Annotated in this window: 97 protein-coding genes (2 of these 97 cut by a window edge); 54 read left to right on the forward strand and 43 right to left on the reverse strand. The window is 63.7% G+C overall.

What is annotated here, in order from left to right; translation table 11 throughout:
• From QX071_RS20015 to QX071_RS20065, 11 genes are all read left to right on the forward strand, one after another.
• Positions 1 to 291, forward strand: the 3' portion of a protein-coding gene (locus tag QX071_RS20015) for a transketolase family protein (protein ID WP_315704400.1). It extends 633 nt beyond the left edge of the window; 291 of the gene's 924 nt are visible here — the last part of the coding sequence; the start codon falls outside the window, past its left edge; the stop codon is at positions 289 to 291.
• A gap of 8 nt (positions 292 to 299) precedes the next feature.
• Positions 300 to 1337 (forward strand): zinc-binding dehydrogenase, encoded by a 1038-nt coding sequence (locus QX071_RS20020; protein ID WP_315704401.1) that lies wholly within the window; start codon positions 300 to 302, stop codon positions 1335 to 1337.
• Positions 1338 to 1346: 9 nt separating this feature from the next.
• A complete protein-coding gene (locus tag QX071_RS20025; protein WP_315704402.1) occupies positions 1347 to 1964 on the forward strand; it encodes a hypothetical protein in 618 nt (205 codons plus the stop codon).
• Positions 1951 to 2997, forward strand: coding sequence for an aminoglycoside phosphotransferase family protein (locus QX071_RS20030; protein WP_315704403.1), 1047 nt, complete (start codon positions 1951 to 1953; stop codon positions 2995 to 2997). The genes QX071_RS20025 and QX071_RS20030 overlap by 14 nt, the downstream gene beginning before the upstream one ends.
• 30 nt (positions 2998 to 3027) lie before the next feature.
• Positions 3028 to 3690 (forward strand): class I SAM-dependent methyltransferase, encoded by a 663-nt coding sequence (locus tag QX071_RS20035; protein WP_315704404.1) that lies wholly within the window; start codon positions 3028 to 3030, stop codon positions 3688 to 3690.
• A 115-nt stretch (positions 3691 to 3805) separates the two neighbouring features.
• Positions 3806 to 4270, forward strand: coding sequence for a hypothetical protein (locus QX071_RS20040; RefSeq protein WP_315704405.1), 465 nt, complete (start codon positions 3806 to 3808; stop codon positions 4268 to 4270).
• A gap of 455 nt (positions 4271 to 4725) precedes the next feature.
• The gene (locus QX071_RS20045) at positions 4726 to 5685 is read left to right on the forward strand and encodes a TylF/MycF/NovP-related O-methyltransferase (protein WP_315704406.1); all 960 of its coding nucleotides are present in this window, start codon (positions 4726 to 4728) and stop codon (positions 5683 to 5685) included.
• A gap of 60 nt (positions 5686 to 5745) precedes the next feature.
• On the forward strand, positions 5746 to 6831 hold the full coding sequence (locus QX071_RS20050) for a GSCFA domain-containing protein (RefSeq protein WP_315704407.1): 1086 nt from the start codon (positions 5746 to 5748) through the stop codon (positions 6829 to 6831).
• A 39-nt stretch (positions 6832 to 6870) separates the two neighbouring features.
• Complete coding sequence (locus QX071_RS20055) at positions 6871 to 7764, forward strand: hypothetical protein (RefSeq protein ID WP_315704408.1); 894 nt, start codon at positions 6871 to 6873, stop codon at positions 7762 to 7764.
• Between the two features lie 12 nt (positions 7765 to 7776).
• On the forward strand, positions 7777 to 8757 hold the full coding sequence (locus QX071_RS20060) for a hypothetical protein (RefSeq protein ID WP_315704409.1): 981 nt from the start codon (positions 7777 to 7779) through the stop codon (positions 8755 to 8757).
• 128 nt (positions 8758 to 8885) lie between these two features.
• Positions 8886 to 9851: a TylF/MycF/NovP-related O-methyltransferase gene (locus QX071_RS20065; protein WP_315704410.1), complete on the forward strand. Its 966-nt coding sequence runs from the start codon at positions 8886 to 8888 to the stop codon at positions 9849 to 9851.
• On the opposite strand, the gene QX071_RS20070 is transcribed toward QX071_RS20065, so the two are convergent.
• The 4 genes from QX071_RS20070 to QX071_RS20085 form a co-directional block, all read right to left on the reverse strand.
• Positions 9821 to 11818 carry an acyltransferase family protein gene (locus tag QX071_RS20070; RefSeq protein WP_315704411.1) on the reverse strand — a complete coding sequence of 666 codons (1998 nt, stop codon included), beginning with the start codon at positions 11816 to 11818 and terminating at the stop codon, positions 9821 to 9823. The genes QX071_RS20065 and QX071_RS20070 overlap by 31 nt on opposite strands.
• Positions 11802 to 12749: a hypothetical protein gene (locus QX071_RS20075; protein ID WP_315727742.1), complete on the reverse strand. Its 948-nt coding sequence runs from the start codon at positions 12747 to 12749 to the stop codon at positions 11802 to 11804. Before QX071_RS20075 ends, QX071_RS20070 begins: the two co-directional genes overlap by 17 nt.
• 341 nt (positions 12750 to 13090) lie before the next feature.
• Entirely contained in the window at positions 13091 to 15049 is a 1959-nt protein-coding gene (locus tag QX071_RS20080; RefSeq protein WP_315704413.1) for an acyltransferase family protein, read from the reverse strand.
• A gap of 14 nt (positions 15050 to 15063) precedes the next feature.
• Positions 15064 to 17166: a TIGR04372 family glycosyltransferase gene (locus QX071_RS20085; protein ID WP_315704414.1), complete on the reverse strand. Its 2103-nt coding sequence runs from the start codon at positions 17164 to 17166 to the stop codon at positions 15064 to 15066.
• A 752-nt stretch (positions 17167 to 17918) separates the two neighbouring features.
• Between QX071_RS20085 and QX071_RS20090 the strand changes: the two genes are divergently transcribed.
• Positions 17919 to 19961 (forward strand): TIGR04372 family glycosyltransferase, encoded by a 2043-nt coding sequence (locus tag QX071_RS20090; RefSeq protein ID WP_315704415.1) that lies wholly within the window; start codon positions 17919 to 17921, stop codon positions 19959 to 19961.
• 140 nt (positions 19962 to 20101) lie between these two features.
• Here the strand turns inward: QX071_RS20090 and QX071_RS20095 are convergent, their stop codons facing one another.
• Positions 20102 to 22156: a TIGR04372 family glycosyltransferase gene (locus tag QX071_RS20095; protein ID WP_315729590.1), complete on the reverse strand. Its 2055-nt coding sequence runs from the start codon at positions 22154 to 22156 to the stop codon at positions 20102 to 20104.
• Between the two features lie 188 nt (positions 22157 to 22344).
• Complete coding sequence (locus QX071_RS20100) at positions 22345 to 22575, reverse strand: hypothetical protein (RefSeq protein ID WP_315704417.1); 231 nt, start codon at positions 22573 to 22575, stop codon at positions 22345 to 22347.
• A gap of 610 nt (positions 22576 to 23185) precedes the next feature.
• Here QX071_RS20100 and QX071_RS20105 point away from each other — a divergent pair.
• The 11 genes from QX071_RS20105 to QX071_RS20155 all read left to right on the forward strand — a co-directional run bounded on the left by QX071_RS20105 (position 23186) and on the right by QX071_RS20155 (position 37172).
• The gene (locus tag QX071_RS20105; protein ID WP_315704418.1) at positions 23186 to 24391 is read left to right on the forward strand and encodes a class I SAM-dependent methyltransferase; all 1206 of its coding nucleotides are present in this window, start codon (positions 23186 to 23188) and stop codon (positions 24389 to 24391) included.
• Positions 24388 to 24924, forward strand: a complete 537-nt coding sequence (locus QX071_RS20110; RefSeq protein ID WP_315704419.1) for a WbuC family cupin fold metalloprotein — start codon at positions 24388 to 24390, stop codon at positions 24922 to 24924. Before QX071_RS20105 ends, QX071_RS20110 begins: the two co-directional genes overlap by 4 nt.
• Positions 24921 to 25661, forward strand: coding sequence for an SDR family oxidoreductase (locus QX071_RS20115; protein ID WP_315704420.1), 741 nt, complete (start codon positions 24921 to 24923; stop codon positions 25659 to 25661). Before QX071_RS20110 ends, QX071_RS20115 begins: the two co-directional genes overlap by 4 nt.
• Positions 25662 to 25730: 69 nt before the next feature.
• Positions 25731 to 26996: a class I SAM-dependent methyltransferase gene (locus tag QX071_RS20120; RefSeq protein WP_315704421.1), complete on the forward strand. Its 1266-nt coding sequence runs from the start codon at positions 25731 to 25733 to the stop codon at positions 26994 to 26996.
• Between the two features lie 179 nt (positions 26997 to 27175).
• Complete coding sequence (locus tag QX071_RS20125; protein WP_315704422.1) at positions 27176 to 28018, forward strand: ABC transporter permease; 843 nt, start codon at positions 27176 to 27178, stop codon at positions 28016 to 28018.
• A 32-nt stretch (positions 28019 to 28050) separates the two neighbouring features.
• Complete coding sequence (locus QX071_RS20130; RefSeq protein ID WP_315704423.1) at positions 28051 to 28800, forward strand: ABC transporter ATP-binding protein; 750 nt, start codon at positions 28051 to 28053, stop codon at positions 28798 to 28800.
• 39 nt (positions 28801 to 28839) lie between these two features.
• A complete protein-coding gene (locus QX071_RS20135) occupies positions 28840 to 29907 on the forward strand; it encodes a glycosyltransferase family A protein (protein ID WP_315704424.1) in 1068 nt (355 codons plus the stop codon).
• An 83-nt stretch (positions 29908 to 29990) separates the two neighbouring features.
• Positions 29991 to 32033 carry a TIGR04372 family glycosyltransferase gene (locus QX071_RS20140; RefSeq protein WP_315704425.1) on the forward strand — a complete coding sequence of 681 codons (2043 nt, stop codon included), beginning with the start codon at positions 29991 to 29993 and terminating at the stop codon, positions 32031 to 32033.
• A 179-nt stretch (positions 32034 to 32212) separates the two neighbouring features.
• Positions 32213 to 34921, forward strand: coding sequence for an NF038122 family metalloprotease (locus tag QX071_RS20145; RefSeq protein WP_315704426.1), 2709 nt, complete (start codon positions 32213 to 32215; stop codon positions 34919 to 34921).
• A 74-nt stretch (positions 34922 to 34995) separates the two neighbouring features.
• Positions 34996 to 36153, forward strand: a complete 1158-nt coding sequence (locus QX071_RS20150) for a glycosyltransferase family 4 protein (RefSeq protein WP_315704427.1) — start codon at positions 34996 to 34998, stop codon at positions 36151 to 36153.
• Positions 36150 to 37172, forward strand: coding sequence for a glycosyltransferase family 4 protein (locus tag QX071_RS20155; RefSeq protein WP_315704428.1), 1023 nt, complete (start codon positions 36150 to 36152; stop codon positions 37170 to 37172). Before QX071_RS20150 ends, QX071_RS20155 begins: the two co-directional genes overlap by 4 nt.
• On the opposite strand, the gene QX071_RS20160 is transcribed toward QX071_RS20155, so the two are convergent.
• From QX071_RS20160 to rfaD, 4 genes are read right to left on the reverse strand one after another with little or no spacing between them, the layout of a single operon-like run.
• Entirely contained in the window at positions 37158 to 39071 is a 1914-nt protein-coding gene (locus QX071_RS20160; protein ID WP_315704429.1) for an SDR family NAD(P)-dependent oxidoreductase, read from the reverse strand. The two genes, QX071_RS20155 and QX071_RS20160, sit on opposite strands and share 15 nt — an antisense overlap.
• A gap of 31 nt (positions 39072 to 39102) precedes the next feature.
• On the reverse strand, positions 39103 to 40383 hold the full coding sequence (locus QX071_RS20165; protein WP_315704430.1) for an O-antigen ligase family protein: 1281 nt from the start codon (positions 40381 to 40383) through the stop codon (positions 39103 to 39105).
• The gene (gene rfaE1 / locus QX071_RS20170) at positions 40380 to 41852 is read right to left on the reverse strand and encodes a D-glycero-beta-D-manno-heptose-7-phosphate kinase (protein ID WP_315704431.1); all 1473 of its coding nucleotides are present in this window, start codon (positions 41850 to 41852) and stop codon (positions 40380 to 40382) included. The genes QX071_RS20165 and rfaE1 overlap by 4 nt, the downstream gene beginning before the upstream one ends.
• A 24-nt stretch (positions 41853 to 41876) precedes the next feature.
• Positions 41877 to 42857 (reverse strand): ADP-glyceromanno-heptose 6-epimerase, encoded by a 981-nt coding sequence (gene rfaD, locus QX071_RS20175; RefSeq protein WP_315704432.1) that lies wholly within the window; start codon positions 42855 to 42857, stop codon positions 41877 to 41879.
• Positions 42858 to 43001: 144 nt separating this feature from the next.
• Here rfaD and waaF point away from each other — a divergent pair, with 144 nt between their 5' ends.
• Positions 43002 to 44072 (forward strand): lipopolysaccharide heptosyltransferase II, encoded by a 1071-nt coding sequence (gene waaF, locus QX071_RS20180; RefSeq protein WP_315704433.1) that lies wholly within the window; start codon positions 43002 to 43004, stop codon positions 44070 to 44072.
• Positions 44073 to 44108: 36 nt separating this feature from the next.
• Entirely contained in the window at positions 44109 to 44642 is a 534-nt protein-coding gene (locus QX071_RS20185; protein WP_315704434.1) for an HAD family hydrolase, read from the forward strand.
• Here QX071_RS20185 and QX071_RS20190 read toward each other — a convergent pair.
• Positions 44624 to 45670 carry a glycosyltransferase family 4 protein gene (locus QX071_RS20190; protein ID WP_315704435.1) on the reverse strand — a complete coding sequence of 349 codons (1047 nt, stop codon included), beginning with the start codon at positions 45668 to 45670 and terminating at the stop codon, positions 44624 to 44626. The two genes, QX071_RS20185 and QX071_RS20190, sit on opposite strands and share 19 nt — an antisense overlap.
• Positions 45671 to 45798: 128 nt before the next feature.
• Between QX071_RS20190 and galE the strand changes: the two genes are divergently transcribed.
• From galE to QX071_RS20205, 3 genes are all read left to right on the forward strand, one after another.
• Positions 45799 to 46812: a UDP-glucose 4-epimerase GalE gene (gene galE / locus QX071_RS20195; protein WP_315704436.1), complete on the forward strand. Its 1014-nt coding sequence runs from the start codon at positions 45799 to 45801 to the stop codon at positions 46810 to 46812.
• A gap of 105 nt (positions 46813 to 46917) precedes the next feature.
• Positions 46918 to 48723, forward strand: a complete 1806-nt coding sequence (locus tag QX071_RS20200; protein WP_315704437.1) for an ABC transporter ATP-binding protein — start codon at positions 46918 to 46920, stop codon at positions 48721 to 48723.
• 30 nt (positions 48724 to 48753) lie between these two features.
• On the forward strand, positions 48754 to 49452 hold the full coding sequence (locus tag QX071_RS20205) for a fumarylacetoacetate hydrolase family protein (RefSeq protein WP_315704438.1): 699 nt from the start codon (positions 48754 to 48756) through the stop codon (positions 49450 to 49452).
• Positions 49453 to 49527: 75 nt separating this feature from the next.
• Here the strand turns inward: QX071_RS20205 and QX071_RS20210 are convergent, their stop codons facing one another.
• From QX071_RS20210 to QX071_RS20220, 3 genes are all read right to left on the reverse strand, one after another.
• Positions 49528 to 50457, reverse strand: a complete 930-nt coding sequence (locus tag QX071_RS20210; protein ID WP_315704439.1) for an aspartyl/asparaginyl beta-hydroxylase domain-containing protein — start codon at positions 50455 to 50457, stop codon at positions 49528 to 49530.
• A 220-nt stretch (positions 50458 to 50677) separates the two neighbouring features.
• Positions 50678 to 50833, reverse strand: coding sequence for a hypothetical protein (locus tag QX071_RS20215; protein WP_315704440.1), 156 nt, complete (start codon positions 50831 to 50833; stop codon positions 50678 to 50680).
• A gap of 94 nt (positions 50834 to 50927) precedes the next feature.
• Positions 50928 to 51617, reverse strand: coding sequence for a PilZ domain-containing protein (locus QX071_RS20220; RefSeq protein ID WP_315704946.1), 690 nt, complete (start codon positions 51615 to 51617; stop codon positions 50928 to 50930).
• A 680-nt stretch (positions 51618 to 52297) separates the two neighbouring features.
• Here QX071_RS20220 and cpaB point away from each other — a divergent pair.
• Genes cpaB through QX071_RS20240 form a run of 4 tightly spaced genes read left to right on the forward strand, consistent with a single transcriptional unit; the run spans position 52298 to position 56614 of the window.
• Positions 52298 to 53092, forward strand: a complete 795-nt coding sequence (cpaB, locus tag QX071_RS20225) for a Flp pilus assembly protein CpaB (RefSeq protein WP_315704441.1) — start codon at positions 52298 to 52300, stop codon at positions 53090 to 53092.
• Positions 53093 to 53109: 17 nt separating this feature from the next.
• Positions 53110 to 54579 carry a type II and III secretion system protein family protein gene (locus QX071_RS20230; RefSeq protein ID WP_315704442.1) on the forward strand — a complete coding sequence of 490 codons (1470 nt, stop codon included), beginning with the start codon at positions 53110 to 53112 and terminating at the stop codon, positions 54577 to 54579.
• Positions 54580 to 54611: 32 nt separating this feature from the next.
• Positions 54612 to 55349 carry a CpaD family pilus assembly protein gene (locus QX071_RS20235; protein WP_315704443.1) on the forward strand — a complete coding sequence of 246 codons (738 nt, stop codon included), beginning with the start codon at positions 54612 to 54614 and terminating at the stop codon, positions 55347 to 55349.
• Entirely contained in the window at positions 55346 to 56614 is a 1269-nt protein-coding gene (locus tag QX071_RS20240) for a CpaE family protein (protein ID WP_315704444.1), read from the forward strand. Before QX071_RS20235 ends, QX071_RS20240 begins: the two co-directional genes overlap by 4 nt.
• 1 nt (position 56615) lies before the next feature.
• Here the strand turns inward: QX071_RS20240 and QX071_RS20245 are convergent, their stop codons facing one another.
• The 3 genes from QX071_RS20245 to QX071_RS20255 form a co-directional block, all read right to left on the reverse strand.
• Positions 56616 to 57467 (reverse strand): tetratricopeptide repeat protein, encoded by an 852-nt coding sequence (locus QX071_RS20245; protein ID WP_315704445.1) that lies wholly within the window; start codon positions 57465 to 57467, stop codon positions 56616 to 56618.
• Between the two features lie 95 nt (positions 57468 to 57562).
• The gene (locus tag QX071_RS20250; RefSeq protein ID WP_315704446.1) at positions 57563 to 57808 is read right to left on the reverse strand and encodes a PilZ domain-containing protein; all 246 of its coding nucleotides are present in this window, start codon (positions 57806 to 57808) and stop codon (positions 57563 to 57565) included.
• A 138-nt stretch (positions 57809 to 57946) separates the two neighbouring features.
• Entirely contained in the window at positions 57947 to 59860 is a 1914-nt protein-coding gene (locus tag QX071_RS20255; RefSeq protein ID WP_315704447.1) for an FAD-binding monooxygenase, read from the reverse strand.
• Positions 59861 to 59959: 99 nt separating this feature from the next.
• Between QX071_RS20255 and QX071_RS20260 the strand changes: the two genes are divergently transcribed.
• On the forward strand, positions 59960 to 60415 hold the full coding sequence (locus QX071_RS20260; RefSeq protein ID WP_409977584.1) for a MarR family winged helix-turn-helix transcriptional regulator: 456 nt from the start codon (positions 59960 to 59962) through the stop codon (positions 60413 to 60415).
• Positions 60416 to 60487: 72 nt separating this feature from the next.
• On the opposite strand, the gene QX071_RS20265 is transcribed toward QX071_RS20260, so the two are convergent.
• Positions 60488 to 61948: an NAD(P)/FAD-dependent oxidoreductase gene (locus QX071_RS20265; protein ID WP_315704449.1), complete on the reverse strand. Its 1461-nt coding sequence runs from the start codon at positions 61946 to 61948 to the stop codon at positions 60488 to 60490.
• Between the two features lie 176 nt (positions 61949 to 62124).
• Between QX071_RS20265 and QX071_RS20270 the strand changes: the two genes are divergently transcribed.
• Complete coding sequence (locus tag QX071_RS20270) at positions 62125 to 62847, forward strand: hypothetical protein (RefSeq protein WP_315704450.1); 723 nt, start codon at positions 62125 to 62127, stop codon at positions 62845 to 62847.
• 140 nt (positions 62848 to 62987) lie between these two features.
• Here QX071_RS20270 and QX071_RS20275 read toward each other — a convergent pair whose 3' ends face one another.
• Positions 62988 to 63869: an AraC family transcriptional regulator gene (locus QX071_RS20275; protein ID WP_315704451.1), complete on the reverse strand. Its 882-nt coding sequence runs from the start codon at positions 63867 to 63869 to the stop codon at positions 62988 to 62990.
• A gap of 710 nt (positions 63870 to 64579) precedes the next feature.
• On the opposite strand from QX071_RS20275, the gene QX071_RS20280 reads away from it, so the two are divergent.
• Positions 64580 to 65593 carry a hypothetical protein gene (locus QX071_RS20280; RefSeq protein WP_315704947.1) on the forward strand — a complete coding sequence of 338 codons (1014 nt, stop codon included), beginning with the start codon at positions 64580 to 64582 and terminating at the stop codon, positions 65591 to 65593.
• Positions 65594 to 65614: 21 nt separating this feature from the next.
• Here QX071_RS20280 and QX071_RS20285 read toward each other — a convergent pair whose 3' ends face one another.
• Both QX071_RS20285 and QX071_RS20290 read right to left on the reverse strand, forming a co-directional pair.
• Positions 65615 to 66880: a glycosyltransferase family 87 protein gene (locus QX071_RS20285; protein ID WP_315704452.1), complete on the reverse strand. Its 1266-nt coding sequence runs from the start codon at positions 66878 to 66880 to the stop codon at positions 65615 to 65617.
• A gap of 111 nt (positions 66881 to 66991) precedes the next feature.
• Complete coding sequence (locus tag QX071_RS20290; protein WP_315704453.1) at positions 66992 to 68308, reverse strand: trypsin-like serine protease; 1317 nt, start codon at positions 68306 to 68308, stop codon at positions 66992 to 66994.
• A 598-nt stretch (positions 68309 to 68906) separates the two neighbouring features.
• Here QX071_RS20290 and QX071_RS20295 point away from each other — a divergent pair.
• Both QX071_RS20295 and QX071_RS20300 read left to right on the forward strand, forming a co-directional pair.
• Positions 68907 to 69239: a DUF2946 family protein gene (locus QX071_RS20295; RefSeq protein WP_315704454.1), complete on the forward strand. Its 333-nt coding sequence runs from the start codon at positions 68907 to 68909 to the stop codon at positions 69237 to 69239.
• 182 nt (positions 69240 to 69421) lie between these two features.
• A complete protein-coding gene (locus tag QX071_RS20300) occupies positions 69422 to 71932 on the forward strand; it encodes a TonB-dependent receptor (RefSeq protein ID WP_315704455.1) in 2511 nt (836 codons plus the stop codon).
• 150 nt (positions 71933 to 72082) lie between these two features.
• Here the strand turns inward: QX071_RS20300 and ahcY are convergent, their stop codons facing one another.
• From ahcY to QX071_RS20345, 9 genes are all read right to left on the reverse strand, one after another.
• Complete coding sequence (gene ahcY, locus QX071_RS20305; RefSeq protein WP_315704456.1) at positions 72083 to 73489, reverse strand: adenosylhomocysteinase; 1407 nt, start codon at positions 73487 to 73489, stop codon at positions 72083 to 72085.
• A gap of 241 nt (positions 73490 to 73730) precedes the next feature.
• Positions 73731 to 74927, reverse strand: coding sequence for a methionine adenosyltransferase (gene metK, locus QX071_RS20310; RefSeq protein WP_315704457.1), 1197 nt, complete (start codon positions 74925 to 74927; stop codon positions 73731 to 73733).
• 54 nt (positions 74928 to 74981) lie between these two features.
• Positions 74982 to 76331, reverse strand: coding sequence for a hypothetical protein (locus tag QX071_RS20315; RefSeq protein ID WP_315704458.1), 1350 nt, complete (start codon positions 76329 to 76331; stop codon positions 74982 to 74984).
• A 251-nt stretch (positions 76332 to 76582) separates the two neighbouring features.
• Positions 76583 to 77701, reverse strand: a complete 1119-nt coding sequence (locus tag QX071_RS20320) for a cobalamin-independent methionine synthase II family protein (protein ID WP_315704459.1) — start codon at positions 77699 to 77701, stop codon at positions 76583 to 76585.
• 358 nt (positions 77702 to 78059) lie between these two features.
• On the reverse strand, positions 78060 to 78776 hold the full coding sequence (locus QX071_RS20325) for an ABC transporter ATP-binding protein (RefSeq protein ID WP_315704460.1): 717 nt from the start codon (positions 78774 to 78776) through the stop codon (positions 78060 to 78062).
• The gene (locus QX071_RS20330; RefSeq protein WP_315704461.1) at positions 78777 to 79523 is read right to left on the reverse strand and encodes an ABC transporter ATP-binding protein; all 747 of its coding nucleotides are present in this window, start codon (positions 79521 to 79523) and stop codon (positions 78777 to 78779) included.
• Positions 79520 to 80551 (reverse strand): branched-chain amino acid ABC transporter permease, encoded by a 1032-nt coding sequence (locus tag QX071_RS20335; protein ID WP_315704462.1) that lies wholly within the window; start codon positions 80549 to 80551, stop codon positions 79520 to 79522. Before QX071_RS20335 ends, QX071_RS20330 begins: the two co-directional genes overlap by 4 nt.
• 6 nt (positions 80552 to 80557) lie before the next feature.
• Positions 80558 to 81427: a branched-chain amino acid ABC transporter permease gene (locus QX071_RS20340; protein WP_315704463.1), complete on the reverse strand. Its 870-nt coding sequence runs from the start codon at positions 81425 to 81427 to the stop codon at positions 80558 to 80560.
• Positions 81428 to 81666: 239 nt separating this feature from the next.
• Positions 81667 to 82845, reverse strand: coding sequence for an ABC transporter substrate-binding protein (locus QX071_RS20345; RefSeq protein WP_315704464.1), 1179 nt, complete (start codon positions 82843 to 82845; stop codon positions 81667 to 81669).
• 280 nt (positions 82846 to 83125) lie between these two features.
• Here QX071_RS20345 and QX071_RS20350 point away from each other — a divergent pair, with 280 nt between their 5' ends.
• Together QX071_RS20350 and QX071_RS20355 are read left to right on the forward strand one after the other, a co-directional pair.
• Entirely contained in the window at positions 83126 to 83410 is a 285-nt protein-coding gene (locus QX071_RS20350) for a hypothetical protein (protein ID WP_315704465.1), read from the forward strand.
• A 112-nt stretch (positions 83411 to 83522) separates the two neighbouring features.
• On the forward strand, positions 83523 to 84386 hold the full coding sequence (locus QX071_RS20355) for an NAD-dependent epimerase/dehydratase family protein (RefSeq protein WP_315704466.1): 864 nt from the start codon (positions 83523 to 83525) through the stop codon (positions 84384 to 84386).
• Here QX071_RS20355 and purU read toward each other — a convergent pair.
• On the reverse strand, positions 84383 to 85246 hold the full coding sequence (gene purU / locus QX071_RS20360) for a formyltetrahydrofolate deformylase (protein WP_315704467.1): 864 nt from the start codon (positions 85244 to 85246) through the stop codon (positions 84383 to 84385). The genes QX071_RS20355 and purU overlap by 4 nt on opposite strands.
• Positions 85247 to 85397: 151 nt before the next feature.
• Between purU and QX071_RS20365 the strand changes: the two genes are divergently transcribed.
• The gene (locus QX071_RS20365; RefSeq protein ID WP_315704468.1) at positions 85398 to 86243 is read left to right on the forward strand and encodes a uroporphyrinogen-III synthase; all 846 of its coding nucleotides are present in this window, start codon (positions 85398 to 85400) and stop codon (positions 86241 to 86243) included.
• Positions 86244 to 86329: 86 nt separating this feature from the next.
• Here QX071_RS20365 and QX071_RS20370 read toward each other — a convergent pair whose 3' ends face one another.
• The 3 genes from QX071_RS20370 to QX071_RS20380 form a co-directional block, all read right to left on the reverse strand.
• The gene (locus QX071_RS20370) at positions 86330 to 87286 is read right to left on the reverse strand and encodes a GDP-L-fucose synthase (RefSeq protein WP_315704469.1); all 957 of its coding nucleotides are present in this window, start codon (positions 87284 to 87286) and stop codon (positions 86330 to 86332) included.
• Positions 87267 to 88364: a GDP-mannose 4,6-dehydratase gene (gene gmd / locus QX071_RS20375; protein ID WP_315704470.1), complete on the reverse strand. Its 1098-nt coding sequence runs from the start codon at positions 88362 to 88364 to the stop codon at positions 87267 to 87269. Before gmd ends, QX071_RS20370 begins: the two co-directional genes overlap by 20 nt.
• 134 nt (positions 88365 to 88498) lie before the next feature.
• A complete protein-coding gene (locus QX071_RS20380) occupies positions 88499 to 89173 on the reverse strand; it encodes a Crp/Fnr family transcriptional regulator (RefSeq protein ID WP_315704471.1) in 675 nt (224 codons plus the stop codon).
• 274 nt (positions 89174 to 89447) lie between these two features.
• Between QX071_RS20380 and QX071_RS20385 the strand changes: the two genes are divergently transcribed.
• The 9 genes from QX071_RS20385 to QX071_RS20425 all read left to right on the forward strand — a co-directional run bounded on the left by QX071_RS20385 (position 89448) and on the right by QX071_RS20425 (position 99765).
• Positions 89448 to 90269 (forward strand): ABC transporter ATP-binding protein, encoded by an 822-nt coding sequence (locus QX071_RS20385; RefSeq protein ID WP_315704472.1) that lies wholly within the window; start codon positions 89448 to 89450, stop codon positions 90267 to 90269.
• Positions 90266 to 92197, forward strand: a complete 1932-nt coding sequence (locus QX071_RS20390; protein ID WP_315704473.1) for a long-chain fatty acid--CoA ligase — start codon at positions 90266 to 90268, stop codon at positions 92195 to 92197. Before QX071_RS20385 ends, QX071_RS20390 begins: the two co-directional genes overlap by 4 nt.
• A 202-nt stretch (positions 92198 to 92399) precedes the next feature.
• A complete protein-coding gene (locus tag QX071_RS20395; protein ID WP_315704474.1) occupies positions 92400 to 93293 on the forward strand; it encodes a branched-chain amino acid ABC transporter permease in 894 nt (297 codons plus the stop codon).
• A 3-nt stretch (positions 93294 to 93296) separates the two neighbouring features.
• Positions 93297 to 94370, forward strand: a complete 1074-nt coding sequence (locus tag QX071_RS20400) for a branched-chain amino acid ABC transporter permease (protein ID WP_315704475.1) — start codon at positions 93297 to 93299, stop codon at positions 94368 to 94370.
• A gap of 45 nt (positions 94371 to 94415) precedes the next feature.
• Positions 94416 to 95708, forward strand: a complete 1293-nt coding sequence (locus tag QX071_RS20405; RefSeq protein ID WP_315704476.1) for an ABC transporter substrate-binding protein — start codon at positions 94416 to 94418, stop codon at positions 95706 to 95708.
• A 158-nt stretch (positions 95709 to 95866) separates the two neighbouring features.
• Complete coding sequence (locus QX071_RS20410; protein ID WP_315704477.1) at positions 95867 to 96703, forward strand: ABC transporter ATP-binding protein; 837 nt, start codon at positions 95867 to 95869, stop codon at positions 96701 to 96703.
• A 124-nt stretch (positions 96704 to 96827) separates the two neighbouring features.
• Positions 96828 to 98051 (forward strand): phenylacetate--CoA ligase family protein, encoded by a 1224-nt coding sequence (locus tag QX071_RS20415; protein WP_315704478.1) that lies wholly within the window; start codon positions 96828 to 96830, stop codon positions 98049 to 98051.
• A 199-nt stretch (positions 98052 to 98250) separates the two neighbouring features.
• Positions 98251 to 99441 carry a CoA transferase gene (locus QX071_RS20420; protein ID WP_315704479.1) on the forward strand — a complete coding sequence of 397 codons (1191 nt, stop codon included), beginning with the start codon at positions 98251 to 98253 and terminating at the stop codon, positions 99439 to 99441.
• A 168-nt stretch (positions 99442 to 99609) separates the two neighbouring features.
• Positions 99610 to 99765 (forward strand): hypothetical protein, encoded by a 156-nt coding sequence (locus QX071_RS20425; RefSeq protein ID WP_315704480.1) that lies wholly within the window; start codon positions 99610 to 99612, stop codon positions 99763 to 99765.
• A gap of 57 nt (positions 99766 to 99822) precedes the next feature.
• Here the strand turns inward: QX071_RS20425 and QX071_RS20430 are convergent, their stop codons facing one another.
• The 7 genes from QX071_RS20430 to QX071_RS20460 all read right to left on the reverse strand — a co-directional run bounded on the left by QX071_RS20430 (position 99823) and on the right by QX071_RS20460 (position 107956).
• Complete coding sequence (locus QX071_RS20430) at positions 99823 to 101340, reverse strand: tripartite tricarboxylate transporter permease (RefSeq protein ID WP_315704481.1); 1518 nt, start codon at positions 101338 to 101340, stop codon at positions 99823 to 99825.
• 120 nt (positions 101341 to 101460) lie between these two features.
• Positions 101461 to 102009 carry a tripartite tricarboxylate transporter TctB family protein gene (locus tag QX071_RS20435; RefSeq protein WP_315704482.1) on the reverse strand — a complete coding sequence of 183 codons (549 nt, stop codon included), beginning with the start codon at positions 102007 to 102009 and terminating at the stop codon, positions 101461 to 101463.
• Positions 102010 to 102058: 49 nt separating this feature from the next.
• Positions 102059 to 103054 (reverse strand): Bug family tripartite tricarboxylate transporter substrate binding protein, encoded by a 996-nt coding sequence (locus QX071_RS20440; protein ID WP_409977578.1) that lies wholly within the window; start codon positions 103052 to 103054, stop codon positions 102059 to 102061.
• A 119-nt stretch (positions 103055 to 103173) separates the two neighbouring features.
• Entirely contained in the window at positions 103174 to 103971 is a 798-nt protein-coding gene (locus QX071_RS20445; RefSeq protein WP_315704483.1) for an enoyl-CoA hydratase/isomerase family protein, read from the reverse strand.
• 94 nt (positions 103972 to 104065) lie between these two features.
• A complete protein-coding gene (locus tag QX071_RS20450) occupies positions 104066 to 105259 on the reverse strand; it encodes a pyridoxal-phosphate-dependent aminotransferase family protein (RefSeq protein ID WP_315704484.1) in 1194 nt (397 codons plus the stop codon).
• A 124-nt stretch (positions 105260 to 105383) separates the two neighbouring features.
• On the reverse strand, positions 105384 to 106667 hold the full coding sequence (locus tag QX071_RS20455) for an MFS transporter (RefSeq protein ID WP_315704485.1): 1284 nt from the start codon (positions 106665 to 106667) through the stop codon (positions 105384 to 105386).
• A gap of 80 nt (positions 106668 to 106747) precedes the next feature.
• Complete coding sequence (locus QX071_RS20460) at positions 106748 to 107956, reverse strand: alanine--glyoxylate aminotransferase family protein (protein WP_315704486.1); 1209 nt, start codon at positions 107954 to 107956, stop codon at positions 106748 to 106750.
• Between the two features lie 128 nt (positions 107957 to 108084).
• Between QX071_RS20460 and QX071_RS20465 the strand changes: the two genes are divergently transcribed.
• The 5 genes from QX071_RS20465 (at position 108085) to QX071_RS20485 (ending at position 114047) form a co-directional block, all read left to right on the forward strand.
• Complete coding sequence (locus QX071_RS20465; RefSeq protein ID WP_315704487.1) at positions 108085 to 108858, forward strand: GntR family transcriptional regulator; 774 nt, start codon at positions 108085 to 108087, stop codon at positions 108856 to 108858.
• A gap of 132 nt (positions 108859 to 108990) precedes the next feature.
• On the forward strand, positions 108991 to 111945 hold the full coding sequence (locus QX071_RS20470; RefSeq protein WP_315704488.1) for an FAD-binding and (Fe-S)-binding domain-containing protein: 2955 nt from the start codon (positions 108991 to 108993) through the stop codon (positions 111943 to 111945).
• 161 nt (positions 111946 to 112106) lie between these two features.
• Entirely contained in the window at positions 112107 to 112535 is a 429-nt protein-coding gene (locus QX071_RS20475; protein WP_315704489.1) for a GlcG/HbpS family heme-binding protein, read from the forward strand.
• Positions 112536 to 112617: 82 nt separating this feature from the next.
• On the forward strand, positions 112618 to 112788 hold the full coding sequence (locus QX071_RS20480) for a hypothetical protein (protein WP_315704490.1): 171 nt from the start codon (positions 112618 to 112620) through the stop codon (positions 112786 to 112788).
• 194 nt (positions 112789 to 112982) lie between these two features.
• Entirely contained in the window at positions 112983 to 114047 is a 1065-nt protein-coding gene (locus tag QX071_RS20485; protein WP_315704491.1) for an SDR family oxidoreductase, read from the forward strand.
• On the opposite strand, the gene QX071_RS20490 is transcribed toward QX071_RS20485, so the two are convergent.
• Both QX071_RS20490 and QX071_RS20495 read right to left on the reverse strand, forming a co-directional pair.
• Positions 114025 to 114843: a GNAT family N-acetyltransferase gene (locus tag QX071_RS20490; RefSeq protein WP_315704949.1), complete on the reverse strand. Its 819-nt coding sequence runs from the start codon at positions 114841 to 114843 to the stop codon at positions 114025 to 114027. The genes QX071_RS20485 and QX071_RS20490 overlap by 23 nt on opposite strands.
• A gap of 108 nt (positions 114844 to 114951) precedes the next feature.
• On the reverse strand, positions 114952 to 115343 hold the 3' end of the coding sequence (locus QX071_RS20495; RefSeq protein ID WP_315704492.1) for an autotransporter domain-containing protein. 2932 nt of this gene lie beyond the right edge of the window; only the last 392 of its 3324 coding nucleotides appear in the window; the start codon falls outside the window, past its right edge; the stop codon is at positions 114952 to 114954.

Below are 115343 nucleotides of genomic sequence, written 5' to 3' on the forward strand. Positions count from 1 at the left end.
GCCGAGGTCGTCAGCTTCCACACCGTCAAGCCGCTGGACGACGAGAAGCTCAAGCAAGCCTTCGCCCGCTTCAAGCTGGTCGCGACCATCGAGGAGCATTCGCTGATCGGCGGCTTCGGCGCCGCCGTGTCCGAGTGGCTCGCCGACAGCGAAACGCAGCACAAGAAGTTCCTGCGCTTCGGCACGCCCGACGCCTTCTTCAAGAAGTCCGGCGAGCAGGAATATGCCCGCGAGGTGCTCGGGCTCACCGGCCACCAGATCGCCGACAAGATCGCCCACGCGTTGAACTGAGAAATGTCATGAAGACCCAAGCTGCGCTCCTGGTCCAGACCGGCCAACCCTTGGTCCTGGCCGACATCGAGACCCCGGCCTTGAAGCCCGGGCAGGTGTTGGTCGAGATCGCCTATTCCGGTGCCTGCGGCACCCAGGTGATGGAATGGCGCGGCGACAAGGGCGAGGACAAATGGGTCCCGCACTGCCTGGGCCACGAAGGCACCGGCACGGTGCTCGAGATCGGCAGCGCCGTCACCAAGGTCAAGGTCGGCGACAAGGTCGTGCTGTCCTGGATCAAGGGCAGCGGCATCGAGGCCGGCGGCGCCGTCTATGACTGGGACGGCAAGAAGGTCAACGCTGGCGGCGTCACCACCTTCCAGCGCCATTCGGTCGTCAGCGAGAACCGCCTGACCCTGCTGCCGCCGGACCTGCCGATGGATGTCGCCGTGCTGCTCGGCTGCGCGGCGCCGACCGGCATGGGCGCGGTCTACAACGTGCTCAAGGTCCAGCCCGGCGATGCGGTGGCCGTGTTCGGCACCGGCGGCATCGGCCTGAACGCGCTGATGGCGGCGGCGCTCGCCGGCGCCATGCCGGTGATCGGCATCGACCCCAACCCGACACGCCGGGCCTTGGCCCAGCTCTATGGCGCGACCCATGTGATCGACGCCTCCGGCGACGTGCTCTCCGAGATCAAAAAGATCGTGCCGCAGGGTGTTGATCTCGCGGTCGAATCCTCCGGCATCCCCGCCGTCATGGAGCAGGCGATCAATTCGACCCGCCAGCAGGGCGGCCGCGCGGTGGTGATCGGCAATGCCAAGCATGGCGCGGTGCTGCCGCTCAATCCCGGCGTTTTCAACCAGGGCAAGAGCCTGCTGGGCACCTGGGGCGGCGACAGCGTCCCGGATCGCGATTACGGCCGCTACGGACGGCTTCTGAGCTCCGGCCGCTTCCCGGTGCGGGATCTCCTGTCCAAGCCCTACAGCCTCGCCCAGGCCGACCAGGCGCTGCAGGACCTTGCCGCCGGCAAGGTCGGCCGGCCGCTGATCGACATGTCGCTGGCTTAAGTCCAGGCCATGCGGATCGGGATCGACTTCGACAACACGATCGCCTGCTACGACGGCGTGTTCCACGCCGCCGCGCTGGAGCGCGGCCTGATCCCGGCCGACCTCGGCCGAGACAAGAACAGCGTGCGCGACCACCTCAACGGCTCCGGCCGCAAGGACGACTTCACGGAGCTGCAGGGCTATGTCTACGGCGCCCGCATGGACCTGGTGTCGCCCTACCCCGGCTTCGCCGAGTTCGTCGCCGCGGCCCGGGCCGCGGGCCACGACCTGTTCATCGTCAGTCACAAGACCAGGCACCCCATTCTCGGGCCGAAGCACGACATGCACGCCGCCGCGCGCGGCTTCCTGACCGATCGCGGCCTGATGGGCTCGGGGGCGGCGCAGATCGATCCGGCGCGAGTATTCTTCGAGCTGACCAAGGACGACAAGGTCGCCCGCGCGCATGCGCTCTCCTGCGAGGTGTTCGTCGACGACCTGCCGGAAATCCTGGGCATGAGCGGCTTTCCGGACGGTACGCGCAAGATCCTGTTCGATCCGGAAGGCCAGTTCGCAAGCCAGGCCACGCCGTATGAGCGCCGCGGCTCCTGGGCGGAAATCGCGGCGGATTTCGCCCGTGAACGCGCCTGAGGCGGTCAACGAAACCGATGCCGCGCTGCTGGCGCTCGCGCAGCGCCTGACGGCGCAGGCCGGCCGGCCTGCCCCCAAGGCGCTGACCCGGCTTGCCGGCGGCCGCAACAACCAGGTCTACCGTCTCGAGGCCGACGACGGCCCGCTGGTGCTGAAGCGCTATTTCACCGACGCCCGCGACAGCCGCGACCGGCTCGGCGCCGAATGGAGCTTCATCAGCCACGCCTGGTCGCGCGGCATCCGCGCCGTGCCCGAGCCGCTGGCCTGCGACCGTGCCGAGCAGGCCGGGCTGTACAGTTTTATCGAAGGGCGCAAGCTCACCGCAGCCGAGCTGACGCCTGGTCATGTCGAGGCCGCGATCGAATTCGTGCTCGCGGTGAATGCCCGGCCCCGCCCCGCTTTGGCGCCGGGATCGGAGGCGTGCTTCTCGCTCGCCGAGCACATTGCGACCGTTGAGCGGCGCGTGGCGCGACTCGCGACGCTCGATTCCGAGGTGCCGCATGTCGCGGAGGCCCGGCAGTTGGTGTCGGCGCAGCTGCAGCCGACCTGGGCGGCCGTGAAGGCGGGCATTCTGAGCGGCGCCTCCGCCGAAGGGCTTGCCTTGGACGCAGCCATTTCCGCCGATCAAAACTGCCTCTCGCCGTCCGATTTCGGCTTCCACAACGCGCTGATCGACGATGCCGGCAAGCTCACCTTCCTCGATTTCGAATATGCCGGCCGCGACGATCCGGCCAAGCTGGTCTCGGACTTCTTTTGCCAGCCGGAGGTGCCGGTGCCGCTTGCAGTGCACGAGCATTTCATAGAGCGCCTGACCCAGGGACTCGGGCTCGATGCCGCGAGTGTGGCGCGCTGCCGCCTGCTGCTCGATGCCTACCAGATCAAGTGGACCTGCATCATCCTCAACGACTTCCTGCCGCTCGGCGCGGCTCGCCGCGCCTTCGCTGACACCGGCGCCTGGGCCGAGCGCTGTGCCGCGCAGCTCGCCAAGGCGGAGGCGAAGCTCGAGCTGGTCGGCGCCGACGACACCCCGTAATCGAACATCCCCACCTCTCCGGAGAAATTCATGGCCTATCGCGAGTTCGTCAGTCTCGTCCACAAATCGACCAAGCGCGATTACCTCGCCCGCGTCACCCAGCGCGACAAGGCGGACGTCGCGGAAATGGCGATCAAGTACGACTACGACTATTGGGACGGCAGCCGCGAGACCGGCTATGGCGGCTACAAATATGACGGCCGCTGGCGCAAGGTGGCCGATGCGATGATCGCGACCTACGGCATCAAGCCAGGCATGCGCGTGCTCGACGTCGGCTCCGGCAAGGGCTTCATCCTGCACGATTTCCGCGAGGCCATTCCGGATCTCGAGGTCGCCGGCATCGACGTCTCCTCCTATGGCGTCGAGCACACGATGGAAAGCGTGAAGCCGTTCTGCCAGGTCGGCACCGCGGCCAAGCTGCCGTTTCCCGACAAGCATTTCGACCTCGTCATCTCGATCAACACGCTGCACAATCTCTACAACTACGATCTCGACGCAGCGCTGCGCGAGATGGAGCGCGTCAGCCGCGGCGCCAAATATCTCTGCGTCGAGGGCTACCGCAACGAGCGCGAGAAGGTGAACCTGATGTACTGGCAGCTCACCTGCCGCATCTTCCACACCCCCGAGGAATGGGCCTTCGAGTTCAAGCGCTCCGGCTACACCGGCGACCACGAGTTCATCTTCTTCGAATGAGCTGAGGTACAGACGTCAGCCGGCCTTCTCGCGGCGCATTCGGCGCCCGAGTTCTGCGACCGTACTCCCCTCTCGATCGAGAGGGCGCAGGAAAGGCCGGGAGCTGGCCGCCCCCATGGCCCCCGTGCAGACAAGAATGCACGGGGCAGGAACCACAGGTTCAGCCGAAACATCCCGGCCTTCCCTGCGCGGTGGGTTGACGGCTTACTTCGCGCTCTCCCTGGTGCACCGGGCTTTTTGGCCACCATATCGCGACAACGCGCTGACGCGCGTTGCGCTGGACACCAGCGTCGGGGTGTCAGGACCACGCGACTTGACCGTGCGTCTCGCCGTTGTCGTCTACATGATGATCATGCTCAACGCCGATCCGCCCACCGCCGCCCACCTCCACGTTCGTGACGATCGCGATCCGCCCCTCTTCATGAGGTGGGTTGCGCAAGAGAATGCTGGTGATTTGCCCGACACGCCAAGCGAAATCTTTTTGCGCGACATCTGGACAGAGGTGATCGTTTTGAACGTGCTGGCGAAATCGCTTTTTGGGCGCAGTATGCACTCAAGAGATTGCTTGAGCCGTTGGTGATGAGCCTCCAAGGCTGCCATGCAACTCCGGGTAAGCAACACGAATTCGGCCTGTGGCCGTGATCCACCTGTAGCGTCCCTCTACGAAGGGGTCCGGTTCGGATCCGGACCACGTCAACCTGGAGCCCGGGCTGCAGCGTTCCACCATTGCAGCGAGTGGTTGATCAACGGTCAATTGCAGGATATGGCTGGCCTATCTGCGAAGCGGCATCGTCGGAATCGACATCTTCTTCGTTGTCTCGGGTGACCTGATCACATCGATCATCGTCATGAAATACATGCGCGACGAGCGTCTCGATCTGCCCCACTCGCACTCACAATAGGACGCCCTGAGGCAACGTAGGAGAGAGGGAGCGGCCAAAAAGAAAGCTACAAAACATCCGGCCGATTTTGCGAATTTCGCAAAAAAACTCTATAGAGAGCGGGCGCTTGCGACAAGGGTGGAGGGGACAACCGATGACCAAATCGTTGAAGGTGGCGATCGCCGAGGGCCTGCCGCCCCAGACCCTCTTCCGCCTGCGTTCCATCAAGCGCGCACTGATGGGCCAAGCGCCGCTGGAGCCGCCTCAAGCCGGTCCCAGTCGCCAGCCTGAACCGACACCACCGAAGCCTGAGCCGGGACCGCCGGCCGTCGAACTTCCGCCCCAGCCCGAGCCACGCACCAAGCAGACCGAGGCGCTCGAGCGGCTCGACGCGCACAAGATCAGCGCCCCCTATCTATTTTTCGACGTTGACGACGTGCTGATCCTGCCGGCCAAGGAGATCGCGCGCACGCTGACCCTGAGCGTGATGTACATCAATAGTGCCGACGTGAGGGGCGACATCGCTGAGTTTGGCACCATGGGCGGCTTCACAGCGCGTACGCTCGCCAATGCGATGGTCTTTGACCCGCGCTACCAGCCAAATCAACCGCTACGGAAACTTCGTCTCTTCGACAGTTTCGAAGGCCTGCCGGAAATCACCGCGACGGTCGACCTCGAGTCGCAGCACGTGAAGTCCGGAACCTGGTCCAGGGGCGGCTGCCGGATCCTTAGTGCCGCCGAGTTGCAAACGATGGTCGAGGCGATCATTCCGCCGAGCCGGGTCCAGATCTACGAGGGTTGGTTTGCCGATACCGTCAAGACGCTGCCCGACGACACTCGACTTGCCTTGATCCACTTCGACGGCGATCTCTACTCGTCGACCATGGATGCGCTGGTTCCTTGTTTCGAGCGCGGCTTTGTCTCCAAGGGAGCAGTGATCTGCTTCGATGACTGGAATTGCAACGAGGCCGATCCGGAAGCCGGTGAACGGAAGGCTTGGGCAGACCTCGTCAACCGGTTCAAGATCGTCGCCAGCCACTCCGGCGACTATTCGATCCAGGGCACGAAGTTCATTATTCATTCCTACCGCGGGATGAAGCCACGGTCGGCTTGATCGTTCGGCTTGAGTTCGCGACCTACTTGCAGACACCAGCGCTCCCGGGGCCAGAACGAGATGAGCTGTCCGTATTACGCGCTTCCGCCGACCAGCTTTTGGCGTCAGGCCGTCGCCGATCGCTCGAGCTCGGATCTAAATCCTCATTTGGAGTCCACCTTTCGGTTCGAGCACGACGCGCGCATTGCGTCGGCAGGCAGTTGCTTTGCACAACACATTTCTCGTGCGCTGCAGGACCGCGACTACAATTACTATGTGACCGAAAAAGCGCCCGGATACCTGACGCCCGAGCAGGAGGAGCGCTTCGGTTTTGGCGTGTTCTCTGCTCGTTACGGCAACATCTACACGACATTGCAGCTTCTGCAGCTGCTCCAGCGAGCGTTCGGCGCATTCAAGCCGGCAGATCAATTCTGGACCAACAGCGAGGGTCGCGTCTTCGATCTGCTACGGCCCCGCATTGCCCCCAAGGGGTTCGCCTCGATGATCGAGGCGGAGGCGGATCTCAAGCAGCACCTCAAAGCGGTGCGTCAGCTGATCGAGACTGCCGACGTCTTTATCTTCACGCTCGGATTGACGGAATGCTGGGTATCCAGAGTGGACGGCACCGCGTATCCGACCTGCCCGGGTTGTGGCAGCGCGGGCGACTACGACGATTCAAAATACGCGTTTACAAACCTCTCTGTCGCTGAGACCACGGCCTATCTTACCGAAGCCGTCAACCTGATGACGGCGGCCAATCCCAAGCTGCAGATCATCCTCACCGTGTCACCGGTGCCGCTCGTGGCGACGATGGAGCCGCGCCACGTTCTGCAAGCGACGACCTATTCCAAGAGCGTGCTTCGTGTGACCGCGGAGGAGATGGTGCGGCGCCACGAAAATGTGCACTATTTCGCGTCTTATGAGATCATCACGACGGCAAAGAACGCCAGCGTATATTTTGCCGAAGATGCACGCTCGATAACCGCGGACGGCGTGGCACGCGCGATGCAGGTGTTTTTCGCACAATTTGCCGCTGAGCGCGACAAAACGGTGCCTTCCGGGCGTACCGTAGACTTCCGCGAGGCAGCATCACATGGGCCACCCTCTCATATCGTTTGCGACGAAGACGATTTTTACCGTGCTCTTGCGGCCAGCCAGTCGCGTTGAGACAGGGGCCCTTCAGGACCGATAGAAGGAAGCTGCAGCGTGGAAACCGAAATCGAGACCGTTCTACCGGTCTACATCGTGGGGGACAGCCACTCGCTTCCATACCGCAACATGGTCTTCCGCGAGAGATGGACCGGTTCATGGGTGATGGCCCGAACGCGATATGTTCCGGGCCTGACCGCCCACGACTTCTTCAATCCGGCGACCGGAGAGTTTCATCCGGAATTCATCGCATTCCTGGAATATGAAGGGCTCGTACGCGCGGGCCGCGCCACTCACCTGTCCACGGACGAGGTCGATTTCGCCATCGCAAAGGCTGCAGGACAGCCCATGCGCCCGCCCTTGATCATGATCACGCTCGGCGAGATCGACGTGAGGGGGCCGATCCTGCAGCTGTTGAAGGATACGCACGACTTTGTGCCTCCTTTCCCGACGACGATGCCCTTGCTGGATAAGCCGCTTGTTCCCTGGGACCTTATCGAGGAAGCGATTGAAGCGCGCCTCGGGCCCTTTATTGCCGGGCTGCAGCAACTTGTCGCGGCCGGCTTCAGGCGCGTCTATGTCCAAAGCGTCGTTCCTCCGACGCGCCAGGAAGCGCGGGTCAGGCAGTTGCAGAGCTACGATTGCCCGGTCACCGTCCGCACCAAGCTGGTCCAGGCATTCAACTGGAAGCTCGGTTCGAAAGTGAGATCACTCAACCTCGTCATGCTGGATCGCTGGTCCGACCTGACGGAAAATGATCTGCTGCGTCCCGAATACGATTTCGACGGGGTGCATCTGCCTCCCAAAGGCGCACGCCTCCTACTCGAGGCGCTGATCGATGATGCTATCGACAGCCGAGGCCTGCTCGCCAATCATCCGCGTTATGAGCTTTACTACCGAATGGCGTGCGGACTCGACCCTTTTGCCTCGAACACCCCGGACGCCGCGTAAGGATATCTGGCTATGACTTCGATGATCAGCGTCGCCAAGCAGAGGCTCAAAGGCGGTCTCAACCAGGCTCTTAGCAGCCTCGGCTACAGACTGGTACGCGCCGAAACACTTGACCGTCTGACGGCCGCCCACTCCCCTTCCGAGGAAGCACGAGAGGTGCAGCCGGTCATCAAAGCCGCGGCAGATGCGCGCAGGCTGACGCTGCTCCCGGCAGCCAACAAGCCGCCGGCCATGTGTACTGCGCTCGCTCCCAAATTCGATCCGCAGAGGACACCCAGTCAACTCGCGGACAAGGTGCTTGCCTTCCAGCAGGATGGGGTGACGGTGATCAGCACCAACCCGGAAAAGGCAGCCAATTTTCGTGAAACCGAACGCTTCGACAGGGGAGTGGGCAACCTCCATTCGTCGTGGGACTGGGCCGGCAACAGCGTTGCTCCGTATACCACCGACCTGCAAACAGGCCTGCCCTCCCCGGCGCTTCTCGACTATCTCCACTCTCTGTTCAGTGGCGGCGATTTCGAGTCGTTTTTCCGGGGCGTCCTCGGGTGCCCGGCAAAGGTCGCCAACGTCCGTCTGGTGCGCTCTCTGCCGCACCTGACCGATGGGGTGGGTCCGCAGGAATGGCATAGCGACGGCTGTCCGGCCGGCGTCATTCGCGGCGTTCTCTATCTCTGTGACGTCGACGAGCAGACCGGGCCGTTCCAGTATAAGGATGCGGCCGGCCGAGAGCACACGGTGCTGGGGAAAACCGGCGACCTTCTCGTGTTCGATGCGACCCGCTTGATGCACCGCGGCAGTCCGCCGAAGCACAAGACCCGTTCGGCAATCGATCTGGTGTTCATGCCACGGATGCCCGACGAGGAGATGAAGGTCATGGTCGTCGGCATGAACCACTGGCCCGCGGATCCGTTCTTCTACAAGATGCCGAAAGAGCGGACGCAGGACCCCGGTAATACCGGTCCCGATCAGCGCAAGATCGCCAGCCTATATTGACCGCGCCCGCTTGCCGAGCTTCCCTCGGACCGTTAAGCGGATGGTCATGACGCGGATTGGGCGGCTCGACCACCACGACGGGCGTCTACTTGAGTTTGACTGAGTTGCACCGCGTCGGAGAATTACGCATGCTCACTTCCTTCAAATCAGCGCTTGCAAATACGCTTCCACCGGAAGCGCTCTACTGGCTGCGATCGGTCAAACGCGCCGTCATGTCCGAGCCGCCGCTGCCCTGGCCGTATGTGACGACCACGGAGATCACCAAGGTCGAGACGGTGGCACCTCCGCCTCCGCCTCCGCCTGTCGACGATGGACGGCCGATCCAGGACATCGCGCTCGAGAAGTACAGAGCCAGACAACTACCTTCGCCGGCGTCCTACTATACTTATGAGGACGTTCTTATCCTTCCCGCGAAGGAGATCGCGAAGACTCTGACCCTTTGCGTGCAATACATCAATAGCTCCCATGTCAACGGCGACGTTGCCGAATTCGGCACCATGGGAGGCTTCAGCGCGAGGGCGCTTGCCACATCGATGGTCTTCGATCTTCAACGGCAGCCGCTTGCCAAGAGCGCGTCCGGCGAAAACCCCTTCCGCGTGCTGCGGCTGTTCGACAGCTTCGAAGGCCTGCCGGAAATCACCTCTCCTATCGACCAGGTCTCGCCGCATGTCGTCTCCGGCGCTTGGGCCAAAGGCGGCTGCAAGGTGCTCGCCGCGCCCGAGCTCCGTGCCGTCATCGGCAAGATTCTCCCGCCGCATCGCTTCGAACTCTACGAGGGCTGGTTTGCCGACACCGTCAAGACGCTGCCGCCGGAGACTCGCTTCGCGATGATCCATTTCGATGGCGATCTTTATCAGTCCACCATGGATGCGCTGGTGCCGCTGTTCGAGCGAGGAATGATCTCGACCGGTGCGGTTCTCTGTTTCGACGATTGGAACGCCAATCGCGCGCTTCCCAACGTCGGCGAACGACAGGCGTGGAAGGAACTGGTCGAGATGTTCAATATCGAGGCCACCAGCGGCGGCGATTACTCAGTCGGAGGAACGAGGTTCATCATCCATTCCTATCGCGGCGTGCCGGTCGACCCGGTCTGAGGACGCCCTCCATCAGGGCCGAGGATGCGGTCCAGCGACCGAGACGCCAGGAAGATCGCGCCGGGCACCGTCAGGTGCCCGGGATCGAACGCAGTCAATTCCGAGTCGTTCGGGCCGATCCGGGTCAGACAACCGTCGTTGTTGCAGAAGACGTCCCGGACGGAAATGTACTCGATGCCGAGTTCTCGTGACATCTCCTGCAGCAGCCGATCGCGCCCCCGCGTCCATTCGTCGGTCGAGCGATAGAAGCTTCGGGCCGGCAGTACCTCGCCAGTCTGCCGGTAATAGTCGAGGACGTTGCGCGACAAGCCTGCGCCCTGCCAGCTTGGCGGAGGTCCCATCAGCACGATCCTGCCGACGCTCAGGGCTTTGAGCATCGCCACGGTACGCGGCAAGTCCTCGCGCAGCACGGGCTCCGCGTGCCCCCAGGTCGCATCAAGAACGACCACATCGGGCCGCAGACGGCCAATGCGTGACAAAACGTCATCATTGATGCTCTTGCAGAACGGCCGCTCCGGCAGACTGTAACCGATCAGAGGCGGACAGGCCGAGGCCGTATACTGGGCGACCTCATAGCCGCGCTCGGCGGCGAAATGGAGCAAGCCGGGATAAAGGGCCGCGCCATAGGAATCGCCCCAGACCAGTACCAGCGGGTGACCACCATGCCCTGCGCATTCCGAGGCGAACTCCGAGGCAGGCTGAAGCAGCAAGAGGCATTTGGCACGGCGCCAATGCACGGAGGTTTCGGTGCCCGATAGCATCAAGCCTTGGATCTGCCGAGGGAAGCGCATCGGAAGGCCTCGGGTATCCACAGCGGTCATTCCGACCAGCCAGATTGCCGCCATGGCCGCAACCAGTGGAGCAACTCGCCACCCCGCCGGCGCCGATCCAAACCTGATCGGCCGCTCGATAAAACGGTAGGTCAACCACGCCAGCGAGACGCTCACGGCCAGAAGGCTGAACGTCAACGATATCGGCAGCGGCCCGTCCCACTGCAACTTCGCGAATGCAATCAGTGGAAAATGCCAGAGGTACAACGGATAGCTGATCAGTCCCACAAAGACGAACCAACGCGCCGACAACAGCCGATGTACAGGCGTATCGTCCGTCCCAAGCAAAGCCGCCGTTGCAAGGACGGGAAGCATCATCCGGATGCCCGGCCAGGGTGAGCGGGCGCCAAACATCCAGAACGTGAGTATGATCGCGGCCACCCCGGCGATCGCAAGCGGCGATCGAATCCTTCTCGTCGCGCCGACGGATCTCGCCGGGACCCACAAGGCCAATCCAGATCCGACGAGAAGCTCCCATCCTCTGGTCGTCGGCGAATAGAATGCCCAGGCGGCGTCGCTCGCGGGCGTCCAGAGACAAGCCGCAAACGAGCAGACACCCAATAGGATCACGATCTTTAGCCGTTGTGTCGGCCAAGCCGAGATCAGCAGCAGGGTGAGCGGCCATACGATGTAGTATTGCTCCTCGATCCCGAGCGACCAAAGATGGAGCAGCGGCAGGCGCTCCGCGCCAGGGTCGAAATATCCGACGATCTGGCCATACAGGACGAAGTTTTCAATGAAGACCGCAGCGCCCTTAACGTTTGCGCCGAGCGCTTCCATCTCGTTGACCGGAAGCAGGAACCAGCCCGCCGCGAAGGTGGCGATCACCACGATCATCAGCGCCGGAAAGATCCGCAGAACACGGCGAGCATAGAACTCCAGGATACTGAAGCGTTTCGCGCGCAGTTGCCGGTCGATGATCCCGGTGATCAGATAACCGGAGATGACAAAGAAGATGTCGACACCGGCAAAGCCGCCCGGCGCCAGCTTCGGAAAGGCGTGATAAATGACCACCGCGATCACCGCGAGCGCGCGCAGCCCATCGATGTCCGGCCGATAGGCCACACCGTGCATCGGGTTGGCGCCGAGCGAATGATCGGCCCGCAAGGCCAGCTTCGGATCAGCGTGGTTGAGCATCGTGCGTACTCAGCCCCTGAAACGCGCTGGTCCTTTCCAAAGCGCCAACGAGGTCGCGCGTGAAGTCGGTCGCACCGTTGCGATCGAGATGACCGCCGCCGTCCCAGCTCGAATAATTCGTTCTTGGCGGCAACGCGGTCTCGACCCCGATGGCCTGCGCGATCTCTTTCACCTGGGTCAGGCAACCGTGGAAGTTCGGCACCAAGGTCAGAACGACCGGCGCTCCCAACGACGCAACGAAGGCCCGCGCGTTGGCAATGACATCGGGCGTGGTGTGACAATCGGGATCCCGGGTCATCTTCACGCCGGGATTGCCATCAGCAAGAAAGCGCGGAAACGAGCTCATGTCGGCGGCGCCCGTCTCGTCGCTACGATCGAATTTCGGGATCACGCTCGCTTTGGGCGGGACGAGCTCGCGGCGCAATTCTGCCGTGGCACGCTCAAACCTCCAGCGCAGGTCCCGGCGTATGACCTGATGGTACGCCTCGAAATAGCTGAGCCGGGTCGCCGGGATCGGCCGAACATCCGCGCCGAAGGCGCGCGTCAGGTTGCGGCTGAAGAAATTACCCCCGCCCCCACCATCATCGGCATTGAGAATCCATAACCTTGGATGAAGACCGTACTTTTGAATGATCTGCCGCGAGAACTCGCCGCTCGCGACTCCGACAAACGCCATGTTGTAGAACTTCAAACCATGGGGCTTTTCAAGGCGCTCGCGAACGACGTCCCCGTCCAGCGCGAAAGATACCAGCGACGACCCTAGGATCACGACATCCGCCTGGCGGACATGCTCGATCGAGCCGCCGATGTCATGAAAGAAAAGATCCTGGTCCTGGATCTCCGTGACGTACTCGCCCGCAAGGTTCTGGTACCAGCCCGGCTTGCCGGTCGGGCTGATCGCCGCGAAATGATCGCCGGGTTGAGCAGCCAAATATAGGCAGCTTCCACCCGCGATGAGGCCGATCAAGGCCAGGACGCAGATGACGTAGAGCGCAAAGCTTCTAGCCGAGACGTGAGTACTCGCTTTCCGAAGTTCGTGAATCACCCCAGCCCCCACCTTTCACGAACCTCGGAAAGCCACGGGTACTAACAGCAATATGATCTCAATACCGTCTTTCGATCTGAAGTCCCTCAGACGAATTTGCCGCCCATGATGCAGAGGCTTCAGATCGGCGGTAAGGGGAGCCAGAACCGGACCGCGCAAACCATCCAAAACTATCGCGCCTTTCCTTGCTCGATGCACGCACAGCTCCATCGCGAGCCGCAAGACACCTAGCGTCCGAGATCCGGCAAGGCATCCAGCACCTGCCGGGCGACGAAGATCGAAGCGGGATAGGTCAGATGCCCCGAATCGAACGTTGTGATCTCGGACGCGTTCGGCCCGATCCGAGTCAGGCAGCCGTTCTCGTTGCACATCAGCCCGCGAACCGAAACATAGTCAGCCCCCAATCGTCTTGCCTGCGCAGCGAGGAATGCATCGAACGGCTTCGTCCATTCATCGACGGTGCGAAACCAGGTCCGCTCCGGAAGAATGGTCCGGGTCAGGAAATAATAGTCCAGCAGGTTCGCGGGCAGCCCGTCGCCCTGCCAAGTCGGCGGTGGCCCCACGATCACGATGGTCGACACCCCCGCCTCCCTCACGAGCGGAATGGTGCGCTCCAGACCGAGACGGACATCGTCGTCGCTGGCCCTCCATGTGCCATAGAAAATCACCACGTCGGGCTTCAACTCGGTCAGATGCCGCAACACCGCATCGTTCGCGGGCTTGCAGAGCGGCCGTTGGGCATTGACGTAGCCGATCAGCGGGGCGCAGGCCGAGATGGCGAACTCGGCGACGTCGAAGCCGCGCTCGGCGCCGAAATGAGCCAGTCCGGGATATAGCGAGGCGGCATAAGAATCGCCCCACACCGCGACCAGCGGGCGGCGGCCTGCGCCCATGCATTCCGGAGCGAACTCGCTCTGATCGGCCATCAGCAGGCACTTGCCGTTCCGCCAGCGGAACGCAGTCTCGCTGCCGTCGAGCATGAATCCGCGAACTTCGGCCGGGATACGCGCTGGCAAGCCATTGGTCCTGTCGGCCACCACGCCGACGACCCCCAGCGCGATCATGCCGCCAACCAGGCCGCCGACCTTGAGCGGCACCAGCCGTCGCCCGAAACGAATCGGTCGCTCAATGAGCTGGTAGGTGAGCCATGCCAGCATCACGCTGCCGATCAGTATGCTCCACATCACCAAGGGAGCGACACCATCGACGAAGTGGATGCGGGCATAAGCCATCAAGGGGTAATGCCAGAGGTAAAGCGGGTAGCTGATCAGACCGATGAAGACGACCGGCGCGGCCGAGAGGATGTAGCGGTGCGTGTGCGTGCCACTGGTTGCGATCAACGCCGCGGCAGCCAGGACCGGCGCCAACGTGTACCAGCCCGGATGCGGGATCTGGCGGTTATAAAGCCAGAATGCGGCCAGAAGCGTCAGCAAAGCCGCAGCGGCGATCAGCTCCCGCCCGAGCCTGGCCGGGAACGCCGTGGAGAACCCGGCGGTCGCCTGCCGTCCATTGATCCACAACGCGAGCCCCGATCCGACGAGCAGTTCCCAGGCCCGGGTCACCGGCAGATAGAAGGCGTAGTCGGGCGAATATCGTCGCACGATCACGCACGCCAGGAACGATGCCGCAGCAAGTGTGACGGTGATCAGCAAGCTTCTGCTCCGCCGCGAGCCGATCAACATCAGCAGCAACGGCCAGACGATGTAGTACTGCTCCTCGATGCCGAGCGACCACAGATGCAGCAGCGGCTTCTTCTCGGCGGCGAGATCGAAATAGCCGACCTGCCCGAGCAGGACGAAATTCTGCGCGAATATGGCGCCGCCTGCGATGTTGGTGCCCAGTGACTTCAATTCGCGCGGCGGCAGGATGTACCAGGCGATCAGGAAGGTGACCAAGACCACTGTGATCAGTGCCGGAAAGATGCGTCGGATACGACGGGCATAGAAATCGGCAATGCTGAACGTCTTCGACAGCATCTGCTTATGGATGATGCCGGTGATCAGGTAGCCGGAGATCACGAAGAAGATGTCGACGCCGTAGAATCCGCCCGGAACCGAGCCGGGGAAGGCGTGATACAGCAGGACCGGCAGCACCGCTATCGCGCGAAGGCCATCGATGTCCCGGCGATAGCGAAGCGGCGTGGCGTGGGCCTCGTCGGAGGCAAGGATCGAAGGCACGATATTCATCGGCGCGCGAACTCTTAGGAATCAGCCAGCAGCGAAGCGGAATATTTTTCCAGGAAGTAGCGCGAGGGACGCGAACTGCCGAAGAATCCCGGAACATGTACCCGCGTTTCCCAGGCATCATCGACAGGCTGAATGGCCGGACGCCCGGACGAGAGATCGAGAACCTCCTTGGTCGTCTCGAGAATCTCATCGGAGCTGCTTTCGCTTACCGTGAGGCCTGCGCTCCTGACCGTCTCGTAGGTCGGGAATGTCCATCGCCACTGCTCTGACGTGACGTCGCTCAACGACAACATCCGCCCCTCCGCGGTATGGACCGGCTTCAAGGCAAAGCGTGTGTCCTTCGACCATAGCAGCCCGACCGAACTCAGCGCATTGACCATCGCGGTCGGAATCCCGAAGCTGGATGCCACATAGGCAAAGCCGGACGTCGTTCCGATGAACATGCGCGCACGCCGCATCAGGTGGATATCAATTTCCGGCACCTGATCTTCGGAGCGGGCATAGTCGATCACCCGCGGCATTTCGGGCATCGGCGGCGCTTTACGACCGCCCATGCGGATGACCCAACCGCCGATCGACGTGATGTAGCGGACGGTATCGAAATAATTGCCGATGTTCGAACTGCGGATCGATTCACCGACGCCGAGCGTTTCTCCGCGCGCTTCGGCATCACGCATATGCAGACAAACGAACCAATCGTCGGGAGCAAGCCCCCATTTCTCGCGGAGCGATTGATATAGAATCTCGATCCGATCATCAGCCTGCATACGCGCGTCGTAGATGTCACGAAGCGGGAATCCCCTGCCTTCGCGCTCCCATTTCTGAAGGGCCATCGCGCCTGCATCGTTCCAATACACGCAGCGGCCGTCCTGGAATTCGAAGGCCTGATGGGAGTCGCCCAGGAACGGTGTCAAACTCGCAAGCTCGAACCAGACACCGGCAGATACGTTTTCGCCGAGCGTAAGCGTTGGACAGATCTCCGAAAACAAGGAGAGGAACGGCTTGTTGGCAATCCTGTCCTTGTAGGCGAGCAGGACCGGCTGTCCTTTCCACCATCCCATGCTCCGCATCATCAGGTGCACGTTGAGGTGACCGTTATGACCGATCAGTGCGCTCCAGTCCGGGGATAGCAATCTCACATCGCCGAGCTCCGCTCCGATCCCGTCCAGCACGCGCTTCAATTCGGGGGATGGCTTGGGAAGATGACGGCGAAGGCGACGTTGGGTGTCCAGACCACGCCGGTACACAAGGGGCACCTTATCCCCTTCCCCATTGTGGTAGGTTCTGAGCAGGAGTTCGCGATAGGCATAGAACAGATAGACATCGAGACAGAGGGCGCGATCCGGAAAATACGCAGGAAAATGCTCCCAATACTGTCCAGCCTCGTCCAACTTTCCGAGCACGCCGGCCGTATCGGAAAGACCAAGGTCCTTCATCAGACGCTCGATCACCTCCCGGTCGCGAAAGAAATAAGGAATGAATTGCTCGACCGGAACGTCCCTCGGAACTTGATCGAATTCGACGTGCCCCCGAAAAGCGCGCTCCTCGTATTGGAAGTTGCGATGCTCCAACATCAGCCGAACGAATGTACGCAACGAATGCGACCTCTCGGCGGCCCGAGGCCAATCCAAAAAATGCATCTGCGTCAGCAGATCCATCGAGTAACCATCCCCGACCGCACCCGTGGCTTGCAGTGCGATTTCGGCGATCGAATCATCGCTGTCCCACTTCAGCCGGCGGAAAAGGGGCAGCGCTTCTCTCCGGTAGCCGGAGAGCAGGAGATAGAAGGCAACCTCGTTCGGGTATCGTTTCCAAACACGACTGCGAAAGATCCAACTCAGACGGCTGCCGAGAAAGGGACCGCAGAAAAAGACGAAATGCCGGTCCAATGCCGGATGCTGGAAGAAGTGACGAAACAGCATCGTCAGACGAAATCGGGCCCCGAAAGGCAAGAGCGTAAAAGCCAGATTACGCAAAAAATGCCGGGCCGGAACCCGCCTGAGAAGGCCGAGCAGAATGGGATAAAGTCTGCCGAATGTTCGTTCCGCGGGCGTCCGACGGAGGACCAGGGAGCTGTCGACGGACAGGCTCTCGGTCGAGATTGTATCGAGCGGCAATCGCACCTCCAGCGCGTTCACAGAACAGCGAGCAACGATTACTGTGAAGCCCCCACCCGATCAACCCGAATCCGCCCAATATGCCATCGCTCCCGTGTCTGAGAGCCGCCGCCTTTGATAAATGCCTCACGTAACATGAGTTGCGCTTGTATCGAGAACAACGTAACATAGTGACCTGAGATTTCCCTCAGTTTTGCAGAAGCAGCCAGTTTGGGGCGTGCCGCAAGTCCATCCGACTTCAATGAATTCGCTCGCCGGTGTCGTGGGCCTTTCCACGACATTCCGATGTCGCCGCCTTTGCTTGTGTAGCGGTTTCGGCAACAGCGGACAGGCTGACGGCTTGTTCAAGCGCGATGTCATCGAGTGCAATGCCTGCCAATTGGTTCAATTGAGCGAAGCACCGCCGCCGGACTTGCTTGCGCCCCAGGTGCCCCGGATCCGCCACAGCGAGCCGTGGCACAGGACCGTTCGCATCCCCTTTCCTGTTACGGCTGCAAGCGCCCGGACTGGCAGCAGACGCAGTCGCGCTCTATGCTCCTGCCAGGCTCGGGCGCTATCCCCATCCGGAAGCCCGACGGGCCTGTCTCAATGCGAGGCGGTTGGCTACAGAAGCAGCGCTGCACGGAACCTTCGATATCGTCAGGGGCCCTAGAATGTTCTCCGAGTCCATTCATCCCAATCCGCCCGGGCGTTCCGCGCCACGCCTGCGTGATCTCCGACGATCGTTGAAATCGAACCTGGCCGCGCATGCTGTGAAGGCAATCGGCAGGTTTCTCAATGCAGCCGGTCGGGAACGGGCGGAATCTTTGAAGGACCTGATCTTTGCCCTGATGACGTTCAAACAGGCATTCATGGTCACACTCATTTTTCACCGCTATGCGCACCGGAATGAATTTGACCGGCAGTTTCGGTATTTCTGCGGTCCCGACCTGGATAAGGAGATGCAATGGGTGCTCGCCAGCGGCCGCTCGGATCTGTACAGCAATGAGCTGATCCTCTTCCTCCTCATGTGCGAGAAGGAGAAACGCGTTCTGGAGCTGTTTCCCAACATCGATTGGGATCGGGTCGACGACGAGTTCATGGACGCGATCGGCAAGCTGACGAAGAAGCTGACGTCCGGCTATTTCATGGAATTGCTGGCGCAGGCCCACACGATCAATTGGACTGTGCTCCGACCGCAGCACCTCCGCCTGTTTGCCGAGCTGATCAAGATCATGCTGGAGCATCGAACCTTCCGTTTCGAGCAGATGTCCTTCGAAGGAAGGCAACGCGATGCACGCAGAGACGGTGATCCCGAGCTGTTCGAAGCTCCCCTCGACCGCTATGTCCCGGAATTCTTCTGCGACAAAGAACTGATCGAGACCCTCGTCATTCAGCTCGGCCTTCCCAGGCACGACGATATTCTCACCGCACGCGAGGACCGCGGCCAATATTGGGAGCGTTTTCCCGCCGACCATCCGCAGCGGAAGGTGTTGTCGGAAATCAACCTCTTCTACGCCTATCGCAATCTTCTGCTGACAACATATCACAGCGGGGAGGGTTTCCACGTACCGCAGGTCTATATCAAGCTGAGGGAGACGCAGCAGCGGCTGCGCCGTCATCTTCCGGCTCCCAGCCCTCAGCTCAAGGCCATTCTGAAGAAGCTCGACACCGATTTGTCGGACGTCAAGCTTCTCTCTCCGGACTGGAGCGCGTTGATCGGCCACAACGGCCACCTCAACGTTCATCTGATGATGCGGGAGATGGGGTGGTGGCAAGGCCAGCCGATGCTCCTGGCCTACAAGGACCGGATCGCCAACAAGCCGTTCCTATCGTTGTTCTCGGATATCTGTCCAACGCTGACCTTGGGCGAGAACGTCAGCGCCGGAGTGTGGCACGAACTCGCCAGCCTCACGCCGTTCATCGGCGATTCCCATCAGGCATTCCAGTTCGAGGACGGACGGGCCGTGTACTGGAACGATGCCGGATCACTTGCCCTCCAGCAATGGGAAAGCCGGCAACGGACCTTTCCGCTGCGCGACATCTACGATCGCCGCCTGCTCGCCGACGATCGCGTCGAGCAGACTTACCAGGAATATCGGCGCAGATGGGGTATGGCCGACGGCGACTGGTTCGTCTGCCTGCACGTGCGGGATGCCCAGGCGCGGAACGATACCGAGGGTGTCGGCGAATCCATCCGCAACGCCTCGCTCGCGACTTATCTCGATGCGGTACGCCACATCACCGAGTGCGGTGGCTGGGTCGTGCGGATGGGCGGTCGCAGGGTGCCACCATTTCCCATGATGGACCGGGTGATCGACTACGCCCGCAGCGACGATCAGTTTCCGGAAATGGACATCCATCTGATGCGTCGCGCCCGCATGTTCATCGGCACGACCTCCGGCTTTGCCTATGTGGCAAGTAGCTTTGGCATCCCGACGGCTATGGTGAATGCGTTGAGCTCGATCGGTCTGTTGTGGTCGAGGGACACCCGCTTTGCGCTGAAGCCGGTGCACAGGGCGGACGGAACCATGCTTTCGCTAAGCGAGTGGACGTCGGAGCAATATCGCTGGGCTTACCCGACACATGAATCCATGGCGCGTGCTAGACTCGCCGTGGGCGAGAGCAGTTCGGACGAGATTCTGGAAACCGTGCGCGAGGTCCTCGACATCTCCGATCCCCGGCGGAAAGGACCTCCCCCCGGCGTCGACGGCAGCTGGGAGCGTCACGTTCAAGTGCCGGGCTTCTTCGGCAGCTCGCGGCCGAGCAAGTATTTCTTGGAAAAGCATGCACAAAACCTGCTGAGAGAGTCCTGAGGAACAGCGCGATGTATGAAGAACGTCGCGAGGCCGCTCACCATGGCCAACGCCGCTGTGGATAGGCTTGATACGCGCCCCTGCCGGCCCATTCTCCACTATCGACCTTGACGATCAAGGAACGCAGATGGCCGCTGTCGCTATCGAGCTAATGGTCGTGGTATGGCCGCCCGAGGAACATTTGTCGGCGGCGAGGTCAGTCCAGGCGCCAAGAAGGCGTCTTCGTACTTGCAGAGATAGTAATAGCTGATCGTACTCGCGCCATAATAATGTGGCATCGTGAGTTGCTCGTCCCAACGCGACAGGAGACGTTGCGAGTCAGCCTTCGTCGCATGTCTGGATGCCGGATTGACGACCTCCTCGGTGACCGCGCGGATTTCATCGGACGTGTTGTTGAGCGGCTGCGCTCCGTTGCGACGGAGAACGCAGGCGTCGAACAAGCGCCAGCGCCAGGGAGTCGACGTGAGCTGCGCTTGTGTCAGCATCGTTCCGTCCGCCAGGCGCACCGGTTTCAGCGCAAACCGAACGCGGCTGTTCCACAACTGCGCATCCGTCGTGATACAATTGACGAGGGCGCTTGGGATCCCGAAGCTGATCGCGACATTCGTCAATCCCGAGGTCGTGCCAATGAACGCCCTGGCGTTCCGGATAAGACAAATGTCCATCAAATCGGATCGGAAGTCGCTCAACGCATAGTCGATTGCACGGTCGAGCGAGGGAAGTCTGGGTGAATTCGGACCGCCGAGCTTGATCACCCAGCCGCCCCTCCCGGTGATCGCGCGGATCGCATCCAAATAGGTATTGATCGTCGAATTGCGATGCGTCTGGCCGGTCCCATCGACCTCGGAATAATGGGAAGCATCGCGGGCGTGCAGGCACACGTACCAGTCGTCCGGATTCATGCCCCAGGATTCGCGCATCCGCCGAAAATCGTCCTGCACTTTCGGCATCGCTCCGAAGATGCGGTCATACTCGTCGCGCAAGGGATGGCCCCGGACCTCCTTCTCCCATTGCACGATGGCAAGCGCCCCAGCTTCCTGCCACGGCACGATCTCGCCGTTCGGCAGTTGGAACACATTGAAATTCATGCCGTACCAGCGCTGCAGAGACAGGAGTTCTTCGCCGACCGCCTGGGACACGGTTTCCCCGATCACGACGACATCGGCAAAGCGTTCGAACAGCCGAAAAAACGTCCTGTTGGCCACCAGGTTCGGTCGCGCGACGATCAGCGGCTTTCCCGCCCACCACCCCAGGTCACGCATCCGGAACAGGATGTCGAGCATGCCGAGATGACCGATCTGGGCCGTCCATTCCTCCGGAAGGATCCGCAATTGGTCCAGCGGGATCCCCAACCTGCCTAACAAGTGACTGACTTCTGCGGACACGGCCGGCGTTGCCTTGCGCAGTTCCGACTGCGCCGCAAGCGCTCTCGCGAACAGGCGGATGCCGAGATCGCCCCGGCCGACATGGGTCACGCGCTGGCCCGTGAAGTTGCAGAGATCGAATAGCCTGCCCGCGGAGCCGCAAGCGAAGTCGAGAGGATTAGGACGGTAGTTCTGCGCCGGACGCGACGCCATGTTTTGGTGAGGACGCATGTAATCGGGGACACCACGACACGCGACTGACATGCTTTCGATCGCGCCGGCTTCGCTGCCCGCTATGATCTCGATCATGCCTTTGAGAAAGACGAGATGACACTCCAGTTCCGAACCTGATCTCAGAGACAATTGCGAGGTCAGCCGATACGCCTTGTCGAACTCTCCAAGCTCGAAGAGCGAGCGAACCATCATGTTCGCCAAGTCCGGCGAACGGGCTGCCAGCCGATCCTGCACGACCAGATCATAGGCTTCCCGATTGGCCCCAATCCGGACCAAGAGCTCCGCCGACTGCACCGGAAAGCACCATCTCAGTGATCCCGCGAAATGCTGGTCTGGCTTCTTCGCCAGCAGAGAGGCCACATGGACCTGATAGGCTCTTTCGAGCAGGCGACGGCCGCGAAGTTGTCCGATCTCGAAGGAGAATAGGATCAGGAAGGCCAGGCGAGGCGGCAGAAGGTTCAGAAGGCTGGCAGCCCAAGCGTTCAGGATGCGCGCCCATCGCTGCGCCTGCAGCAGGGCCAGCTCTCTCGAACGCACAAGTCCGGCCGGCAAATCCTCTGGTGCGGGGAACAGCTCGACGATTCCGCGTCTACGCATTAGGCCCAGCAGATCAAACGACGCTTTGAAGCGCTGCATCGATACCCCAACTCCGCCTCACACGGCGCCATGTCCGCGTTCTGAAACCCACGCGGCCTGCGACAGACCAGGAGAAAGGCTATGCTGTTCGTATCCAGAACCTCTCGAATTGACGGCCAGCAACACAGGCGGCCTATCTGTTAGAACCGTCAAGTCAACCCACGACCAATGATCGTGATGACCCCATGAACCCATTCGGCGATCGGCAAGAGCCCTGCCTTGTCGACAATCAGCAGAATTGTGGACCACAAAGCCAGCCACTCGAGCACGATCCGGCCAAGCCCCACCGAACTGAAGACGAAAGCCGTAAATCCCGCCAGCACGGAGTTGAGGAACCCTGCGCCGGCCGCAAGAAGAACAAAGAAGAAGACCGTACTCACGCAGATGATGCGCAAGATCGACCTTAGGACTTGAACCATATCTTTCACACCGGTGCCCCCCTCTTACCAACGTCAAATTATGTAACGAAACAGTTGTCGGTAAACGCTCCCAAGTATCGTGTGCAGCATCTCACCTAAACGGATGTACGATCTGAATCGGGAAAGCTCCGAGTCGCCGGTCCGATTCGGGACAAGCTCATGCGAGCGTGATTTTCGCATCGGGCCATTACGGTGCAACCCAAAAGTGAGTTCCTTCGTGCAGCGAATTCGACGTCCGCGTCCCCTCGCCGCGGCACTTCTATCCGCTCATTTCGATCCGAAGCTGCACCAGCTGCTGTTCCCAGGCCGCCAACATTCGCCGAATGGCATTCCAGAAGGGGCAAATCTTGGCTATCAGCGAGCACTCGCGCGAAGTTCATAGACGACGCGGATTTCTGTCCTACCTACACACCCGTTCGCGTCTGTTGCAGGCCGAATATTTTACGTTGTATTGTTCCCAAGTACACTGCTATTGCGGTTGCCTGCGGATGGCAACATCCTTTGCGCGGCCGGCGCCCTGGATACAGTGGCGACCGAGCCAGTCTTTTTGTTCGAGCAATCCAGCTGAACCATGCCCACCCGATCATCGTCCAGCTGCCGACTGTGCGGTCAGCCGATCACCACGCAGGCGCTTTCGTTCAGCGCCCTCCCAGTCTGCAACCGGTTCACGCCTGACGGCCGCGTCGAACACCGGATGACACTCGACATCGTCGAATGCGACACCTGCCGGCTCGTCCAGCTCCGCGAGGCCCCGCCCTCAGATACGCTGGTCCCGACGGTTCCCTGGATCCGATACCGCGAGCCGGAAGGCCATCTCGATGTATTGGCCGGCGAACTGCTCGCGCTGCGGCCTGAGGCCCGCAACGTCCTCGGCACCGGTCCGTTCGAGCAACCCCTGTTGTCGCGGCTCGGTGCACGCGGTCTCGCCGCAAGCGCGCTGGCGCTCGACCTTCCCGCCGTCGAAGGCCGTTTTCCTTATCTGGAAAGCTGGCAGGCCATGCTCAACGGTTCCGACCTCGCAGCTCGCGCGGCGCAGCTCGGCACCTTCGACATCGTCTCCTGCCGCTACATCCTCGAACACGCGCCGGAACCGGTTCGCGCACTCCAGGCGCTGAAGCAGCTGCTTTCCAACAATGGGCTGCTGCTGATCGAAGTCCCGGACAGCAGCAAGTTCGTGGCCGCTCGCGACTACTGCTTCCTGTGGGAAGAGCACAGCAGCTATTTCGTCGAGGAAACTCTGCGCGACCTGGCCGCGGTCAGCGGCTATCGGGTGGCGGCCCTGCTGCGCTACCCGGGGGTGCTGGAGGATGCCTTGGTGGCCGTCCTGGAGAGAGCGGATACGGCCGCCCTGCCGCCAGCAGCCCGCGGCCCCTCCGCCCTGTTTCAGGTCTACCGTGACAATTTTGCAACCACCCGGGCGCAGCTGCGCAGCAGGCTGTCCGCCTTTGCTGGTCCGGACCGGACCGGCATCGCCCTGTTCGGCATCGGCCATCACGCCATCATGTTCGTCAACGCCTTCGGCCTCGCCGACCTGATCGCGCTGGCGGTCGACGATGATGCGGATAAGTCCGGCTTTTTCCCCCCAGGCTTCCACAGGCCTGTGGTAGGCTCCGAACGGCTGCTGGCCGACGAACGGATCAAGCTGTGCCTGTTTGCGGTCGCTCCGCATATCGAAGGCAAGGTGCGCGACAAGCTCGCCCCTCTTGCCGCCAGGGGCGTGCAATTCCGCTCGATCTACGCCGCGCTCGACAATTCGATCCTGAAGGACCCCGCATGACGCTCGTCCAGAAATCCCCCGAGGTCTTCCTCGCCGAGGGCCCGATTGCCGCCGTGGGGCCGGCCGAGATCGAGACGCTGAAGGCCGCAGTCAAGGCCAGCCCGAAGCGGCGGGCGCGGATCAATGCGCACCCGGACGGCGAAGACACGCTGCATGAGATGATCATCGCGATCGACGCCAGCTCCTACATCCGGCCGCACAAGCACCCCGGCAAGAGCGAGGCCTTCCACATCGTGGAGGGCGAGGTCGACATCGTCGTATTCCGCGACGACGGCGAGATCGACCGCGTCGTCGAACTCGGCGCCCCCGGTGGCCGCCGGCCGTTCTATTACCGGATGTCGAATGCGTTCTTCCACACCCTGATCATCCGCAGCGATCTTCTGGTCGTGCACGAGATCACCAACGGTCCGTTCCGCCCTGGCGCGTCGGTGTTCGCCGATTTCGCGCCCGAAGACAGAGACACCGCCAAGGCTGCGACCTATCAGGCCGAGCTGGTCCGGCGGGTCGCGGCCCTGCAGGACGCCGCGGCATGACCCCGCATGCCGTCGTCGTCGGCGGCACCCGGGGTCTTGGCCGGGTGGTGGTCGAACGTTTCTTGGCCCGCGGCTGCGCGGTCAGCGTGGTGTCGCGGCAGCGCCCCGCGGACTTTCCCGATCAGGCCGGACTGCGCCACTTCCCTGCCGACCTGGAACGCAGCGAGGGCTTCGCCGGGTTGTGGGACCGGGTCGCCGAGGCCGGTGGCCCCATTCGCTATCTGGTGTTGAGCCAGCGCTTCCGCGGCCAGGGCGACCCCTGGGCCGGCGAGATCCAGGTCGGCCTCACCGCATCGCGCGACCTGATCGAGGGCTTCGCCAGGCATTTTGCCGATGCGGGAGACCGCGGAATCGGCGTGGTCAGCTCGGTCTATGCCGAATTCGTCGGCAGCTCGCAGCCGGTCGGCTACCACGTGGTGAAGGGCGGCCTCAATGCGATGGTCCGCCATTATGCCGCAACCCTCGGCCGGCGCGGCATCCGCGTCAACGCCATCATGCCGCTGACCTATCTGAAGCGCGAATCGCGGGTATTTTACGAGCAGAACGAAAAGCTGATGGACACCTATCGCCGGCTGGTGCCGCTCGGCCGGCTCGGCACGGCCGAAGAATGCGCCGATGCGCTCGATTTCCTCTGCAGCGAGCGCGCCTCCTTTATCAACGGGCAAAGCCTGTTTCTGGACGGCGGGGTCTCCACAGTCTGGCAAGAAGAGGTCGCCAAGAGCTTCGCGGGCCTGTAAAAGCGGCCGCGATTTTGCTTCGGCCGACCGTCCCTTGCCTCTCAAGGGATCGCCAACCAAGGACACGACATGCAGCACGTCAAGCACAAGACCGATTGCCGCCTGTGCGGCTCGACCCAGCTCGAACATGTGCTGCCGATCAGGCCCTCAGCGATCGGCGACGCCTTCGTCACCGCCGAACGGCTGAGCGAGAAGCAGGATCTGTATCCGCTCGACTGCTACCTCTGCCTCGACTGCGGCCACCTGCAGAATCTCGACGTCGTCGATCCCGACATCCTGTTCCGCGACTACACTTATCGCACTTCGGTCTCGTTGGGCCTGGTCGAGCATTTCAAGCGCTATGCGCAATCGGTGGTTTCGACACTCGGCATCCCCAAGGGCAGCCTCGTGGCCGAGATGGGCAGCAATGACGGCTCGCTCCTGAAAGCGTTCAAGAACGAAGGCATGCGGGTCCAGGGCGTGGACCCCGCGCGCGACATCGCCGCGGCCGCCACCGCCGACGGCATCCCGACGATTCCCGACTTCTTCACCAGCGCACTGGCTGCCAAGATCAAGTCCGACCAGGGCGAGGCTAAGCTGTTCTGCGCCAACAACGTATTCGCGCATATCGACAACATGTCGGATGTGGTGAAGGGCATCCGCCTGCTGCTTGCCGACGACGGCGCCTTCGTGTTCGAGGTCTCCTACATCGTCGACATGATCGACAACATGGTGTTCGACACCATCTATCACGAGCACGTCTCCCATCACGCGCTGATCCCGCTCGAGACCTTCCTGAACAAGCACGACATGACGCTGTTCCAAGTCGAGCGTACCGCGACCAAGGGCGGTTCGATCCGCGCCTTCGCGCAGCCGAAATCGACCGGCAAGCGCCCGCGCTCGGCGGAGCTGTCGAAGCTGATCGCCGAGGAAGAGCGGCGCGGCATCACCAAGCCCAAGATCTACCAGGACTGGTTTGCGGCGATCGAGCAGTGCAAGCGCAGGACGCTGGCCTATCTCGACAAGGCGATCGCCGAGGGCAAGCTGGTCGCAGCCTATGGCGCCTCGACCACCACGACCACCCTGCTCTACCACTTCGAGCTGGAAAGCCGCGTCAAGTTCATCGTCGACGACAATCCGCTCAAGCAGGGCCGCTACAGCCCGGGCGCCCATATTCCGGTGCTGCCTTCGACAGAGCTTGCGACCAGAAAGCCCGATATCGTCGTCATTCTCGCCTGGATCTACGCCGACCCGATCCTGAAGCGGAACCAGGCCTATCTGGAGGCCGGCGGCCGTTTCCTGGTGCCCCTGCCGGAGCCGCGGGTCGTCGAGGCATCCGGCTCGGTCGCGATCTGAACCGCTTGGCAAGCGCTGCGCCCCCCGGGCCGCCGCGCTTGCGCACGCTTCGCGGAACGGTTGACAGTCTCTCCGGAACATGGTCCAGCAAGCGCCGTGGCAGCGCCGCCGGCGAGACTCCGGGTTTGGCATTTTCGCCCGGCCAGCCAAAGACTTACGACACTTGACGAGGTAGCAGGATGACCTCCGTGACCGATGGACAGGTCGAACGGTTTGTGGTCGCGGAAAGGCCGCGCTTTTCCTGGGCGCGCTGCCGCGCCGATATTGCCCCTATCGTGACCCGTCACGTCACCTGGCGGGCGCTCGCCATGGGCGACATCCGCTCCAAATACCGCCGAACCCTGCTGGGACCGTGGTGGATCACGGCCACCAACGCGATCACGGCGCTGATCATGGGCACGGTCGCCGGCCGCTTCCTCGGCGCTGACATGAAGACCTACCTTCCGCACTTCATGATCAGCATCACCATCTGGAATTTCATTTCCTCCTCGCTCAGCGAGGCCTGCTACACGATGATCAATGCCGGCGGCATGATCAAGGCAGTGGATATGCCGATCGTGATCCACGTGATGCGCATGGTTCAGCGCAACCTGATCATCTTCCTGCACAACATCGCCATCATCCCATTCATTTGGCTCGTCTTCCCGTGGTCGATCGGCTTTGCGAGCCTGCTCAGCGTGTTCGGGCTGGCGCTGGTCTACGTCTTCATCGTCAGCGCATCGATCATCGTTTCCATGATCTGCGTGCGCTATCGCGATGTGCCCCCGGTGATGGCCGCCGTGCTGCAACTTCTGTTCTTCATCTCACCGATCATCTGGGAGCCATCGCGAATCCAAGGCGGCGATCTGATCGTCGGGATCAACCCGATCGCCTACCTGCTGGCGATCACCCGCGATCCCCTGATGGGCACCGTCCCGAGCCTGACCAGCTGGGCCGGCGCCGTTGGATTCATCGCTGTACTGACCGGTGCCATGGTCTACATCTACACGCGCTATCGCGCGCGCGTCGTCTACTGGGCCTGACCCGCCCGCGAGGATTGTTGGACTCGTCTATCATGACCTTGATTGAAGCCAAGAATATCGGCATCGAGTTTCCGGTGGCACCGCCGAACGCGCGTTCGTTCCGCCACCTCGCCATCAAGGCCGCCTCGCGGGTCGGCGGCAAGGTGTCGAAGAACGAAGGTTCGTTTCAGTTCGTGCAGGCCCTCGACGACATCAGCTTTACCCTGAAGCAGGGCGATCGTCTCGGGCTGGTCGGCCATAATGGCGCCGGCAAGACCACCCTGATCCGAGTGCTGGCCGGAATCTATGAGCCGACGCGAGGATCGTTACGCGTCGTCGGCCGCAATGTCCCGATGTTCGATATCGGGCTCGGCATGGACGAGGAGGCATCCGGCTACGAAAACATTCGCACTCGCGGGCTCATCCTCGGCCTCAGCCCGGAAGAGATCGAGGAGCGCGTGCCGGAGATCGTCGAATTTGCGGAGCTCGGCGACTATCTCGAACTGCCGATTCGCACCTATTCCTCCGGCATGCTGCTGCGGCTGGTCTTTTCGATCGCCGTCTCCATCCACGGCGATATCATCCTGATGGATGAGTGGATCGCAGTGGGCGATGCGCAGTTCCGGAAGAAGACGCATGAGCGGCTGCAGGACATGACGATGCGCTCCGGCATCGTGGTACTGGCTTCGCACGATCACAGCCTGTTGCGCGACACATGCAATCTCGGCCTCTATCTCGAGGGCGGACGGCCGCGCGCCTTCGGGGCACTCGAAGACGTGTTGAAGGAGCTGCCGGCTGCCTGAGCAGTCCAACGCCTGAACGATGCGGCGGGATGTGACGTGATGACCACCAGGACTGCATCGCTGTCGCCTCCGCGCGTCATGCTCGTCGTTCCAAATTACAATCACGCGCGATATCTGCCGGAATCCCTCGGCAGCATCGCCAGACAGACCCGGGCTCCCGATCGCGTCCTGATTATCGACGACTGTTCGACCGATGACAGCATCGCCGTCATCTCGCGATTCCTGGTGGACAATCCGACCTGGCAGCTCATTCGGCACCAGACGAATCAGGGTGTGGTGCGTGGCCAGAACGAAGCCCTGGCCATTGCGGATACCGACTGGATCGGTTTTCTCGGCGCCGATGATGCCCTGCATCCGAGCTATCTGGAGAAAGCGCTGGCGCAGGCAACGCGCTTCCCCGAGGCCGGCCTGATCTGCGCCTGCTGCGAAATCATCGGGCCTACAGGAGCGTCGGATGCCCGCATGCTGCGGCCGATCATGCTGCCGGCGCCGCAATCGACGATGCTGCAGCCGGCTGACGTCCGGCGCATTCTGCTCGCGGGTGACAATTATTTCTCCGGCACCGTGTCGCTTTACCGGCGCGAGGCGCTGCAAGCACTCGGCGGCTTCGACGTCAGCCTCGGCTCCTTCTCCGACGCGTTCCTCGCGCGCCGGCTCGCCCTCACCTATGGCTTCTATTTCATCGCGGAGATCCTCGGCTACTGGCGGATCCATGGCCAGAACTACTCGACGGCTACCGCAACCGATCCGACTGCTCTGGAAACCAAGCTGGCCGAGATCAGCGCCCGCATCTCCGACAGCATTCTGTTCCCGCCCGGCTACGGCGCGCTGTTCGCGCGCCGCAATCGCTTTGGCGCGGTACGGATGGTGCTGGGGACGGATGCGCCTGCGTCTGCCAAGGCGGCGCATGCGGCCGCCCTGCTCGATGGCGGCCCGTTTGATGCGCATCTGCTGCGGCTTCTGCTCGGCTTGGGCTCTCCCGGCCGCCTCGCCGCGTTGGCTTGGGCCACGCTCCGGACCCGACCGATGTCGCTGATGCGCCTGCTCGCCCAACGCGCGAGGCGCAGTGCGATCGTCGCGGCAACGCCGGCCTATCGTGCCCCATGACCGCGCGGGCCCCCATCGGCACTCTCCGGCATCGCCTCACCAGGCTCCAAACGAGCCACGCCGCCGCCGAGCCAGGCCCGGTCATGCCAAGTTCGCCCGCTCAGACCGACGAGAGACAAGGCAGACGATCGACCAAAGCTTGGCTGACGGGGCTTGCCTTTCGCTTCTACGGCTTTCTGAGCGCACGCCGGCGGCAATTGCTGCCGCTCACGATTCGTGCGGCCAACGTCATCGATCGCAGGATGATCGCGGCACCTGCAGGCCCAGCCCTTTTGCGCTTCACGGAGCACAGGCTGGCGCGTGGCTCTCGGGTGGGCACGATCGCCGCACGGCTGATTCTCATAGCGCTGGCGGGCGCGGCCCAGATGCACCTTGCGGCCAGCCGCAAGCCGAGCGCGCTGCGCGCGGTGCGGCTGCTCAACCTGATCTTCCGCGCCCAGGTCCGCGCGCGGCGCGGCCTCGGTACCCAGGCCTATTTCACAACGCTCGCGCTCTGCAGCGCCTACGACCGCATCGTCCGCGAGGTCCCGCATGTGGAGGAGATCGACAGCTTTGCGATCAATTTCGCCGTCGGCGTCGCACACATGTACCGCGGTAATTATCCGGTCGCGGAGCATTTCCTGAAGCGAGCGGCGGCCTCGGGCGACAGCAACGCCCTGCGCAAGCTCGGCTGCGTTTATGTGCTAATGCACGATCATGCGAGCGCGGCCGAATGCTTCGCCGCGTCGGTGAAGCGCGATCCCCACTCGGTCATGGCGCATCAAAACTATGCGGGCGGCTATGATCCATCGGCTTACACGCCAAGCACCTGGGAGCTACAGCATGCCGGCGAGCTCCTGATCTATGACAATCTGATCCAGCTCGGCGAAAACTTCTATCATCAGGGCCGCTACGAGGACACCTTCCGCTGCTATCAAGCCGCGCTCGACCATCAGGACACGCTGGCTCAGAGGTGGTCGATTCCGGACGAACTCCTGGAGCGGATCAAGGGCGTAAGCATCAACTTCAAGCCCAACCTGCCGGTGCGACTGCTCGGCTACGAGTGGGTGACCTTGATCGGCCATATCGGCTTCATCGACTGCCATCTGCGTATGGCCGAGCTCGGCATCGTGCCGGCAGCCAATTACGTGCTGCTGGCGCCTCCGGCGAAAGTCATCAATCAAGCGTTCCTAAGCCTGTTCGCCCCGCATCTGACGATCATCGAAGATCCCGCGCTGGTCGATGACCTGCTTCCCTATCAGCGTCTGGTCGGCGATCAGTTCATCGCAGTGCGGGGCGAAGATGGTCTCGCCGAGCCTTGGGCGCATGCGGCGGCGCGTGCTCAGGTCGCCTGGGCGGAACAGCGGCGCGCTCCAATTGTCACAGTCCCGCAACACCTTCGCGAGGCAGGTCGTGCCAAGCTGCGCAGCGCCGGTGTCACCGCCGACTGGTTCGTTGCGATGCACATCCGCGAGGGCGGCTATCACGGCGACGGACCCGGCACCACACGACAGCATCGTTCAGCCAATGTCGGCGATTATCTGGAGGCCATCGGCCACATCACCTCGCGCGGTGGTGCGGTGGTCAGGCTCGGCGACCGCAGCATGACGCCGCTGCGCGGCCTGCCCGGCGTGTTCGACTATGCCCATAGCGACATCAAATCGGCCGAGATGGATCTTTTTCTCTGTGCGGAGGCACGCCTGTTCGTCGGGACCACCTCAGGCCTCACCACTGCTGTGCAGGCGCTCGGCACACCGATGCTGCTCGTCAACTGCATCTCCAATGACTGCCAGTTCTGGCACGAGAAGACGGATTTCACCCTGCGGCCGGTCTACGACCGCCGGGCGCGACGTTATCTCTCGCTGCGGGAGACCTATCGTCAGCCGTTGCAGGCGCTCCTGATCGATACGGGCGTGCTGGCACGGCACGGGCTTGAGATCCACGCCAACCGACCCGAGGACATCACCGCCGCCGTCCGTTACAAGCTTGATTGTCTGGACGGAAGCACGCGGCCCTTGCGCGAGGGCGGCGCGCTGCTCGATCGGTATCTCGTTACACTTGCCGACAATCCCTACAATTTCGGCGCTGCACTTCCGGTGCCGGCCTTCCTCGCGCGGATACCGGAGTTGCTGGACCCAATCGGCTAAATCCGCATAATCGGCCGGGTGGGGATCAGGGGTGAGAACCAGACTTTAATTTCTCGAAAAGACTCTCCCTCTGGTAGGTAAGGGCACGACGGTGCGATTTATTTTGCTTCACCCGTGATCGTCGGGCGCAAATGCGCCCTCATCATGCGTGAGCTTTGCGAGCATCTGGAACCAGAGCGATGACGGGGCTGACTTCTGCAGACAACAGCACGGCCGACATGCCTCCAAGCACGCCGGTCAACCTTCCGGAAGAGGCCGTCCAGGCTCAGCCTGCGCAAGGCAGTTTCGGCGGTATCGGTTCCGTGGTTGCCGTCACATCCGGCGGATTGACCATCAATCTGCTTTTCGATGCGGCCGCGATGGCTGCTCCTGCCGCGTTCCGCGCCGGAATCCAGCAGGCGGCCGCGATCCTGAGTTCAACCATTTCCGACCACATCACGGTCAATCTCAAGATCGATTACAGCGGCACTGGTGGCGGCGCGGGTGCGACCCCAGACGTCGGGCAGTGGCAGACCTATTCGAACGTCCGAGCCAATCTAATCAATAATGCAAGTCTCGGAGATACGACGTTCAACGCACTGCCATCAGGATCGACCTTCCAAGGGCAATCCTACGTTGCAGTTTGGAACTCGCAGCTGAAGCTGTGGGGAGTTCTTGGCGCCAACGACACAACGACGGACGACGGCAGCGCCACCTTCGCCACCGATATTGATCCGAACCTTCTCGTCGGCGTCGCACTGCATGAGCTGACCCATGCGTTCGGCCGCGTGCCCTACGGATCGCAGCCTGACATTTTCGATTTCTATCGGTTTTCGAGCCCAGGCGTGGCGCTGCTCACGGGCGGCGCAACCGCTTCGCCGGCCTATTTTTCCCTCGACGGCGGCTACACCAAGCTTGCCGACTATGGTCAGAACTCCGACGCGAGCGACTTCCTCAACAGTGGCGTGCAGGGCCCAAACGACCCGTTCAACGAGTTCTACACGGGCAGCACCCTGCAGATGCTGACCGCGGTCGACCTGAAGCAATTGGACGCGCTGGGATTTCATCTCACCTCCGCTACGCCGGTGACGATCGAATCCTTCGGGTCAACCAGCTTGCTGCAGTCCAGCTTTGGCTATTTCCTCAATCCTGTCGCCGGCGGCACCGGACCTCAGCTTAAGTTCGGCGGCAGTGCCTTGGCCCCAGGGCAACTGGGTGGTTGGACACCGATCGGCGCGGAAATTACGGGCAGCGGCTACCAGATCGCATGGAAGATGGCCGGCGCCGACCTTTATACGATCTGGAATACCGACAGTAATGGCAACTACACGGGCAATGCGATTGGCGCAGTTGCGGGTGGCAGCGCTGCTCTGGAAGGATTCGAGACCAGCCTCCATCAGGATCTAAACGGTGACGGCATCATTGGCGTTACGACGACCGTGATCGAATCCTTGGGGTCGACGAGTCTCGTTCAAGTGGCCAATGGCTATTTCCTCGATCCGGTCGCCGGTGGCGCCGGACCGCAGTTGAAATTCGGCGGGGCCAACTTGGTGGTCGGCCAGCTTGGTGGCTGGACTCCGATCGCCGCCGAGACGACGGGTAGCGGCTATCAGATTGCATGGAAGATGGCCGGCGCCGATCTCTATACGGTCTGGAACACCGACTCCAACGGCAATTACATCGGCAATGCGATAGGTGCTGTCCCGGGCGGCGACAGTGGGCTCGAGGCGCTGGAGACGACGTTTCATCAAGACCTCAATGGCGACGGCACCATCGGGGTAGTCAGCACCGTGATCGAGGCTCTGGGCTCAACAAGCTTGGTACAGGCGGGCTCGAACTATCTTCTTGACCCGGTCGGCGGCGGCAGCGGTCCGCAGATCAAGTTCGGCGGGTCCGTGCTCTTGGCTGGGCAGCTAGGTGGATGGATGCCCATCGGCGCCGAGATCACAAGCAGCGGCTACGAGGTCGCCTGGAAATTTCAGGGCTCGGATCTTTATACCGTCTGGAACACCGATAGCAGCGGCGCATACACCGGCAATGCGATCGGCGCTGTCAGTGGAAGCAACGCGTCTTTAGAGGCGTTGGAAATCAGCTTCCATCAGGATCTGAATGGCGATGGCGTTATTGGCATTCCAACCACCGTCATCGAAAGCCTTGGTGCAACGAGCCTCGTCCAATCAGGCACGACATATTTTCTGAACCCCGTCGGCGGCGGCACCGGCCCGCAGATCAAATTTGGCGGTTCTGCCGTGGTCGTTGGCCAAATGGGCGGCTGGATGCCGATCGGCGCAGAAGCTGCTGGCAGCGGCTATCAAGTCGCTTGGAAGATGACGGGCGCAGATCTGTATACCGTCTGGAACACGGACAGCAGCGGAAATTACGTTAGCAACGCCATCGGCGCAGTGCCCGGAGGCACCGCTTCGCTGGAAACGCTGGAGACGAGCTTCCAGCAAGATCTCAATGGCGACGGCACGATCGGGATCCCCGCCCATACTGTCATGGCCGCCGTGCAATCGGCAGCAGCTGCTTCCCCTGGCGCCGCACTGCCGTTCGTGCAACCTGTCGCTCAGGATAATTTCCATTTCGCAGGCGATGGCGCAAGCGGCGCGCTTGAATACGGGACAGCAGCATCCGGGCCGACGATCAGCGGCAGTGCTCCCCAGAACTCCATCTCTGCAGCAGTGTTTGCATCCCTTCCGACTCCCGCGCATTTCGGCCAGATCGCCGAATTTAATTTTGCCTCCACGGGCAATCCGACCATGTCAGCGACTCAGCCGGCCCCACTTCCGACCCTTAGCCACGACATGGCGATCGCGGTGATATCGCATGCGGTGCATGACGCGATCACGATCGAACCGATGACGACAGCAGAACTGCTCGCGCATTTCTCGAATTTCCATTTGCTCTGAGCGGGCCGATCCCCCTCGCCGAACGCACCGGCTTGCCGTATATGGCGCCTCCGAGCACCGTTATCGTGAACCGAATGCCCCCGCCCACCCCTATCCCGCCGCGACGGCTCCTCTATGTCGCGAACGAGGATTACGCGTTTCTGATGCATCGCCTGCCGATGGCGCGCGCCGCGCGCGACGCCGGCTACGAGGTGCATGTCGCCACCAATGTCAACGCCGGCGCGGGCGCGATCGAGGCCGAGCGCTTCGTCCTGCATCCGATCCCGTTCCAGCGAGGCGGCCTGTCGCCCTCGGCCGCACTTCCGACGGTCCGGGCGATCCGGGCGGTTGCGACAAGGGTCAAGCCCGATGTCGTTCACCACTCCGGCCTGCAGGCGAGCGTGCTCGGCTCGCTGGCGGCGCTCGGCAGCTCTACCCCCGCGGTCAATGCCATCACCGGGCTGGGCTATGTCTTCACCTCGACCACATTGCGCTCGCGGCTGATGAAGCAGGCCATGGTGGCGTTGCTGCCTCGCCTGATGAACCGGGCATCCAGCGTCGTGCTGGTGCAGAACCCGGACGATCGCGATGCCTTGCGCGCACTCGGAGTCCGGACGGACAAGATCACCCTGATCCCGGGTTCCGGCGTCGATACCGATCGCTTTCAGCCACTGCCCGAGCCGGAGGGACCGATCAGCTTCGGCTTTGCCGGACGCCTTCTGACCGACAAGGGTGTCCGCGCCCTGGTCGCGGCGCATAGGCTCCTGCACTCCGAAGGCCTCGATTTCAACCTCCTGATCGCCGGCAGCCCCGACCCGGCCAATCCAGCCTCGGTCTCGCCCCAAGAGATCGAGCAATGGCAGCGAGAGCCTGGGATCACGCTGCTCGGCCATGTCAACGACATCGCCACATTATGGCGGCGCTGCCATATCGCCGTGCTGCCCTCGCACCGCGAGGGCCTGCCGGTGAGCCTGCTGGAGGCGGCTGCCTGCGGCCGGCCGCTGGTCTCGACCGATGCGCCCGGCTGCCGTGAGATCGCGATCAATGGCGAGACAGGATTATCCGTGCCGATCGAGAATCCGGCCGCGCTGGCGCAAGCAATGAAACAGCTGGCGCAATCGCCGGAGCTGCGGGCGCGCTATGGCCAGGCTGCGCGGCAGTTGGTCGAAGACAAGCTTTCAGCCAAGATCATCGGCCGCTCGGTCGTCGCACTCTACGACCGGCTGACGTCCCGCTCACCGGTTGCATCATGACAGCCGGTCTTCCTGCCCTTCTCGTCGTCGCGCTGAGCGCAGCCGCGATCTGTGCGGCCCTGATCGTCCTGCTGCGCCCGCTGCTCCAGCGTTACGCGCTTGCCCGGCCGAACACCCGCTCCTCACACAAGGTGCCGACGCCACAAGGTGCGGGAATCGCCGTGATCGCGGCCACGCTTCTGATCGGAGGCGGCTACGCGTGGACGACCGGCGCCGCTCCGCCCGTACTGCTGCTTGCCGCCACGCCGCTCATCGCCCTGGTCGGGCTGGTCGATGACATCAGGCCGATACCCGTGCTGCCGCGCTTGCTCTTGCAGGCGATCGCGGTCGGCCTCGTCGTTCTCATGGCTCCGAGCGAGCTCAGGCTCGTGCCCGTCTTGCCGCTCGCACTGGAGCGCGCGGTTCTGCTGATCGCCGGGCTGTGGTTCGTCAACCTGGTCAATTTCATGGATGGGCTCGACCTGATGACGGCGGCCGAGGCGGTGCCGATCACGGCGGCACTCACGGCGCTCGGCGTGTTCGGCCTGATGCCGTTGCCGGCCACGCTCGTCGCGGCCGCGCTGTGTGGCGCCCTGCTCGGATTTGCGCCGTTCAACCGGCCGGTGGCAAAGGTGTTTCTTGGTGATGTCGGCAGCCTCCCGATCGGGCTTCTGCTCGGCTGGTGCCTGCTGGAGCTCGCCTGGCGCGGTCATATCGTGGCTGCACTGTTGCTGCCGCTCTATTACCTCGCGGACGCGACCCTCACATTGCTGCGGCGGATGCTGCGTGGCGAGCCATTCTGGGCGGCGCACCGCACGCATTTCTACCAGCGCGCGACCGACAACGGCTTTACGGTCGCTCGCGTGGTCAGCGACGTCTTCGCGCTCAACCTCGTGCTCGCTGCTCTCGCGGGCCTATCGGTGGCACTCGCATCATGGACGGCAGACGTTGTGCTGTTGATGCTCGGAGCCGGTGCGGTCGCCTTCGCGCTGCACCGGTTCGCGCGACCGCGGGCGATGGAAGCCTCACGCCGCGGTTGACCCGAACTCCGGCACCGCGTCCTTCAGGATCGCCTTGATCGCCACAGGATCATGCTGACCGATCGCCTGATCCAGGCTCGCGATCCACGCCTTCAGCACCTGCATCGGCGGCTCGTTCGGTTTGGCGGCCATGATGCCGGCCACGCCGATCTCGACCGGCGGCTCCTCGCTCGCGAACAGGATTTCGTTCAGGCGCTCGCCGGGCCTGATCCCGGTGAAGACGACCTCGATGTCATAGCCGGGCTGCAAGCCCGAGAGCCGGATCATGCGTTCGGCGAGTTCGACGATCCGCACCGGCTGGCCCATGTTGAGGACGTAAACCGAGACGCCCGGCCGCTCCGGCGCGAGCGCATGCGAAGCCGCGGTGATCACGAGATCGCAGGCTTCGCGGATCGTCATGAAATAGCGCACCATGTCCGGATGGGTGACCGTCACCGGGCCGCCGGCCTCGATCTGCGCCTTGAATTTCGGCACCACCGAGCCGTTCGATGCCAGCACGTTGCCGAAGCGGACCGAGATCAGCCGCATCGGCGACCTGCCGCCGTGCCGCTCGGCCAACTCGCGGTCCAGCGCTTGGCAATACATTTCGGCAAAGCGCTTGGTGAGCCCCAACATCGACACCGGCTCGATCGCCTTGTCGGTCGAAATCATCACCATCGCTTCGGCGCCGGCCGCCACCGCCGCATCGGCGACGTTGATCGAGCCGAAAATGTTGGTCTTGACGCCCTCGCTCCAATCGCGCTCGAGGATCGGCACGTGTTTCAGCGCCGCGGCGTGGAAGACGAGTTCCGGCTTGAACTCGGAGATCAGGCGGAAGACCCGTTCGCGGTCGCGGATATCGGCGATGCGGCCTTCCACGGCGGCATTGCCTTCGTTCGCGGCGGCGAGCGCCTCGGTGATCGCATAGAGCGCCGGCTCGGAGTTCTCCAGGATCAAGAGCCGCGCCGCGCCGAAGGTGACGGCACGATGGCAGATCTCCGAGCCGATCGAGCCGCCGCCGCCGGTGACGACGACAGCCTTGCCTCTCACCAGCGCTTCCAGCCGCGCATAGTCGATCTTCTCGCTCGGCCGCAGCAGGAGATCCTCGACCGCCACTGGCGCGAGCCGCGGCGCATCGCCGCTTTCGAGCGAGGGCAGCCGGCTCACGATCAATCCAAGCCGGCGCGCCCGCATCAGAAAGGTTTCCGGGTGCAGTTCCGGCTCGAACGCGGACGGTGCCATCAGGGCGCGTGCGATCGGCTTGCCGCGCCGGGCGAAATCGGCCGCAACATCCTCGATGTCGTCGATCCCGCCCAATACCGGAACGTTGCGGATGATCTGGCCGCGATCGGAAACCGCCGGCGACAAGATCCCGATCGGCCAGATTCGCTTCACTGCGCCGCTTTCGATGCCGCGCAGAACCACCTCGGCATCTGCCGTGCGCCCGACCAGGAGCGCGGGCGCGGCATCGTCGGTCCTGGCGTGATGGCGCACACGCGTGTAGCGGAAATAGCGATAGGCAAAGCGCAACGCGCTGAGGGCAAAAATCTCCAGAAACCAAAACAGGATGATGGTGAGCTTGCCGAGGAAGAACGTGCCGCGCACGTTCGGGGCGACAATGACGTAGTCGAGCACCAGGAGCGCAAGCGTCAGCACGGTGGCGACACGGACGATGTTGAGCGCATCGGGCAGCGAGATGAACCGCCATTTGGTGGTCATCAGCCTGGAAACATAGAAGACGATGAAGCTGAAGACGACGAAATAGGGTACGATCTGCAGAAGCAGCGGAGCCCGGTCCCAGAACGCGCTGGCGCCCTCGAAGCGGATGTAGAATGCAGCGAACAACGCCGCCACGCTGGCCAACAGGTCATGCGCCGCAATCAGGATGTTGCGATACGTCAGATGGGACAGACGTGTCATGCCGTGACCGACCCGTGAATCAAACCCTGCGTCATGCCGCGGCACTCTTCGATGACGTATCCTGCAGCCGGGCTTTCAGCATCATGCCGCCGGCAACCCCCACCCCCATGACATACATCCAGCCCTCGTGGAAATCGAAGATGTGCGAGTTGAACAGCGAGGTGAAGACGTTCTGCACCACGACCAGAAGACCGATCCAGGCGACGAGCCCGTCGCCCCGGAACAGCAGCAGATGCGACAGCCACATCGCATAGAGGATAATGATGCCTAGCAGGCCCCATTGCACGGCGACGTTGAGGGTCTGATTGTGCGGATTGCTGATCACCTGCCCCGAGGCGAGATCGGAGCGCCCGCTGGCCGCCAGCTCGAACAGATGCCGCGTCGATCCGCTGCCGTGGCCGATCACCGGGGCCTCCGCAAAGAAGTGCAGCGACTTGCGCCAGAACTCGAGGCGCTCGCCGATCGAGGTGGTGGCACGGTCTTCCTTATAGGCCTGGTATTCGCTCGTGAAGGTCGCGACCTTCTGCCTGAGCTGCGGTGAAACCGTCCAGGCGGCAGCGCCGAGCGCAACCGCTCCCAGCAGGATCAAAAGGTTTGCTCGCCACCTCAGATGCATGAGGCCGAAGACTGCGAGCATGATCGGAATCGTCACCAGCGCGGTGCGTGAGGTGACGACGAAGAGCATGTTGGCGAGGAAGGCCAGCATGAGCACGAGCATCAGCAAGGCAAGGAGCCAGCGCTTCTCGCCGACGAAACGCGCCATCGGATAGGCCAGCGCCACCGCGCAGAGCGAGAATTCCTGGCTTTGATCGATATAATTCTTCACGAAGATGCCACGATCCGCGTTCGGCTTCAGCGCCAGTGCCGGATCGAACGCGACCGCGGTCGACATCACGACCATCAGCGCGCAGGAGCCCAGGAAGGCGACAAAGACCCAGACGCCGCGCTCCGACCGTTCGAAATGATAGAACAGCGCCGGCAACACCAGGAGCTTGGCCGCGGGGCCTACCGCATAGAGGCGCGCCCCCCAGGGGACGTCCGACCACAAGGTCCCGACCAGCGCGAGCCCGAACAATGCAAGAGGTGCGATCGAGATCGGCCGCCGCAGCGAGCGCCAAAAGGCGTCGCGATCGAGATGCGGCAGCATCGTGATCACCATGACGACGCCAAGGATGGACACCAGCGAGGTCGACCAGGGCAGCGCGGCCGCGAGCAGGACCGCGACCACATCCACCGTGGTCCGCCAGGCGGCGGGATCGCGCCAGCGCCGCAAGGGCAACACGGCTGCGGAATGGCTGGTCAGCGCCGTCATCGCTTGGTGCCCCGGGCGCGATCGACCAGGGCGGTCGTCGAAAAACCTCTGACGATATCGACCAGCATGACGTGGCCGCCCGCGGCCTCGACGATTTCGTGCCCGACCACCTGCTCGCGGGTGTAGTCGCCACCCTTGACCAGGACGCTCGGCTTCACCAGCTCGATCAGGCGGATCGGCGTGTCCTCACCGAAGATCGCCACCGCATCCACCGCCTCCAAAGCCGCCAGCACTTCGGCGCGCGCACGTTCATCCTGCACCGGGCGATCCTCGCCCTTCAGCCGCTTCACCGACGCATCGCTGTTCAGGCCGACGACGAGACAGTCGCAGGCGGCGCGCGCGGCCGCGAGTACCTTCACATGCCCCGGATGCAGAATGTCGAAACAGCCGTTAGTGAAGCCGACCCGCAGGCCCTGCGCCCGCCACGCCGCAAGGCGCCTCTCCAGATCACTGTCGTCGCGAACGATCTTCTCCTCGGCAGCGAGATAGGCATGCGGCAAGACCTTTCGCCGGAGTTCGGCAGCCGTCACACTGGCTGTGCCCTGCTTGCTCACCGCAACCGCTGCTGCGGCGCTCGCCATCCGCAGGGCGTCCTCCCATTCAGCCCCCGCCGCGAGCGTTGCGGCCAGCACCGCAACCACCGTGTCGCCCGCGCCCGAGACGTCGCACACTTTCACCGGATAGGCCGGCACGTGCACGGGCGCGCCGTCGCGCGGCACCAGGGTCATGCCGCGCTCGCTCTGGGTGACCAGGATCGCTTCACAATCTGCGAGCCGGATCGCATCCTGTGCCGCAGAGGCGATCTCCTGCTCGGTGTCGGCGCGGCTGCGCGTCGCTTCCGAGAACTCCTTGCGGTTCGGCGTCAGCAGGCTGACGCCGCGATAGATCGCGAAGTTCGCGCTCTTGGGATCGACGATCACGCGCTTGCCGGCTTTGCGCGCCGCGTCGATCGCGTGGCGGATCACGCGCGCGGTCAGCACCCCTTTGGCATAATCGGACAGCAGCACGATATCGGCACGCTCGATCAGCGGCAGGATCGCATCGATCAGCTGCTGTTCGATCGCGGCGGACGCTGGCGCCGCGCGCTCCCAATCCGCACGCAGCATATGGGTCGAGAAATGTTCGGACACGAAGCGCACCTTGCGCGTGGTCGGCCGCGACCGATCGGCGACCAGCACGCTCTCGATGCCGGCTTCCCGCGCCAATTCGGCCCGGAGCTGCTGACCGGCCTCATCGTCACCGATCAGCCCGACGAAGATGCAGCGCGCGCCGAGCGAGGCGATGTTGCGCGCGACATTGCCGGCCCCTCCGATATTGATCTCGCTGCGCTCGACCGCGATGACGGGCGCCGGCGCTTCCGGCGAAATCCGCGACACCTCGCCGTAGACGAATTCGTCCAGCATCAGGTCGCCGACGCAGAGCACGGTCTGGCGGGCGATCGCTTGCGACAGGGCATCGAAATCGAACATTGCTTGGCGTCTTCTGTACCGGAATCAGCGGAAGCGATCGGTCGCGTCGAGGTAGCCTTTGACGTAATGGCCAACGGCATCTTCGAGCGGCGTGAAGCCGCCGTTATAGCCGGCCGCAAGCAGCCGATCGACCTCGCTCTGGGTGAAATACTGGTAGCTATCGCGAATCGCCTCGGGCATGTCGATGTATTCGATATTGGCCGTGGTGCCGAGCGCCGCATAGGCCGAGAGCATGAGGTCCTTGAAGCTGCGCGCTTGGCCGGTCCCCACATTGAACAGGCCGGACACCGAGGGCGTGGCGAGCAGCCACACGATCACCCGGACGACGTCGTCGACATAGATGAAGTCGCGCCGCTGGTCGCCATCGGCGATGCCCTCGCGATGCGACTTGAACAGCTGCACGGGCCGGCCAGCCTTGATGTCGTCGAAACGACGGGCCAGCACGCTCATCATCGAGCCCTTGTGGTATTCATTGGGCCCGAACACGTTGAAGAATTTCAACCCGACATGCTGCGGCGGCAGTTTTTCGTGCCGCTCGGTACGGGCGGCGATCACCATGTCGAACAGGTGCTTGCTCCAGCCGTAGAGATTCATCGGGCGCAGGGGCTTGAGCGCGTCAAGCGACGGTTCGTCTTTAAAGCCCTGCGCGCCATCACCATAAGTGGCGGCCGAGGAGGCGTAGATGAACGGCGTTGCGTTGGCGGTGCACCAGTCGAGCAGCCGCAGCGAGAAGCGGAAATTGGTCTCGATCACCAGATCGCCATCGATCGCGGTGGTCTCGGAGATCGCGCCCATGTGCAGGACGGCGTCGAGCCGCCGCCCCTTCAGCCATTCCGGCAGGTCGGCCGGCGGAATGAAATCGGCGAGCTGCCGCTTGGCCAGATTGCGCCACTTGCCCTCTTGGCCGAGCCGGTCGCACACAACGACGTCGGTCCGTCCGGCATCGTTGAGCGCGGCGACCAGATTTGACCCGATAAACCCCGCCCCGCCGGTCACCAGCAACATTCTTCACCCGTCCCGCAGTCAATGTCCCTTGTAAGGCCCCTTGCCGTAGCGCATGCGTGGGCAAAGTGTAAGCGGTTTGCGCGACGGCTTTACCTTGCGCAGCCGAGCGGCTACCAGCGCAGCCGGAGTGCAAGCGAACAAAGAATGAATCTCAATTCTAAAGAGATGAACATTGCAGCGGAACCGGGCGAGACCGGCCCGATCCTCATCATTCCCTACATGTGGATCGGCGATTTCGTCCGTGGCCATACCGTCGTGCGGGTGTTGAAGGAGCGCTGGCCGAATCGGCCGGTGGATTTCCTGACCACCTCGCTTTGCGCACCGCTCATCGATTACATGCCCGGCGTGCGCGCTGGGGTTGTCTGGAACCTGCCGCGCAGCCGGCTGGCATTGGCGCAGCAATGGCGACTCGCCGCCATCCTGCGGGAGCGACGCTACCAAACCGTCCTGATCATGCCGCGTACCTGGAAGTCGGCGATCGCACCCGCGCTGGCCGGTATCCCGGAACGGGTGGGCTTTGTCGGCGAATTCCGCTTCGGGCTGCTCAATCGCTGGCGCTGGGGTGAAAGAGCCCTGCCCCGCCTGATCGACAAGAACGCCGCCCTGGCCCTGCCTAAGGGCGCGCCGCGACCACCGGAATGGCCGGTGCCGCAACTGCGCGTTCCGCCCGAGGAGGTCGAGCGCTGGCGGCAGGCCAATGGCGTCGGCAACGGCCCCGCCGTCGCGCTGGCGCCCGGCTCCGTCGGTTCGGGCAAGCGCTGGCCCTATTATGGCGAGGCGGCCCGCCTGCTGGCGGAGCAAGGGCTCGACGTCTGGGTGGTCGGCGGCCCCGGCGAAAAGGGGCTGGCCAACGAGATCGTGGCGACCGGGGGCCCGCGGGTGCGCGACCTGACCGGGACGGACCTTCGCAACGGCGTGCTGGCGCTGGCGGCCGCACGCGTCGCGATTTCCAACGATTCGGGGCTGATGCATGTCGCCGCGGCCCTGGGCACGCCGACCATGGGGATTTTCGGTCCGACCAGCCCGCAGCTCTGGGCGCCGCTCAATGAGCTTGCGGCGGTCGTGCAAACCAAGACCCACGTGCCCTGCCAGCCCTGCCATCGCCCGGTCTGCCGCATGAACGATCATCGCTGCATGCGCGATATTCCGGCCGCCGAGGTCGCGGAAATCGCCACGCGCGTGCTGTCGGAAGTTGGCGCGCGCGCCGCGCGCTGAAAAGGTCGAGCATGTACGGACGAGAGAGCCAAGAGCATGGGTGAGATCAGCGCGACGCACAAACCCGCCGCGTTTCTCGATCGCGATGGCGTCATCAACTACGACGACGATTATATCGGCACGCGCGAACGCATCCGCTGGATGCCGAACGTCGCCAAGGCGATCCGGCGGCTCAACGCGTCGGGCTATCACGTCTTTCTCTTCACCAACCAGTCCGGCGTCGCCCGCGGCCTGTTCACCGAAGACGACGTCGTGACCCTGCACGACTGGATGTGCGCCGAGCTCGCCGCGCAAGGCGCTGTGATCGACGACATCCGCTACTGCCCGCATCACACCGAGGGCACGGTCGAGCGCTATCTGCAGCCGCATCCCTGGCGGAAGCCGTCGCCGGGCATGATCCTGGACCTGATGGCGCATTGGCCGGTGCGGCACGAGGGCAGCTTTGTGATCGGTGATCGCGCCTCCGACATGCAAGCCGCACAGGCGGCCGGATTACCTGGCTTCCTATTCGCAGGCGGCGATCTCGACGCTTTCGTCGCCGACGTCATCGCTCAAACCAGCGTACGGTAGACGGCTGCGATCTTGTCGGCTTCAGCCTCAAGGCTGAACCGCGCGACCACGCGCGCGCGGGCGCGCTCGCCCATCGCCTGCGCTGCGGCGGGATCGCGCATCAGCGGCTCGAGCGCGGCCACGAGCGCGTCGACGTCGCCCGGCGGGACCAGCACGCCCGTGACGCCATCTTCGACCACGATCTCCGCCGCACCGGCACGTGATGCCACCAGCGCCGCACCGACCGCCATCGCCTCGATCAGCGTGAGGCCAAAGCCCTCGTTGCGCGAGGTGAAGGCATAGATCGTGAGGCGCTGATACCAGCGTTGCACCTCGGCGATCTCGAGCTCGCCGGTGATGACGATGCGTTCGTTAAGGCCCGCTGCGACGATCTTCTTCTTCAACTCGTTTGCAAACGGCATCTGCTCCGGCGTCACCGCGCCCACGAGGACGGCTGAGAAGTCGGGATAATGCGGCAGCAGCCGGCACATCGCCTCCACGAAGACGTCGCTGCCCTTCTGCGCGCGGACCCTGCCAAAACATCCGATCGCGTAAGCGCCCGGCAACCCACTCTCGGCAAAAGCCGCCGCACGATCAGTCGGCGGCGCATAGACGTCGGTGTCGACGCCATGCGTGATCACGGTCGCCTCGCGCTTGAGGTAAGAGGCGGAGATGTCGCTGGTCGCGATGATCGCGTCCATCTGCCGGATCAGCCAGCGCGTGATCCAGGTGTGGTGGCGCTGCGCGGCCGAGGTGAAAACGAGCTTGAGCGGCCACCCCAACGCGCGCAACAGCACGCCCACGATCATCTCGTTGTTGCGCCTCGCATGCCAGATCAGCGGCCGCCGGCGGCCCCACAGCCGCAGCAGATCCGCCAAGCCCATGCGCGCGATGCCCTCGGGCGCATGGGAACCAAACCACGCCGCACTGCAGCGCATCGCCAGTTTCGGTGCAACCATGCGATTGGTCGCCGTGACTCCGGAATAACGCCTGTGCAGATTTGGCACGATGACGTCGACATCAGCCGACGAAACGGGTTTTGCGGGCACGTTGAGCTCCAATTCGGCAAGGCCCTATACGCAAGATTAAGCATAGAAGCCAGTTCGCGGCTCTCGAAACCCCTCCTTCACCGCGCAAGCGTTAGTTTGCGGCAAAACAACAGGGATCGGGTCAAACAATGACCGTGCTCGTGACTGGCGGCGCCGGCTATATCGGCAGCCACACGGTGCTCGCGCTGGTGGAAGCCGGCGAAAGCGTCGTGGTGATTGATAATCTCTCCACCGGCTTTTCCAACTTCGTCCCGGACGGGGTGCCGCTGTTCATCGGCGATTGCAGCGACGAGAATCTCGTCGATGGCGTGATCGGCCAGCATGGCATCAGCAGCATCATCCACTGCGCGGGGTCGGTCGTGGTGCCGGAATCGGTGCGCGACCCGCTGCTCTATTATCGCAACAACACGATGACGACACGCAGCTTGCTCAACGCCGCCGTGCGGCGCGGCGTCGGCCGTTTTGTCTTTTCGTCAACGGCCGCGGTTTACGGCGATCCGGACCAGGTGCCGGTTCCGGAGACGGCACGGACGCGCCCGACGTCGCCTTATGGATCGTCTAAATTGATGGCGGAGATCATGCTGCACGACGCGGCCGCCGCGTATGAGTTGAGTTACGTCGTGCTGCGCTACTTCAATGTGGCCGGCGCCGATCCGATGGGCCGGATCGGCCTCGCCACGGTGGGCGCGACGCATCTGTTGAAGGCTGCGGTGGAGGTGGCCACCGGTCAGCGGGCGAAGATCGACGTCTATGGGACGGACTACCCGACTCCCGACGGCACCTGCATCCGCGACTTCATCCATGTGGCCGATCTTGCGGATGCGCATCGTGCGGCGCTGGCTTATTTGCGCGGCGGTGGCGGCTCAGTGACGATGAACTGCGGCTATGGCCGCGGCTATTCCGTGCTGGAAACCATCGAGGCCGTCAGGAGGGTCTCGGGCCGCAACATCCCGCTTCAATACGCATCGCGCCGCCCCGGTGACGTCATGACCATGGTTGCCGATCCCAGCCAGATGCGGCAGCACTTGGACTGGGCCCCGCGTTACGACAATCTGGACACGATTGCGGCCCATGCCCTCGCCTGGGAGGAGAAACTGCTCCGCGAGCGCAACGGCGAGGTCCAGCATCTGGTCTCCGCGTAAATTGACCGCCCGCGCAAGCCCTTATTGGGCTTGAAAAAGCCGTCCCAAGCGGGCATGCAGCCCGTTGCTGCCCCGGCGATTTGCCCGGGGCAGCGAGGGACCAGAATGGCCGAATTTCCGAAGAAGATCACCGACGATCCCTATGGCGCCGCGATCCTGATCCGCCGGCTGATCATGGAACAAGGCGTCGCCTATTGGCGGCGTTATCTGGCTGCCTTCTCGCTGATGGCGATCTCGGCCGGCGCGAGCGCGGGCGCCGCCTACATCCTGGGACAGGTGATCAACAAGGCCTATGTCGACAAGAGCATTCCCGGTATCGCCGTGCTCTCCGGCGTTACCGTACTTCTGCTGTTCGTCAAGGGCGTGACGACCTACGGCTACGCGGTCATCCTGTCCAAGATCTCCAACGCCATCCTCGCCAACAATCAGCGGCGGCTGTTCGGCAAGCTGATGAACGAGAGCATCGGATTCTTTTCGGAGCGGCATTCGTCCGAATTCCTGGCCCGGCTGACGGCTGGCGCGAAATCGATCACCGACGTGCTCAACATGCTGATCAACGCGATCGGCCGCGATCTTTTGCTCCTGATCAGCATGATCGCCGTGATGGTGGCGCAAGACCCGCTGATGTCGTTTTTGGGATTGGTCGCGGTGCCGCCGGCCATGCTGGTGCTGCGCAAGCTGGTCAAGCGCATCAAGGGGCTGGCCTATCACCAGTTCACGGGCACCGCCGACATTCTCGAGACCATGCAGGAATCGCTGCAGGGCATCCGCACCGTCAAGGCATTCACCCTGGAAGAGACGATGCGCGCGCGCATCGACGAGAACATCGCCGTCGTCGAGCGTAACGCGAACAAGATGGCGCGGGTGTCCAACCGCTCCAATCCGCTGATGGAGATGCTCGGCGGCTTCGCAGTGGCCGGTTGCCTGATGTATGGAGGTTATGCGGTCGTGGCGCTGAACGCCACACCGGGCCAGTTCTTCTCCTTCATGACGGCATTCCTGATGGCGACCGAGCCGGCCAAGCGGCTTGCCAGGCTCAACATCGATCTCAACAGCCAGTTGGTCGGCGCCCGCATGCTGCTCGAGGTGGTCGACAGTCCCGCGACCGAGCAGCCCGACGACGACAAGCCGGTGCTGAAACTGACGGAAGCCCGGATCGAGCTGCGCGACGTCAGCTTCGCCTATCGCAATAAGGAGCCCGTGCTCAACCGCATGAGTTTCGTTGCCGAGCCGGGCAAGGTCACGGCCCTGGTCGGCCCATCCGGCGGCGGCAAATCCACCGTGCTGGCGCTGTTGTTGCGCTTCTACGACGTGGCCGAAGGCGAGATCCTAATCGACGGGCAGTCGATCTCGCAGGTATCGCGTCGCTCGCTGCGCGAGCAGGCTGCCTATGTCGGTCAGGACGTCTATCTGTTCCGCGACACCATTCGCGCCAATATCGCCTTCGGCAAGCCTGGCGCGACCGAAGCCGAGATCATCGAGGCGGCGAAGGCGGCCTGCGCCCATGACTTCATCATGGGCTTCCCGCTCGGCTACAACACGCCGGTCGGCGAACTCGGCACCCAGCTCTCCGGCGGCCAGCGCCAGCGCATCGCGGTGGCGCGGGCGCTGATCCGCAACGCGCCGATCATCCTGCTCGACGAGGCCACGGCGGCGCTCGATTCGGAATCCGAACGTCAGGTGCAGGAAGCGATCGAGCATCTCTGCCGGAACCGCACCACGATCGTCATCGCCCATCGGCTGCACACGATCATGCATGCCGATGCCATCCTGGTGGTCGAGGCCGGCGAAATCGTCGAGCGGGGCCGGCATGACGACCTGTTGCGCCGGGGTGGCCGCTATGCTTCGTTCTTCCGCCTGCAGCAGCGCGACATGGGACCGAACGTGATCCCGTTGAGCGCGACCTCCTGATCGTCCGTTCCACCGCACCGAGATACTCCCATGAGCGCCACGTATGTCATCCCGGCTCTGCCGCAGCCGTCCCTCTCTGTCGCCGGCGAGACCGGCGCGTTTCCTGTGCGCCGCATCTGGTGCGTCGGCCGCAACTATCTCGAGCACATCCGCGAGATGGGCAATGACGAGCGCGACCCGCCCTTCTTCTTCGCCAAGCATGCGGACATGCTGGCGCCCGACGGCGCCGTGATTCCCTACCCGCCTCTGACCAAGGACCTGCATCACGAGGTCGAACTCGTGGTCGCCTTGAAGAGCGGTGGCCTCAACATTCCGGCCGAGAAGGCGCTCGATCACGTCTATGGTTACGCCGTCGGCATCGACCTGACCCGGCGCGACCTGCAGCTCGCCGCGCGCAAGAAGGAGCGTCCCTGGGAGGTCGGCAAGTCTTTCGACCACTCCGCGCCCTGCTCGGCCGTGCTGCCTGCCGCGAAGATCGGCCATCCCGCCAAGGGCAAGATCTGGCTCTCGGTCAACGGCACCGAGCGGCAGAAGGGCGACCTCACCGAATTGATCTGGAGCGTGCCGGAGATCATCTGGAAGCTGTCGCAGCAGGTCGAACTCGGCGCCGGCGACATCATCATGACGGGCACGCCGGCCGGCGTTGCGGCCGTGGTGCCGGGCGACAAGATCGAGTGCGGCGTCGACGGCGTCGGCACGCTCAAGGTGTCGATCGGCGAGCCAGCCTGAGCGGCAGACGGACTCAAACAAAAGGGCCGCGCGGATACCGCGCGGCCCTTTTGCTTTGATCGGTTCGCTGCGAGGTCAGCGAAACGCCGACGCCACGATCAGCCCGACGATCGCCACCGTCAGCGTGTACTTCACGGCGTAGTAGACCGTCCGATTCCATTCCTTCGCCTTGCGGGTGGCGAGGTGGAATTCGTAGAGCTTGCCGAACACCTTGTTCAGCACACCGACATGCTCGCCATCGACATTCTGCGTCGCCGAGGCCTTGACGATGTGATGGCTGACCCAGCGGTTGATCGCGGTCATGAAACCATATTTCATCGGACGCTCGACGTCGCAGAACAGGATGATCCGGTTCTGGTCGGTCGCGTTCTCGGCGCTGTGGATGAAGGTCTCGTCGAACATGAAGGCTTCGCCGTCGCGCCAGACGCAAGGCACGCCGTCGACCAGGATCCGGCACTTGTCCGAATTGGGCGTCACCAGTCCGAGGTGATAGCGCAGCGAGCCGGCGAATGGATCGCGGTGGGCGCCAAGCTTGCCGCCCGGCGGCAGCATCGCGAACATCGCGCCGTGTACGCTCGGGATCGAATTCAACAGTTCAACCGTCTTCGGACAGAGCGTGCGCGCCGACGGAAGAAAGTCGTCGTACCATTTGAGATAAAAGCGTTTCCAGCCACTCTTGAAGAACGAGTAGAAGCCCCAATCATTGTTCTTGGCCGCCGCGCGGATGAAGCCCTCGTCGAACAGGCGCACCGCCTCCTCGCGAATCGTCTCCCAATTGTCGGTCAGCTTCTGCAGCTCCGGAAACTGCTGGACCGAGATGACGGGCTCGTTCGGCACGGCGGAACCGGCATACATCAGCACGTTGTAGGGCGCGAGGTAGGTCGAATGGTCGCCGAGCTGGCGGGCGAAGCGCAGCCGCTGCTTGCCCCGGAAATGTACATAGATCGTCGAGCCGATGAGGATGTAGAGGGCTATGAGCTGTGGCGCGAAAAGTTGTTTCAGCATGTCCGGTTCCATCAACCGGCCGGCTCAGAGCGAGGAGCAGGACCCAATCCGCTCCAGACGGGGGTGATCTGATGCTGGCCGCGAGGCGCAACATAGCCGGAAGCGCGGAGTCCTGCACCCCCTGGGGAGCGTCTTGTGATCACGGAAGCCACGCAAAACTCGCAGCGCGTGCTCTCAGGGCAACAGCTCGCCCCTCGATTGACGCTGCCCCGCACGTCGCTTAGCCGCGCGCCAGTTCCTGCAGGCCCCTGAAAGTGAGTCGCTTGGGGTCCCTGACACCGGCCAGATACAGCCGGCGAATGAAAGCGGCGACCGCCTCGCGTTCGCAACCGGTCAACGCGACGACGGCATCCACCGCGGTCTTCTGAGCGTCCATCGCAGTTCTCCTGCCGTGGGCACCCGGCAGGCCAAGGTTTCACGATTCGCTTAATGCGGCGTTAACCATGTGCATGAGGCTCCCCACCTCGGCGTCAGAGCGTGCGGAACTCTTCGGCACGTCCCGTCGGCTCGTGATCCGCGACATACAGCTTCGACCGTCTCGGACGCCACGGTGGCGTGATCACCCGCCGCTCGAGATCACCCATGTTGCCCATGCGCTCCGCGAACCTGACGGCAAATCCGTCCGGAAACACGCGAGTGACACGCCCCACGCAGCTGCCCACCGCAAGCGGGGTTCCGATCGGAGGCTGCAATTCGGAGGACACTGCGGCACCCGATAGCGAGGCATCGATCACGAAACACGGCACACTGCTGCCATCGGCCAGCGTCAATGCGGAGTGCGGCGAGTTCGGCACAAAGCGCGCGTGCCTGCGCGCGTCTTGGATCGTCGGGTCCTTCTGCTTCTTCTCCAGCCAGACCAGCTTCTCGGCGAACTTGGCGCGCTGAGCGCGCGTCATCTCCAGTTCGAGCAGGAAGCCGCCATGAATGGTGTCGCTGATCTCGCCGTCGAATTTTCCGAAATCGCGGAAATACGAACTCAAGCGATCGCCGATCTTGCCGACCACGGGAGCATCGAGCAGCATGCGAAACGGCGACACGCGCGTGGTACGACAGGCGAAGCTCCGCGGCTTCCCTTGCGGATCATACCAGTTTCCCAATGTGTAGGAGCCTGCAGCCTGAAGCCTGACTGCACGCTGTTTAAGGAATCGGGCAACCGACATTGCGCCCCCTCGCCTCGCGAAGAACTGGAATGGTTTCCTTCCGTCAACGCGCTGTCGCTTGCTGCTTGCGGGATGGCTTGCTGCGCGATGGCGACCACGGCCCGCGCCGAAGACATTCGGGATGGGACTGCATTGACGCGCAGATGCTGCGCGCAAAATACTAACGTACGCTGAAAATGAAGATTCAGATTTGCCCCATGGGATCATACGTTCGATCCCTTTCCATTTCCTGAAAATCAGGCTCCGTTCAACTACGGATTCGCGAACTTTGGCGATCTGCAATCCGTCTCGCCAGGAAATGGCGTCACATCCCTGAACGCTGCACAGGCCGGCACCGCACATCGATAAGCGCTGCTTGCGTCGATAGCGCCGGACTCATTCTCTCGTTGAGTATCTGCACTGAGATGAGAACGCCACAACCTATGAAGCGCTCGCGCCGGCGCATCACCTACCTAGACGCGCAGTTACAAATTAGAACAACTAATAACACGCTCACATGGCTGTACGTGCTCTCAGAAATAACGCCACGTTCACCATCGCTGCAATCGCCATGAGCGGCGACCTCGGTCGGTCCAGGATTGCAAGTTCGCTTATACTATTGGCCCTTAGTCCTACGAGAAGGGGGCCGTCAGCCGGCTTGGTCGCATCCCCGGCGCAATGAGTTAAGAGTAGTAACGCGTATGATGACCGCACGCATCGTGGTGCTGACCATCGCCCTCGGCGCGGGCGGCATAGCGGCTTACCTCGTCAGTAGTGCCGATAAGCAGCAGGAGCCGCCGGCCGCACCCGTCGTGCAACTGCCGACCGTAGAAGTACTGGTCGCAAAGGCCGATATCGGATTAGGCCAGGCGATCAAGCCCGGCGACCTGGTCTGGCAGACCTGGCCGGAAGCCGCGAGCAACATCTTCATCCGGCGCAGCGACCGTCCCGATGCGGCCAACCAATTGGTCGGCGCGCTTGCGCGCACCCCGTTCCTCACGGGCGAGCCCATCCGTGAGCAGAAACTGGTGAGGGCCGATGGCTCCGGCTTCATGGCCGCGATCCTGCCCGCCGGCATGCGCGCGATCTCGACCGAGATATCGCCCGAGACCGGCGCGGGCGGCTTCATCCTGCCGAACGACCGCGTCGACGTCATCCTGTCCAGGCGCGACCGGACCCCAGACCGTCCCGGGGCCGAGTCGGTCAGCTCAGAAATCATCCTCTCCAACGTCCGCGTGCTCGCGATCGACCAGGCGCCGAAGGAAAAAGACGGCCAGAACACGGTCGTCGGCAAGACCGTCACGCTCGAATTGAAGCCTGACCAGGCAGAAACGCTCGCCCGCGCGCGCCAGTCCGGCACGCTGGCGCTGGCGCTGCGCAGCATCGCCGACGTCAACGCGACCGACGTCGGCCCAGACACCAAGGCACCGCGCCGCGGCGCAAGCATCGAGATCGTGCGTTACGGCATCCCAAGCTCGCAAACGGCACAGAAGTGACCGAAAGGAAGCAACAGATGAACTGCGGGCAAATTCCCTCGAAGCTGCGGGCCGCAATCGCCCGCGCTCTCGCCGCCTCCGCCATCGTCGGCTTGACCCTCAACCCGGCGCTCACGCCGGCCATCGCTGCGGACGAGCATGCGGATGCGCCGGTCGTTTCGGCGGGATCGTCGAAGGTGCGCTTCCTGTCACTCGGGATCGGCAAGTCGATCGTGATCGATTTTCCGCAGGACGTGAAGGATGTGCTGGTCGCCGATCCGAAGATCGCGAATGCGGTCGTACGCTCGGCACGGCGCGCCTACATCATCGGCGCCGCGGTCGGCCAGACCAACGTCGTGTTCTTCGACGCCGACGGCCAGCAGGTCGCCGGCTACGATATCGCGATCAAGCGCGACCTCAACGGTGTACGCCAGGCGCTCAGTCAGAGCGTGCCGGGCGTCAAGATCGACGGCGTCGGTGACGGCGTGATCCTGACCGGCTCGGTGGCGAGCCCGGTGGAGGCGCAGCAGGCCGGCGACATCGCCGCAAGGCTGGTCGGCGGCGCCGACAAGGTCGTCAACTCGATCGTCGTGCGCGGCCGCGACCAGGTCATGCTGAAGGTCAACGTCGCCGAAGTCCGCCGCGAGATCGTCAAGCAGCTCGGCATCGATCTCAGCGCCAGCATGACCTACGGCACCGCGGTCGTGAATTTCAATAACAGCAATCCGTTCACCGCCTACGGCAAGTCGCTGGTCAATGGGAATGGCTTGAACGTCGCCGGCGGAGGCCTGTCCTCGGTCAGCGCGACCATGCGCGCCATGGAGACGGCCGGCGTGGTCAGGACATTGGCCGAGCCGAACCTGACCGCAATCTCCGGCGAGTCCGCGACCTTCATCGCCGGCGGCGAATTCCCGGTTCCGGGCGGCTATGCCTGCGACCCCAACACCCGCGTCTGCACGACGCAGGTCACCTACAAGAAGTTCGGCATCTCGCTGAATTTCACGCCGGTCGTGCTCAGCGAGGGCCGGATCAGCCTGCGCGTGATGACGGAAGTCTCCGAACTGTCGAACGACAATGCGATCACCGTCTCCTATGCGCTGACCCCGAGCCAGACGTCGTCAGTGACGATCCCCGCCCTTCGCACCCGGCGCGCTGAAACGACGCTCGAGATTCCGTCAGGCGGCTCGATGGCGATGGCCGGCCTGATCCAAAACCAGACCAAGCAGGCCATCAATGGCCTGCCGGGCGTCGATCAGCTGCCGGTGCTGGGTCAGCTGTTCCGCAGCCAGGACTATGTCAACGACGAGACGGAGCTGATGGTGCTGGTGACGCCCTATGTGGTGCGCGCCGTCGCCCAGAACGAACTGTCGCGTCCCGACGACGGTTTTGCGCCGGCGACCGACTCGGAGTCGGCGCTGCTCGGCCGGCTCAACCGCCTCTACGGCGTCGCCGCGCGGATCGAGCCGGTCTCCGGCCGCACCGCCGGCTTCGGCTTCATCATCGATTGAGATTGACGGCTTGAGGGGACGGGGGATCCACCATGTCGAAACCAGCAGCAAGCACAGGCCATAGGACCTTGCGCCTGGCCGGCAGCCTTGGCGCAATTGCTCTCGCGCTCGGCGCCTGCACCTATACGGGCAATGAGGTCGTCGCGACGATCCCGGATGACTACAAGATGCGGCATCCGATCGCGATCGAAGAAGGCCAGCATGCGATGGTCGTGTTCGTCGGGAGCGGCCGCGGCGGGCTGACCGCACCGCAGCGCAACGACATTGCGGGCCTCGCGCGCTCCTGGCGCCGCGAGGGCACCGGCGCCATCGTCGCCGATGTTCCGGTCGATACGCCCAACGCGCGCGCCGCCGCTGACACCTATCGTGAAATCCACGCGATGCTCGCGGCCGGCGGCGTTCCCGCCCACGCCATCAAGCTGCACCACTATCAACCTGACGACCCACGCCTGCTCGCGGCGATCAGGTTGAGCTATCCGAAGATCCGGGCGGTTGCCGGCCCGTGCGGATTGTGGCCCGACGATCTCGGGCCGAACTTCAACAATCCCGGCTACAGCGACAACCTGCATTATCAGAATTTCGGCTGCGCCACGCAGCGCAATCTCGCCGCGATGATCGACAACCCGGCTGATCTCGAACAGCCGCGTTCCGAGAGCGCCGCCTATACGCCGCGGCGCTCGGCTGCGTTCGAGAAATATCGCAAGGGCGAGCCGACCGGGATCACCTATCCGGATGCCGAAAAGGCAAAGCTGAGCGACGTAGGCAAATGATCAACGCTTCCCATCAAAGCCAGGATGAGCGGCCCGGCTCGGCCCATCCGGCCGCCGACGATCACATCGCACCGGTCCCGCGCGTCTCCGTGCAGGCCTTCTGCGAGACCGAGCAGACCTCGGCCGCAGTTCAGGCCGCAAGCCAGGATCGCCGGCTCGGCAAGGCCCATATCACGATCAAGATGGGCGGCATCGCCCGGGCCATCGAGACCTATCACTCGCAACCGACACCGAACGTGATCGTGTTGGAGACTCGAACAGGCGGTGACATTCTCGGCGGCCTCGACGAGCTCGCCGGCGTTTGCGACCCCGGCACCCGTGTCGTGGTGATCGGCGGCCCCGACGATACAGTCGCCTATCGGGAGCTGGTCCGTCGCGGCGTCAACGATTATGTGGTCGGGCCGGTCGAGACGCTCGACATCATTCGCTCGATCTGCAGCCTGTTCTCGGCCTCCGAAGCCGTGATCACCGGCCGCATCGTCGCCGTGGTCGGCGCCAAGGGCGGCGTCGGCGCCTCGACGGTCGCGCACAATTTGGCATGGACGATGGCGCACAATCTCGCGCTCGATTCGGTCGTGATCGATCTCGACATGGCGTTCGGCACCGCGGGGCTGGATTACAACCAGGACCCGTTGCAAGGCATCGCCAACGCGGTGTTCCAGCCCGATCGGCCGGACACCGCGCTGATGGAACGGCTGCTCGCCAAATGCACCGAACGTCTGAGCCTGCTTGCGGCACCAGCGACGCTCGAGCGTGTCTATGATTTCGGCGCCGAGGCGTTCGATGCGATCTTCGACACGCTGCGCATGACCCAGCAATGCATCGTGCTCGACGTCCCGCATCAATGGTCGGCCTGGACGCGTCACGCGCTCATCAACGCCGATGACATCCTGGTGGTCGCCGAGCCTGATCTGGCCAATCTGCGCAACGCCAAGAATCTCTTGAGCGTGCTCCAGGCCTCGCGCCCGAATGACCGGCCGCCGCTTTATTGCTTGAACCAGGTCGGCATGCCGAAGCGCCCGGAGATCGACCTCAAGCGCTTTGCCAAGACGGTCGAAGCCGAACCGGTGGCGACCATTCCGTTCGACTGCAAGCTGTTCGGGACCGCCGCCAACAACGGCCAGATGATCGCGGAAATCGCGGCGCTCAGCCGCACGCCGAAACTGTTTCTCGGCATCGCCAACCGTCTGACCGGCCGTGTCGATCCGAGGCCGGCACGTGGCTCGCTGCTCGCGCCGATCGCAAAATTGCTCGGCGCCAAATAGCTCAGTCGGTACGACTGAGCATCTTGGCCAGCTCCTTGTCGGGCTGGCTCGCCACAGGCCCCTTCGCGACCGCCTTCTGCGCCGTCTGCTTGCGGGCGAGCAGTCGCTTCAGATAAGTCACATTGGCGTTCGCCTGCTCGGCCGGTACGCCGGCCCGCATGATGTCTTCAGCTTCGCTGACCCGCCCCTGCAGGCCGACCACCACGGCGAGGTTGGTCCTGACCCGCTGATCGGCGTCCGGGCGAGCGTAGGCCTTGCGCAGAGTCTCCTCCGCCCTCGGCAAATCGTTGGAGAGCGCATAGGAAAGGCCAAGATTGGATAGCACGGACGGATCGCCGGGCGCGATCTTCAACGCGGTCTCATAGTATTGCCGCGCTTCCTCCTGCCGCCCGAGCTGATCCAGCACGGCGCCCTGCGCCGACAGGATGCGCCAGTCCGGATCATCAGGCGAATGCGCCCGGCTCAACACGTCGAAGGCCTGTTGGAAGTCGCCGTTGTCGGCGAGCGCGCGGCCATAACCCGCGAGCAGCGCCTTGTTGGCGGGATTGGCAAGGGTCGCCTGCTCCAGCACCGCGACCGCCTGCGAGCGCTGGCCGGTGGCACGCAAGGCACTGCCATATTTCAGCGCGATCTCAGGATCGCGCGGATTGCTGCGGTAACGCTCGCGATAGAGCTCGACGTCGGCCCGCGGATCGGAGCTGCTACTCTTTTCTGCATTGCCTCCGAGCGATCCCGTCACCTCGCCGAGATCGACCGTCTGGCAGGAGGCAAGACCCAGCAGCACGACCGCGAACGCCGTCGCAAAGACGGCCGGTCTGACCAGATGTTCGGAGCGGAGCGGCCGTGAGCGCATGCGACTGATCAATCGAGGACGACAGGTCAGGCACGCTCACATATTAACCCTAAGGGCTCGTTAAGATGTTCCGGGATGGCCAGCCCATCCCGGGTCTAATCGATGAACTCGGCCCCGAACTCGCAGCCGATCCGCCACGCCAGCCGGCATTTGCGCGAATGATCCGGCCCGAAGATGATCGTAAACTGCGGCGGCACCTCGACGAATTCGGCGATGACCTTGACGCCGCCGTTCGAAATGTCGGTGATGGTGCAATCGCGCGGCAGATTGCCCGTCCCCCAATGGATCTTCGCAAGCCTTCTGCATAGACGGCGTTCGCTCCTGCGACGGTTCGCCAACATCTCGATCTCTCACCCGCTCACCAGTCCATCCGATGACGACAGTTTTAGGAGCGAAACGTTGGGATCTCGCTAGCGTGATGTCGCGGAATGTAGCCATCGGCTTCGTATCTTGTTTAGCATCGTGATCGGCTAGTCACCTCATTGCATGAAGCGGTCGAAATAGGCGGCGAGCTCATGGTGAGCGTCGAGCGGCAGCACGTGGGCGACATACTGGTCCGGCCGGACCACCACCATGCATCCCGCCTGCCGCGCGATACCGCGCATCGCGAAAATATCCTGGCCGCTCTTGAGGTCGGGGCAGAACATCTTCTCGTAGTCGCGTAAGCCGTAGCGGCCCTTGCGCGGCAGCAGCAGCGCCGGCATCGCCTCGATCGCGAGCTCGCGATGGCCTTGCTGGAACACAGCGCGAAGATCGATTACGGCATCAATGTCGGTACCAGCCGGCGTGTATCTCTTGATCGGCGACTCCGGGCTCTCGCTCAGGAACGCGCACAGCGCACGGATCGCCGAATTGGGCGCGGTCGGATCCTCCGCGCCGGCAAAGGCGAAGATGCGGAAGCGCCCGTCGGCTTCGACGACATGGCCAAGCTGCACCGGCTTGGCGTCACCGAGCCGGATCACCGGCGCGGAATGGAAACGCTTGCCGATCACAAATCCTTCGGCGAGGCGCTGATAGGTCGCCTCACCCGTGAGCAGTGAAGGTCGATAATGCGTCGCGGTGCCGGCCGTATAGCGCCCATGACGTACGAAATAGCTCTGGGTCTGCGCCGGGTCGAACCCGCCGCCCTTGGCGGCCGAGGCGAGAATTCCCGCCCATTCGCGGTCAAAATCGATCAGCTCCTTTGCGATCGCCTGACGTTCGGCGGAATAGCTGTGCAAGAGTTCCGGCTTGGCACGCTTGCGCAGCACGGCAGCCAGCTTCCAGCCGAGATTGAAGGTGTCCTGCATCGAGACGTTCATCCCCTGCCCCGCCTTTGGACTATGCGTGTGGCAGGCATCGCCGGCGATGAAGACCCGCGGAAGCCTGGTCCCAACCTCCGCATCCGGCACGTCGTCGAACTTGTCGCACAGGCGCTGGCCGATCTCATAGACCGACCACCAGGCCACCTCCTTCACCTCCAGCGTATAAGGCTTGAGAATCCGCTGCGCCTTTGCGATCAGATCCTCGACGGTGATGTTGCGGTTGGCAACGCGTTCGCCGACGTCGAGCTTGGCCAATTCAACATAGAGGCGGACCAGATAACCGCCCTCCCGTGGAATCACCAGCAGGCTGCCGTCCTTGGCCGACTGGATCAGCGACTTGAATCTGATATCCGGGAAGTCGGTGACGACAAGCACATCCATCACGCCCCAGGCGTGATTGGCGGAATCGCCATGCAGCTCACGCCCGATCGATTTGCGCACCGTGCTGCGCGCCCCGTCGCAGCCGACCACATAGCGCGCCATCACCGTCTCGCTCTCGCCCTCATGGGCGGGATCGATCCGCTCGAGCCGAACGGTGACGGCATGGTCGTCCAGGCCGGCGGCCCGGTCGGTGGAAAGATCGGCGAGCCGCCTGGAGTAGTAGGGTTCGAGCTTGGCCGCCGAGCGGCGCATCACCTCGAGGAAGAAGTCGTGCACGCGAGCCTGGTTCAAGACCACATGCGGCATCTCCGACAGCCCGTCCTCGACGTCCTGGACCCGGCCGCTGCGGGCGATGTGCTCGCTGCGCGCCTCGTCCGGCTTCCAGAACGTGGTCTCGTTGATCCAGCAGGCTTCCTTGAGCACCCGCTCGGCAAAACCATGGGCCTGGAACATCTCCATGGTGCGGCAGGCGATGCCGTCGGCCTGGCCGAGCTGCAAAGGACCGGCCTTCTGCTCAACGATGCAGGTCTTGATGTCCGGAAACGCCGCGAGCTGGGCGGCCAGATTCAATCCTGCCGGCCCGCAGCCGATGATCAGCACGTCGACCTCGTCGGGGACCGCGCCGGCTGCGCCGGGCGCTGGAATACGCGCCGCGGGATCGGCAATTTCCGGGTCGCCCGGCTGGAATCCATTGAGATGAAACTGCATGAGACGTTCCTCCCCGCCTTCTGATATTGATCAGTATGCTGATCATCAGTATACAAGTCAACCAGCTCCTGGAGAGATCAGGTGACAGACACAAACGACATGCCCGGCCACCTGGCCCGCCGCTTCCAGCAGATCGCGGTGGCGGTGTTCCTGAACGAGGTCGAGCACGCCGGCTTCGACCTCACCCCGGTGCAATATGCGGCGCTGGCCGCGATCCATGCCAATCCGGGCATCGACCAGATCACCCTGGCCGGCCTGATCGCCTATGACCGCACCACGATTACCGGGGTCATCGACCGCCTGGTGCAAAAGGGACTGGTACTGCGGCAGGCGTCCAGCCGCGACCGTCGTGCACGCGAGCTCAAGATAACCGACCAGGGTGCGCGGACCTTTCGCGCCATCACGCCGGCGGTCGAAACCGCGCAGCAGATCATGGTGCGCGGACTGACCGGGGCGGAAGCCAAGGAACTGGTCCGCCTGCTGCAGAAGGCGATTGCCGCCGGCAACGAGCTCAGCCGCGCGCCGCTGCGGGAGGGATCGGGAGAACAGAGCTGACTCCTCCCTGCCCTTCCTTGGAACGACAGTGGAGGCCAACGGCCCCTGAAATTACGCCATCGGAAGCGGGTGTCATGAATACCGCATCACGCCGTCATCGACCTTGCCGAAGCGTAGCGAGACGATGTCGAGCGCGTAATTCTGATAGAGCCGCCACGGCCGTTTCGAGCCCTGCTTCGGCAGCTTCGCGATCGAGCGCTGCACATAGCCGGAAGTGAAATTCAGCGACGGCATCGGCTCGACGGTGGGATCGTTATTGTGCGGCCGGCACTGCTTGTAGCCGTGACGGTCCATGTAGTTGAGAAGGCGACAGACATAGTCGCAGGTCAGATCGCATTTCAGCGTCCAGGATGCGTTGGTATAGCCGAGCGCGGCAGCGAAATTGGGCACATCGGAATACATCATGCCCTTGTAGTTCAGCGTATCAGCGAAATCGACCTTGCGCCCGTCGACCACGACCTCGATGCCGCCCAGCACCTGCAGCACCAAACCGGTCGCGGTGACGATGATGTCGGCCTCGAGCTCGCTTCCGTCCTGCAGCCGGACGCCCTTCTCGGTGAAGCCATCGATCTCGGCCGTGACGACAGAGGCCCGCTTGTCCCGGATCGCCCTGAACAGATCGCCGTCCGGCACCAGGCAGAGCCGCTGATCCCAGGGATTGTAGCGCGGCGTGAAATGGGTGGCGATGTCGTAGTCGGGCCCGAGCGCGGCGCGCACGCCGCCCAGGATCAGCTCCTTCACCTGGTGCGGCTTGCGCCGGCTGAGCTGGAAGAAATACATCGAGAACAGCACGTTGCGCCAGCGGATCAGGTGGTAGGCGAGGCTCGCCGGGAGATTGCGGCGCAATCTGTTGGCGAGCGGGTCCTGTGCCGGGCGCGACACCACATAAGTCGGCGAGCGCTGCAGCATGGTGACGTGGGCGGCCGTTTTCGCCATCGCCGGGACCAGCGTCACCGCGGTCGCGCCTGAGCCGATCACGATCACGCGCTTTCCGGCGTAATCGAGATCCTCCGGCCATTGCTGCGGATGCACGAGGCGGCCTTTGAAGTCCACAGTGCCTTTGAACTCCGGCAGATAGCCGGCCTCATATTTGTAATATCCGGCACACATGAACAGGAAATTGCAGGTGAAACGCACAATCTCCGGAGCGCCCTCCCCTGCACTGCGCTCCGCCTCGACGGTCCAGCGCGCCTCCTCCGACAACCAGGTCGCGCGCGTGACGCGATGATTGAAACGGATCTTCCGGTCGGCGCCGGTCTCGGTCGCGGTTTCGCGGATATAGTTCAATATCTGCGGGCCGTCGGCGATCGCCTTTGACTCTTTCCAGGGCTTGAACGAATAGCCCAGCGTGAACATGTCGCTGTCGGACCGGATACCGGGATAGCGAAACAGGTCCCAGGTGCCGCCGATTGCGCCGCGCCCTTCCAGGATCACGAAGCTCTTGGCCGGGCATTTGTGCGTGAGGTGATAAGCAGCACCGATGCCGGACAGGCCGGCGCCGACGATCAGCACGTCGAAGTGCTCTGCGGACATGGGGTTTCCTTTGGGGTTTCCTTCAGGTTTCAGGCTGTTTTGCCCTTGTTTGCCGTCAGACTGACGATACGCATCCGTCCTGTCAAATCGGCGAGCGAGGCCATTCGTATTCGGTCAACCCTCCTGATCTATGGATGGCGTGTCCGATGGCTTTGCGCAGGACTGGATCTGAGATCGTGACGAATGAGGCTGATCGGCCCGAGAAAGCACGCGAGGCTCGCGAGCGCGAGCTTGCACGGTCGCAGCGGCTTGCTGCCGGATCGACGGTCGCAGCGATCCTGATCGCGCTGGCCTCGCTGTTCGGACCGCAGCCCGATGGCATTCTGCTTGCGCTCCTGGTCGCGCTGCCCCTGATCGCAGCGCTGCTCGTGGTCGCATGGCGCGACCGGTTCCGGATCGGGCTCGGCACCGGCTCCGCACAGGCCAACCTGGCCGGGGCCTGTGCCGTAGCGGCCGGCGCCCTGTTCGCCCGCACCTGGCTCGATCTCAATCTGGTGAGCTGGCTGCCGCTGATCGCCTTTGCATTCGCGGTCGCGGTGATCTTCCTGCTCGCCGCCGCTCGCTTCGAGCCCAACCTGGCACGGCGCTGGTGGCGCCTCATCGCCGCCGCGGCCTTCGTGGCGGCCTACGCCTTCGGCATGCTCGGGCAATTCAATCAGCGGCTCGACCGCTCGCCGCAATCGGTGTTGCGCAGCCAGGTGCAGGGCAAGCATCTCGGCCATGGCCGGATGGCGACCTATCATCTCACGCTGGCGCCTTGGGGACCTTTCACCAAGCCGAGTGACGCTACGGTGTCGCAGGATCTCTACGCGCGGCTGCAAATCGGGGATTCCGTCTGCATCAGGGAACGCGACGGCGCGTTCGGGATCGCGTGGCTCACGGTCAGCGCGTGCCGCTAGGCGCAATTGGAGAGGAGCTTTCGATCAACGAGACTCCACGATAGCGCCAGCCTGGCCGCGAACCCGCCGAGGCCGGTTCGGATGAACAGCGGCCGGTCCGCTTCCTGTAATCGGAAGGAACGGACCGCCGTCAGAGAGTCCTATTTCAGCGGCAAGAACAACTCCGCGACCGTCTCATGCTCAGGCACCTCCGGGAAGAAGCTCAGCCGCTGACAGTAGATCGGGAAGTCGCGTGCTTCCTCGCCGCTAGCCGGAAGCCAATCGCGATAGAGGTAGAGCGCGGCGGGCTCCAGATTGTCGGTGTTACCAACGACGCGCAACACCGCGCAGCGTCCGCCAGGAATCTCGCCCGCCTTGATGGGCTCGCCGTTCGCTTCGATTGTTTGATCCGTCCCCACGCAAAGATCCACGCTATAATCGGCAGGCGACGCCGGACGCCGCTCGGAACGCCAGACATTGAAGGTCGGGTGGCTCTTTGGATGCAGGCCAGCGGCTATACGCCACGCGATGAACCGCTGGATGGTGGCGCCGAGCATCGCCGGGTCGCCCCGATGTTCCATGATCGCCACCGGCGTCGTAGGCACATCGCGAATCGTCACATCGTCAGCGGTAAACGTCTTCTGCATGAGCTTGCTCCTTGCATTGTCGAGAGGCCCGAAGGCGGCAAGCCACGGCTCCCAGTCGGGAGACTTCCGGAACGATGAAGGCGATTGCCCGAACCTTTGCCGGAAGGCGCGGGCGAAGGCGTCCGGCGCGTCGTAGCCGGCATCCATCGCGATGTCCGTGACGCTTTCGGCATCCCTATAGGCCAGCCGATATGAAGCGCGCTTCAGGCGGGCGAGCTGGATGTAGCGATGCACGGACAGTCCGAAGGTTGCCGTGAACTGCCGGTGGAAGTGATACTTCGAGTAGGCAGCGACACTGCTCAGCGCGTCCAGGTCCAGATCGTCATCCAGATGCCGGTCGATGTGATCGAGCACCCGCTGCATCCGAGCATGGTAGTTTTGAAGCGCCGCCTTCATCTTCCATCCTCCGTGGCAGCACCAGCTAAGCGGATGCAGACATGACGCGCCCGACCGATCTTGCGGTTTTGTCATTGCGGTCGCAGGCCGTCACCAGGGGCGTTTGCGGGCTGGTGCCTTCATATCGTTCCGGACAAGGAGAATGACCGCCGAGCCGAGTCGTGCAGAGCTGCGATCAGGCGTTGCATTTCGGCAACGGTTCCCCGAAAACGCCGGCTGGGGCTAGCCTGTGCTATTGCGCCCCCCTTCCGTGATCCAAACAATCGACCCGCATCGCAGGCTCGGCTTGCGAGTCTGGCCCATGTAGCCCTCAGGAGGCTGGGATCATGAACGCACGATTTGCGGCGGTTGCGTTGACGTCTTGCCTGTCGGTCCTGCTCGTTAGCCAACTTTTTCCGTTGCCGACCTTGATGAGCTTGATGGACGCCAGCGAGGGAGGCGAGACACCGATCCCCGGCCGCAGCACATCGGCACTGGACGGTGCGGCCACGTTTGCTCCGGCGCTGCAAGCCAACGCCGCGCCGCAGGCGAGCGAGGCACCCCAACTCATCGAACCACTGCGGGCCACCGATACACCGAGGGCTGTCGATGCTCCGCGCTCCGCAGCAGCACTGCAATCGGTCGGCGTAGCGACCGCCGCCGCAGCACCGCAGATCGTGGCCGCAGAGGTCGGCGAGATCGCGTCAGCAACCGTGACGCCCCCGCTTGTCATGGACGCCGCCCGCCATGCCGGCACAACATCCGCGGCAGCACCGGTCGCCGCGGCTGCGGATGCAGATAACACAGCCACCGCAGAGCAAGGACGAACGCCCGAGCCCGCAGGATCGCTCCGAATGGCCTCCGCCGATCCGAGTGAGACGCTGCCAGCCGAGACCGCGGCGAAGCCGGACACGCCCGCCAGCGTGCGGGACCACACGCCCGAGACCCCGACGGCTGACGACCGCACAGCAAGCGTAAGCGCGACCGAAGCCGCCGACGAGTGCTTCGTCATCGAGACCTGTGTCGATCGCTATCTGTGGACGCTGTATCAGCGCGCGCCCAAGGAGGATTCGATCAAGGTGCACGAGCGCCGCAGCGTGACGGTGAAGCGGAAGGGCCGGTTGGTCTCCGTCGCCAGAACCTTCATCAGGCTGGTTGACGAAGACTTCACGTGGAAGGATCCCAAGGCGGCGGACAAGGCCAGCCTGTCGCTGATGGACTACGTGATCGGCGGCATGGACCGGGGCTTCAAGCTGAAACTGTTCTACACGCTGCACGCCGCGGAGGCCGCTGGCCTCTCGCCCGGCATCACCAGCGCATTCCGTGACGACTACCGGCAATCGATCGCCAGCGGGCTGAAGGCGGCCTCCGACAGGTCCTATCATGGCGGCAGCTTCCGTGGCGGCTATGGCCATGGACTCGCGGCGGATATCGTCAGCGTCAAGGGCGCCACGCGCGCAGAGCGCTGGACTTCGACCGAACAGCTCTGGAAGTGGATCGACGTGCACGGGCAGGAATTCGGCATCGGCCGGCCCTATCTCGATCGCGATCCGCCCCATGTCGCCCCGATCGACGGCCAGGAATATGCCTCGCATCGCGGACCGGCCGTTCGGCACGTTGTCGCCGAGGCGAATAGACGCAAACATCTCGCCGCGCGTCGCGAGCACGGTGCAGGTAAGCACGTCAGAGCGGCAAGAGCGACCGCCATCCGATCCGCGCGGGCGGCGCGCTCTCGCGCGACCTAGTGTCCCGCGCCGGCAGTCGTATCAGTTTGCGGCCGGCTCATTTGCGAATGTCAGTGCCTTGCCCGCCTGCCGTTGCGCGCGATCGTACCCCACGGCCAAGCGGACCAGCAGCGCGAACACCGGGATCAGAAATGGCGGGCCGAAGGTCAGGTCGGTGTTCTTGCCGATCGAAGCTGCGACCAGCGGCAGCAGCAGCACCGCGGCCATGGCCGCCCTGATCCAGGCTACCGGCGCCTGCGGCCGCCTCTCCTCCGTGTGCAGCCAGACCACGACGAAGGCGCCGACCACCAGATCGTAGTGCTGCAGATAGGGAATCGCGAGCCAGGTGCCGACGATCAGCAGGGCGTAGCGGATATGCCGCGGATGGTCGCGCCACCATGACCATGCCACGACGCTTGTCGCGATGATGGCGGAGACGGCCTGACAGCCGTAGGCGAGTTCGAGGCTTGCGCCGAAGCGGCGCGCGAAGACAAACACCGAGACCATCAGGCGCCAGATGTCGGTGCTGTCCTCCAGGATTGCGACGCGCAGGATCGGCAGGTTCCTGAGATAGTCGGTCCACGGTTCCAATCCGAATGCGATCACGCTCGCGGCAACGAGCATCAGCACGGTGACGCCGCTGGACACGAGCGCGCGCCATTGCCGACCAGCAAGCAGCGCCACCGGCAGCATCAGCGCCAAATGCGGCTTGAAGGCGAGCAGGCCGAACAGCATGCCCGCCAGGACCGGCCGGCGCTCGAGCAGCACCAGCCCGCCACCCAGCAGCGCGGCGGTCAGGGCGCCGTTCTGCCCGAGCATCGCGTTGATGAATACCGCGGGCGTCGCCAACGCCAGCAGCAGCACGCCCTCGCCGCTCGCGGCCTTGAGCGCGCGATAGAATGCGTACCAGGTGCCGATCAGCCACAGGCCCAGCGCCGGCACGTAAGGCAGCAGCGCCAGCGGCAAGGTCAGCAGCAACATCACCGGCGGATAGGAATAATGATAGAGGTCGAGCGTAGGCCCCACCACTGACTGCTCGAAGGCATGGAATCCCAGGAAATCGTAAGCCCTGGCCGCATGACCTTGCAGCGCCACCGCCGCTCCGGACCAGTAATTGATGAAATCGTCGCCTAACGGGCGCTGCACGCCGTCGGTCAGACCGAGGCGTGTTTGCCGCAGCAGGTCGACGACATAGACGACGCTGGCCGCAGCGATCCATACGCGCGCGAGGCGGCGCAGCCGGTTGAGATCGCCCAAGGCTCCAGCGGCCTGCGGCGCCCTGTGAGCCGAATAGTCGAGCGAACTCATGGCCGTACTCCCGAGCGATTGACGCTGAGGAGCCATGCTAGCGTGAGGGTTTTAGGAGTCCCTTAACTTGGCGGGCGAAGGCGTGGCGCGCGAACGCCGCCACGCCGCCGATCAGCGCGCCGGCGCTGCTTCGGTGGAGATCTGATCCCTGACCGCAGCCTCGAACCGGCTGGCGGAGGGGGCAAACGTCACGCGTGTCTCTTCGTGGAACGAGGAGAAGATGCCGATCACTGCAATGGTTCCGTCGATATCGGCCAGGATTGGCGAGCCGGAATAGCCATGGTTCGCCAGGCAGTGGAGGATCAACAGCCGCTCGTCATTAGTGATGTCGGCGCGGCAATTGCGCTGCTCGGTCGGCGAGTAACGCCGTTCCTCGCCGTAGCCGATCTCCGAAATCCTCCCGGCCTCGGCCACGGTGCGCAGCTGCTCTCGCGTCAGCGCCTTCACGGCAATGGGCCGCGACGGCAGCGCCTGTTTGAGAACGATCAACGCCCAATCCGCCGGGGCTCGATCCAATGTCCACTGGTCCAGCGGGGTCGGAACGAAATCCCTTGCGACGATCAGCCGCTCTGCCGCCGCCGACGCGGCCGGCGTCCCCTTGTCCATGCCGAGAAGAAAATGGACGTTGCCGGGACTGACCGGCGCGGTGCCGTTGAACAGGCAGTGCGCGGCCGTCAGCACCAGCCGGGGCGCCACCAGCGTGCCGGTGCACCAGGCGCCGTTCGAATAACGGGCCACCGTGACGACGCCGATCGCGGATGCCGGCCAGGCGGTGGGATCGACGATCGCGCCGAGATGCCGGTCTAGGCCGAGCAGATCCTCACTGCGCGGACTGGCGATGCTCGCGACGCTCGATTCGAGCTTCGGCTTCCATTGCGTCATGATGTCCTGGGCCTGCGCGCGCTCGGCTTCGGTCAAGGCGAGCCGCTGTACCGCGCGGCCGGCCGTGCGCACCCCGGCCTGGCCCGCCATGACGACATAGGCATAGCCATGGACCACATCCTTGGACACGCCGCGGCCATCCAACAGCATCAGACCGAGCATGTATTGCGATTGGGCAAATCCCTGTGCGGCCGCGCGCGCGAACCAGCGCGCAGCTTCCGCGTCATCGATCCGCACGCCTTCGCCGTTCACATAAGCCAGGCCAAGGAAATGCTGGGCGATGGCAAGCCCCTGCTCCGCGGCCTTGCGATACCAGCCGGCCGCCACGGTCGGATCGCGCGGCAGGCCCCAGCCATTGGCCTGCATGAAGCCAAGATCGAACTGCGCGCGCGCATCACCCTTTTCGGCCAGCGCCGACAGGACTTTCAGCGCGGGCGCATAGTCGCCGCCGTGGGCCGCAGCCACGGCAACGTCGAGCTCGGCGGCGTGCACTGGTCCGACGAGGCCGAGAAACAAGATGAGGAGTGCGAGAGCCCTGTTCTTCATATTGCCTACCAGCCGAACACACACCTTTCTCGGCACCGAGATTGACCAGTTCATGTCAATGCGAGGCGACTTGCAATCGATCGGAGGAGATTATGTGAATCCGGGTACCAAGGACACCGACACGGCGGCGCAGCGGCGCCACCGCCCCGCCTATCGCGCCCCGCCGCCCCGGCCGCATTGCGCATGTCATCGGCCGATAGCTCTGCTCGCCGGGATGGAGCTGCGCCAGCCAGCCGCGCGTCATTCCACGGCCGCAGCTACATCGCGATTGCGACTTATTTGCAATCGTCCCATGACGCTCAGCTTCACTGGGTTTGCACATGAGGTGAAGCTACCTTCACTGTGGCAGAATTGATCCACCGGCACAGGAGTCCACGAAGCCTCGCGTGCTCCATTGCCAATTCGATGCGCGCTCCTGTAGGAAAATTCGAAGGGGGAGCGTCAGTCAGTGGCTCGACGGGGGCGTCAACTACACAGGATCGAAACAGTGAGGCGCAAGGCACGCTTGCGCACGCTGTGGCGTCGCGAGTTGGTCGCGTCCGCTCTCGCGCATATTTCGATCCTACGAACGGCGCGATCGCGGCTGTGCAGTTCACTCGTGTGGTTCGCGGCATGGGCGCTGATCTTCCAGTCGACCCTGGCGTTCTGCGCGATGGGCGCGGCCGTTTCGGGCCCCGACGTCACCGCCGCAATCATTTGCCAGAGCAGCGCTGATCATTCGGCGGCCGACGATAGCGATGCAGCCGCCAAGCAATGTGCGAGCTGTCCGTTTTGTGCGCTCGGACGCAGCGTCACGCTCCCTCAAGCCTCGATCATCGCTCTGCCGATCCCGGTTGTGGTGGCGATTCTGGTCGGGCGCATCGATGTCATATCGCCGCTCCCGCCTGCGCATGACCTGCCTGTCGCCCGCGGGCCGCCGGCGACCGCCTAGGCTGTCTCTTCCACACATCTGAACGCGTGACGATGCGGCCGGCATCAGCCGGACGAGCTGACTGCTGCTGTCTCGCGGCAAGCTCGGCCATGCCTGCAGCCGCGATGTCGCGACCACTTTTCACGAAGGCCACAACGCGCCTGCCGCCCTGCGTCTTCCTATCCGGAATCCGAGATCCCATCATGCACCACCGTTCCACACCCGCCCGGCGCCGATTGCTCCGTTCGACCGCCGTGCTGACATCGCCGGCACTGCTGGCCTTCACCATGCCGGACCTCGTGCTTGCGCAAGACGAAGCGCGGGGTCGCGCAGCCGCGACACTGCCCCAAGTGATCGTCACAATGCCCCAGCACGGCCCGGCCCGCCGACCGGCGATCCGCCGCCGGGGCGCGCATGCCACAGCAGCAAACCCGGCGAGCCAGCCCAATCCGACACCGCCGCCCGCGGTCTCGCCCGACGGCATCGCCACCCCACCCGGCAGCACCTCGGTTGAAGCGGGCGACATCCTGGCGAAGCGCGCCACGACGAACGACACCGCCGCCCTGTTCGCGGACGTCCCGGGCGTCAGCCTGTACTCGGCAGGCGGCGTATCGAGCCTGCCCGCGATCCATGGCCTCGCCGACGACCGCCTGCGCATCAAGGTCGACGGCATGGACACCATCGCCTCGTGCCCCAATCACATGAATCCGGCGCTGTCCTACATCGATCCCAGCCAGATCGCCGCGGCCAAGGTCTGGGCAGGCGTCACGCCGGTAAGCGTCGGCGGCGACTCGATCGGCGGCACCGTGGCCGTCACGTCCCTGGGGCCAACGTTCGCCGCGCCCGGTCAAAGCCTGCTGACCAAGGGCAATATCGGCACGTTCTACCGCAGCAACGGCAATGTGCGCGGCGCCAACCTGTCGGCGACCATGGCGACGGAGAACTACAGCGTCAGCTACAGCGGCGCGGCCGTCAAAGCGGACAACTACACGGCCGGCGGCAACTTCAAGAACTTCGTTCTGAGGAGCGCCATCACGCCCGTGCTCCCTCTCGACCAGGTCGGCTCATCCGCCTACGAGACCCGGAATCACCTGCTGGGGATCGCCTGGAACAAAGACGGTCAGCTGATCGAGTTCAAGGCCGGCATTCAGGAGGTCCCCTACCAGCTCTATCCGAACCAGCGCATGGATATGCTCGGCAACGACGCCTACAGCTTCAACCTGCGCCATCTCGGCAGGTTCGACTGGGGCGAGCTGGAGACCCGGATCTATCATCAGTCCGTCCATCACTACATGGATTTCGGCGGAGACCGGCTGTTCTCGTACGGCACGCTAACGCCGCCGAACACGACCGGCGCGTCCTACCCGGTCAATGGCATGCCGATGTACACGCGGACCAAGACCAACGGCGCATCGTCCAAAGCCGATATCGAGCTGTCGCCCCGCGACGTGCTCCGGGTCGGCGTCGACCTGCAGACCTATCGTCTCGACGACTGGTGGCCGCCGGCACCCGATTGCGGCGTGGGCAACTGCATCGGCGGGATGGCGCCGCTGACGTTCTGGAACATCAATAACGGCAAGCGGGACCGCGCCGGTGTCTTCAGCGAGTGGGAGGCCAGATGGAACCCGGCCTGGCTCTCGCTGCTGGGCGTGCGGTTCGAGCGGGTCGAAACCGACACCGGCCCCATCGTCGGCTACAATACCAGCACCACGCCGCTGACATCGGGCTTCATGTCCGGCATGTATGAGACGAGCTCGGTCGGCTCGCGCGCGGCGTTCAACGCCATGGATCGTGCCCACAAGGACAACAATGTCGATCTGACGGCTTTGCTTCGGAACACGCCGAACGCCAATCTCACCTTCGAGTTCGGCGCGATGCAGAAGACGCGTTCGCCGAACCTCTATGAGCGCTATTCGTGGTCGCGCAACGTGATGGCGCTGGAGATGAACAACTTCGTCGGCGATGGCAACGGTTATCTCGGCAATCCCTATTTGAGGCCGGAGGTCGCCCACACCGTGAGCTTCACCGGCGCCTGGCACAGCGCCGACCACGAGGCCGAGATCCGGTTCACGCCTTACTACACCCATGTGCGCGACTACATCGACGCTGTACAATGGAGAGCCGCGACGAACACCGCCGCCGTCCCTGCCGTCGCCAACCAGTTCGTGATCATGAAATACATGAACCAGCAGGCGCGCCTGTACGGATTCGATCTGTCCGGCAAGCTTCCGCTCGGCCGGACTGAGATCGGCGAGTTCGGTCTGAAGGGGGTCCTCAGCTACACGAACGGCAGGAACCTCGATACCGGAAGCGGCCTCTACAACATCATGCCGCTCAACAGCAAGCTGACGCTCACGCACCGGCTCGACGGCTGGGACAACGGTGTCGAGCTCGTGATGGTGAGCAGCAAGTCCGACGTGTCCGCCGCCCGCAACGAGCTCAAGACCCCGGGCTACAGCCTGGTCAACCTGCGCAGCAACTACACCTGGCAGAAGCTGCGCATCAGCTTCGGCGTCGAGAACCTATTCAACAAGCTCTACTACCTGCCGCTCGGCGGCGCTTATCTGGGCGAAGGCGCGTCGATGTCGTTCAACAGGGAGGCCGGGACCGTCGGCCCGGTCGGCAGCGGCGCATCGGGCACCGCGAGCATGTGGGGCACCGCCGTTCCCGGTCCAGGTCGCTCGTTCTATCTGGGTGCGAACCTGGAATTCTGACCTGACCATTCGGACCAATCCGGACCGTTACCGTCCCGGACCTGACAGAACCGAATGAGATCGGCAAAAACGCCGATGGCCGGGACGAGCCCGGCCATCGTGAGAAATCGTTCCGGGGTCGCTTCGCGTCCCGGAACGACGATCACCTGATCAGTAGCGATAATGGTCCGACTTGAACGGGCCTTCCTGCTTGACGCCGATATAAGCCGCCTGGTCGGGGCGCAGCTCGGTGAGCTTGACGCCGATCTTGGCGAGATGCAGCCGCGCCACCTTCTCGTCGAGCGTCTTCGGCAGCACGTAGACCTTCTTCTCGTACTTGCCCTGGTTGCAGAACAATTCGATCTGCGCCAGCGTCTGGTTGGTGAAGGAGGCCGACATCACGAAGGACGGATGGCCCATGGCGTTGCCGAGGTTTACGAGGCGGCCTTCGGACAACAGGATCATGCGCTTGCCGTCGGGGAAGGTGATCTCGTCGACCTGCGGCTTGATGTTGGTCCACTTCAGGTTCTTCAGCGAGGCGACCTGGATCTCGTTGTCGAAATGGCCGATGTTGCAGACGACGGCGCGATCCTTCATCGCGCGCATATGCTCGATGGTGATGATGTCCTTGTTGCCGGTCGCGGTGACGAAGATGTCGGCGCGCGGCGCGGCGTCTTCCATCGTCACGACCTCATAGCCTTCCATCGCCGCCTGCAGCGCGCAGATCGGATCGACCTCAGAGACCAGCACGCGGCAACCGGCCTGGCGCAGCGAAGCGGCCGAACCCTTGCCGACGTCGCCGAAGCCCGCGACCATCGCGACCTTACCCGACATCATGACGTCGGTGCCGCGGCGGATGCCGTCGACCAGCGATTCGCGGCAGCCATAGAGATTGTCGAACTTCGACTTGGTGACGCTGTCGTTGACGTTGATCGCCGGGAACAAGAGCGTGCCGGCCTTCTCCATTTCATAGAGGCGATGCACGCCCGTGGTGGTCTCCTCGGAGACGCCCTTGATGTTCTTGGCGATCTCGGCGAACCAGCCCTTCGGCTTTTCCTTCAGGAGCCGCTTGATCAGCGCGTAGAAGATCTCTTCTTCTTCTGAGCCCGGCTTGTCGAGGAAGGCGGCGTCGCCCTTCTCGGCGCGCAGGCCGGCATGCACCAGCATGGTGGCGTCGCCGCCGTCATCGAGGATCATGTTGGGCGTGCCGCCGCCGTGCCAGTCGAACAGCTTGGCGGTGTAGTCCCAATATTCGGTGAGCGTTTCGCCCTTGACCGCGAACACCGGAATGCCGCGTGCGGCGATCGCTGCCGCGGCGTGATCCTGCGTCGAATAGATGTTGCAGGAAACCCAGCGGATGTCGGCGCCGAGCGCTGCCAGCGTCTCGATCAGCACCGCAGTCTGGATGGTCATGTGCAGCGAGCCCGCGATGCGCGCGCCCTTGAGCGGCTGCTTCGGGCCGTATTCTTCCCGCGTCGCCATCAGACCGGGCATTTCGGTCTCGGCGAGCGAAATCTCCTTGCGGCCGAATTCGGCGAGCGAAATGTCCTTGACGATGTAGTCGGTGAAGGCGGTCATGTGGGTTCCCTATATTCTTCCGAGCGGCTCTTGCTGCGCGACCGGACTGCAATCCGTTCTCGTCATGCCCGGCCTTGTGCCGGGCATCCACGTCTTGGCTGCAACAGAAGAAAGACGTGGATGGCCGGGACAAGCCCGGCCATGACGGCTTAGGTGTGTTGCAGCGGTCTTCTCAAACGACAAAGTCACAACTGCGCTTCCTGCAACCCTCCCCACCGGGGAAGGGTCGCAGCGCGAAGACTTACACCGCGCGCTTGAACGGCTCGACGAGGTCGGTCTTCTCCCAGGAGAAGCCGCCCTCATTGTCGGGCGTGCGGCCGAAATGGCCGTAGGACGAGGTGCGCGCGTAGATCGGACGGTTGAGATCGAGATGGCTGCGAATGCCGCGCGGCGTCAGATCCATCACCTGCGCAGCCGCCTTCTCGAGCTGATCCTCGGAGACCTTACCGGTGCCGTGGGTGTCGATATAGATCGACAGCGGCCGCGCCACGCCGATCGCGTAAGCGAGCTGCAGGGTGCAGCGTTCGGCAAGCCCGGCGGCGACGATGTTCTTGGCGAGATAGCGCGCGGCATAGGCCGCGGAGCGGTCGACCTTGGTCGGGTCCTTGCCGGAGAAGGCGCCGCCACCATGCGGGGCCGCACCGCCATAGGTGTCGACGATGATCTTGCGGCCGGTGAGGCCGGTGTCGCCGTCGGGACCGCCGATGAAGAACTTGCCGGTCGGGTTGATGTGCCAGATCGTGTCCTTCGTGATCCAGTCCTTCGGCAGCGCCTCGCGAACGTAAGGTTCGACGCGCTCACGCACCTGCGCCGAGGTCATGTCCTCAACCAGATGCTGGTGCGACACCACGATCTCGCGCACGCCGACGGGCTTGCCGTTCTCGTAGCGCACCGTGACCTGGCTCTTGGAGTCCGGCCCCAACACCTTCTCAACTCCGGAGTGACGCGCTTCGGAGATCAGGCGCAGGATCTTGTGGGCGTAGAAGATCGGCGCCGGCATCAGATCCGGCGTCTCGTTGCAGGCATAGCCGAACATGATGCCCTGGTCGCCGGCGCCCTCTTCCTTGGCTGCGCCCGGCTGCAGCGCGTCGACGCCCTGCGCGATGTCGGCCGACTGCGGATGCAGGAGGATCTCGATATCGCAGGTGGCGTGATGGAAACCTTCCTGCTCGTAGCCGATGTCCTTGATCGCCGCGCGCACCACGCCCTCGATCTGCTCGTTGGTGACGGACGCAGGCCCGCGCGTTTCACCCGCGATCACGACCTTGTTGGTGGTGGCGAGCGTCTCGCAGGCGGCGCGGATCTGCCACGGATCGATGCCGGCCTTCGGCCCCTCGCGGTAGAACAGGTCCACGATCTCGTCGGAAATCCGGTCGCAGACCTTGTCCGGATGGCCCTCGGAAACCGACTCCGAGGTGAACAGATATGACGCGCGCATCAAGCAACCCCTTCTTCGCCGCCCACGGCGGTCATTGATATTGATCCCGAACCGTCAGTCGCGACGCCGCGAGATGACGTAGGACTCGTCGTAGAACCACAACCCGTTATGCTTCCGCAGCACCTCCCTGGCGGCATCGAGCGCACGCGCGCTATTGGCGATCTCCGTCAGGCGGTCTTCCTCGATCTGGGCGACATACACCGCCGCGTTCCAGGCTGCAAAGGCCGTCGAGGTTCCGATGGCGCCGGTGACCTCGTTGGGCAGAGCTTCCATCTCATACCTGAAAATCGAGCGATTGTCCGCATAGGCATTAAAATTTAAGTCTCGCCCACTGGACCCCAGCTCGTATTTGACCGCCCGCAGCAGTTCATGGCGGCTGACCGAGAAAGGATTTTCTCCGGGCCACACCGCCTGGATGATTTCCAGGCCCGGATCCTGGCCATGGGAGTGGATTCCGATCAGCCGGCCGCCCGGTTTCAAGGCACGCGCCAAGGGGGCGATGATCCTTTTGGCGCGGAAGTTCACCGAGGACCGGGCGCGATAAGGCTGCGAGGCGATGACGAGGTCGAAATTGGCCTCGACCCGGCCGGCGCGCGGGACGATGGCATCGAGCAGGAAGCGATGGTCCTCGCGATAGAGCACCAGCGCCACCGGCCGCTCATAGATCGGCATGCCGGTGCGCGGCGACACCGAGGCGCGCCAATTCTGCTCGAGAAACGGCTTCAGCGCCGCGATCTGGGCTTCGAATTCGCCTGACGAATCGCCCTGCAGCACGACTTCATGCCAGATCATGCTGGCTGCCATCGCCGGCGACTTCGGGGTCAGCCACGGCGCCTCGGCGTAGTTCATGTTGGTGAACACGAACACGCTGGCGGGATGCTCGTACAACCGGTCCGGCACCTTCTCCAGCGTCAGCCGGACATCCTCCAGGCTGAGCTCCTTGCCGGCGACATAGAATGGAATGTGCGGAAAGCGGCCATGCATGGTCCGCAGCACCTTGGACAGCACGGTGCCGTCGCCGACGCCGGCATCGAACACCCGCAAAGCCGGCGGCCGCGGGTGGATGCTGGCAAGCTCGAGCCCGACCCGCTCGGCCACCACCCGCTTCTCGCTGCAGGTATGGACGAACAGCAGGTATTTCTGCCGGTTCTCGAAGAAGCGGAAATTGCTACGCGGATCGCGCTTCTCGGCCACGACCTCGAGCCGCGGAGGCGGCAGAGTGCCGGTCGAGGCCGCGATATAGGCCTGGATGCGATCCAGCGTGTCGATGGTGATGCGCTTGCCCTCGCGCAGGCGATGCACCAGCTTGCCATCGTTCACCGCGCGCCGGCCGAACGTCGATTCCGCCATGTCGGACTGGCGGCAGAACTCCGAAATCTGGGCGAGCAGCTGGTCGTTCTTCATCGGCCGGAGGCGTGGGATTGGAGAGTGGGCAACGCCCGATCAAGTCTGCGTCCTAGCACCTTCTGCCCACCGAGGGAATGGCTGATTCCGACCCATCCAGTCCTGCAGACAGCCCCCTTAGGGAGACACTAGGGCGCGGCTTGGGCCGCCCTCCAAACAAAAGCGGGACCGGAGAAATTCCGGTCCCGCTCGGGTCTCAGATGCGGTCGGGTGATCAACGCGGGTTTACCCGCCGATCACTTCCCTGCCGATCACTTGCCCCAGATTTCCTCGGCAAGCTCGACGCAGAGGCGCAGCTTCGCCCACTGCTCTTCCTCGGAGAGGATATTGCCTTCCTCGGTCGAGGCGAAGCCGCATTGCGGCGACAGCGCGAGCTGCTCGAGCGGCACGAACTTGGCCGCCTCTTCCATGCGGCGCTTGATGTCGTCCTTCTTCTCGAGCTCGCCGACCTTCGACGTGACGAGACCGACCACGACCACCTTGTTGCCCTTGGGCAGGAAGCGCAGCGGCTCGAAGCCGCCGGCGCGCTCGCTGTCGTATTCCAGGAAGTAGCCGTCGTAATTGGTGTTGGCGAGCATGGTCTCGGCCACCGGCTCGTAGCCGCCGGAGGAGATCCAGGTCGAGCGGAAATTGCCGCGGCAGACATGGGTCGTGATCACCATGTCGGCGGGCCGCTCGGCGATCGCGTAGTTGATGATGCGCGAATAGATCTGCTGCAGGCCGTCCGGATTGTCGCCGCGCTCGCGGGCCTTCTTCAGCTCGTCCTGCGAGCACAGATAGGCCCATACCGTGTCGTCGAACTGCAGATAGCGGCAGCCGGCGTCGTAGAACGCCTTCACCGCCTTGCGATAGGTCTTGCCGAGATCCTCGTAGAACGCGTCGAGATCGGGATAGACATCCTTGGAGATCGACTTGCGGCCGCCGCGGAAATGCAGCACCGCCGGGGAGGGAATCGTCATCTTCGCCGTCACATGCGCAGTGTCGGCGTGCTTCTTCAGGAAGCGGAAGTGGTCGAGCATCGGATGATCGGCCGGGAAGTCGAGCTTGCCGATCACACGCACCGCGTCGTGCCGGGTCTGGACGCCCGTGAACTGGATGCCGGCATCGGGGTGGAACAGCTCGCAACCCGTCAGCTTGGCGAGGAAGTCGAAATGCCACCAGGAGCGGCGGAATTCACCGTCGGTCGCCAGCTTCAGGCCGGTCGAGGCCTGGCGGTGCACGACCTTTTCGATCTCCATGTCCTCGATCTTGCGCAGCTCGTCGGCGGTGATTTCGCCCTTCTCGAGCTTGGCGCGGGCGTCCTTGATCTTCTGCGGGCGCAAGAGGCTGCCGACCTCGTCGGCGCGGAATGGGGGCTTTGTGCGTTGCATTTGCTCACTCCTTGGAAAGGTCGACGCATTGATATGATTATTGGATCGGCCGACTGATCTGTCTTTGATCCATGTTGACGTTGCGTCCCCAGGTCCGGCCGCCGGCCATCCCCGGGCTGCGCCATCACCTACCGCGTATCCGTTCGGTATACAATTCCGTTGAGAGAGAATGGCCAAGCGGCTCCGGCATACCGAAGGCCCCATTGGGCGCGGTGGGTGATTCCGCCAATTCTGCTGCAGGTTCGACCATTGCGGCGCTCCCTGCCTGACCCAGCGACCGGTGAGAGAGCCCTCACCTAGCCCGCGACAATGATCGCCTGAATACCGAATGCGGCAAGTTGCGTCGACACCGGCGCAATCAATGCACGGCGGCGCCGGCCACGCCGAGATGCCGCTCCAGCGGCGCCGGGTCGGCCTTCAGCGCGCTCGATGGCGCATCATGCACGATCATGCCGCGCTCCAATATCACGACGCGGTCGGCGAGCCCCAGAATCTTCTGCGCATGCTGCTCGACGATGATCGAGCACAGTCCGCCGGCGCGGCTGATGGTGCCGATGGCGGCCAACAGTTCCTCGACGATGATCGGCGCCAGCCCTTCGGTCGGCTCGTCCAGCAGCAGCACTTTCGGATTGAGCGTCAGTGCGCGCCCGATCGCCAGCATCTGCTGCTCGCCGCCGGAGAGCTGGTTGCCGTAATTGCTGCGCCGTTCCTTGAGCCGCGGGAACATCCCGTAGACCCTCTCGACCGTCCAAGGTCCCGGCTGCGCCACGGCGGTCATGTTCTCCTCCACCGTCAACGAGTGGAAGATATTGCGCTCCTGCGGCACCCAGCCGATGCCGCCGCGGGCGCGCTGGTCGGCGCGCAGACTAGTGATGTCTCGGCCGGCGAGCGCGATTCGGCCCGAAAAGCGCCGGGTAACGCCGACGATGGAATTGATCAGCGTGGTCTTGCCGGTGCCGTTGCGCCCGAGCAGCGCGAGCACCTGGCCTTCCGGCAGCTTCAGCGACATGTTCGGCAGCACCACGGCCTGGCCGTAGCCGGCGCGCAGATTCTCGATGGCGAGCAGATCACTCATTCACGCGGCCTCGCCGAGATAGACCGCCTTCACCTGCGGATCGCGCGCGACCTCATCCGGCGGGCCCTCGACCAGCAACGCGCCCGAGACCAGCACTGAGATGCGGTCGGCAAAGGAGAACACCAGGTCCATGTCGTGTTCGATCAAAAGTACGGTGACGTCGCGCGGCAGCGCCGCGACCGCGGCCAGGATGTCCTTGCGTTCGCCCTCGGGCACGCCGGCGGCGGGCTCGTCGAGCAGCAAGACGCGCGGCTTGGCCGCGATCGCGACCGCGATCTCGAGCAACCGCTGCTTGCCGTAAGGCAGGGTCGAAGTCTTGTCGTTCATGACGTCGAGCAGGCGAAAACGCCCCAGGGTCTCGGCGATCTCGGCCGTGACGTCGTCGCGCGTTCCCATCCGCCGCCACCAGTCGCCGCCGCGGCCGAGCCGTTCGGACACCGCAAGCCCGATCGTCTCGAGCGGCGTCAGGTCGGGATAGAGCTGATTGATCTGGAATGTCCGGGACAGACCGCGCAGCACGCGCTTGTGCACCGGCAGGTCGGTGATATCGGCGCCCTCCAGCAGGATGCGCCCCGAGGTCGGCTGCAACACGCCGGTGAGCTGGTTGATGACAGTGGTCTTGCCGGCGCCGTTCGGCCCGATCAGCGCATGGCGGGCGCCGGTTGCGATTCGGAGCGACAGATCGCGGGTGACCCGCAAGCCTCCGAAATTCTTCTCCAGATTCCTGGTTTCCAGCGCGATGGTCATGGCGCCTCGTTGTCGGACAGAGCGACCACGGCCTTACGGCCAGCGAGCTGCTTGAGCACCAGATTCGGCACATATAGCGCGGCAGCATGAATGCGCTGGCGTCCGACCAGCACGATCACCACCAGCACGAGCCCGATCCAGAACATCCAATATTGCGGCGTGATGGTCTGGAACACCTCCTGCAGGATCCTGAACACGACCGCGCCGATCAACCCGCCATAGAGATAGCCGGCGCCGCCGATCACCAGCACCAGCATCAGATCCGCCGACTTCTCGAATGCGAACACGTCGAGCGAAGCGATCGCAGTGGTTTGGGTAAACAGGGCACCTGCAACGCCGGCATAGAACGCCGCGACCGTGTAGATCGCGATCAGCCGGCGATTGACGGGAATGCCGACCGCCGCAGCCCGCAACGGATTGTTCTTGATCGCGCGCAGCGACAGGCCGAACGGCGAATGTACGATCCGCCGCGCGAGCAGAAACAGCACGAACAGCACGGCCAGCGCATAGAAGAAGCCGGTCCTGCCGAACATGTCGAACTCGAACAGGCCGAGCAGCGGCTTGATGTCGATGCCCTGCAGACCATCGGTGCCGCCGGTGACGTTGGAGAAGCGCTCGGCCAGCGCCTCCAGGAGCAGCGCGATGCCGAGCGTGACCATCAGCCGGGTCAGGTCGGCGCCGCGGATCACCAGGAAGCTGGTGACGAATCCCAGCAGCATCGTGACGAGCCCCGCGACGATCAATGCGAGCAGTGGCTCATCGATCAGGCCGTGGGCCGACAAGAGGCCGGCGCAGTAGGCGCCGACGCCGAAGAACGCCGCGTGTCCAAGCGAGACGATGCCGGCATAGCCGAGGATCAAGTCGAGCGAGAGCGCGAACAGCGCGAGCCGTACGACCTCGGTCATGATCAGGTAGCGCGACGGAAAGGCCAAGGCGCAGGCCAGCACGACGACCCAGAACGCAACTTCGCTCCAGTGCCAGCGGCCATGCTGGCGCGCGTGATAGGCGACATCGGTCTGTGCGGTCATTTCAAATCACCGCGCAGCGGTGCGGCCGAACAATCCGTTCGGGCGCCAGATCAGAATCACGATCATCATGGTGTAGATGACGAAGGGGCCCATCTTGGGCACGTAATATTTGCCGGCAACGTCGCCGATGCCGAGCAGCAGCGAGGCCAGGAACGGGCCTGTGATCGAGGAGGAGCCGCCGACGGAGACCACGATCAAGAAGTAGATCATGAATTTCAGCGGGAAATACGGATCGAGCCCGAGAACCTCGGCGCTGAGGGCGCCGCCCAGGCCAGCGAGCCCGCAGCCGAAAGCGAAGGTGAAAGCGAACACCTGCGGCACGTTGATGCCGAGCCCGCTTGCGGCGCGCGGGTCATCGACCGCGGCGCGCAGGCGGCTGCCGAAGCGGGTCTTGGCCAGAACGAGTTGCAGGAGCACCGTGAGCAGACCGCAGATCAGGACGATCATCAGCCGGTAGCGGCCGATGCCGACGCCGAACACGTCGAACTGGCCTTCCAGCACCTCCGGCAGTTTGATGAAGATGCGGGACGACCCCATGATGTAGTCGACCGCGGCGACCGACATGAACACGAGCCCGATCGAGAACAGTACCTGGTCGAGATGGCTGCGCGTATAGAGATGGCGATAGAGCGTGCGCTCCAGTGCCGCGCCGATCACCGCACTCGCGACGAATGCCAGCGGCAGCGCGGCGAAGAACGGCCAGCCGGTCTGGTTGACCAACACCGCGCAGACATAGCCGCCGGCCATCGCAAAGGCGCCGTGGGCCAGATTGACGAAGTTCATCAGGCCGAGCGTCACGGCGAGGCCGCAGGCCAGCACGAACAGCAGCATGCCGTAGGCGACGCCATCGAACAGATTGGTGAGAACAGCGGTCATGGCGTCTAAATTCGGTCCCCGGTCTCACCCCTTCCTCTGAAGGGCGCGCATACCATGCTTGCTCGGTCCAGCCTCCCCCGCCTGCGGGGAAGGTCGCATCGTATCGAAGATTCGATGCGGGTGGGGGAAGTCTCTCCACCCGGGCAGCGTGCCGTGTGGCGCCCCCACCCCAGCCCTCCCCCGCACAAGCGGGGGAGGGAGCGCACCGTCCGTGCGCCCCGGGATGACGCCCTTCGGCGTCACTTCTTCGCTTTACCCGGATCCTTGACCGCGTTGAAGGTCTCGAACTCGACGTTATAGAGCTGGCCGTTCACCTTCTCGACCTTGCGGACATAGACGTTCTGGATGATGTCACGCGTCTCCGGATCGATCGAGATCGGGCCGCGCGGGCTCTCCCAGGCCATGCCCTTCATCGCCGCGAGCAGCGAATCGCCGTCGGTCTTGCCGCCGTCCTTCTTCAAGGCCTCGTAGATCAGGTGGATGCCGTCGTAGCCGCCGACCGCCATGAAGCCCGGACGGCTGCCAAACGCCTTTTCATAGGCCGCGACGAACTCCTTGTTCTTCTCCGAGGGATGCGCCGCCGAATAGATGTGCGCGGTGACGGCACCGAGCACGGCATCGCCCATGTCCTTGAGCAGGTCGTCGTCGGTGACGTCGCCCGGTCCGATCACCTTGATGCCGCTCTTGTCGAGCCCACGCTCGGCATATTGCTTCATGAAGTTGCCGCCCTGTCCGGCCGGCACGAACACGAAGATCGCGTCGGGCTTGGCATCCTTCATGCGCTGCAGAAACGGTGCGAAGTCCGGATTGGCGAGCGGCACCTTGACTTCCTCGACGATCTGGCCGCCGCCGGCAGTGAAGTGCTCCTTGAACGAGGCCAGCGCGTCATTGCCCGGCGCGTAGTCCGAGGTCAGGGTCGCGACCTTCTTGATGCCGTTCTTCGCCGCCCAATCGCCGATGATGGTAGAGGACTGCGGCAGGGTGAAGCTGGTGCGCACGATATACGGCGACTTCTCGGTGATAACGGAGGTGCCGGCCGCCATGACCACTTCCGGGATCTTGCCCTGGGTAGCCAAGGGCGCCGCCGCAAAAGCCGCAGGTGTCACGCCGAAACCGGCGATCACATTGACCTTGTCGTTGACGATCAATTCCTGCGCCAGCCGCTTGGTGTTGTCGGGCAGCGCGGCGTCATCCTTGAGGATGATCTGGATCTTCTTGCCGGCGACCGTATCGCCGTTCTGCTGCATGTAGAGCTTGATCGCATTGTCGATCTGCTTCCCCGTCGACGCCTGGCCGCCGGTCATCGGCACGATCAGCCCAATCTTGAAGACGTCCTCGGCCCGCGCGGCGCCGCAGGCGACCGCCGTCCCGACCAAGGCCGCACTCGCCATCGCCAGTAATTTGCCTCTCACAAACATACCCAATTCCTCCCTGGGTCGTTCAGGACCCAACGGTCCCCGGCCATTCTTGTCTGCTCACCTTGACACCACGCACGATGTCGGGCGCATCGCTGCGGAATAGCCGCGACATTGTCAATGGCGACAATAGGGGAAGCCTGCGACCAAGTGGGGCACAGCGCCGAGGCCTTGCCAAATAGTGGTAAATCGTTACCAAACTCACGAAGCGGCGAATTGACCGATCAAGGCGGAGCCTCCAGGGTTCGGCGCGCAACCCGCCACGCGAAGGATTCTCGACTGCATGCCGGCCCGTCTTCAGTTCGTTGCCAAGCTGTTCGCATCCGCACTGCTCGCGGCGAGCGTCGCCGGCTGCGCCTCCGTCAACGAGAAGGTCTCGGCCGGCATGGGCGATTACATTCCGCAATGGGCCGGCGGCCTGCCGCGCGATGCCCCACCGCGCCCGGGAACCCCGGAATACGATCAATTCATCAAGGAGCGCGAGCGGCGCCGGCAGACTCCGGCCGCCGAACGAGACAAGGAGACGCAGTCAAACCCCAACGCGCAGACCGCAACACCCGCGCGGTAACACAACCCGTACTGCACTTCCCTCCAGAATGCTCTCATTATTGGCTTCAATGGGAACACCCGTTCGCCTTCGCGCCTTGACTTCGCCCGGCTCGGAAGCCACGCAAGGTCCTGTGGAAAGACACATCGAGCAACAACAGAGAAGCCTGGTCATCGGCGGCAGCGGCCTTGTCGGCAATTATTTGCTCGACCAGTTGATCGCGCGCGGCGAGCGTCCGTTGACGCTCATGCGCTCTGCCCCCGCCAGATCCGATGTCGGTTACCTGCCCTATGATCTGGAACGGCCGGCACAGGCCGAACCGCCGCCATTCGACACGCTCTATTGCACCGCGCGCGCGACATTGCTGGCTCCGGCACTGCCCCATTTCATACGTCCCGGCCTGCAACGGCTGGTCGTGCTGAGTTCGACCAGTATCTTCACCAAAGCGGACAGCGAAGAGCAGAGCGAGCGCGACGGCTGGCGCTCACTCATGGAAGCCGAGCGCCAGATCGCCGCGACCTGCACGCAGAGCGGGATCGGTTGGACCATCCTGCGCCCGACGCTGATCTACAGCGAAGGCCGGGACAAGAATATCACGCCGTTGTCGCGGCTGATCCGGCGATTCGGCGTAATGCCGCTGGTCGGTGGCGGGAGGGGCCTGCGCCAGCCGGTCCATGCCGAGGACCTTGCAAGCGGTATGATTGCAGCTGCGGCGGCGCCCGCCGCAACCGACAATATCTACGCGGTGCCCGGCGGCGAAACCCTGACCTACCGGGAAATGATCGGCCGCATCTTCGATGGGCTCGGAGTGCCCCGGCGCACCCCGTCCGTCCCCGCCCCGCTCTGGCGCACGATGTTCCCGCTGCTCAAGCCGCTCTTTCCCGGCGCGAATGTCGCGATGGGCCTGCGCATGATGCAGGACATGGCGTTCGACGCCACGCCGGCGATCAGGGATTTCGGCTGGAGCGCACGCGACTTCCGCCCACTGTTCGATTAATCCACGAACACCACGGTCTTGCGGCCGTTCAGGATGACACGATCGTCGAGATGATAGCGGATGGCGCGCGCCAGCACGCGCCGCTCGATGTCGCGGCCCTTGCGGACCAGATCATCCGGCGTGTCGCGATGGCTGATGCGCTCGACGTCCTGATCGATGATCGGACCTTCGTCGAGATCGCGCGTGACGTAATGGGCGGTGGCGCCGATCAGCTTCACCCCGCGCTCATAGGCCTGGTGATAAGGCTTTGCGCCCTTGAAGCCCGGCAAGAAGGAATGATGGATGTTGATGCAGCGGCCTGAGAGGCTCGCCGACATCTCATCGGAGAGAATCTGCATGTAGCGCGCCAGCACCACGAGGTCCGTCTTGGTCTCCTCGACCAGCTTGAGGATCGCCTGCTCCTGCTCGCGCTTGGTCTCCCTGGTGACCGGCATGTGGTGGAAAGGGATATCGCCGAAGTCGATACCGGCGTAGGTCTCACGGGGGTGGTTGGAGACGATTGCGGTCGGGACCATCGGAAGATCACCGGTGCGCCAGCGATAAAGGATATCGACCAGGCAGTGGTCGAATTTCGACACCAGAAGCATCACCCGCCGCTTTGCGGCGCGATCGCGCAGCTGCCAGTCCATGTTGAACCGCTCGGCGATCGCGGCAAAGCCGGTCTGCAGCGCCGGCAGGTTGACGGCGAGATCGGCGGCGGTGAACACCACGCGCATGAAGAAATGACCGGTCTCGAGATCACCGAACTGCTGGGCGTCGAGGATGTTCTGGCCGTTATGGGCGAGGAAGGTGGAGACGGCCGAGACGATGCCCGGGCGATCCGGGCAAGACAGGGTCAGGACATATTGATGGTCGGGCATGGCGACGGGGTGACCAGGATGACGTGAGGGATCAGGCAAGGGCGGCACCCTCGCTTTCGCGCCCTGCTCTATCACCGACCCTGCCCTTGCGCCAACGCCCCAACAGGGGTCAAGATGAACAAACCGTGCTGCATTTTGTTCGAGCTCCATCATGGCTGACAGGCTCACCGGCTACCGCATCCTGATCCTGGAAACCCGGGAGGAGGCGCAGTTCTCCCGGCTGCTCGCCGAACAGGGCGCCGAGGTGCTGCAATGTCCGATGTTCACGATCCATGACGCTCCGGATCCGGCGCCGATCGAAGCCTGGATCCACCGCTTCATCGCCAAGCCCTGCGATGATCTGGTGCTGATGACCGGCGAAGGACTGCGCCGGCTGATGACAGTGGTGCGGCGGCTCCAGGTCGAGCCGGCCTTCGTTGCCGCGCTTGGCGGCGCCCGCAAATTCACTCGCGGCCCCAAACCCGGCCGCGCCTTGCGCGAGCTCGGGCTCGAGCCGCAGGTCACGACCGAGAAGCCGACCTCGGAAGGCGTCGCAGAGCTGCTGTCAGGCTACGACTTGAAGGGCCATCGTGTCGGCCTGCAGCTTTATCCCGACAAGGACCACAGCGCGCTGATCGGCGCCATTACGGCGCGCGGCGCCGAGGTTGATGCCGTGCTGCCTTATGTTTACGACGCCAAAGCCGCGGATGCCAATATTCTCACCGCCGTGGAGGAGATGGCCGCGGGACGGATCGACGCGATCGCACTGACCAGTTCCGGCCAGCCGCGCCGGCTGTTCGATGTCGCCAAGGCGCATGGCGTCGAAGACCGCTTGCGCGAGGGACTGAAGCGGACGCCCGTCGCATCGGTCGGCCCTGTCGTCACCGAGGAGCTCCTGGCGCATGGCGTCAGCCCGACGATCACACCGGCCGACGAGGCCTACTTCATGAAGCCGCTGATCTCGGCCATGGCGGCGGCGCTAGGCGCGAAGCCGCCGCGCAACGCGACCTCGACATAACTGCCGTCATTGCGAATAAAAGCAATCCAGACCGCCAGCGAAGACCGGACTGCTTCCACGCCGACGCGCCTCGCAATGACGTTGCCCTACTCCGCCGCCTGCCGCGTCTCCTGCAAATAGGCCTGATACGCGCGCCTGATCCCGTCCTCCAGCGCGGTCGACGCGCGCCAGCCAAGGCTTGTCAGCCGCGAGACATCGAGCAGCTTGCGCGGCGTGCCGTCGGGCCGCGACGGATCGAACGCAATGGCCCCGGTATAGCCGACCGCTGCCGCCACGACGCGGGCGAAGTCGGCGATGCTGATGTCCTCGCCGGTGCCGATATTGACCAGCTGTGGATCGGAATAGGTCTTCATCAGATGGACGCAGGCGTCAGCCATGTCGTCGACATAAAGGAATTCGCGCCGCGGCGTGCCGGTACCCCAGACCACCACTTGCGGCGCGCCCGCCACTTTGGCTTCGTGAAAGCGCCGGATCAGCGCCGCCACCACGTGGCTGTATTCGGGATGATAATTGTCACCGGGACCGTAGAGATTGGTCGGCATCACGTTGATGAAGTCGCAAGCGTACTGGCTGCGATAGGCCTCGACCATCTTGATGCCGGCGATCTTGGCGATCGCGTAAGGCTCGTTGGTCGGCTCCAGCGGTCCGGTCAGCATCGCATCCTCGCGCAGCGGCTGGGCCGCGAGCTTCGGATAGATGCAGGAGGAGCCGAGAAACATCAGCTTCTCGACGCCGTTGAGATGCGCGGCGTGGATCACGTTGGCGGCGATCGCGAGATTGTCATAGATGAACTCGGCACGCAGCGTGTTGTTGGCGACGATGCCGCCGACCTTGGCGGCGGCCAGAAACACCACCTGCGGCTTCATCCTGGCGAACCAGGCGAACACGGCGGCCTGGTCGCGCAGATCCAGCTCACTGCGGCCGGCCGTGATCAGTTCAACATCCTCGCGCGAAAGCCGCCTGGCCAGCGCACTGCCGACCATGCCGCGATGGCCGGCGACGAACACCGTCTTGCCGGTGAGCTCAAATGGTATTGCTGCCATAGCTCATGCTGCCAAGGGCCACCTCTCGCCGGGCGGCTGCCAGATCGCTCGCCACCATTTCCCTGACCAAGTCGGTGAAGCTCATCTTCGGTTTCCAGCCGAGCTTGTCGCGCGCCTTGCTGCAGTCACCGATCAGCAAATCGACCTCGGTCGGACGGAAATAAGTCGGATCGATCCGCACTACCGTCTTGCCGGATTTACGATCGATCCCGGTCTCCTCGACGCCCTCGCCGCGCCAATCGATGCCGCGATCCACCTCGGCGAAGGCGAGCTCGACCAACTCGCGCACTGAATGCGCCTCGCCGGTGGCCAGCACGAAATCGTCGGGCGCATCAGCCTGCAGGATCCGATGCATGCCCTCGACATAGTCGCGGGCATGGCCCCAATCGCGCTTGGCCTCGAGATTGCCGAGATAAATGCTCTCTTCGAGCCCGACCTCGATGCGGGCGACGCCGCGGGTGATCTTGCGCGTCACGAAAGTCTCGCCGCGGATCGGGCTCTCATGGTTGAACAGGATGCCGTTGGAGGCGAACATGCCATAGGCCTCGCGGTAGTTCACCGTGATCCAATAGCCGTAGAGCTTCGCACAACCGTAAGGCGAGCGCGGATAGAATGGCGTGGTCTCCCGCTGCGGGACCTCCTGCACGAGCCCGTAAAGCTCCGAGGTCGAGGCCTGGTAGAACCGCGTCTCCTTCTCCATGCCAAGGATGCGGATCGCCTCCAGCAGCCGGAGCACGCCGAGGCCATCGGCATTGGCGGTGTATTCCGGGCTTTCGAAGCTGACGCCGACATGGCTTTGCGCCGCGAGATTGTAGATCTCGGTCGGACGGATCTGCTGCACCAAGCGGATCAGATTGCTCGAATCCGTCATGTCGCCGTAATGCAGCAGGAATGGCACATTGTCTTCGTGCGGGTCCTGGTAGAGGTGATCGACCCGGGCCGTGTTGAAAGATGACGACCGCCGCTTGATACCGTGAACGGTATAGCCGAGGCCGAGGAGATATTCGGCGAGATAGGCGCCGTCCTGCCCGGTCACCCCGGTGATCAGCGCAACACGTCCCTTGCACTCAATCGCCATGCCCTCTCCCAACCGCTTGTGCCGGCGCCCCCGCCGGTCGCTCTTGGGACCGCCCCTTAGCATCCGGAGCCCGCCAAGCGTAACCTGGAACTTATCAGTATCAGCGCTTTAGGTATCGGAATAGAGGCTGATTGTTACTCACCGTAACCGCGCAGCCGGTTCAGATCCAGGATCGTGACGCCGCCATATTCAAGCCGCAACAGGCCTTCCCGCTCCAGCATTTTCAGGCATTGGTTGGCATTCTGCCGGGATAGGCCGGAGAGCGCGCCGACCTCCTCCTGCGTGATCTCCAGATGCCGGGTCGTGTTGGGGTAAAGGATCGGGTTGAACAGCGAGGCGATGCTGCGCGCCAGCCGCGCCGTGGCATCCAGCGTGCGGCCATATTCGACGAGGCCGATGAACTGGCCAAGCCGCTCGTTGAGCTGGGTGACCAGGAACCGGTTGAAGCCGACACTGTTCTCGAACAGGCGCATGAAAGTGCCGCGGTCCATCAGCGCAAGCCGGGTGTCGCGCAGGGCCACCACGTCGTAACGGCGCGGCTCATTCTTGAGCATGCTGCCCTCACCGAACCAAGCCCCCGCGGTCATGCCCGTGAAAGTCGTCGCCTTGCCGCCGCGGGACACGATGCTCATCCGCGCGAGCCCGGAGACGATGCCGGTCCAATAATCGAAATGGTCGCCGCGCAGGAAGATGTGTTCGTTGGCCGCGAACGAGCGCTCGACGATGCCGCCGCAAGCGGCCTCGATCTCCTCTGGCTTCAGATATCGCGACCACGGCGCGATGCGCTCAAGATAGTCCTGACCAATCAAACCTTCATCTCGTCAATTCGGAGCCTGTTTGACCATCTTGCTGCAACGCAGCAGGGCTGCGGCGATTTTCACCAGGCAATTGTCGGGCGCAAGACATTTCCCAGCCGCGCTTTCCTCTATTCACGACCGTGTGCGTCGTTGATGCGGATCAGCGCGCGGCCGATCCTTCGTCGGATAGCGTTCGACCGGCGGCCGGGCTAGGATCACCGGCAACGCGAGAAGAGCACAAGGACCCAAGAGCGCGGCAAGCGCCGGGGAGCCTCGGGAGGAAAGATTGGACTATACGTTGGAAGCGCGCGCGGTGTCGCTGCGGTTCGGCGGCGTACGGGCGCTGACCGATGTCAGCTTCGGCGTGCGCGAGGGCGAGCTGTTCTCCATCATCGGCCCGAACGGCGCCGGCAAGACCTCGATCGTCAATTGCATCTCCGGCCGCTACAGACCGACCGAGGGCCGGCTGTTCCATCGCGGCCGCGACATCACCTCGCTGCCGCCAAATGCGCGGGCGACGCTCGGCATCGGCCGTACCTTCCAGAACCTCGCTTTATTCCACCACATGAGCGTGCTCGACAACATCATGGTGGGCCGTCATCACCTCTTGAAGAACAACTTCCTCACGGGATCGCTGTACTGGCTGACCGGCGCGCGGCGCGAGGAGCTCAAGCACCGCGAGAAGGTCGAGGAGATCATCGACTTCCTCGACCTGCAATCGGTTCGCAAAGCCACCGCCGGCACCCTCTCCTACGGCCTGCGCAAGCGCGTCGAACTCGCCCGCGCCATGGCGCTGGAGCCGCATCTGATCCTCCTCGACGAGCCGATGGCCGGCATGAACTTCGAGGAGAAGGAGGACATGGCGCGCTACATCGTCGACCTCAACGAGGAATACGGCATGACGGTCGTCATGATCGAGCACGACATGGGCGTCGTCATGGACATCTCCCATCGCGTCATGGTGTTCGATTTCGGCCGCAAGATCGCCGACGGCGATCCGGCCGCGGTGCTCGCCGATCCCCATGTCAAACGCGCCTATCTCGGCGAAGAGGACGAGCTCCTGGTCGATCCCGACGACGTCGCCGAAGTCGCGGAGAACGCGGCATGATGGATTATGCTGCCAGGGTCGCACAGGCCGACACCTATCCCAAACTGCTGCGGCTCAATGCGCGCGAGCACGGCAAGGCGGTCGCGCTGCGCGAGAAGGATCTCGGGCTGTGGCGCGTCTTCACCTGGGCGGACTACCAGAGGCGCGTGCGCGACTTCGCGCTCGGCATGGTCGAGCTCGGGCTCGGCAAGGACGACGTGATCGGCATCATCGGCGACAACCGGCCGGACTGGGTCGCGGCCGAGATCGCCACTCACGCGATCCGGGGCTTGAGCCTCGGACTGTATCGCGACGTGCTGGACGAGGAAGCTGCCTATCTCCTCAACTATGGCGAAGCGCGGCTGGTGTTTGCCGAGGACGAGGAGCAGGTCGACAAGCTGTTGAACCTCGCCGACCGCGCGCCGAAGCTGAAGCATATCGTCTATTCCGATCCGCGCGGGATGCGGAAATACGACGATCCCAGGCTGATGCCGGCCGCCAAGCTTGCCGAGCTTGGCCGTAGCAGGGCAGCGCGTGACCCCGATCTCTACGACCGCCTGGTGGATGCGACCGATGGCGAGGATTGCGCGATCCTCTGCACGACGTCGGGCACCACCTCGCACCCCAAGCTTGCGATGCTCGCGGCTGGCCGTGTGCTGCGGCATTGCGCGACCTATCTCAGCTTCGATCCCAAGGGGCCGGACGACGAATATGTCTCGGTGCTGCCGCTGCCCTGGATCATGGAGCAGGTCTATGTGCTCGGCAAAGGGCTGCTCTGTCGGATGAAGGTCAACTTCGTCGAAGAGCCCGAGACGATGATGAACGATTTCCGCGAGATCGCGCCCACCTTCGTGCTGTTCGCACCGCGGGTCTGGGAGCAGATCGCGGCCGACGTCCGCGCCGGCGTGATGGACGCGACGCCCCTCAAGCAGCGGCTGTATCATCTCGGCATGTCGACGGGACTCGCGGCGCTTGAAAAGGGCCAGCATTCGCGCTTTGCCGATCTCGTGCTGTTCCGGAGCTTGCGCGACCGGCTCGGCTTCACGCGGCTGCGCTCGGCGGCAACCGGCGGTGCCGCGCTCGGCCCTGACACCTTCAAGTTCTTTCGCGCCATGGGCGTGCCGCTGCGCACGCTCTATGGCCAGACCGAGCTGCTTGGCGCCTACACGCTGCATCCGGACGACAAGGTCGATCCCGACACCACCGGCGTGCCGATGGCGGCGGACATCGAGATCAAAATCAATGCGCCCGACAGCCAGGGCATCGGCGAGATCGTGGTGCGCCATCCCAACATGTTCCTGGGGTACTACAAGAGCCCGGACGCCTCGGCTGCGGATATCAAGGACGGCTGGATGCATTCCGGCGACGCCGGCTATTTCAATGCCGCCGGGCAGCTCGTCGTGATCGACCGCATCAAGGATCTCGCGGAAACCTCGCGCGGCGAGCGCTTCTCGCCGCAATATATCGAGAACAAGCTGAAATTCTCGCCCTATATCGCCGAAGCCGTCGTGCTCGGCGCCGGCCGCGACCAGCTCGCGGCGATGATCTGCATCCGCTATTCGATCATCTCGAAATGGGCGGAGAAGAACCGCATCGCCTTCACCACCTACTCCGATCTCGCCTCGCGCAAAGAAGTCTATGCGCTGCTGCAGAAGGAAGTGGAGACGGTCAATACGACGCTGCCGCCGGCGCAGCGCATCGCGCGCTTCCTCTTGCTCTACAAGGAGCTCGATGCCGATGACGGCGAGTTGACCCGCACCCGCAAGGTGCGCCGCAGCGTCATCAACGAGAAATACGCCGGGATCATCGACGCAATCTATCGCGGCGAGCCGCGAATTCCGGTCGATACCGTGATCCGCTTCCAGGACGGCACCACCCAGCGCATCCGCACCACGTTGCGGGTAGTCGACATGTCGGGCTACGGAACAATCGCGGAGGCCGCGGAGTGAGATTGCATCAACAAAGCAAGGTGCGCTTTGCTGCGCCCTCCCCCCTTGCGGGAGAGGGCAACTCCGCTGCCTACCCCAAGCTTGGTCGGGTGAGGGGTCTCCATCCTCTTGCTCGCCAGCCGAGAGAACCCCTCACCCGGCTGCGCTCCGCGCAGCCACCCTCTCCCACAAGGGGAGAGGGCTGCAGCGCGCCCGCACGATCATGAACACTTCCTTCCTCATCCAGCTTCTCGTCAACGGCCTCGTGGTCGGCACGCTCTACGGCGTGGTCGCGATGTCCTTCGTGCTGATCTACAAGGCGACGCAGGTCGTCAATTTCGCGCAGGGCGAATTACTGCTGGTCGGCGCCTGGGTGTGCTGGGCACTGCTGACCAAATTCCAGGTGCCGTTCTGGGTCGGTATGCCGCTGACGCTCGTCTTCATGTTCGTGTTCGGCATCGCGATCCAGGTCGTCATCCTCCGGCCGATGATCGGCGAGCCGATCATTTCCGTCATCATGGTCACGATCGGGCTTTCCACCGTATTCCAGGCCGCGCTGAAATGGATGTTCGGCGTCAACCCGCAGCCGTTCCCGCCGGTGTTCGCGAGCACGGCGATCGACATTTTCGGCCTGCAGATCCAGACCGTCTATGTGATGAGCCTTGTCGTGTCGCTCCTGATGATGCTCGGCATGGCCTGGTTCTTCCGTGCCTCCAAATACGGCCTCGCCATGCGCGCCACCGCCTTCAACCAGCAGGTCGCACAATCGCTCGGCATCTCCGTGAAGAACGTGTTCGCGATGGCCTGGGCGATCTCGGCCACCGTCTCCGCGGTCGCCGGCGTCGTCGTCGCGGTCGTCAACGGCGTCTCGTCGGGGCTGTCCGCCTATGGCATCAAGGTGTTTCCCGCGGCGATCCTCGGCGGGCTCGATTCGATCGGCGGCGCCGTGCTCGGCGGCATCATCATCGGGCTTCTGGAAAACGTCGCCCAATATGTCGACAGCCAGTATCTGCACTGGGGCAATCTGTACGAGATTGCGCCGTTCTACGTGCTGATCATCATCCTGATGATCAAGCCCTACGGCCTGTTCGGCACCCATGACATCGAGCGGATCTGACTCATGGTAGTTCGTTCAACGATCCCCGCCGGTGACTACCGCACCTCCTACGCGGCGGACACCACCATTTTTCCCACCCGGACCAGCCGCAATTTCGCGATTGCGGGCGTGGCGCTGCTGTGTTTCGCGCCGCAATTGTTCTCCGAATACTGGCTCTCGATCTCGATCCAGATCGGGATTTTCGCGATCGCGGCGCTCGGCCTCAACATCCTGGTCGGCTTCACCGGGCAGATCTCGATCGGGCACGCCGCCTTCTTCCTGCTCGGCGCCTTCACCTCGGCCTATATCAACAACACCTACGCGATCCCGGTGTTCTTCGCGATTCCGCTCGCCGGTGTCGTCACCGCGTTGGTCGGGCTGATCTTCGGCATTCCGGCGGCACGGCTGAAAGGCCTCTATCTCGTCATCGCCACGCTTGCCGCCCAATACATCCTGCTCGACTTCTTCTCCCGCGCCGAGTGGTTCTCCGGCGGCTCGGTGCCCGCCTCGGCCAACCCGTTCTCGATGTTCGGCTACACGCTGCGCGGCGACCGGCAATATTTCTATGTCGTGCTCGCCTATCTCCTGGCCAGCTACATCCTGGTCACCAATCTGATGCGCACGCGCGACGGCCGCGCGCTGGTCGCGATCCGCGACCACTATCTCTCCGCCGAGATCATGGGCATCAACCTCACCAAATACCGCACGCTGTCGTTCGGTCTTGCGGCCTTCTTTGCTGGCATCGCCGGGGCGCTTTACGCCCATTACCAGCTCGTGATCTCGCAGGAGGGCTTCGGCATCGAGCGCTCGATCCTGTTTCTCGCCATGATCATCATCGGCGGGGCCGGCTCGATCATGGGCACCCTGATGGGCACCGCCTTCGTGGTGCTGTTGCCGGAATCGATGGAGTGGATCAGCCTGCTGCTGAAGGGCAGCGCCATCGATCATGCGCTGGCGCTGAACAACAACATCACTTTCCTGCGCGAGATCGCGATCGGCCTCATCATCATCGGCTTTCTGATGTTCGAGCCGGACGGGCTCGCGCATCGCTGGCGGCAGATCAAGGCCTATTGGAAGCTCTACCCGTTCTCACACTAACAAGGGACCGGCGACAATCCGGCCCGCATATCAGGAGGAAGCGATATGACGATTAAATCTCTATTGAGCTCGGCGGCGCTCGTGCTTCTGGCAGGTACGTTCGCATCGCAGGCGCAGGCCGAAAGCGGGCAGATCGCGATCGGCCATCTCGAGGATCTCTCGGGCGGCACCTCGGACGTCGGCACGCCCTACGGCCAGGGCGTTGCCGATACCTTCGCCTGGATCAACAAGAATGGCGGCATCGGCGGCAAGCAGGTCGCGGTCGACAGCAACGATTATGGCTACCAGGTGCCGCGTGCGATCGCGCTGTACAAGAAATGGTCGGCGCCGGATAACAAGGTCGCGGCGATCATGGGCTGGGGCACCGCCGACACCGAGGCGCTGACCGGCTTCCTCGCCAACGACAAGATCCCGGACATGTCCGGCTCCTATGCCGCGGCGCTTACCGATCCCGAAGGCGCCAGCGGCAAGGCCAAGCCCGCGCCGTATAATTTCTTCTATGGCCCGAGCTATTCGGATGCGCTGCGCGCCGAGCTGACCTGGGCCGCCGAGGATTGGAAGGCCAAGGGCAAGCCCGGCAAGCCGAAGTTCGTGCATATGGGCGCCAACCATCCCTACCCGAACGCCCCGAAAGCGGCGGGCGAAGCGATGGCGCTCGAGCTCGGCTTCGAGGTCCTGCCTCCGCTGGTGTTTGCGCTCTCGCCCGGCGATTACAGCGCGCAATGCCTGAGCCTGAAAAGCTCCGGCGCCAACTACGCCTATCTCGGCAACACCGCCGCCTCCAACATCTCGGTGATGAAGGCCTGCAAGAACGCCGGCGTCGACGTGCAATTCCTGTCCAACGTCTGGGGCATGGATGAGAACGCGGCCAAGACCGCGGGCGATGCCGCCGACGGCGTGATCTTCCCCTTGCGCACCGCGGTCGGCTGGGGCGGCGATGCACCCGGCATGAAGACGGTGATGGAGATCTCGAAGATGTCCGATCCGTCGGGCAAGATTTATCGTCCCGTGCACTATGTCGCTGCGGTCTGCTCCGCGCTCTACATGAAGGAAGCCATCGACTGGGCGGCGAAGAACGGCGGCGCCACCGGCGAGAACGTCGCCAAGGGCTTCTATCAGAAGAAGGATTGGGTCCCCGCAGGAATGGCGGGCGTCTGCAATCCCTCGACCTGGACCGAGAAGGACCACCGCGGCACGCTGAAGGTCGATCTGTATCGCGCCAAGGTGACCGGGCCGACCGACGGCGACCTCAACGACCTGATGGCCAAGGGCACGATCAAGCTCGAGAAGGTCAAGACCGTCGAGCTGCCGCGCAAGCCGGAATGGCTGGGGTGGTAGTTTGCGACTGAGTTGGCTCAGTGCTGACCACAACAAAAGTCGTCATCCCCCGCGCATACGGGGGATCCAGTACGCCGCGGCTTCTCAGGCGATCCCCGGCGTCTCTGGAATACTGGATCGCCCGCCTTCGCGGGCGATGACAGCGAGAGTCATCGGACATGGTTGAAACCCTCGACAGGCCCAACGCAACACCGCCCTCTGCCGCGGCGCCGCTCCTTTCCGTCCGCAACATCGAGGTCGTCTATGACGACGTCATCCTGGTGCTGCGCGGCTTGAGCCTCGACGTGCCGAAGGGAGCCATTGTCGCGCTGCTGGGCGCCAACGGCGCCGGCAAGTCGACCACGCTGAAGGCGATCTCGGGCCTGCTCAAGACCGAGGACGGCGAGGTCACGCGCGGCGAGATCATATTCGACGGCGCGCGCATCGACGGCATCGATCCCGAAAAGATCGTCCGCCGCGGCATCTTCCAGGTCATGGAAGGGCGCCGCATCATCGCCGACATGACCTCGCTCGAGAACCTCAAGCTCGGCGCTTTCACCCGCAGCGATCGCGAGGTCGCCTCCGACATCGAGATGGTGTTCAACTATTTCCCGCGGTTGAAGGAGCGCACCGGGCTCGCCGGCTATCTCTCGGGCGGCGAGCAGCAGATGCTGGCGATCGGCCGCGCACTGATGGCGCGGCCGAAGATGATCTTGATGGACGAGCCGTCGATGGGGCTGTCGCCCCTGCTGGTGAAAGAAGTCTTCGCCATCATCAAGGAGATCAACCGCGACCTCGGCGTGACCATTCTCCTGGTCGAGCAGAATGCGCGCGCGGCGCTGTCCGTGGCAAGCCACGGCTACATCATGGAACAGGGCAAGGTGGTGCTCGACGGCACCGCGGATAGCCTGCGCGACAATGAGGACGTCAAGGAGTTCTACCTCGGCGGCGCCGGCGACCAGCGCAAGAGCTTCAAGAACCTGAAAAGCTTCAAGCGGCGGAAGCGATGGCTGTGAACGAGATGTCTCAACATCGTCATGGCCGGGCTTGACCCGGCCATCCACGCCTTGAAGCACGCAGGACAGACGTGGATGCCCGGGACAAGCCCGGGCATGACGGCACAATATCTGAGGACCGGATATGCCCCCCCATTACGACGCCCTCGAAACCCGCGATCCCGACGTGCGCGAGCAGGACCTGTTCACGCGCCTGCCCGCAGTGCTGCGCGCGGCGATGCAGGCGCCCGCCTATGCCGAGCGGCTCAAGGGGATCGATCCCACCGAAATCACGGACCGCGCCGCACTGGCGCTGCTGCCGGTGCTGCGCAAATCCGAGCTGCCGGCCCTGCACAAGGCAGCGCCGCCCTTCGGCGGTTTTGTCGCCCCGGCGCCCGGAAGCTTCGCCCGCCTGTTCACCTCGCCGGGTCCGATCTTCGAACCGGAGACGAACCAGTGCGATCCCTGGCGCGGGGCACGTGCGCTCTACGCCACCGGCTTTCGCCGCGGCGACGTCGTGCTCAACACGTTCAGCTATCATCTGACGCCCGGCGGCTTCATCTTCGATGCATCAGCGCGCGCGCTCGGCTGCGCGGTGATCCCGGCCGGCCCGGGCAATACCGAGGCGCAGTTCGAATTGATCGAGGCCTACCGCCCGATCGGCTATAGCGGCACGCCGGACTTCTTGAAGATTCTCCTCGACGCGGCCCAGAGCGCCGGTCGTGACGCCTCCTCGATCAAGCGTGCGCTGGTCTCCGGCGCGGCGTTTCCGCCGTCGCTGCAGGCCGAGATCAAGGCGCGCGGCATCGACGCCTATCAGGCATTCGGCACCGCCGATCTCGGCATCGTCGCCTACGAGACCGCAGCGCGCGACGGCCTGGTGGTGAACGAGGATCTGATCGTCGAGATCGTGCGTCCCGGCACCGGGGATCCCGTGGCCCAAGGCGAGGTCGGCGAGATCGTCGTCACTTCGCTCATATCAGAACATCCCTGGATTCGGCTGGCGCTCGGCGATCTCACCGCCGAGCTGTCCGGCCTCAGCGCCTGCGGACGCACCAATATGCGGATCAAGGGCTGGATGGGTCGCGCCGATCAGACCACCAAGATCAAAGGCATGTTCGTGCGGCCGGAACAGGTCGCCGAGATCGGCAAGCGCCATCCAGAGCTCGGACGTCTCCGCCTGGTGGTGACGCGCAGCGGCGAGACCGATCTGATGACGCTGAAGGCGGAATGTTCCACGCCGAGCGAGGCGTTGCAGACCGAACTCACCGCGACGTTGCGCACCGTAACGAAGCTCGGTGGAACCGCCGAGCTGGTCGCGAGCGGCTCGCTGCCCAACGACGGCAAGGTCATCGCCGACGAGCGGTGAGTGAACTCGCGCGGCGCACTCCCTTTCCTCGCACGCGGCGCGAGGTTGAACCGAATTCGCAGGAACCTATTAGGAACGCTCGCTGCCCAGCCCTGCACCAGCAACATAGGCGTTCGCGCAGGCATCGCTCCCCGGCAATTGCCGAGCCCGATACCCTCTCCTATACAATCCGGTCTCGCGTCTTCCGGAGTCCTCGTCCATGGCTTTCCCGCGCGCTTCGCAGGCCCTGTCCCGCTTCACCGTGCTCGACCTGACCCGGGTCCGCGCCGGTCCCACCTGCGCGCGGCAGTTCGCGGACTGGGGCGCCAATGTCATCAAGATCGACGCGATGATGGAGAATGGCGGCGAGTCCATGGGCGGCCCTCGCCAGGGTGCCGATTTCCAGAACCTGCACCGCAACAAGCGGGCGATGACGCTGAACCTGAAGGATCCCCGCGGGGTCGAGGTGTTCATGCGCCTTGCGGCGAAAGCCGACGTCGTGATCGAGAACTACCGGCCCGACGTGAAGACCAAGCTCGGCATCGATTACGAGAGTGTACGCAAGGTCAATCCGCGCATCGTCTATGGCAGCATTTCCGGCTTCGGCCAGGACGGCCCCTACCACAAGCGGCCGGGCTTCGATCAGATCGCGCAAGGCATGGGCGGGCTGATGTCGATCACCGGCGCCCCGGGCCAGGGCCCGATGCGCGTCGGCATTCCCGTCGCCGACCTCACGGCCGGGCTGTCCTGCGCGATGGGCATCCTCACCGCGCTGCTGGAGCGCGATGTTTCCGGCGAAGGCCAATGGGTGCAGACCTCGCTGCTGCAGGCGCAGATCTTCATGCTGGATTTCCAGGCCGCGCGCTGGCTGATGGAAAAGGACGTCGCGCAGCAGGCCGGCAACAACCACCCGACCAGCATCCCGACCGGCGTGTTCAGGACCTCCGACGGCTACATCAATATCGCCACCACGGGCGGCCGGATCTGGGAGCGCTTCTGCCAGACCCTCGGCGCGCCGGAGTGGATCGACAATCCCGATTTCGCCACCGCGCCCGCGCGCTCGAAGAATCGCGACGCGCTGAACGCTGCGATCGATCAGCACACGGTGACGAAATCCACCGAGCAATGGGTGAGCGAACTCAATGCCGCCGGCGTCCCCTGCGGCCCGATCTACTCCATCGATCAGGTGTTCGAGGACGCACAGGTGAAGCACCTCGGCATGGCGCAGCCTGTGCCGAATGAGGAGGGCCGCGACATTACTTTGGTCGCGCAGCCCTTCACGCTGTCGCGCACGCCGAGCCGGATGGCCGCTCGCCCGCCGGAATTCGGCGAGCAGACCGAAGACGTCCTCTCGGAATTCGGCTTCACCGATGGCGAGATCGCCGACCTCAGACTGCATCGGGTGGTCTGAGCGGCTGCAATGTGACGAAAAGCGGGCCCGCTTCCCGCTGTGGCCCGAATGTCACCACGCCCGAACTTCAGAGTTGGCCAGATTGAGGTCGTTCCGGGACCGCGATATGCTCTTTTCGTCAATGGAGCCGGCCACAATCGATGGCTGGCTCCGCCCGGGAGCCGGTCCATGAGCGCAACAGAACTGAAGGATTTTCTCGCGGCAATGGACGCGGCCCGTCAGGCCAACATGGCTGCGCTGGAAGCTGCCGGCGGACTTCTTGAAGATAACTTCGACGAGGACGTCAGCCCTGCTATTTTCTGCCGGCCCGCGACCATCCACTAGGCCTGGGCCGAGCCGCCTTACGGCGGCTGCTTTGCCCCTCGACAATTCTACGACGAATTACGCTTCAACCTTCGCCGCCGGATTCCGCATCTTGAGGCCGGCGACCAGGCGATCGATCAGCGGCCAGAACAGCAGCAGGATCGCGAGCGTCGTGATGGTGCCGACCAGCCCGTTCGACCAGAACACGCGCATGTCACCGCTGGAGATGATCATCGATTGCCGGAACGCGTCCTCGGCGCGGCTGCCGAGCACCAGCGCCAGCGTGAACGGCGCCAGCGGAATCTTGATCTTCTTGAAGACATAGCCGACCACGCCGAAGCCGAGCATCAGCCAGACATCGAACATCGCGTTCTGGATCGCATAGGCGCCGATCGCGCAGGACACCACGATCATCGGCGCCACCGCCGCGAACGGCACCCGCAGGATCGAGGCGAAAATCGGCACCGTGGTCAGCACCAGCACCAGGCCGACGACATTGCCGAGATACATCGAGGCGATCAGGCCCCAGACGAAATCCTTATGCTCGACGAACAGCAGCGGTCCGGGGTTGAGGCCCCAGACCATCAACCCGCCGAGCAGGATCGCGGCCGTGCCGGAGCCGGGAATGCCGAGCGCGAGCATCGGCAGCAGCGCCGAGGTGCCGGACGCGTGCGCGGCGGTTTCAGGCGCAAACACGCCCTCGATGCGGCCTTTGCCGAAGCTTGCCTGATCCTTTGAGAAACGCTTGGCAAGATTGTAGCCCATGAACGACGCGGCAATCGCGCCGCCCGGCGTGATACCGAGCCAGCAGCCGATCACCGACGAGCGCAGCAGCGTCATCCAATATTTCGGCAGATCCTTCCACACCGACAGCACCGTGCGCAGCGAGATCGAGGCGGCATGGCCATGCAGCGCCAGCCGCTCCTCCATCGTGAGCAGGATCTCGCTGATGCCAAACAGGCCGATCACCGCGACCAGGAAGTTGATGCCGCGGAGCAGATCAGTCGAGCCGAACGTCATCCGCAGCTGTCCGGACACGGTGTCCATGCCGATGCCGGCGAGCAGAAGCCCGAGCGACATCGAGATCACCGTCTTGTGCTTGTCCTCGCGGCCGAGGCCGACGAAGGAGCAGAAGGTGAGCAGATAGACCGCGAAGAATTCCGGCGGCCCGAAGCGCAGCGCAAAGGAGGATATCCACGGCGCCAGGAAGGTGATCAGCAGCACCGCGACCAGCGAGCCGATGAACGACGAGGTGAAGGCCGCCGTCAGCGCTTCCGCCGCCCGGCCCTGCTGCGCCATCGGATAGCCGTCGAAGGTGGTCGCCACCGACCAGGCTTCACCGGGGATATTGAACAGGATCGAGGTGATGGCGCCGCCGAACAGCGCGCCCCAGTAGATGCAGGACAGCATTACGATGGCCGAGGTCGGATCCATCGTGAAGGTCAGCGGCAACAGGATCGCAACACCGTTGGGTCCACCGAGCCCCGGCAGCACGCCGACAAAGATGCCGAGCACGAGCCCGACCATCATCAGGAGAAGCGTCTTCCAGGTCAGGAGGACGGCGAACCCATGCAGCAGCAGGCCTAAGGCTTCCATTCAGAATTTCCACTTGCCCCGTCATTGCGAGGAGCGAAGCGACGAAGCAATCCAGGAGTTGTTCGCCTCATTTCTGGATTGCTTCGCTTCGCTCGCAATGACGGTTGGTGAGAGTATTGGTTAATACCCGAACATCGCTTCCAGCGGTCCCTTCGGCATGATCACGTCAAATACAACATCGAACGTCACGAACATCACCGCGCTGAAGACGAAGGCCGTGAGCAGCGACTTCCACCAGGCGATCTTGCCGACCAGCCGCATGAAGCCCGCTATCAAGAGAAAGCTCGCGACATAGAGCCCGAGATACTGCATCGCGATGCAAAACAGGAGCGTCGGCACGAACACCGCCAGCACGCGCCGCAGCTGGGCCCGGGTGACGAAGGTCTCGCCCGCTTCCTTGCGCGACAGCACGGCGGCGACGATTCCATACAGGCTGGCGCCGCCGAGGATCACCGAGAGATAGAACGGGAAATAGCCGGGCTCCGGCCCCGTTGCGTCCCAGGACGCGCCGGTGCGCCAATTGTCGTAACCGAGCGTGATCGCGAGCGCGAGCAGAAGCAGCGACACGCCGATGTCGACGGACCGGTTCGAGGTGACGGCAGGCGAGCCCTCCTCCGGCGCGGTCGGATCGTCGACGTCGATTTCAATGTCGATCTCGGTGTCAGACATTGATCAACTCACACGGTCATCGTCCGCCACCGGGTGGCGCTCCGGAGCATCACTTCGCCACAAAGCCGGCTTCCGTCATCAGCTGCTTGTTGAGCGCGCCGTCATCCTCCAGGAACTGCAGCATATCCTTGCCGGTGAGGAACACCGGCTTCAGCGCCTGCTTCTCCATGTAGTCCCTGTATTCCGGTGTCTGGACCAGCTTGTGGAACAGGTCGACATAGAACGCCTGCTGCTCCGCGGTGACTTTGCCCGGCAGGAACATCGCGCGCAGCATCAGATACTGCACGTCCAGCCCCTCTTCCTTGCAGGTCGGGATGTCGTGCCAGGACTGCGTCTCCGTGACCTTGGCGGTGTAGGAGATGCGCTCCTTGTCGAATACGCAGAGCGGACGCACCTGGCCGGCCCGCCAGACTTCCAGGTTCTCGGAGGGATTGTTGACGTTGGATTCGGTGTGCTCGCCGACCAGCTGCGTAGCCGCCTCGCCGCCCGACTTGTAGGGAAGATAGGCGAACTTGGCGCCGGTCTTCTGCTCGACGAACATCGTCAGCACATGATCCTCGCGCTTGGAGCCGGTGCCACCCATCTTGAACGGCGTGCTCGAGGCCTTCGCGGCGGCGATAAACTCCTTGACCGTCTTCGGACCGGAGACATTGTCCCACAGCACGAACTGGTCCAGCGCGATCACGGCGACCGGGGTGAGTTCATGCCAGTCGAACGGCAGCTTCGCCGACAGCGGCAGCATGTAGATCAGCGAATAGGCGATGATGATCTTGTTCGGATCGCCCTCGCTCGACTTCATGTACATCAGCGCTTCGGCCCCGGAGGCGCCGCCCTTCAGCGACACCACGACCGGCTGCTTCATCAGATTGTTCTTCTGGATCGCGGCCTGCATCATCCGCGCCATCTGGTCGGAGGCGCCGCCCGCACCGGCGGCGACCACGATCTCGACCGGCTTGGTCGGCTCCCAGCCGGCCGAAGCCGGCACAGTTGCGAACAATGCGGCGCTCAACGCCGCGATCGTGACGATCTTGCGCAAATGTTTCATCCCCGGTTCGAGTCCGCTTGCACCCTGCTCGGATACTGCGGACTTATTTTGATTAGTTCAAGCCGGCTTGCGGTCTGCAACCTCGCGACTTTCGCATAAGGTTGCAGACCGCCTTTGTACTACTTCCCTTTCCAATTCGGCGTCCGCTTGTTGAGGAATGCGTCCATACCTTCGCGGAAATCCTCGCTCATATAGGCGCGCAGGATCAGGTCCTCGCCTTCGTCACGCGACAGGGTGCGGCGGATGCGGCGCACCGCCTCCTTGGTCACTTCGAGCGTGATCGGCGCATGGCCTGCAACCAGCCGCGCGGTTTCCAGCGCGCGCCGCTGCAGCGTCGCGACATCGGGCACGATCTCGTTGAGCAGGCCGAGCGCAAGCGCCTCCGGAGCCTCAACCAGCCGCGCCTTGAAGATCAGGTCCTTGGTGCGGGCGGGACCGATCAGCGAGACGACGCGCGAGATGTTCGACATCGACAGGCAATTGCCGAGCGTGCGCGCGATCGGAAACCCCATCCGCGTGCTTTCCGTGCCGATGCGAAGATCGCAGCACGCGGCGATACCGGCGCCGCCGCCGGTGCAGGCGCCCGCGATCGCCGCGATCACGGGCACGCGGCACTGCTCCAGCGTGCCTAGCACGCGATCGATCCGCGCCTCATAGTCGAGCGCATCCTGCGCGGTCTTGAAGGCGCGAAATTGGGAGATGTCGGTGCCGGACGCGAACGCCTTGTCGCCGGCGCCGGTCAGGATCAGCGCCTTGATCGACCGGTCGCCGTTGATGCTTTCGCAGATCGAGGCCAGCTGCTCGTACATCGCGAACGTCATCGCGTTGCGCGCCTGCGGCCGGTTGAAGGTGATCTTGGCGATGCCGTCCTCGACGGCGTAAAGCAGATCCTCGGTGGCAGTGACGGGAGCGTTCATCTCAAGACTTCCTGCTGTGATGCGGAGCAGAACGGCTTTAGGATGGATCGCCGCTCCGTTCCACGTCGATGTTCGGGCATCTGCTTTGCGCGGATTACGCGACCTTCGGAATCGCCGTGACCTCGCGCTTCTTCAACACATCCATCGCAGCCAATACGCCGCCGGCGCGATGCGGCACCTTGGCAAGCTCGAGTCCCATCTCGACCCCCGAAAGCGTCCCCATCAGCATCAGATCGTTGAAATGGCCGATATGGCCGATCCGGAACACCTTGCCCTTGATCTTGTTCAGCCCGGTGCCGAGCGACATGTCGAAATTCTCCAGCACCACCTTGCGGAAATGATCCGCATCGTGCCCCTCGGGCATCACGACGCCGGTCAGCGCCGGCGAATGCGCCTGCGGATCCTGGCACTGGGTGTCCAGCCCCCACACCTTGGTCGCGGCGCGGGTAGCCTCGCCATGCCGACGATGGCGGGCGAACACGTTTTCATGCCCCTCCTCCTCCAGCATCTTGAGGGCCTCATTGAGGCCCATCAGGAGATTGCAGGCCGGTGTGTACGGGAAGGTGCCGAGCTTGTTGAAGTTGATGATCTCCTGCCAGTCCCAATAGGAGCGCATGCCGGCATTGGCCTTGGCCGCGGCGAGCGCCTTTTCCGAGACTGCGTTGAAGCCGAGCCCCGGCGGCAGCATCAGGCCCTTCTGGGAGCCGGCAACCGAAACGTCGATGCCCCAGGCGTCGTGCTCATATTCCATCGAGCCAAGCCCTGAGATGGTGTCGACCATCAACAGCGCCGGATGCGAGGCGCGGTCGAGCGCCTTGCGCACCTGGAGCGGCGGCGTCACGCAGCCGGTCGAAGTCTCGTTATGGACGATGCAGACCGCCTTGATCTGGTGCGCCTTGTCGGCGGCAAGCCGCTGTTCGATGGCCGCGATGTCGGCGCCATGGCGCCAGTCACCGGGGATGAAATCGATGTCGAGCTTGAACTTGTCGGCGATGCCGCGCCACAGCACCGCGAACTGGCCGGTCTCGGCCATCAGCACCTTGTCGCCGGGCTGAAGCGTGTTGACGATCGCCGCCTCCCAGGCGCCGGTGCCGGACGACGGGTAGATGATGACGGGCTGCCTGGTCTTGAACATCCGCTGCATCGCGGCCAGTACGGCAAAGCCGAGTTCGGCGAATTCCGGGCCGCGATGGTCGAGGGTCGGCATGTCCATCGCGCGCAACACGCGGTCCGGCACGTTGGTCGGCCCCGGAATCTGAAGAAAATGCCGTCCCGTATGCAGAGTCATAGGCGTCCTTCCCGGTCTTTGATTTGATTGGGCGGCTGGCATACCACCATTCGCCCTGCTTGTCCTCCGCCTTGGCGGCGGCGTCAACCCAAAGACCGGGAGGGATGACCGTTTCAATTCCTCCTCACTCCGCCGGAACCGGACTCGGCGCGCCGACCGCATGGTCGGCTTCCGCGAACCTCTCCTCGGGCCGCATGAAGAAGGCCGATACGCCGCCGATCAGAAGCACCCCCATCAGCATCAGGAACGGCAGGTCCCAATTGCCGGTGAGATCGATCACCCAGCCCGCCACCAACGGCGAGGCGATCGCAGCTCCGGCCGACCCCATGTTCATGATCCCGGACGCCGTGCCGGAATATCGCGGCGCAATATCCATCGGCACCGACCACATCGGCCCGATCACCAGCTCGGCGAAGAAGAAGCCGCTCGACAGGCACAGCGCGACCAAGGTGAGATCGTGGATGAACAGAATCGGCAGGAGCGAGGCGAGCGCACCGGCAAAGCCGGCCACCGTCACCGACAGCCGCGCCAATCGGACGTTGCCGCTGCGCTTCAGAATGGCGTCGGAGAGCACGCCACCGGCACTGTCGCCGATCACGCCGGCAAAGAACACGCCGGCAGAAAACAGCGCCGAGTTCTTCAGATCCAGGTGGAAGTTGTTCTTGAAGAACAGCGGCAGCCAGTTGAGGTAAAGCCACAGGCCCCAGCCGTAACAGAAATAGGTCAGGGTCACCGGCCACATCCGCTTAAGCAGCGGCCCCCACGGCACCGGCGGCTTGGCGCCGCTCGGCCGCGGTGGCAGCGCGGCAAGCTCGGCCTCGGTGATGTGGCGATGGTCCCGCGGCTCGTTGCGGAAGTAGCAGACCCAGACGACGCCCCAGAGCAGGCTGACGATTCCGAGCACCACGAAGGAGCCACGCCAGGTCAGCCACACCGTCAACGCCGCGACCATCGGCGGCGTGATCGCGTTGCCGAGCCGGGCAAAGGCATGGGTCAACCCTTGAGCAAAGCCGCGGCTGGTCGCCGGCGTCCAATATTGCATCGCGCGCGTCGCGGTCGGGAATGTCGCCCCCTCGCCGAAGCCGAGCGCGAGCCGCGCCATGAACAGCGTGGTCAGGCTGGTGACGAAACCGGTCGAGATCGTCGCGAGCGCCCAGATCATGCCGCACCAGAACAATGTCTTGCGCGGCCCGAAATGATCGCCGACCCAGCCGCCGATCACCTGGAACATGAGGTAGGGATAGGCGAAGGCGGAGAACACGAGACCGAGCTGGGTGTTCGAAAGCGACAGCTCCTTCTGGATCTCGCTTGCGGCCGTACCGATATTGACCCGGTCGATATAGGTGATGAAGTACATCACGCACAGCATTGCCAAGACGACATGCGTGGCCTTGAACCGCAGTCTCATGTTCTCTCCCGACTTGTTGATTGTATTTTTGAAGGCGCACTAGAAAAGCGGCGCCGGAGACCGGCGCCGCTGGAGTCCGGTCAGGTGCCGACGGCCTTGAGATGCGAGCCCGCATTGCCTTGGGGACGCTCTTCCAGCAGCTTCATCGCGGCATCGACGCCGCCGGAGCGGTGCGGCACGCCGGCGACGCGAAGCCCCATCTCGACGCCGGTCAGCGCCGCCATCAAGGTCAGCGCGTTGCATTCGCCGAGATGGCCGATCCGGAACACCTTGCCGGCAACCTTCGACAGGCCCGAGCCCAACGACATGTTGTAATTGTCGAGTACGACTTTCCGAAACTGGTCGGCGTCATAGCCCGGCGGCATCTGCACCGCGGTCAGCACCGGCGAGAAATCCTTCGGCTCCTGGCACAGCACCTCCAGACCCCAATGGTTGACCGCGGCGCGGGTGGCGGCGGCGAGCCGCTGGTGCCGTGCGAACACCTGGTCGAGCCCCTCTTCAAGCAGCATCGCAATGGCTTCGCGCAGGCCGTAAAGCAGGTTGGTCGCGGGCGTATAGGGAAAGAAGCCGTTCGCATTCGGCTTCAGCATCTCCTCCCAGTCCCAGTAGGAGCGCGGCATCTTGTTGGTCTTGGCCGCGGCGCGCGCCTTGGCCGAGATCGCGTTGAAGCCGAGGCCGGGCGGCAGCATGAAGCCTTTCTGGGAGCAGCTAACCGCGACATCCACCTGCCATTCGTCGAAGCGGAAGTCGGCCGAGCCGAGGCCGGAGATGGTGTCGACCATCAGCAGCGCCGGATGCTTGGCCCGATCGATCGCCGCGCGCACCTCTCCGATCCGGCTGGTGGCGCCAGTCGAGGTCTCGTTGTGCACGACCATCACGGCCTTGAAGGCGTGCGCCTTGTCCTGAGTGAGCTTCTCCTCGATCACGGCCGGATCGACGCCGCGGCGCCAATCGCCGGGGATGAAGTCGACCTCGACGCCCCAGCGCGCCGCCATCTGCCGCCACAGCGTGGCGAAGTGGCCGGTCTCGACCATCAGCACCTTGTCGCCTGGGGACAGCGTGTTGACGATCGCGGCCTCCCAGGCCCCGGTCCCCGAGGACGGGAAAATGATGACGTCGCTGGAGGTCTTGAAGATCGCCTTCGACCCGTCCAGCACGGCCTTGCCGAGCGCGGCGAATTCCGCGCTGCGATGGTCGATCACGGGCATATCCATGGCCCGCAGCACTCGCTCCGGCACCGGGCTTGGACCCGGAATATTGAGGAAATGGCGGCCTTGATGACGGGTCACGGGCAAGTCTCCTGGGGTAGCGGCGTTCCGATGCCCCAAGATTGCATTCATTTATTATCACTACAAGCCATGAATGAATTCATTTCAATGGTCGACGATGACCGGAACTGCCGCTAGAATTTTGGCCAATGAGCACCACGATTCCAGAAGATGCGGCACCGGCCGCCGCCGCGCCGGACCGGACCGACGCGCCTGCGCGCGACGAGATGTCCTTGCATGACGAGATCTTGTCACGGCTGCGCGATTACATCGTCGAAGGCCATATCGCCGATGGAGCCAGGATCTCGGAGCGGCAACTCTGCGAGATGCTGAAAGTGTCGCGCACCCCCCTGCGCGAGGCCCTGAAGGTGCTCGCTGCTGAAGGGTTGGTTGAGCTCCTGCCCAATCGCGGCGCACGGGTGCGGCCGCTCGGCGCCCACGACATCGCCGAATTGTTCGACCTGATGGGCGGGCTCGAGGGCCTTGCAGGCAGGCTTGCCTGCGAGAAGATTTCGGATGAAGAGATCGCAAAAATCGAGCAACTTCATCATGATATGTATGGCTTCTACATCCGCCAGGACATGCAGGGCTACTTCCGGATGAACCAGTTGATCCATCGCGCGATCGTGCAGGCCGCAGGCAATGCGATGCTGTCGGCGAGCTATGAGAACCTGGCCGGCCGGATCCGCCGCGTGCGCTACTCCGCCAATTTCGCCCGCAAGCGCGAGCGCTGGAGCGAGGCGATGCGCGAGCATGAGGCGATCCTGGACGCGCTGCGCCGGCGCGCCGGCAGCGAGCTTTCCGACATCCTCTTCCTGCATCTCCGCAACAAGGGCGCCGCCGCCATTGCCTATCTCAATGAGGCCGCCGCAGGCGCGGGCGCGGCAACCGGGGCGTCGACCAGACTCGCGCCAGCCGGATGATCCAGCCCTCCCGCGCTAGATTTGCATGCAATTTTTATTTACGTCTCGTCATAAATGAATGACATCGGGTTGGTGTCGGAGCCAGCCCGGACGAGACCAAACGACAAGGCCAGGGCCGACCAGGGACACCGCATGCCGCACGCGAAAGCCGGCCCATCGAAGCTCGAACAGAGGCTGCGCGCCGAAATCACCGGCGGCGTCTTCTTCGACCGCTTCAACCGCGGCCGTTACGCCACCGACGCGTCCTTCTACCAGGTAATGCCGGCCGGCGTGGTGGTGCCGCGCACGGTCGAGGAGGCGCTGCAAACCTTGGCGATTGCCCGTGACGAGGGGCATATCGTGACGCCGCGCGGCGGCGGCACCTCGCAATGCGGGCAAACCGTCAACAGCGGTATCGTCGTCGACGTCTCCAAGCACCTCAACCGGCTACTCTCGCTCGACGTCGAGAACCGCACCTGTGTGGTCGAACCCGGCATCGTGCTCGACGACCTCAATCGCCAGCTCAAGAAGCACGGGCTGTGGTTTCCGGTCGACGTCTCCACCGCCTCGCGCGCCACCATCGGCGGCATGGCCGGCAACAATTCCTGCGGCGGCCGTAGCTTGCGCTACGGCACCATGCGCGACAACACCATCGCCATCGATGCCGCGCTCGTCGACGGAACGCTGCTGCATTTCGGCGAGGTCCAGCGCGATCTCTCCCAAGTCAGTTCGCCGGAGAGCGGCCTTGCGCTATTCCGCGACATGCTGGCGCTCGGCACGCGCGAGGCCGCCGAGATCGCCGACAAATTCCCCAAGGTGCAGCGCCGGGTCGGCGGCTACAATCTGGATGCGCTGACCCCGCGCAACGCCGCCAACAACATGGCGCATCTGTTGGTCGGCTCCGAAGGCACCCTCGCCTTCTCCACCCGGATCGAGCTGAAGCTGTGGCCCTTGATCCGCAACAAGGTGCTCGGCGTCTGCCATTTCGGCAGCTTCTATGAGGCGATGGATGCCGCCCAGCATCTGGTCAAGCTGAAGCCGATCGCGGTCGAGCTGGTCGACCGCACCATGATCGCGCTCGGCCGCGACATCGCGATGTTCCAGCCGATCATCTCTGCGGCCGTGCGCGGCGATCCCGATGCCATCCTGGTGGTCGAGTTCGCCGAAGAGACGCCGGAGGAGAATCTTGCCAAGCTGAAGCAGCTCACCGCGCTGATGGGCGATCTTGGCTTCTCCTGGGATCGCGAACCGCGCAAGTGGGGCGGCGTGGTCGAGATCGTCGAGCCGAGCTTGCAGACCGGCGTTGCCGAATTCCGCGCCGCCGGCCTCAACGTGATGATGTCGATGAAGGAAGCCGGCAAGCCGGTCTCCTTCGTCGAGGACTGCGCGGTGCCGCTGCCGCACCTCGCCGACTATACCGCGCGCCTGAACGAGGTGTTTGCCAGGCATGGCACCCGCGGCACCATGTATGCGCATGCTTCCGAGGGCTGCCTGCATGTCCGCCCCGTGCTGAACCTGAAGCTGGAAAAGGACGTGCGCGCGATGCGCGCCATCGCCGAGGAAGCCTTCGCCATGGTGCGCGACTACAAGGGCTCGCATTCCGGCGAGCATGGCGACGGCATCGTCCGCTCCGAATTCCATGAGCAGATGTTCGGCGCACGCATCGTCGCCGATTTCAAGGAGGTCAAGCAACGCTTCGACCCCGACGGCGTGCTCAACCCCGGTCGCATTGTCGATCCGCCCAAGATGGACGACCGCGCGCTGTTCCGTTATCCGCCGGACTATCGCGTCGGCGAGCTGAAGACGGTGCTGGACTGGTCGACCTATCCCGGCCAGGGCCGCGGCTTCCAGGGCGCGGTCGAGATGTGCAACAACAACGGCGCCTGCCGCAAGCTGGAAGGCGGCGTGATGTGCCCCTCCTACCGCGCCACCCGCGAGGAGAAGGACGTCACCCGCGGCCGCGCCAATACGCTGCGGCTCGCGATCTCCGGCCAGCTAGGCCCGGGCGCACTGTCTTCCGACCAGATGATGGAGACCTTGAAACTCTGCGTCTCCTGCAAGGCCTGCCGCCGCGAATGTCCTGTCGGCGTCGACATGGCCAAGATGAAGATCGAGGTGCTGGCGGCGCGCGCCACGACCCACGGCCTCACTCTGCGCGACCGCCTAGTCGCATTCCTGCCGCGCTATGCCGACCTCGCCGCGCGTTTTGCTCCGCTCGCCAATCTGCGCAACAACAGTGCGCTGCTGCGATCGGTGATGGAGCGCTTCGCCGGCATCAGCGCCAAGCGCAAGCTGCCGGCCTTCCGCGGCGACATCTTCCGCCGCGGCGTCGAAGCGATGGGACCAGAGTATGGCCGCGAGGTCGTACTGTTCACCGACACGTTCAACCGCATCTATGAGCGCGAAAATCTCGAGGCCGCGCTGCGGGTGCTGATCGCCGGCGGCTATCGCGTCTACATTCCCAAGCCGGCCGATGGCGGCCGGCCGCTGTGCTGCGGCCGCACCTTCCTCTCGGCGGGTCTGGTCGATCAGGCCAAAGGCGAGCTCGATCGCCTGGTCGAGACCTATGCCCCGTTTGCCGCGCGCGGCGTGCCGATCATCGGGCTCGAGCCGAGCTGCCTGTTGACCCTGCGCGACGAGCTGCTGTCGCTGCGCACCGATCCCACCGCAAAGACCATCAGCGCGCATGCGCTACTGCTCGAGGAATTCCTGGCGCGCGAGGCCGAGCACGGCCGGCTGCAATTGCCTCTCGGCCCCCTGCCGGGCAAGGCGCTATTGCATGGCCACTGCCACCAGAAATCCTTTGCCGCCTTCAAGCCGGTCGAGCAGGTGCTGCGACTGATCCCTGAGCTCGAGGTCGAAACCGTCGAATCCTCCTGCTGCGGCATGGCCGGCGCGTTCGGTTACGGCGCCGACACCTACGAGGTCTCGATGCAGATGGCCGAAGCCTCGCTGCTACCAGCCGTGCGCCAGGCGGATGCAGCGACCTACATCGTCGCCGACGGCACCTCCTGCCGCCACCAGATCCAGGACGGCACCGAGCGCGCTGCCATGCACGCCGCGCAACTTCTGGCGATGAGCTTGGATCGTGCGCAACCGCGTTCGTAGTTCACGAGTTTGAAAGCCGCGGAGCGCGATCTCAATGTTCGTCATTGCGAGGAGCGAAGCGACAAAGCAATCCAGAGTTTCTTGTTAACCCCTCGATTGCTTCGCTTGCAATGACGGGTAAGACCAACCTCATCATTCGTCGAAACACAAAGGACACCGACATGACCGACCTCCCCCTCGACACCGCCCGCAAGATCCTCGATGCCACGCTTGCGAAGGGCGTCGAAAAGAAGCTCAAGCCGCTGGCGGTGATGGTGCTCGACGCGCGCGGCTGCATCAAGGCTGCGGCCGCGCAGGACGGCACCAGCCTGATGCGGGGTGAAGTCGCACACGGCAAGGCCTACGGCGCGCTCGCGCTCGGCCTCGGCTCCCGCGCCCTGTTCCAGCGTGCGCAGGAACAGGCCTATTTCATCGATGCCGTGAACACGCTGGCCCAGGGCCGCCTCGTGCCCGTGCCCGGCGGCGTGCTGATCATGGATGGCGCGACGCTGCTCGGCGCCGTCGGCGTCTCCGGCGACAGCTCCGACAATGACGAGACCTGCGCCATCGCCGGCATTGAGGCCGCGGGCCTCAAGCCGAATGCTGGCTGACGCCGTTCATCTGACCGCAACAGCAACCTTTTCGCGTCTTGCGGCTTCCTCGGGGTTCATCATGCCCACGAGGAGGCCGCGCGTGAATCAGATCCCCCTGCCGGCATCGGCCGAGGCCGAGAACCGCGACGCCGATGCGGCGCGCGACGATGGCGTGCGCGAGATCGCACCCCATGTCGCCTATCGCAGCTCGCGAGCGTCAACGTCGTCTGCTTCGGCCCGGCCGACGCCGGCGACGACCATTGGGTGCTGATCGACACCGCCGGAGCAGCCCGCGCGGGACTTCGACGACATCGCGGTTCCCAAAGCTGGCCGCTACGCACCGTCATAAGGCCTACGGCCTACGCCATCGGCACGAGCTTACCGAAGATTCAGCTGCGCCAGTCCGCGCGCGCGAAACATTGACGGCCGATCCACGTTTGTCGTCGGGGCACTTGGAGACGAAACATGCCTCGAAATCGACCTCGCACCGTGATTATTACCGGCGCGTCCGCCGGCATCGGCCGCGCCATCGCCAAACGGTTCGGCCAGGCAGGCGATCGCATTGGACTCATCGCCCGAGACGAAGACGCGCTGAAGGATGTGCAGCGCGAGCTGCAAGGCTGCTTCGCACACGCAGAGTACGAGGCGGTCGATGTCGCAGACCCGGACGCGCTATTCGCCGCCGCGGAAAGGCTGCAGGAGCGGCTCGGTCCGGTCGACATCTGGATCAACGACGCGATGGAGACCGTGTTCTCGCTGGTTGCCGACATCAGGCCGGACGAATTCCGCCGCGTCACCGAGGTCACCTATCTGGGCTTCGTCTATGGCACGATGGCGGCGCTCAGATCGATGCGCCCGCGCGGCGAGGGCCGCATCATCCAGATCGGCTCGGCACTGGCCTATCGGGGCATTCCCTTGCAGGCCGCCTATTGCGGCGCCAAGCACGCCATCCGCGGCTTCACCGACTCCTTGCGCACCGAACTGCTCAACGAGCGCTCCGCCGTCTCGATCTGCATGGTCGACCTGCCCGCGGTGAACACGCCGCAATTCGACTGGGCCCGCGCCCATATTCCCCACACGCCGCGGCCGATGGGCCAGCCGGTCGAACCGGAAGTGATCGCCGATGCGATCTATCGCGTCGCCGATGGCGGCTTCCGCGAATATTGGATCGGCTGGCAGACCATGCTGACCATTCTCGGCAATGCGGTCGCGCCCGCCTATCTCGACCGCTATCTCGCCCGCAAGGCGGTGCGCGGACAGCAAACCGACGTGCCGCTGGTACCGGACCGCACCGACAATCTCGACCGTCCCGTGACGCGGCTGCATCGCACCCGCGGCTCCTTCAGCCGGGAATCCGCGCAGCATGCCATGCTCATCCCCGGCGACCTCGCGCGCGCCGCGACGGTTGCGCTCGGCGCCGCCGTCTTCTTCGCCCTTGGCGCGGCAACTCTGCGCGCCAGGCCACAACGCTCGCGAAGAGGTTCGTTTTCAATGCGGAACGCACCGGTCAGCCGAGTTCGAAGCTGGTAACGCCAAACACCCGCTCCGTCCGCAACTCGCGGATCGCACCGGTGTACATGCGCGCGGTCTCGAACACAGGTGCGAGACCGAGACCTTCCGCGAAGGCAACCGCCTCGCGGTTGATCGCGGGCACATCGAGGAAGACTTCGACCTTGCCGATCTCTGCCAGCAAGGCCGACAGCACCGCCTCGGCGGCGGCGCGATTGTCGGCCACCAGTGGGCCGATCTTATAACCTCGCCGGCATGGCCGGATCACGCCCCAGCCGGCGAGTTCGCCGTTCCGCATCAGCGCGCGGCAGACATGGCCGGATGCGTTGATCCAGGAACGCAGGAAGCTGCTGCGCGGCGCCGGAAACACGGTCGCGTCTGAGGCTTCGATCGCGCTGAAAGGCATAGTCGTCAGCGGGACGACGCCGGCTTGCGATACGGCCCTAGTCGTGACCGTGCCGCCGTAGCGAATATTGGCATAAGCATAGTGGAAGCCGGATTTTCTGTAATTGTCCTGCTGCGCGACTACACCGTCGAGCCCGACCACGCGGGCCCCCGCATGCGCCATCGCGGCGTTCCAGATGCGCAGGCCGTAGCCGTGGCCACGCAGATCCGGGCGCACGATGTAGAAGCCGAGAAAAGCGAAGCGCGCATCGTAGTTGACGCAGGAGACGGTCGCGACCGGCGCTCCATCGAGCTCGGCAATGATGAAACCCTCGGGATCGACCGTCCCGAAGCAGGCGGCATCGGCAAGCCCGGGATTCCACCCCTCGGCTGCCGCCCAGTCGATCGCGAGCTCGATCTCGTCCGGCCGCATCGGCCGGATGAGCAGGCGGTTAGCGTCAGGATGTTCGCTGGATCGCGTCACGGTCCCCTCGATCGGACTACGGCGTCACGCCTCGCGCGTGATCGTCGCAGATGCGTGCTAGAATTGAATTTTTATGTGCCCCTCGACAGAGTGATCCTGGGCGCTCGTCGAAAGATTGCCGCGATAGGATACTCCGATAACAGCATTCGCGCTTGTGCGGAGATCCAGTGCGGTCTGCACCAGGGCGGCGTCCCGGGCGAGTGCCAGCCCGGCGACGTCGAATCCAGCACCCGTGCTTCTGAAACGCAGGTCATCTTCCGGCTTGAGCTGGCCGAATCCGTGTTGCCAAGCAAGCGACGCTGAAGGCTTGAGCGCCATGCCGTTCGACAACGCGATCACCGCCGACGCGCGCGCTCCGATCGCGGAGTAGCCCACATCCTCCTCGCGGGACGAGCCGGAAAGTGCGGCAACGCCACCGACCTCATCGAAGCCATTGGCATGGAGATGAA

It is taken from the genome of Bradyrhizobium sp. SZCCHNS1022 (genome assembly GCF_032484835.1).
Classification (GTDB): Bacteria; Pseudomonadota; Alphaproteobacteria; order Rhizobiales; family Xanthobacteraceae; genus Bradyrhizobium.

Excerpts from the sequence above, each read along its gene's own strand:
- QX071_RS20020 (WP_315704401.1), top strand. The coding sequence starts at position 300 with ATGAAGACCCAAGCTGCGCTCCTGGTCCAGACCGGCCAACCCTTGGTC.
- QX071_RS20025 (WP_315704402.1), top strand. The coding sequence starts at position 1,347 with ATGCGGATCGGGATCGACTTCGACAACACGATCGCCTGCTACGACGGC.
- QX071_RS20035 (WP_315704404.1), top strand. The coding sequence starts at position 3,028 with ATGGCCTATCGCGAGTTCGTCAGTCTCGTCCACAAATCGACCAAGCGC.
- QX071_RS20040 (WP_315704405.1), top strand. The coding sequence starts at position 3,806 with ATGGCCCCCGTGCAGACAAGAATGCACGGGGCAGGAACCACAGGTTCA.
- QX071_RS20045 (WP_315704406.1), top strand. The coding sequence starts at position 4,726 with ATGACCAAATCGTTGAAGGTGGCGATCGCCGAGGGCCTGCCGCCCCAG.
- QX071_RS20050 (WP_315704407.1), top strand. The coding sequence starts at position 5,746 with ATGAGCTGTCCGTATTACGCGCTTCCGCCGACCAGCTTTTGGCGTCAG.
- QX071_RS20060 (WP_315704409.1), top strand. The coding sequence starts at position 7,777 with ATGACTTCGATGATCAGCGTCGCCAAGCAGAGGCTCAAAGGCGGTCTC.
- QX071_RS20065 (WP_315704410.1), top strand. The coding sequence starts at position 8,886 with ATGCTCACTTCCTTCAAATCAGCGCTTGCAAATACGCTTCCACCGGAA.
- QX071_RS20070 (WP_315704411.1), bottom strand. The coding sequence starts at position 11,818 with ATGCTCAACCACGCTGATCCGAAGCTGGCCTTGCGGGCCGATCATTCG.
- QX071_RS20080 (WP_315704413.1), bottom strand. The coding sequence starts at position 15,049 with ATGAATATCGTGCCTTCGATCCTTGCCTCCGACGAGGCCCACGCCACG.
- QX071_RS20095 (WP_315729590.1), bottom strand. The coding sequence starts at position 22,156 with ATGCGTAGACGCGGAATCGTCGAGCTGTTCCCCGCACCAGAGGATTTG.
- QX071_RS20105 (WP_315704418.1), top strand. The coding sequence starts at position 23,186 with ATGCCCACCCGATCATCGTCCAGCTGCCGACTGTGCGGTCAGCCGATC.
- QX071_RS20110 (WP_315704419.1), top strand. The coding sequence starts at position 24,388 with ATGACGCTCGTCCAGAAATCCCCCGAGGTCTTCCTCGCCGAGGGCCCG.
- QX071_RS20115 (WP_315704420.1), top strand. The coding sequence starts at position 24,921 with ATGACCCCGCATGCCGTCGTCGTCGGCGGCACCCGGGGTCTTGGCCGG.
- QX071_RS20120 (WP_315704421.1), top strand. The coding sequence starts at position 25,731 with ATGCAGCACGTCAAGCACAAGACCGATTGCCGCCTGTGCGGCTCGACC.
- QX071_RS20125 (WP_315704422.1), top strand. The coding sequence starts at position 27,176 with ATGACCTCCGTGACCGATGGACAGGTCGAACGGTTTGTGGTCGCGGAA.
- QX071_RS20130 (WP_315704423.1), top strand. The coding sequence starts at position 28,051 with ATGACCTTGATTGAAGCCAAGAATATCGGCATCGAGTTTCCGGTGGCA.
- QX071_RS20135 (WP_315704424.1), top strand. The coding sequence starts at position 28,840 with ATGACCACCAGGACTGCATCGCTGTCGCCTCCGCGCGTCATGCTCGTC.
- QX071_RS20140 (WP_315704425.1), top strand. The coding sequence starts at position 29,991 with ATGCCAAGTTCGCCCGCTCAGACCGACGAGAGACAAGGCAGACGATCG.
- QX071_RS20145 (WP_315704426.1), top strand. The coding sequence starts at position 32,213 with ATGACGGGGCTGACTTCTGCAGACAACAGCACGGCCGACATGCCTCCA.
- QX071_RS20150 (WP_315704427.1), top strand. The coding sequence starts at position 34,996 with ATGCCCCCGCCCACCCCTATCCCGCCGCGACGGCTCCTCTATGTCGCG.
- QX071_RS20155 (WP_315704428.1), top strand. The coding sequence starts at position 36,150 with ATGACAGCCGGTCTTCCTGCCCTTCTCGTCGTCGCGCTGAGCGCAGCC.
- QX071_RS20160 (WP_315704429.1), bottom strand. The coding sequence starts at position 39,071 with ATGACACGTCTGTCCCATCTGACGTATCGCAACATCCTGATTGCGGCG.
- QX071_RS20165 (WP_315704430.1), bottom strand. The coding sequence starts at position 40,383 with ATGACGGCGCTGACCAGCCATTCCGCAGCCGTGTTGCCCTTGCGGCGC.
- rfaE1 (WP_315704431.1), bottom strand. The coding sequence starts at position 41,852 with ATGTTCGATTTCGATGCCCTGTCGCAAGCGATCGCCCGCCAGACCGTG.
- rfaD (WP_315704432.1), bottom strand. The coding sequence starts at position 42,857 with ATGTTGCTGGTGACCGGCGGGGCGGGGTTTATCGGGTCAAATCTGGTC.
- waaF (WP_315704433.1), top strand. The coding sequence starts at position 43,002 with ATGAATCTCAATTCTAAAGAGATGAACATTGCAGCGGAACCGGGCGAG.
- QX071_RS20185 (WP_315704434.1), top strand. The coding sequence starts at position 44,109 with ATGGGTGAGATCAGCGCGACGCACAAACCCGCCGCGTTTCTCGATCGC.
- galE (WP_315704436.1), top strand. The coding sequence starts at position 45,799 with ATGACCGTGCTCGTGACTGGCGGCGCCGGCTATATCGGCAGCCACACG.
- QX071_RS20200 (WP_315704437.1), top strand. The coding sequence starts at position 46,918 with ATGGCCGAATTTCCGAAGAAGATCACCGACGATCCCTATGGCGCCGCG.
- QX071_RS20205 (WP_315704438.1), top strand. The coding sequence starts at position 48,754 with ATGAGCGCCACGTATGTCATCCCGGCTCTGCCGCAGCCGTCCCTCTCT.
- QX071_RS20210 (WP_315704439.1), bottom strand. The coding sequence starts at position 50,457 with ATGCTGAAACAACTTTTCGCGCCACAGCTCATAGCCCTCTACATCCTC.
- QX071_RS20215 (WP_315704440.1), bottom strand. The coding sequence starts at position 50,833 with ATGGACGCTCAGAAGACCGCGGTGGATGCCGTCGTCGCGTTGACCGGT.
- QX071_RS20220 (WP_315704946.1), bottom strand. The coding sequence starts at position 51,617 with ATGTCGGTTGCCCGATTCCTTAAACAGCGTGCAGTCAGGCTTCAGGCT.
- cpaB (WP_315704441.1), top strand. The coding sequence starts at position 52,298 with ATGATGACCGCACGCATCGTGGTGCTGACCATCGCCCTCGGCGCGGGC.
- QX071_RS20230 (WP_315704442.1), top strand. The coding sequence starts at position 53,110 with ATGAACTGCGGGCAAATTCCCTCGAAGCTGCGGGCCGCAATCGCCCGC.
- QX071_RS20235 (WP_315704443.1), top strand. The coding sequence starts at position 54,612 with ATGTCGAAACCAGCAGCAAGCACAGGCCATAGGACCTTGCGCCTGGCC.
- QX071_RS20240 (WP_315704444.1), top strand. The coding sequence starts at position 55,346 with ATGATCAACGCTTCCCATCAAAGCCAGGATGAGCGGCCCGGCTCGGCC.
- QX071_RS20245 (WP_315704445.1), bottom strand. The coding sequence starts at position 57,467 with ATGCGCTCACGGCCGCTCCGCTCCGAACATCTGGTCAGACCGGCCGTC.
- QX071_RS20250 (WP_315704446.1), bottom strand. The coding sequence starts at position 57,808 with ATGTTGGCGAACCGTCGCAGGAGCGAACGCCGTCTATGCAGAAGGCTT.
- QX071_RS20255 (WP_315704447.1), bottom strand. The coding sequence starts at position 59,860 with ATGCAGTTTCATCTCAATGGATTCCAGCCGGGCGACCCGGAAATTGCC.
- QX071_RS20260 (WP_409977584.1), top strand. The coding sequence starts at position 59,960 with ATGCCCGGCCACCTGGCCCGCCGCTTCCAGCAGATCGCGGTGGCGGTG.
- QX071_RS20265 (WP_315704449.1), bottom strand. The coding sequence starts at position 61,948 with ATGTCCGCAGAGCACTTCGACGTGCTGATCGTCGGCGCCGGCCTGTCC.
- QX071_RS20275 (WP_315704451.1), bottom strand. The coding sequence starts at position 63,869 with ATGAAGGCGGCGCTTCAAAACTACCATGCTCGGATGCAGCGGGTGCTC.
- QX071_RS20280 (WP_315704947.1), top strand. The coding sequence starts at position 64,580 with ATGGACGCCGCCCGCCATGCCGGCACAACATCCGCGGCAGCACCGGTC.
- QX071_RS20285 (WP_315704452.1), bottom strand. The coding sequence starts at position 66,880 with ATGAGTTCGCTCGACTATTCGGCTCACAGGGCGCCGCAGGCCGCTGGA.
- QX071_RS20290 (WP_315704453.1), bottom strand. The coding sequence starts at position 68,308 with ATGAAGAACAGGGCTCTCGCACTCCTCATCTTGTTTCTCGGCCTCGTC.
- QX071_RS20300 (WP_315704455.1), top strand. The coding sequence starts at position 69,422 with ATGCACCACCGTTCCACACCCGCCCGGCGCCGATTGCTCCGTTCGACC.
- ahcY (WP_315704456.1), bottom strand. The coding sequence starts at position 73,489 with ATGACCGCCTTCACCGACTACATCGTCAAGGACATTTCGCTCGCCGAA.
- metK (WP_315704457.1), bottom strand. The coding sequence starts at position 74,927 with ATGCGCGCGTCATATCTGTTCACCTCGGAGTCGGTTTCCGAGGGCCAT.
- QX071_RS20315 (WP_315704458.1), bottom strand. The coding sequence starts at position 76,331 with ATGAAGAACGACCAGCTGCTCGCCCAGATTTCGGAGTTCTGCCGCCAG.
- QX071_RS20320 (WP_315704459.1), bottom strand. The coding sequence starts at position 77,701 with ATGCAACGCACAAAGCCCCCATTCCGCGCCGACGAGGTCGGCAGCCTC.
- QX071_RS20325 (WP_315704460.1), bottom strand. The coding sequence starts at position 78,776 with ATGAGTGATCTGCTCGCCATCGAGAATCTGCGCGCCGGCTACGGCCAG.
- QX071_RS20330 (WP_315704461.1), bottom strand. The coding sequence starts at position 79,523 with ATGACCATCGCGCTGGAAACCAGGAATCTGGAGAAGAATTTCGGAGGC.
- QX071_RS20335 (WP_315704462.1), bottom strand. The coding sequence starts at position 80,551 with ATGACCGCACAGACCGATGTCGCCTATCACGCGCGCCAGCATGGCCGC.
- QX071_RS20340 (WP_315704463.1), bottom strand. The coding sequence starts at position 81,427 with ATGACCGCTGTTCTCACCAATCTGTTCGATGGCGTCGCCTACGGCATG.
- QX071_RS20345 (WP_315704464.1), bottom strand. The coding sequence starts at position 82,845 with ATGTTTGTGAGAGGCAAATTACTGGCGATGGCGAGTGCGGCCTTGGTC.
- QX071_RS20350 (WP_315704465.1), top strand. The coding sequence starts at position 83,126 with ATGCCGGCCCGTCTTCAGTTCGTTGCCAAGCTGTTCGCATCCGCACTG.
- purU (WP_315704467.1), bottom strand. The coding sequence starts at position 85,246 with ATGCCCGACCATCAATATGTCCTGACCCTGTCTTGCCCGGATCGCCCG.
- QX071_RS20365 (WP_315704468.1), top strand. The coding sequence starts at position 85,398 with ATGGCTGACAGGCTCACCGGCTACCGCATCCTGATCCTGGAAACCCGG.
- QX071_RS20370 (WP_315704469.1), bottom strand. The coding sequence starts at position 87,286 with ATGGCAGCAATACCATTTGAGCTCACCGGCAAGACGGTGTTCGTCGCC.
- gmd (WP_315704470.1), bottom strand. The coding sequence starts at position 88,364 with ATGGCGATTGAGTGCAAGGGACGTGTTGCGCTGATCACCGGGGTGACC.
- QX071_RS20390 (WP_315704473.1), top strand. The coding sequence starts at position 90,266 with ATGATGGATTATGCTGCCAGGGTCGCACAGGCCGACACCTATCCCAAA.
- QX071_RS20395 (WP_315704474.1), top strand. The coding sequence starts at position 92,400 with ATGAACACTTCCTTCCTCATCCAGCTTCTCGTCAACGGCCTCGTGGTC.
- QX071_RS20400 (WP_315704475.1), top strand. The coding sequence starts at position 93,297 with ATGGTAGTTCGTTCAACGATCCCCGCCGGTGACTACCGCACCTCCTAC.
- QX071_RS20405 (WP_315704476.1), top strand. The coding sequence starts at position 94,416 with ATGACGATTAAATCTCTATTGAGCTCGGCGGCGCTCGTGCTTCTGGCA.
- QX071_RS20410 (WP_315704477.1), top strand. The coding sequence starts at position 95,867 with ATGGTTGAAACCCTCGACAGGCCCAACGCAACACCGCCCTCTGCCGCG.
- QX071_RS20415 (WP_315704478.1), top strand. The coding sequence starts at position 96,828 with ATGCCCCCCCATTACGACGCCCTCGAAACCCGCGATCCCGACGTGCGC.
- QX071_RS20420 (WP_315704479.1), top strand. The coding sequence starts at position 98,251 with ATGGCTTTCCCGCGCGCTTCGCAGGCCCTGTCCCGCTTCACCGTGCTC.
- QX071_RS20425 (WP_315704480.1), top strand. The coding sequence starts at position 99,610 with ATGAGCGCAACAGAACTGAAGGATTTTCTCGCGGCAATGGACGCGGCC.
- QX071_RS20430 (WP_315704481.1), bottom strand. The coding sequence starts at position 101,340 with ATGGAAGCCTTAGGCCTGCTGCTGCATGGGTTCGCCGTCCTCCTGACC.
- QX071_RS20435 (WP_315704482.1), bottom strand. The coding sequence starts at position 102,009 with ATGTCTGACACCGAGATCGACATTGAAATCGACGTCGACGATCCGACC.
- QX071_RS20440 (WP_409977578.1), bottom strand. The coding sequence starts at position 103,054 with ATGAAACATTTGCGCAAGATCGTCACGATCGCGGCGTTGAGCGCCGCA.
- QX071_RS20445 (WP_315704483.1), bottom strand. The coding sequence starts at position 103,971 with ATGAACGCTCCCGTCACTGCCACCGAGGATCTGCTTTACGCCGTCGAG.
- QX071_RS20450 (WP_315704484.1), bottom strand. The coding sequence starts at position 105,259 with ATGACTCTGCATACGGGACGGCATTTTCTTCAGATTCCGGGGCCGACC.
- QX071_RS20455 (WP_315704485.1), bottom strand. The coding sequence starts at position 106,667 with ATGAGACTGCGGTTCAAGGCCACGCATGTCGTCTTGGCAATGCTGTGC.
- QX071_RS20465 (WP_315704487.1), top strand. The coding sequence starts at position 108,085 with ATGAGCACCACGATTCCAGAAGATGCGGCACCGGCCGCCGCCGCGCCG.
- QX071_RS20470 (WP_315704488.1), top strand. The coding sequence starts at position 108,991 with ATGCCGCACGCGAAAGCCGGCCCATCGAAGCTCGAACAGAGGCTGCGC.
- QX071_RS20475 (WP_315704489.1), top strand. The coding sequence starts at position 112,107 with ATGACCGACCTCCCCCTCGACACCGCCCGCAAGATCCTCGATGCCACG.
- QX071_RS20485 (WP_315704491.1), top strand. The coding sequence starts at position 112,983 with ATGCCTCGAAATCGACCTCGCACCGTGATTATTACCGGCGCGTCCGCC.
- QX071_RS20490 (WP_315704949.1), bottom strand. The coding sequence starts at position 114,843 with ATGCGGCCGGACGAGATCGAGCTCGCGATCGACTGGGCGGCAGCCGAG.